102 protein-coding genes, 8 tRNA genes, 3 pseudogenes and 1 riboswitch (1 of these 114 only partly in view) are annotated in these 111,711 nt (G+C 65.1%); of the genes and pseudogenes, 64 read left to right on the top strand and 49 right to left on the bottom strand.

Translation table 11 applies throughout. The features are described from left to right. The 3 genes from GTP77_RS15665 to GTP77_RS15655 all read left to right on the top strand — a co-directional run. Positions 1–9, top strand: partial view of a YeeE/YedE family protein gene (locus GTP77_RS15665; protein WP_161073083.1) — the end only. The gene continues 429 nt to the left of window position 1, outside the view; the window shows 9 of its 438 coding nt (coding positions 430–438); its start codon lies off the left edge, out of view; the stop codon is at positions 7–9. A 6-nt stretch (positions 10–15) separates the two neighbouring features. Further along, positions 16–660 carry a DUF599 domain-containing protein gene (locus GTP77_RS15660; protein ID WP_161073082.1) on the top strand — a complete coding sequence of 215 codons (645 nt, stop codon included), beginning with the start codon at positions 16–18 and terminating at the stop codon, positions 658–660. A 117-nt stretch (positions 661–777) separates the two neighbouring features. Further along, the gene (locus GTP77_RS15655; protein ID WP_161073081.1) at positions 778–1,455 is read left to right on the top strand and encodes a substrate-binding periplasmic protein; all 678 of its coding nucleotides are present in this window, start codon (positions 778–780) and stop codon (positions 1,453–1,455) included. Between the two features lie 23 nt (positions 1,456–1,478). Here GTP77_RS15655 and GTP77_RS15650 read toward each other — a convergent pair whose 3' ends face one another. Genes GTP77_RS15650 through GTP77_RS15635 form a run of 4 tightly spaced genes read right to left on the bottom strand, consistent with a single transcriptional unit; the run spans position 1,479 to position 4,460 of the window. Further along, positions 1,479–2,753: an RNA polymerase sigma factor gene (locus tag GTP77_RS15650; RefSeq protein WP_187358734.1), complete on the bottom strand. Its 1,275-nt coding sequence runs from the start codon at positions 2,751–2,753 to the stop codon at positions 1,479–1,481. Then, entirely contained in the window at positions 2,750–3,499 is a 750-nt protein-coding gene (locus GTP77_RS15645; protein WP_161073079.1) for a YciI family protein, read from the bottom strand. The genes GTP77_RS15650 and GTP77_RS15645 overlap by 4 nt, the downstream gene beginning before the upstream one ends. A gap of 29 nt (positions 3,500–3,528) precedes the next feature. Then, positions 3,529–3,963 carry a YciI family protein gene (locus tag GTP77_RS15640; RefSeq protein ID WP_161073078.1) on the bottom strand — a complete coding sequence of 145 codons (435 nt, stop codon included), beginning with the start codon at positions 3,961–3,963 and terminating at the stop codon, positions 3,529–3,531. Between the two features lie 11 nt (positions 3,964–3,974). Then, positions 3,975–4,460, bottom strand: a complete 486-nt coding sequence (locus GTP77_RS15635) for a VOC family protein (protein ID WP_161073077.1) — start codon at positions 4,458–4,460, stop codon at positions 3,975–3,977. Positions 4,461–4,675: 215 nt separating this feature from the next. Here GTP77_RS15635 and GTP77_RS15630 point away from each other — a divergent pair, with 215 nt between their 5' ends. Together GTP77_RS15630 and GTP77_RS15625 are read left to right on the top strand one after the other, a co-directional pair. Further along, positions 4,676–6,079 (top strand): MFS transporter, encoded by a 1,404-nt coding sequence (locus GTP77_RS15630; protein ID WP_161073076.1) that lies wholly within the window; start codon positions 4,676–4,678, stop codon positions 6,077–6,079. Next, positions 6,076–7,215 (top strand): aldose epimerase family protein, encoded by a 1,140-nt coding sequence (locus tag GTP77_RS15625; RefSeq protein ID WP_161073075.1) that lies wholly within the window; start codon positions 6,076–6,078, stop codon positions 7,213–7,215. The genes GTP77_RS15630 and GTP77_RS15625 overlap by 4 nt, the downstream gene beginning before the upstream one ends. On the opposite strand, the gene GTP77_RS15620 is transcribed toward GTP77_RS15625, so the two are convergent. Then, positions 7,199–8,110: a hypothetical protein gene (locus GTP77_RS15620; protein WP_161073074.1), complete on the bottom strand. Its 912-nt coding sequence runs from the start codon at positions 8,108–8,110 to the stop codon at positions 7,199–7,201. The genes GTP77_RS15625 and GTP77_RS15620 overlap by 17 nt on opposite strands. A gap of 4 nt (positions 8,111–8,114) precedes the next feature. Then, entirely contained in the window at positions 8,115–8,987 is an 873-nt protein-coding gene (locus tag GTP77_RS15615; RefSeq protein WP_161073073.1) for a heparin lyase I family protein, read from the bottom strand. 219 nt (positions 8,988–9,206) lie between these two features. Between GTP77_RS15615 and GTP77_RS15605 the strand changes: the two genes are divergently transcribed. Both GTP77_RS15605 and GTP77_RS15600 read left to right on the top strand, forming a co-directional pair. Beyond that, positions 9,207–11,057 (top strand): hypothetical protein, encoded by a 1,851-nt coding sequence (locus tag GTP77_RS15605; protein WP_161073071.1) that lies wholly within the window; start codon positions 9,207–9,209, stop codon positions 11,055–11,057. A 46-nt stretch (positions 11,058–11,103) separates the two neighbouring features. After that, positions 11,104–13,659: a TonB-dependent receptor gene (locus tag GTP77_RS15600; protein WP_161073070.1), complete on the top strand. Its 2,556-nt coding sequence runs from the start codon at positions 11,104–11,106 to the stop codon at positions 13,657–13,659. Positions 13,660–13,725: 66 nt separating this feature from the next. On the opposite strand, the gene GTP77_RS15595 is transcribed toward GTP77_RS15600, so the two are convergent. Then, positions 13,726–14,544 carry an NAD-dependent epimerase/dehydratase family protein gene (locus tag GTP77_RS15595; RefSeq protein ID WP_161073069.1) on the bottom strand — a complete coding sequence of 273 codons (819 nt, stop codon included), beginning with the start codon at positions 14,542–14,544 and terminating at the stop codon, positions 13,726–13,728. A gap of 148 nt (positions 14,545–14,692) precedes the next feature. Here GTP77_RS15595 and GTP77_RS15590 point away from each other — a divergent pair, with 148 nt between their 5' ends. The 3 genes and pseudogenes from GTP77_RS15590 to GTP77_RS15580 form a co-directional block, all read left to right on the top strand. Then, the gene (locus tag GTP77_RS15590) at positions 14,693–15,685 is read left to right on the top strand and encodes a LacI family DNA-binding transcriptional regulator (RefSeq protein WP_161073068.1); all 993 of its coding nucleotides are present in this window, start codon (positions 14,693–14,695) and stop codon (positions 15,683–15,685) included. 32 nt (positions 15,686–15,717) lie between these two features. Then, on the top strand, positions 15,718–16,101 hold the full coding sequence (locus GTP77_RS15585; protein ID WP_161073067.1) for a 5-carboxymethyl-2-hydroxymuconate Delta-isomerase: 384 nt from the start codon (positions 15,718–15,720) through the stop codon (positions 16,099–16,101). A gap of 145 nt (positions 16,102–16,246) precedes the next feature. Further along, positions 16,247–16,585 (top strand): annotated as a pseudogene (locus tag GTP77_RS15580) (flavin reductase family protein); the annotation flags it as partial. Positions 16,586–16,600: 15 nt separating this feature from the next. On the opposite strand, the gene GTP77_RS15575 reads toward GTP77_RS15580, so the two are convergent. The 3 genes from GTP77_RS15575 to ompR are packed head-to-tail and all read right to left on the bottom strand — an operon-like array spanning position 16,601 to position 19,711. Next, entirely contained in the window at positions 16,601–17,605 is a 1,005-nt protein-coding gene (locus tag GTP77_RS15575; protein WP_161073066.1) for a sensor domain-containing diguanylate cyclase, read from the bottom strand. A gap of 25 nt (positions 17,606–17,630) precedes the next feature. Beyond that, on the bottom strand, positions 17,631–18,989 hold the full coding sequence (locus GTP77_RS15570; protein WP_161073065.1) for an ATP-binding protein: 1,359 nt from the start codon (positions 18,987–18,989) through the stop codon (positions 17,631–17,633). A gap of 20 nt (positions 18,990–19,009) precedes the next feature. Further along, positions 19,010–19,711 carry an osmolarity response regulator transcription factor OmpR gene (gene ompR / locus GTP77_RS15565; protein ID WP_228896741.1) on the bottom strand — a complete coding sequence of 234 codons (702 nt, stop codon included), beginning with the start codon at positions 19,709–19,711 and terminating at the stop codon, positions 19,010–19,012. 248 nt (positions 19,712–19,959) lie between these two features. On the opposite strand from ompR, the gene GTP77_RS15560 reads away from it, so the two are divergent. The 3 genes from GTP77_RS15560 (at position 19,960) to GTP77_RS15550 (ending at position 24,263) form a co-directional block, all read left to right on the top strand. Next, positions 19,960–20,337: a hypothetical protein gene (locus GTP77_RS15560; protein WP_228893401.1), complete on the top strand. Its 378-nt coding sequence runs from the start codon at positions 19,960–19,962 to the stop codon at positions 20,335–20,337. Between the two features lie 157 nt (positions 20,338–20,494). After that, positions 20,495–22,375, top strand: a complete 1,881-nt coding sequence (locus GTP77_RS15555; RefSeq protein WP_228893400.1) for a flagellar assembly protein A — start codon at positions 20,495–20,497, stop codon at positions 22,373–22,375. 10 nt (positions 22,376–22,385) lie between these two features. After that, positions 22,386–24,263 carry a flagellar assembly protein A gene (locus GTP77_RS15550; RefSeq protein ID WP_228893399.1) on the top strand — a complete coding sequence of 626 codons (1,878 nt, stop codon included), beginning with the start codon at positions 22,386–22,388 and terminating at the stop codon, positions 24,261–24,263. A 102-nt stretch (positions 24,264–24,365) separates the two neighbouring features. Here the strand turns inward: GTP77_RS15550 and arfB are convergent, their stop codons facing one another. Genes arfB through GTP77_RS15535 form a run of 3 tightly spaced genes read right to left on the bottom strand, consistent with a single transcriptional unit; the run spans position 24,366 to position 26,832 of the window. Next, positions 24,366–24,758 carry an alternative ribosome rescue aminoacyl-tRNA hydrolase ArfB gene (gene arfB, locus GTP77_RS15545; RefSeq protein WP_161073062.1) on the bottom strand — a complete coding sequence of 131 codons (393 nt, stop codon included), beginning with the start codon at positions 24,756–24,758 and terminating at the stop codon, positions 24,366–24,368. Further along, a complete protein-coding gene (locus GTP77_RS15540; RefSeq protein ID WP_161073061.1) occupies positions 24,755–25,843 on the bottom strand; it encodes a CaiB/BaiF CoA transferase family protein in 1,089 nt (362 codons plus the stop codon). Before GTP77_RS15540 ends, arfB begins: the two co-directional genes overlap by 4 nt. After that, the gene (locus GTP77_RS15535) at positions 25,840–26,832 is read right to left on the bottom strand and encodes an HDOD domain-containing protein (RefSeq protein ID WP_161073060.1); all 993 of its coding nucleotides are present in this window, start codon (positions 26,830–26,832) and stop codon (positions 25,840–25,842) included. The genes GTP77_RS15540 and GTP77_RS15535 overlap by 4 nt, the downstream gene beginning before the upstream one ends. A gap of 162 nt (positions 26,833–26,994) precedes the next feature. Between GTP77_RS15535 and GTP77_RS15530 the strand changes: the two genes are divergently transcribed. Beyond that, entirely contained in the window at positions 26,995–27,483 is a 489-nt protein-coding gene (locus GTP77_RS15530) for a chemotaxis protein CheW (RefSeq protein WP_161073059.1), read from the top strand. Between the two features lie 11 nt (positions 27,484–27,494). Here the strand turns inward: GTP77_RS15530 and GTP77_RS15525 are convergent, their stop codons facing one another. From GTP77_RS15525 to dapC, 10 genes are all read right to left on the bottom strand, one after another. Then, positions 27,495–29,489: an ATP-binding cassette domain-containing protein gene (locus GTP77_RS15525; protein ID WP_161073058.1), complete on the bottom strand. Its 1,995-nt coding sequence runs from the start codon at positions 29,487–29,489 to the stop codon at positions 27,495–27,497. Next, positions 29,486–30,388, bottom strand: coding sequence for a 50S ribosomal protein L3 N(5)-glutamine methyltransferase (gene prmB / locus GTP77_RS15520; protein ID WP_161073057.1), 903 nt, complete (start codon positions 30,386–30,388; stop codon positions 29,486–29,488). The genes GTP77_RS15525 and prmB overlap by 4 nt, the downstream gene beginning before the upstream one ends. 29 nt (positions 30,389–30,417) lie before the next feature. After that, positions 30,418–31,563, bottom strand: coding sequence for a succinyl-diaminopimelate desuccinylase (dapE, locus tag GTP77_RS15515; RefSeq protein WP_161073056.1), 1,146 nt, complete (start codon positions 31,561–31,563; stop codon positions 30,418–30,420). Continuing rightward, positions 31,560–31,913, bottom strand: a complete 354-nt coding sequence (locus GTP77_RS15510; RefSeq protein ID WP_161073055.1) for an ArsC family reductase — start codon at positions 31,911–31,913, stop codon at positions 31,560–31,562. Before GTP77_RS15510 ends, dapE begins: the two co-directional genes overlap by 4 nt. A 97-nt stretch (positions 31,914–32,010) precedes the next feature. Further along, positions 32,011–33,162 (bottom strand): MFS transporter, encoded by a 1,152-nt coding sequence (locus GTP77_RS15505; protein ID WP_161073054.1) that lies wholly within the window; start codon positions 33,160–33,162, stop codon positions 32,011–32,013. Positions 33,163–33,250: 88 nt separating this feature from the next. Continuing rightward, positions 33,251–33,631, bottom strand: a complete 381-nt coding sequence (locus tag GTP77_RS15500) for a hypothetical protein (protein WP_161073053.1) — start codon at positions 33,629–33,631, stop codon at positions 33,251–33,253. Beyond that, positions 33,628–33,981, bottom strand: coding sequence for a hypothetical protein (locus tag GTP77_RS15495; RefSeq protein WP_161073052.1), 354 nt, complete (start codon positions 33,979–33,981; stop codon positions 33,628–33,630). Before GTP77_RS15495 ends, GTP77_RS15500 begins: the two co-directional genes overlap by 4 nt. Positions 33,982–34,047: 66 nt before the next feature. Further along, positions 34,048–35,184 carry a PilT/PilU family type 4a pilus ATPase gene (locus GTP77_RS15490; RefSeq protein WP_161073051.1) on the bottom strand — a complete coding sequence of 379 codons (1,137 nt, stop codon included), beginning with the start codon at positions 35,182–35,184 and terminating at the stop codon, positions 34,048–34,050. A gap of 126 nt (positions 35,185–35,310) precedes the next feature. Beyond that, the gene (gene dapD / locus GTP77_RS15485) at positions 35,311–36,138 is read right to left on the bottom strand and encodes a 2,3,4,5-tetrahydropyridine-2,6-dicarboxylate N-succinyltransferase (protein WP_056397036.1); all 828 of its coding nucleotides are present in this window, start codon (positions 36,136–36,138) and stop codon (positions 35,311–35,313) included. 11 nt (positions 36,139–36,149) lie between these two features. Next, positions 36,150–37,364 (bottom strand): succinyldiaminopimelate transaminase, encoded by a 1,215-nt coding sequence (gene dapC / locus GTP77_RS15480; protein WP_161073050.1) that lies wholly within the window; start codon positions 37,362–37,364, stop codon positions 36,150–36,152. Between the two features lie 139 nt (positions 37,365–37,503). Here dapC and GTP77_RS15475 point away from each other — a divergent pair, with 139 nt between their 5' ends. The 3 genes from GTP77_RS15475 to GTP77_RS15465 all read left to right on the top strand — a co-directional run bounded on the left by GTP77_RS15475 (position 37,504) and on the right by GTP77_RS15465 (position 40,362). Continuing rightward, the gene (locus GTP77_RS15475) at positions 37,504–39,345 is read left to right on the top strand and encodes a DUF4153 domain-containing protein (protein WP_161073049.1); all 1,842 of its coding nucleotides are present in this window, start codon (positions 37,504–37,506) and stop codon (positions 39,343–39,345) included. Positions 39,346–39,430: 85 nt separating this feature from the next. Continuing rightward, complete coding sequence (locus GTP77_RS15470; protein WP_161073048.1) at positions 39,431–39,928, top strand: VOC family protein; 498 nt, start codon at positions 39,431–39,433, stop codon at positions 39,926–39,928. A gap of 44 nt (positions 39,929–39,972) precedes the next feature. Next, positions 39,973–40,362: a VOC family protein gene (locus GTP77_RS15465; protein WP_161073047.1), complete on the top strand. Its 390-nt coding sequence runs from the start codon at positions 39,973–39,975 to the stop codon at positions 40,360–40,362. On the opposite strand, the gene GTP77_RS15460 is transcribed toward GTP77_RS15465, so the two are convergent. Further along, on the bottom strand, positions 40,363–41,253 hold the full coding sequence (locus tag GTP77_RS15460) for a LysR family transcriptional regulator (RefSeq protein WP_161073046.1): 891 nt from the start codon (positions 41,251–41,253) through the stop codon (positions 40,363–40,365). It abuts the gene before it with no gap. A gap of 88 nt (positions 41,254–41,341) precedes the next feature. On the opposite strand from GTP77_RS15460, the gene GTP77_RS15455 reads away from it, so the two are divergent. Then, on the top strand, positions 41,342–42,511 hold the full coding sequence (locus tag GTP77_RS15455) for a mandelate racemase/muconate lactonizing enzyme family protein (RefSeq protein WP_161073045.1): 1,170 nt from the start codon (positions 41,342–41,344) through the stop codon (positions 42,509–42,511). A 12-nt stretch (positions 42,512–42,523) separates the two neighbouring features. Here GTP77_RS15455 and GTP77_RS15450 read toward each other — a convergent pair whose 3' ends face one another. Genes GTP77_RS15450 through GTP77_RS15440 form a run of 3 tightly spaced genes read right to left on the bottom strand, consistent with a single transcriptional unit; the run spans position 42,524 to position 45,788 of the window. Then, positions 42,524–43,432 (bottom strand): hypothetical protein, encoded by a 909-nt coding sequence (locus GTP77_RS15450; RefSeq protein WP_161073044.1) that lies wholly within the window; start codon positions 43,430–43,432, stop codon positions 42,524–42,526. Further along, positions 43,426–44,808, bottom strand: coding sequence for a hypothetical protein (locus GTP77_RS15445; protein ID WP_161073043.1), 1,383 nt, complete (start codon positions 44,806–44,808; stop codon positions 43,426–43,428). The genes GTP77_RS15450 and GTP77_RS15445 overlap by 7 nt, the downstream gene beginning before the upstream one ends. Further along, positions 44,805–45,788, bottom strand: a complete 984-nt coding sequence (locus GTP77_RS15440) for a dipeptidase (RefSeq protein WP_161073042.1) — start codon at positions 45,786–45,788, stop codon at positions 44,805–44,807. The genes GTP77_RS15445 and GTP77_RS15440 overlap by 4 nt, the downstream gene beginning before the upstream one ends. 134 nt (positions 45,789–45,922) lie before the next feature. On the opposite strand from GTP77_RS15440, the gene GTP77_RS15435 reads away from it, so the two are divergent. Beyond that, a complete protein-coding gene (locus tag GTP77_RS15435) occupies positions 45,923–47,191 on the top strand; it encodes a DEAD/DEAH box helicase (RefSeq protein ID WP_161073041.1) in 1,269 nt (422 codons plus the stop codon). A gap of 24 nt (positions 47,192–47,215) precedes the next feature. Here GTP77_RS15435 and GTP77_RS15430 read toward each other — a convergent pair whose 3' ends face one another. From GTP77_RS15430 to GTP77_RS15415, 4 genes are read right to left on the bottom strand one after another with little or no spacing between them, the layout of a single operon-like run. Next, positions 47,216–47,890, bottom strand: coding sequence for a hypothetical protein (locus GTP77_RS15430; RefSeq protein WP_161073040.1), 675 nt, complete (start codon positions 47,888–47,890; stop codon positions 47,216–47,218). Continuing rightward, positions 47,887–48,840, bottom strand: a complete 954-nt coding sequence (locus GTP77_RS15425; RefSeq protein ID WP_161073039.1) for an MlaD family protein — start codon at positions 48,838–48,840, stop codon at positions 47,887–47,889. The genes GTP77_RS15430 and GTP77_RS15425 overlap by 4 nt, the downstream gene beginning before the upstream one ends. A 13-nt stretch (positions 48,841–48,853) precedes the next feature. Next, complete coding sequence (locus tag GTP77_RS15420) at positions 48,854–49,651, bottom strand: MlaE family ABC transporter permease (RefSeq protein WP_229202214.1); 798 nt, start codon at positions 49,649–49,651, stop codon at positions 48,854–48,856. Between the two features lie 22 nt (positions 49,652–49,673). Continuing rightward, the gene (locus tag GTP77_RS15415) at positions 49,674–50,540 is read right to left on the bottom strand and encodes a LysR family transcriptional regulator (protein WP_161073038.1); all 867 of its coding nucleotides are present in this window, start codon (positions 50,538–50,540) and stop codon (positions 49,674–49,676) included. Positions 50,541–50,644: 104 nt separating this feature from the next. Between GTP77_RS15415 and GTP77_RS15410 the strand changes: the two genes are divergently transcribed. Continuing rightward, entirely contained in the window at positions 50,645–52,048 is a 1,404-nt protein-coding gene (locus GTP77_RS15410; RefSeq protein WP_229202213.1) for an MFS transporter, read from the top strand. A gap of 28 nt (positions 52,049–52,076) precedes the next feature. Here GTP77_RS15410 and ribB read toward each other — a convergent pair whose 3' ends face one another. Then, positions 52,077–52,733: a 3,4-dihydroxy-2-butanone-4-phosphate synthase gene (gene ribB, locus GTP77_RS15405; RefSeq protein ID WP_161073036.1), complete on the bottom strand. Its 657-nt coding sequence runs from the start codon at positions 52,731–52,733 to the stop codon at positions 52,077–52,079. Positions 52,734–52,835: 102 nt separating this feature from the next. After that, positions 52,836–52,978: riboswitch (FMN riboswitch) on the bottom strand. A 103-nt stretch (positions 52,979–53,081) separates the two neighbouring features. Between ribB and GTP77_RS15400 the strand changes: the two genes are divergently transcribed. The 6 genes from GTP77_RS15400 (at position 53,082) to GTP77_RS15375 (ending at position 61,657) form a co-directional block, all read left to right on the top strand. After that, on the top strand, positions 53,082–55,889 hold the full coding sequence (locus GTP77_RS15400) for a M16 family metallopeptidase (protein ID WP_228893380.1): 2,808 nt from the start codon (positions 53,082–53,084) through the stop codon (positions 55,887–55,889). Positions 55,890–55,914: 25 nt separating this feature from the next. Further along, a complete protein-coding gene (locus tag GTP77_RS15395; protein WP_308807731.1) occupies positions 55,915–58,725 on the top strand; it encodes a M16 family metallopeptidase in 2,811 nt (936 codons plus the stop codon). A gap of 65 nt (positions 58,726–58,790) precedes the next feature. Beyond that, complete coding sequence (locus GTP77_RS15390; RefSeq protein WP_057157919.1) at positions 58,791–58,991, top strand: hypothetical protein; 201 nt, start codon at positions 58,791–58,793, stop codon at positions 58,989–58,991. Positions 58,992–59,068: 77 nt separating this feature from the next. Further along, the gene (locus GTP77_RS15385; protein WP_161073033.1) at positions 59,069–60,526 is read left to right on the top strand and encodes a cytochrome P450; all 1,458 of its coding nucleotides are present in this window, start codon (positions 59,069–59,071) and stop codon (positions 60,524–60,526) included. Positions 60,527–60,628: 102 nt separating this feature from the next. Continuing rightward, positions 60,629–61,156 carry an SRPBCC family protein gene (locus tag GTP77_RS15380; protein ID WP_161073032.1) on the top strand — a complete coding sequence of 176 codons (528 nt, stop codon included), beginning with the start codon at positions 60,629–60,631 and terminating at the stop codon, positions 61,154–61,156. 60 nt (positions 61,157–61,216) lie between these two features. Beyond that, positions 61,217–61,657, top strand: a complete 441-nt coding sequence (locus GTP77_RS15375) for a hypothetical protein (protein ID WP_229202212.1) — start codon at positions 61,217–61,219, stop codon at positions 61,655–61,657. Positions 61,658–61,692: 35 nt separating this feature from the next. Here GTP77_RS15375 and GTP77_RS15370 read toward each other — a convergent pair whose 3' ends face one another. Then, positions 61,693–62,733: an AraC family transcriptional regulator gene (locus tag GTP77_RS15370; RefSeq protein WP_161073031.1), complete on the bottom strand. Its 1,041-nt coding sequence runs from the start codon at positions 62,731–62,733 to the stop codon at positions 61,693–61,695. A gap of 87 nt (positions 62,734–62,820) precedes the next feature. Here GTP77_RS15370 and GTP77_RS15365 point away from each other — a divergent pair, with 87 nt between their 5' ends. From GTP77_RS15365 to GTP77_RS15355, 3 genes are read left to right on the top strand one after another with little or no spacing between them, the layout of a single operon-like run. Beyond that, positions 62,821–64,425 (top strand): FAD-binding oxidoreductase, encoded by a 1,605-nt coding sequence (locus GTP77_RS15365; RefSeq protein ID WP_161073030.1) that lies wholly within the window; start codon positions 62,821–62,823, stop codon positions 64,423–64,425. Continuing rightward, positions 64,422–66,026 carry a glycerol-3-phosphate dehydrogenase/oxidase gene (locus GTP77_RS15360; RefSeq protein ID WP_161073029.1) on the top strand — a complete coding sequence of 535 codons (1,605 nt, stop codon included), beginning with the start codon at positions 64,422–64,424 and terminating at the stop codon, positions 66,024–66,026. Before GTP77_RS15365 ends, GTP77_RS15360 begins: the two co-directional genes overlap by 4 nt. Before the next feature lies 1 nt (position 66,027). After that, the gene (locus GTP77_RS15355; protein WP_161073028.1) at positions 66,028–67,590 is read left to right on the top strand and encodes an FGGY-family carbohydrate kinase; all 1,563 of its coding nucleotides are present in this window, start codon (positions 66,028–66,030) and stop codon (positions 67,588–67,590) included. A 144-nt stretch (positions 67,591–67,734) separates the two neighbouring features. On the opposite strand, the gene GTP77_RS15350 is transcribed toward GTP77_RS15355, so the two are convergent. Then, entirely contained in the window at positions 67,735–68,403 is a 669-nt protein-coding gene (locus tag GTP77_RS15350) for a Crp/Fnr family transcriptional regulator (RefSeq protein ID WP_161073027.1), read from the bottom strand. A gap of 77 nt (positions 68,404–68,480) precedes the next feature. Between GTP77_RS15350 and GTP77_RS15345 the strand changes: the two genes are divergently transcribed. After that, a complete protein-coding gene (locus tag GTP77_RS15345) occupies positions 68,481–69,236 on the top strand; it encodes a class II aldolase/adducin family protein (protein WP_161073026.1) in 756 nt (251 codons plus the stop codon). 155 nt (positions 69,237–69,391) lie between these two features. On the opposite strand, the gene GTP77_RS15340 is transcribed toward GTP77_RS15345, so the two are convergent. From GTP77_RS15340 to GTP77_RS15325, 4 genes are all read right to left on the bottom strand, one after another. Beyond that, complete coding sequence (locus GTP77_RS15340) at positions 69,392–70,753, bottom strand: diguanylate cyclase (RefSeq protein ID WP_161073025.1); 1,362 nt, start codon at positions 70,751–70,753, stop codon at positions 69,392–69,394. Between the two features lie 258 nt (positions 70,754–71,011). Continuing rightward, positions 71,012–72,205: an aminotransferase-like domain-containing protein gene (locus tag GTP77_RS15335; protein WP_161073024.1), complete on the bottom strand. Its 1,194-nt coding sequence runs from the start codon at positions 72,203–72,205 to the stop codon at positions 71,012–71,014. A gap of 108 nt (positions 72,206–72,313) precedes the next feature. Next, on the bottom strand, positions 72,314–72,775 hold the full coding sequence (locus GTP77_RS15330) for a RidA family protein (RefSeq protein ID WP_161073023.1): 462 nt from the start codon (positions 72,773–72,775) through the stop codon (positions 72,314–72,316). 47 nt (positions 72,776–72,822) lie between these two features. After that, the gene (locus tag GTP77_RS15325; RefSeq protein WP_228893370.1) at positions 72,823–73,746 is read right to left on the bottom strand and encodes a DMT family transporter; all 924 of its coding nucleotides are present in this window, start codon (positions 73,744–73,746) and stop codon (positions 72,823–72,825) included. Between the two features lie 96 nt (positions 73,747–73,842). On the opposite strand from GTP77_RS15325, the gene GTP77_RS15320 reads away from it, so the two are divergent. The 3 genes from GTP77_RS15320 to htpG are packed head-to-tail and all read left to right on the top strand — an operon-like array spanning position 73,843 to position 78,568. Continuing rightward, positions 73,843–75,339, top strand: coding sequence for an aminotransferase-like domain-containing protein (locus tag GTP77_RS15320; protein ID WP_161073022.1), 1,497 nt, complete (start codon positions 73,843–73,845; stop codon positions 75,337–75,339). Positions 75,340–75,393: 54 nt separating this feature from the next. Beyond that, positions 75,394–76,620 (top strand): GGDEF domain-containing protein, encoded by a 1,227-nt coding sequence (locus tag GTP77_RS15315; protein ID WP_161073021.1) that lies wholly within the window; start codon positions 75,394–75,396, stop codon positions 76,618–76,620. A 25-nt stretch (positions 76,621–76,645) separates the two neighbouring features. Continuing rightward, positions 76,646–78,568 (top strand): molecular chaperone HtpG, encoded by a 1,923-nt coding sequence (htpG, locus tag GTP77_RS15310; protein WP_161073020.1) that lies wholly within the window; start codon positions 76,646–76,648, stop codon positions 78,566–78,568. A gap of 127 nt (positions 78,569–78,695) precedes the next feature. Here the strand turns inward: htpG and GTP77_RS15305 are convergent, their stop codons facing one another. The 4 genes from GTP77_RS15305 to kynU all read right to left on the bottom strand — a co-directional run bounded on the left by GTP77_RS15305 (position 78,696) and on the right by kynU (position 82,167). Continuing rightward, the gene (locus GTP77_RS15305; protein WP_161073019.1) at positions 78,696–79,289 is read right to left on the bottom strand and encodes a CHRD domain-containing protein; all 594 of its coding nucleotides are present in this window, start codon (positions 79,287–79,289) and stop codon (positions 78,696–78,698) included. Positions 79,290–79,401: 112 nt separating this feature from the next. Beyond that, on the bottom strand, positions 79,402–79,944 hold the full coding sequence (locus GTP77_RS15300) for an RBBP9/YdeN family alpha/beta hydrolase (RefSeq protein WP_161073018.1): 543 nt from the start codon (positions 79,942–79,944) through the stop codon (positions 79,402–79,404). Between the two features lie 53 nt (positions 79,945–79,997). Further along, positions 79,998–80,906, bottom strand: a complete 909-nt coding sequence (kynA, locus tag GTP77_RS15295) for a tryptophan 2,3-dioxygenase (protein ID WP_161073017.1) — start codon at positions 80,904–80,906, stop codon at positions 79,998–80,000. A gap of 10 nt (positions 80,907–80,916) precedes the next feature. Next, the gene (gene kynU / locus GTP77_RS15290; RefSeq protein ID WP_161073016.1) at positions 80,917–82,167 is read right to left on the bottom strand and encodes a kynureninase; all 1,251 of its coding nucleotides are present in this window, start codon (positions 82,165–82,167) and stop codon (positions 80,917–80,919) included. Here kynU and GTP77_RS15285 point away from each other — a divergent pair. From GTP77_RS15285 to GTP77_RS15210, 16 genes are all read left to right on the top strand, one after another. Next, positions 82,166–82,477, top strand: coding sequence for a hypothetical protein (locus tag GTP77_RS15285; protein WP_161073015.1), 312 nt, complete (start codon positions 82,166–82,168; stop codon positions 82,475–82,477). The two genes, kynU and GTP77_RS15285, sit on opposite strands and share 2 nt — an antisense overlap. 226 nt (positions 82,478–82,703) lie before the next feature. Continuing rightward, positions 82,704–83,021 (top strand): flagellar transcriptional regulator FlhD, encoded by a 318-nt coding sequence (gene flhD, locus GTP77_RS15280; RefSeq protein ID WP_057157943.1) that lies wholly within the window; start codon positions 82,704–82,706, stop codon positions 83,019–83,021. A 40-nt stretch (positions 83,022–83,061) separates the two neighbouring features. Beyond that, positions 83,062–83,604, top strand: coding sequence for a flagellar transcriptional regulator FlhC (flhC, locus tag GTP77_RS15275; protein ID WP_161073014.1), 543 nt, complete (start codon positions 83,062–83,064; stop codon positions 83,602–83,604). A gap of 40 nt (positions 83,605–83,644) precedes the next feature. After that, complete coding sequence (locus GTP77_RS15270; protein WP_161073013.1) at positions 83,645–84,412, top strand: class I SAM-dependent methyltransferase; 768 nt, start codon at positions 83,645–83,647, stop codon at positions 84,410–84,412. A 94-nt stretch (positions 84,413–84,506) separates the two neighbouring features. Next, the gene (gene motA / locus GTP77_RS15265; protein ID WP_161073012.1) at positions 84,507–85,367 is read left to right on the top strand and encodes a flagellar motor stator protein MotA; all 861 of its coding nucleotides are present in this window, start codon (positions 84,507–84,509) and stop codon (positions 85,365–85,367) included. Between the two features lie 60 nt (positions 85,368–85,427). Further along, a complete protein-coding gene (motB, locus tag GTP77_RS15260; protein ID WP_161073011.1) occupies positions 85,428–86,381 on the top strand; it encodes a flagellar motor protein MotB in 954 nt (317 codons plus the stop codon). Positions 86,382–86,448: 67 nt separating this feature from the next. Further along, the gene (locus tag GTP77_RS15255; RefSeq protein ID WP_161073010.1) at positions 86,449–86,997 is read left to right on the top strand and encodes a chemotaxis protein; all 549 of its coding nucleotides are present in this window, start codon (positions 86,449–86,451) and stop codon (positions 86,995–86,997) included. A gap of 49 nt (positions 86,998–87,046) precedes the next feature. Further along, positions 87,047–87,412, top strand: coding sequence for a response regulator (locus tag GTP77_RS15250; RefSeq protein WP_056396897.1), 366 nt, complete (start codon positions 87,047–87,049; stop codon positions 87,410–87,412). A gap of 38 nt (positions 87,413–87,450) precedes the next feature. Further along, positions 87,451–89,649, top strand: coding sequence for a chemotaxis protein CheA (gene cheA / locus GTP77_RS15245; RefSeq protein WP_161073009.1), 2,199 nt, complete (start codon positions 87,451–87,453; stop codon positions 89,647–89,649). 58 nt (positions 89,650–89,707) lie between these two features. Then, a complete protein-coding gene (locus GTP77_RS15240; protein WP_161073008.1) occupies positions 89,708–90,199 on the top strand; it encodes a chemotaxis protein CheW in 492 nt (163 codons plus the stop codon). Positions 90,200–90,277: 78 nt separating this feature from the next. After that, positions 90,278–91,984, top strand: a complete 1,707-nt coding sequence (locus GTP77_RS15235) for a methyl-accepting chemotaxis protein (protein ID WP_161073007.1) — start codon at positions 90,278–90,280, stop codon at positions 91,982–91,984. A 53-nt stretch (positions 91,985–92,037) separates the two neighbouring features. Continuing rightward, positions 92,038–92,868, top strand: a complete 831-nt coding sequence (locus GTP77_RS15230; RefSeq protein ID WP_161073006.1) for a CheR family methyltransferase — start codon at positions 92,038–92,040, stop codon at positions 92,866–92,868. A gap of 18 nt (positions 92,869–92,886) precedes the next feature. Beyond that, a complete protein-coding gene (cheD, locus tag GTP77_RS15225; protein WP_161073005.1) occupies positions 92,887–93,486 on the top strand; it encodes a chemoreceptor glutamine deamidase CheD in 600 nt (199 codons plus the stop codon). Between the two features lie 20 nt (positions 93,487–93,506). Then, positions 93,507–94,577, top strand: coding sequence for a protein-glutamate methylesterase/protein-glutamine glutaminase (locus GTP77_RS15220; RefSeq protein ID WP_161073004.1), 1,071 nt, complete (start codon positions 93,507–93,509; stop codon positions 94,575–94,577). A 143-nt stretch (positions 94,578–94,720) separates the two neighbouring features. After that, positions 94,721–95,110: a chemotaxis response regulator CheY gene (gene cheY / locus GTP77_RS15215; protein WP_028104141.1), complete on the top strand. Its 390-nt coding sequence runs from the start codon at positions 94,721–94,723 to the stop codon at positions 95,108–95,110. A gap of 70 nt (positions 95,111–95,180) precedes the next feature. Next, positions 95,181–96,395 carry an EAL and HDOD domain-containing protein gene (locus GTP77_RS15210; RefSeq protein WP_161073003.1) on the top strand — a complete coding sequence of 405 codons (1,215 nt, stop codon included), beginning with the start codon at positions 95,181–95,183 and terminating at the stop codon, positions 96,393–96,395. A gap of 117 nt (positions 96,396–96,512) precedes the next feature. Here the strand turns inward: GTP77_RS15210 and GTP77_RS15205 are convergent, their stop codons facing one another. From GTP77_RS15205 to GTP77_RS15190, 4 genes and pseudogenes are all read right to left on the bottom strand, one after another. Next, positions 96,513–97,541, bottom strand: coding sequence for a porin (locus GTP77_RS15205; protein ID WP_161073002.1), 1,029 nt, complete (start codon positions 97,539–97,541; stop codon positions 96,513–96,515). A gap of 100 nt (positions 97,542–97,641) precedes the next feature. Continuing rightward, on the bottom strand, positions 97,642–98,481 hold the full coding sequence (panC, locus tag GTP77_RS15200; protein WP_161073001.1) for a pantoate--beta-alanine ligase: 840 nt from the start codon (positions 98,479–98,481) through the stop codon (positions 97,642–97,644). Between the two features lie 17 nt (positions 98,482–98,498). Next, a pseudogene (locus tag GTP77_RS15195) lies at positions 98,499–99,275 on the bottom strand (segregation and condensation protein A); the annotation flags it as partial. Between the two features lie 90 nt (positions 99,276–99,365). Further along, positions 99,366–99,575: a DUF3460 family protein gene (locus tag GTP77_RS15190; protein ID WP_161072999.1), complete on the bottom strand. Its 210-nt coding sequence runs from the start codon at positions 99,573–99,575 to the stop codon at positions 99,366–99,368. A 113-nt stretch (positions 99,576–99,688) separates the two neighbouring features. Between GTP77_RS15190 and GTP77_RS15185 the strand changes: the two genes are divergently transcribed. After that, on the top strand, positions 99,689–100,579 hold the full coding sequence (locus GTP77_RS15185) for a DMT family transporter (RefSeq protein WP_161072998.1): 891 nt from the start codon (positions 99,689–99,691) through the stop codon (positions 100,577–100,579). A 197-nt stretch (positions 100,580–100,776) separates the two neighbouring features. On the opposite strand, the gene GTP77_RS15180 is transcribed toward GTP77_RS15185, so the two are convergent. Both GTP77_RS15180 and metG read right to left on the bottom strand, forming a co-directional pair. After that, on the bottom strand, positions 100,777–101,256 hold the full coding sequence (locus GTP77_RS15180; RefSeq protein ID WP_161072997.1) for a GNAT family N-acetyltransferase: 480 nt from the start codon (positions 101,254–101,256) through the stop codon (positions 100,777–100,779). A 6-nt stretch (positions 101,257–101,262) separates the two neighbouring features. Continuing rightward, a complete protein-coding gene (gene metG / locus GTP77_RS15175; protein ID WP_161072996.1) occupies positions 101,263–103,431 on the bottom strand; it encodes a methionine--tRNA ligase in 2,169 nt (722 codons plus the stop codon). A gap of 144 nt (positions 103,432–103,575) precedes the next feature. On the opposite strand from metG, the gene apbC reads away from it, so the two are divergent. Genes apbC through GTP77_RS15160 form a run of 3 tightly spaced genes read left to right on the top strand, consistent with a single transcriptional unit; the run spans position 103,576 to position 106,131 of the window. Beyond that, complete coding sequence (apbC, locus tag GTP77_RS15170) at positions 103,576–104,664, top strand: iron-sulfur cluster carrier protein ApbC (protein ID WP_161072995.1); 1,089 nt, start codon at positions 103,576–103,578, stop codon at positions 104,662–104,664. Beyond that, positions 104,657–105,712 (top strand): WD40/YVTN/BNR-like repeat-containing protein, encoded by a 1,056-nt coding sequence (locus GTP77_RS15165; RefSeq protein ID WP_161072994.1) that lies wholly within the window; start codon positions 104,657–104,659, stop codon positions 105,710–105,712. Before apbC ends, GTP77_RS15165 begins: the two co-directional genes overlap by 8 nt. A gap of 20 nt (positions 105,713–105,732) precedes the next feature. Beyond that, positions 105,733–106,131, top strand: coding sequence for a DUF4399 domain-containing protein (locus GTP77_RS15160; protein WP_161072993.1), 399 nt, complete (start codon positions 105,733–105,735; stop codon positions 106,129–106,131). Between the two features lie 99 nt (positions 106,132–106,230). On the opposite strand, the gene GTP77_RS15155 is transcribed toward GTP77_RS15160, so the two are convergent. Continuing rightward, on the bottom strand, positions 106,231–107,679 hold the full coding sequence (locus GTP77_RS15155) for a serine hydrolase domain-containing protein (RefSeq protein ID WP_161072992.1): 1,449 nt from the start codon (positions 107,677–107,679) through the stop codon (positions 106,231–106,233). An 88-nt stretch (positions 107,680–107,767) separates the two neighbouring features. Between GTP77_RS15155 and gltX the strand changes: the two genes are divergently transcribed. The 11 genes and pseudogenes from gltX to GTP77_RS15100 all read left to right on the top strand — a co-directional run. Next, positions 107,768–109,177 carry a glutamate--tRNA ligase gene (gene gltX, locus GTP77_RS15150; protein WP_161072991.1) on the top strand — a complete coding sequence of 470 codons (1,410 nt, stop codon included), beginning with the start codon at positions 107,768–107,770 and terminating at the stop codon, positions 109,175–109,177. 85 nt (positions 109,178–109,262) lie between these two features. Continuing rightward, positions 109,263–109,338, top strand: a tRNA-Ala gene (locus tag GTP77_RS15145). Between the two features lie 32 nt (positions 109,339–109,370). Next, a tRNA-Glu gene (locus tag GTP77_RS15140) sits at positions 109,371–109,446 on the top strand. Positions 109,447–109,493: 47 nt separating this feature from the next. Continuing rightward, positions 109,494–109,569, top strand: a tRNA-Ala gene (locus tag GTP77_RS15135). 30 nt (positions 109,570–109,599) lie between these two features. After that, a tRNA-Glu gene (locus tag GTP77_RS15130) sits at positions 109,600–109,675 on the top strand. A gap of 34 nt (positions 109,676–109,709) precedes the next feature. Further along, a tRNA-Ala gene (locus GTP77_RS15125) sits at positions 109,710–109,785 on the top strand. A gap of 29 nt (positions 109,786–109,814) precedes the next feature. Beyond that, positions 109,815–109,890: transfer RNA gene (locus tag GTP77_RS15120), tRNA-Glu, on the top strand. A 39-nt stretch (positions 109,891–109,929) separates the two neighbouring features. After that, positions 109,930–110,005 (top strand) — tRNA-Ala (locus GTP77_RS15115). A 30-nt stretch (positions 110,006–110,035) separates the two neighbouring features. Further along, positions 110,036–110,111: transfer RNA gene (locus GTP77_RS15110), tRNA-Glu, on the top strand. 157 nt (positions 110,112–110,268) lie between these two features. Next, positions 110,269–110,760, top strand: coding sequence for a hypothetical protein (locus GTP77_RS15105; protein ID WP_161072990.1), 492 nt, complete (start codon positions 110,269–110,271; stop codon positions 110,758–110,760). 93 nt (positions 110,761–110,853) lie between these two features. Next, a pseudogene (locus tag GTP77_RS15100) lies at positions 110,854–111,702 on the top strand (cytochrome c oxidase subunit II); the annotation flags it as partial. Between the last annotated feature and the right edge of the window lie 9 nt (positions 111,703–111,711).

Genomic DNA, 111,711 nt, shown 5'->3' with positions numbered 1-111,711 from the left:
GGAGCGTAGGAGGCTATGCTGATCTCCCCGGCCTGGCTGGCTGCGGTGGCGACCGTCGCCATCCTCTTGTCGTACGAGGTGGCGTTGGCCGTGCGGCAGAGGCGTTCCCCGCAGCGGATGGCCAAGACGGCGCACGCCATCTTGCGACGCGAATGGTTTGAGGCGGTAGCGGCCGAGAAGGGAACGGAGATCCTGGCGGTGCAGGCTGTGCGGAACGCGATGATGTCGGCGACGATGACCTCGTCAATCGCCGCGCTTGGCCTGATGGGGACGGTAACCTTGGCCCTGCCGTCTTTGCACGAAAGCCTTGGTGACAAGATGGCGCTGGCCGGGTTCAGCCCGCGCTTGCTGCTCGGCCTGGTCCTGTTGGCGCTCCTGTTTGCGTCGCTGGTCTCATCGGTGATGGCCGTGCGCTTCTATAACCATTGCGGCTTTATATGCGCGATGCCGGTCGGCTCACATGCGAGGAAGCGCTGGCATGCGCTTGGCGCGGGATACATCCAGCGCGCCGGGATGCTGTACAGTTGGGGAGTCAAGCACCTGATTTTAGTCGCGCCTATCCTGGCGTCGCTTCTGCAGCCCTATGCGGGGCCGGTCGCCGCGCTGCTGGTAGTGGCTGCGCTGCTTGGCTTTGATGGACTGAAAATCCGGATAGAGTGAAAATTGAAAACATTGCGTCCCCGGTGTATTTCTCAGCTTAAACGGCGGTGTTGCGGCATATTCGGCGGCTTGTTACTCGCGATCGGCTTATCAGGACACAGTTCCCAGGCAAAGGAATTGCGTATTGTCACCATCGAGTCGGCGCCTTTTGGTTTCTATGGCGGGGATGGCCAAGCCTCGGGCATGATGTATGAAATCGGCAACCTGATTGCGCAGGAAGCGGGACTGCCCCATGTCAATAGAATCGTTCCCTACCCACGCACAGTCGCGATGATCGCCAGTGGCGACGCGGATGTTGTACTGAGGTATACCAACCCTGAATTGAGCGCGGCAGCCTTGCAGGTGGCCGAGGTGCTTAGCCTGCCGACCATTGTGGTGGGCAGGCCTGCGCTGAAGTTGACCTCGCTTAGCGACTTGCGGGGCAAATTCGTCGGGGTCCCCAGAAGCGGTCGATTCGACGAAGCGTTTGACGAGCGTGACGACATTACAAAATATCCGCTCGCCGGCTATTCTCAAATGTTGAAAATGTTGATGGCGGGAAGAATTGACGCGGGAATCGGATCATCCGTCGGCATCTACTACAACGCGCATATCCTGGGGATATCCAAGGAGCGGCTCGGCAAGCCGTTGATGCTCGGGACGAGAAAATTTGAACTGCATTTTTCAAAGAAGACGGCCACGGCTGAAACTGTCTCTGCCATTAAGATTGCGGTGCAACGATTGCAGAGTCGCGGCGCAATCAATGAAATCGTTGAAAAATATTATCGGACTTTTGATCTCGACCAAAAAAAATGACCGGGGCGACGCCGGGCGCGCGGCTAAGGCGCCGGCAGTTCAGCGCACGCGGCCGCGCGGGTGAGGAGGAGGTCGCGTTCGCGCTCGTTTTGCGTCATGGCTGCCGCGCGCTCGAATTCGGCGCGGGCTTCGGCTTTGCGGCCCAGCTTGAACAGGAAGTCGCCGCGCACGCTGGGCAGCAGGTGGTAGTTTCTCAGCGCCGGTTCGTCCAGCAGCGCATCCGCCACTTCCAGGCCGGTCTCCGGCCCGAAGGCCATGGACAGCGCCACCGCGCGGTTCAGTTCCACCACGGGCGAGGGCGCCAGCTGCGCCAGGCCGTCGTATAGCGCGGCGATGCGGCCCCAGTCCGTGTCCTCGGCGCGGCGCGCGCGGGCGTGGCAGGCGGCAATCGCCGCTTGCAGCGCGTAAGGCCCCAGGCCCTGGCCGATCTGCTCGGCGCGCGCCAGCGCGGCCAGGCCGCGCCGTATCAGCAGCTGGTCCCAGCGCGAGCGGTCCTGCTCGAGCAGCAGCACCGGGGCGCCGCGCGCGTCGGTGCGGGCGCGGGCGCGCGAGGACTGGATTTCCATCAGCGCCACCAGGCCGTGCACCTCGGGCTCCTGCGGCGCCAGCTCGGCCAGCACGCGCCCCAGCCGCAGCGCTTCCTCGCATAGCGCCGGGCGCATCCAGTCCGCGCCGGCGCTGGCGGAATAGCCTTCGTTGTAAATCAGGTAGATCACTTGCAGCACCGACGCCAGCCGCTCCACCAGCTCGCGCCCGCGCGGCGCTTCAAACGGCACCTTGGCTTCGGCCAGGGTGCGCTTGGCGCGCACGATGCGCTGCGCCACGGTCGCTTCCGGCACGAAGAAGGCGCGCGCGATTTCCTCGGTGGTGAGGCCGCCCAGCAGGCGCAGCGTGAGCGCCACGCGGCCTTCGGTGGACAGCACAGGGTGGCAGGCCACAAACACCAGCCGCAGCAGGTCGTCGCCGATGTTGTCGTCCAGCGCGCGTTCCAGGTCGGGCGCGGCGTCCTGCAGCAGGCCTTCGATTTCGTAGGTGAGTTCGGTTTCCTTGTCCTGCGTTAGCTTGCGGTGGCGGAGCAGGTCGAGGGCGCGGTTTTTTGCCACGGTCATCAGCCAGCCCGCAGGATTGTCCGGCGTGCCGCTGTCCGGCCAGCGCTCCAGCGCGCTCACCAGCGCGTCCTGCGCGATTTCCTCGGCCTGGCCGACGTCGCGCAGCATGCGCGCCAGCACGGCGATGATCTTGGCGGACTCGATGCGCCAGACTGCTTCTATGGCGCGGTGTATGCCCTGCTGGTTCATGAGCCCAGGTGCACGCCGCGCAGTTCCACCACCACGTCCATGTCCGGCGGATGCGGGTAGGGATAGTTCCTCACCCATTCCATCGCGCCTTCGATGGACTCGGCCTGCACCAGCCAGTAGCCCGCGATCAGCTCCTTCACTTCCGCATACGGCCCGTCGATGATGGAAGCCTTGCCGCCGCTGAACTTCACGCGCACCCCCTTGGACGAGGCGCGCAGCCCTTCGCCCGCCAGCGCGATGCCGGCGCGGATGCCGGCCTGATTGGCGCGGTTCATGGTGTCGATGACGGCGGCGGGCGGCTCCAGGTCCGCTTCGCTGCCCGCGTCCGAGCGCAGCAGCACGGCGTAGGGCTTGCAGCCGGGCTTGAGCGCGGCCGGCCGCAGGTCCGCCGGCGCGCCTTGCGGCAGCGCGCCCATGTCGAAGCCCACGCAGCCGCCCGGACAGCCGGCCTGCCGCACCTCCAGCTCGGCCTGGCCCTCGGCGTCGGCCAGCGGCCACTGGCTGGCCAGCTGTGCCGCTTCCTCGCGGCTGGCCGCCTCGACAAAGGTGTAGCCCGCCACCAGTTCGCGCGCGTCGAACGGACCTTCGCCGCTCACGCGCCACTGGCCGGCGCTGCGCGTCATGCGCAGGCCGCTGGCGCTGGGATGCAGCCATTGCGCGGACGGCACGGCGTGCACCAGTTCAGCCGATGGAAAGCCGGCCGTCTCCGACACCGTGTCGCTCCTGCGCAAGATCATGAATTGCATCGCGGGCTCCTGTGCGTGTTAACGCTGTGTTAGTGCTGCTTCTGCAGTTCCGCCGCCTTGGCCATCACGCGCTGTTCCTGCTCGCGCAGCTCGGGCGTGAATTCGGCGCCGAAATCGTCCATCTCGAACACCTGGCGGATCTCGATATCGGAATCGCTTTCCATCGGGTTGGGGCAGCGCTTCACCCATTCAATCGCTTCTTCCAGCGACTTTACCTGAACCAGCCAGAAGCCCGCAATCAGCTCCTTGGTTTCGGAAAACGGGCCGTCGATGACGGTGCGGTTCTTGCCCGAGAAGTGCACGCGCACGCCGCGCGAACTCGGGTGCAGGCCTTCGCCCGCCAGCAGCACACCGGCGTTGACCAGGTCCTCGTTGAACTTGCCCATGGCGGTCAGCAGTTCCTGGCTGGGCATCTTGCCGGCTTCGGACTCGGCGCTGGCCTTCACAATAATCATGAATCGCATGGCGCTTCCTTTCAGGCTTCCGAGCCGGGGCAGTTTTCGGACATGGACTTCTGCATCTCGGCTTGCATTTCTTCCGGCGTCATGTCGCGCTTGTGGGTGGCGATGGACCAGGTGTGGCCGAACGGGTCCACCACCATGCCGTAGCGGTCGCCCCAGAACATGTCGGCGGGCGGCATCTTGGCGGTGCCGCCGGCGGCCACGGCCTGGTTGTAGACGGCGTCCACGTCTTCCACATACATATGCAGCACCACGGGCGAGCCTTTCAACGCTTTCGGGCCGACGCTGCCCCAGTCGGGGAAGTCGTCCACCAGCATCACCATGGCGGTGCCTATCTTCACCTGGGCGTGCATGAGCTTGCCGCCGGGGCCGGGCATGCGCGCCATTTCCACGGCGTTGAAGGCCTTTTTATAGAATTCAATTGCGTCGGCGGCGCCTTCGCAGACCAGGTGCGGTGTTACGGTCTGGAAACCTTGTGGGATGGGGGCGACATTGCTCATGGTAATCTCCTTGATAAGTTGATGAAATATGAACGCAACTGCGGCGCCCATACTCACACGACGGCCGGGGAAACGCCAGATCGACACCTTATAAATATATATTTTTGTCTGATTTTTTCCTTGCCTGTCGCACCTCAAGGTTGTACGATGACATACAACTTAGCGGTCCTGTCGAGACAGGGACCGGAACGTACAACCAGAATAAGTGATTCCTTATGAACCTGAGTGAACCTGTCAGCCAGCAAGTTGTTGGCAAATACCGGTGGACCATCTGCGCGCTGCTGTTCTTCGCCACCACCGTCAACTATCTGGACCGCCAGGTACTCAGCCTGCTGGCGCCCGACCTGTCCAAGGAATTCGGCTGGTCCAATAGCGACTACGCCAACATCACCGCCGTATTCCAGTTCGTGTACGCCATCGCCATGCTGTTCGCCGGCCGCGTGGTGGACAAGATCGGCACCAAGCAGGCCTACATCCTGGCCATCGTCATCTGGTCGATAGGCGCCATCATGCACGCCTACTCGGTGCCGATGGGCGAGGGCATCGCCAAGGTGCTGGGCGCCTTCGGCTTCGCGGCCATTCCGGTATCGATCGCCGGCTTCATGCTGTCGCGCGCGGTGCTGGCGGTCGGCGAGGCGGGCAACTTCCCGGCGGCCATCAAGACCACGGCCGAGTACTTCCCGCGTAAGGAACGCTCCTTCGCCACCGGCATCTTCAACTCCGGCGCCAACGTGGGCGCCATCCTGGCGCCGCTGACCGTGCCCTGGATCGCCATCAACTGGGGCTGGCAGTCGGCCTTTATCGTCATCGGCGCGGTCGGCTTCCTGTGGATGCTGGCGTGGCAGTTCTTCTACGACGCACCGGACCAGCAGCGCCGCCTGTCGGCCGGCGAACTGGCCTACATCCGCAGCGACGCCGTGGCTGCCGCGCCTGCCGCGCCTGCCGCGCCTGCTGCGCCTGCTGCGCCGGTCGGCAAGACTTCCTGGTTCAAGCTGCTGGGCTACCGCCAGACCTGGGCCTTCGTGTTCGGCAAATTCATGACCGACGGCGTGTGGTGGTTCTTCCTGTTCTGGCTGCCTAAATACCTGTCGGTGCAGTACGGCATGGGCAAGGAGGCCATCGTCGTGCCGCTGGCCGTGCTGTACAGCATGACCATGGTGGGCAGTATCGGCGGCGGCTGGTTCCCGGCCTACTTCATGAACAAGGGCATGCACGCTTACGACGGCCGCATGAAAGCCATGCTGGTGATTGCGCTGTTCCCGCTGGTGGTGCTGCTGGCGCAGCCGCTGGGCTACATCAGCTTCTGGGTGCCGGTGCTGCTGATCGGCGTGGGCGCCTCGGCGCACCAGGCATGGTCGGCCAACATCTTCACCACCGTGTCCGACATGTTCCCGCAGAAGTCGGTGGCGTCGGTGGTCGGCATCGGCGGCATGGCCGGCGGCCTGGGCGGCGTGGCCGTGTCCAAGATGGGCGGCTGGCTGTTCGACTACTACGGCGCGCTGGGCCAGATCCAGACCGGCTACATGATCATGTTCACCTTCTGCGCACTGGCTTACCTGGCGGCGTGGACCGTGATGAAAGCCCTGGTGCCCAAGCACAAGGAAATCACGGACCTGTGACGCACAATCCGATGCGTCCCCTGCTGCTGGCGGTATTGCTGGCGGCGGCGGGGCAGGGCGGCTGCACCGGTATCTCGGTGCAGCCGTTTGGCATTCTGGCCGGCGGCCAGGCGGTGCAGCGTGTGACGCTGGAAAACGACAGCGGCATGCGCCTGTCCTATATCGACTACGGCGCCACGCTGGTGTCGGCCGACGTGGCCGGCAAGGGCGGCGAGCGCCGCAACGTCATACTCAGCCTTCCGGATCTTGATGCCTATGTGCGCACCAAGCGGCGCTTCGCTTCGGTGATAGGGCGCTATGCGGGCCGCATTGGCGGCGCGCGCTACACGCTGGACGGGCGCACCGTGCAACTGCCCGCCAATGCGAAGGGCATCGCCATTCACGGCGAACCGAACGGCTACGAGAAGCGCCTGTGGCAGCGGCAGGACTTCGCCGACGCCGCCTCCATCGGCTCCATCTACCGGCTGGTGAGCGAGGACGGCGACCAGGGCTTTCCCGGCCGCCTGGAAATCAGCGTGACCTACCGGCTGATGCGGCGCAGCGACGAGTTCCGCATCGAGTACGCCGCCACGGCCGATGCGCCCACCGTGCTGAACCTGACCAACCACGCCTACTTCAACCTGGCCGGGGCGGGCAGCGCGGGCATGGCCTCGCACCGCTTCCGTATCGCCGCCGACCGCTATGCCGTCACCGACGAGAAGAAGGTGCCTACCGGGGAGCTGGCCAGCGTGGCGGGCACGCCGCTGGACTTCCGGCGGCCGGCCGGTGTGATGCAGTGGCTGGCCGGCGGCGCGTCCTCCGCGCTGCTGGGCACACCGCCGGGATTTGACCACGCGCTGCTGTTCGCGAAGAAGCAGGGCGCCTACCGCCTGGTGGCGGTGGTGGACGAACTGGAAAGTGGTCGCCGCATGGAAATCCGCAGCACGGAACCGTCGGTGCTGTTCAACAGCGGCAACGGTTTCGACGGCACGGAAGCGGGCAGCGAAGGGCGTGCCTACGCACGCTACGACGGCTTCGCATTCGAGACGCAAGGCTTGCCGGATGCGCCCAACCAGCCGCATTTCCCGAGCACCGTGCTGCGTCCCGGCGCGGTTTTCCGTTCGGTGACCGGCTTCCGGTTTACTGCCGGCCGCTGACGGCGGCTGCCGCTTCGCCCAGTTTGCGCGCCTCGAAACGCTTGCGGAAGTTTTCCGCGATGCGGCCGGCCTCCGCGTCCGCAGCGGCGATCTGTTCCGGCGTCAGCCCCTCCTTGAGGAAGGAAAACAACTGGGAGTCGTAGGGGCCGCCATTTGCGTCCGGCGCCTGCATGCGGAAGATGCGTTCCATTGCGGCGTTGTAGGTGTAGGCCAGGCGCGCATCTTTGGGGACGGCGGGCGTGCCGGTCATGTGGCTGGTCCACAGCGTATTCAAGCTGCTTAAATCGCCCTGCGCGGCTTCGCGGTTCAACTGCTCCATGGCCTGCTGCTTCCATTGCAGCACCAGGGGATCGTCCGGCCGCGTTTGCAGCGCGCTGGGGTCCCCGAACGGGCCTTCCATCAGGAAGCGGCTGCTCGCTCCCTGCACGCCGGCCCTGGCGGCCAGCGTCAGATAGTCGATGCGCGAACGCTTCATCTGTTCCGTCAGGCTGGCGCAGACCTTGGCCTCGGCTTGCTTCTCCGCCTCGGACATCTCGCGCTGCTCCGGGAAATGAAAATACGGAATCACGCCGAGCTTCTGGAAAGTGATGCAGTCGCCGATCAGGTTGTGGGCCTGGTAGGCGTCTTCCGGCTTGCCGGTGGCGATCAATGCGTCCACCTGCCGCGCCAGGGGCTCGGGGGCGCTGCTGCCCGCCGCGCTGGCGGGCGGACCGCCGACGGCGCTGAACCAGCCTGGCGCGCCGCGTGCCGCCGGCTGTGCTTCGCTGTGCGCTTGCGTGGTCACGCCGCGCGCCGGGCGCCAGTCGCCCAGGCCCCATACCGCTGCGGCAGCGGCAACTGCCGCGGCGGCTGCGCCCAGTATGAGTTTCAGGTTTGAACGGCTTATTTCTGGCATGCGCCTAGCGTAGCACGCCGGCGGCTTCCTCGCGCGTGATGCACATATTGCTGAAGTAGACCGTATCGGCGCGGTGCTGGTTCAGCTGCGGGCTGTGCTTGCGGTAAATGCCCCACTTGGGCCGCATGTGGTCCGCGCCGCTGCGCCACATCTGCAGGCCGCCCTGGTCGATGGCCAGCTGCTGCACGCCCTCCATGTCGCGTATCGCCAGCTGGTAGCGGCCGCGCGTGTTGGAGTAGGTGATGGTCTCCGTCGCCACCAGCCACTTGCCCTGGTTGCCGGCCAGCGGCATTGCGCCCAGCACCGTCTGTTTCGATTCCGTCAGCTGGTCCGCCACATGGCGCACTTCCATTTTGCCGTTTGCCAGCGGCGTGAAGGTGATCAGGGGCGGTTCGGCGTAGCGGCCGCCGTTGGCCTTGATCTGGTGGATGTGGGTGAAGCTGGACGCGAAGCGCATGTCCTCGGCGATGCGGAAGCGCCAGGCATAGGTGAAGGTGTCGCCCTCGCGCGCCTTGAACACCTCGTGCGGCCCTTTGGATGGCGCCAGCTTGATCTCGGTGCGCGAGCGGTCGCCGCCGGCTTCCATGGCAACGCGGTCCAGGTTGTAGTCGCTGGGCTCAATCGCCTGGATGGCGTAGTGCGGACCGGTCACGCCGTCGTCCGGCATCACCAGTATGTGCGGACGCGGCGGCGTGTAGGCGTCGTCGCTGGGCGACTCGACCGCGCCGGCGCCCAGCACGCTCTCGATATGGCGGTAGCTGTCCTGGCCCGGAGCAGGGTTCAGGCACATGGTGCTGCCGGCGGATGCGCCGACGGCGTACACCGCCAGGCAGGCGCCCGCGCAGCGCTGGACAAGAGGCAAAAACGGCTTGTGCATCAATCTGTTCCTTGTGAAGTTAAACGATTACCTTCCGCGCCCGACTGCGGTTTGCGCGACGCTGATTATGGCATCGGGCGGCGCCGGACGCCTGCTGGTCTGCGTCTATCAGATGCTTTTGCAACACCCTTGGCAAAAAAACCGCGCAAACATTTACCGCAATTCGAAATTGCCATATGATCCAGTTAAACGTTTTCCAATCATTATAAAAGAGACCGCATGACCACCCTGATACGCCCCTTGGCAAGCCTGCTGCTGGCAGTGCCGGCGTTGTGCGCCGCCGCTCCGGCCAGCGCGCCCGAGTCGCCGATGAACAGCACCGTCCAGCAGCAGCTGTATCCGCAGCTGGACTACTTCTTCTCCAAGCTGGCGGCGGAGAAGGAGAACACCGTCATCGACGGCCAGAAGCCCTTTACCAGCAAGGACAAATTCCTGCCCGGGAAAATCGCCATCGGATTGTCCTATGTTTTGCTCAACAAGGATAAGGACGACCCCACGCTGGAAGCGCGCCTGCGCGAATACCGCAGCATCGCCGACATGACGGTGGGCATGGACAACCACACCTGGGGCATCTACTACTACCTGTCCGCGCTGGTCAGCCTGAAAAAAGCGGGCCTGCTGGAGGGCGCCATCAGCCCGGAAACGCTGGAGAAGCTGCGCGTGCAGCTGGACTGGCGCACCTTCGTCACGCAGCCCGGCTTTGAGCTGATCAAGCTGCCGACCAATTACTTCGGCGTGGCCTTCAGCGTGGCGCGGCTGCGCATGCTGCTGGGCTGGGAGGACGACAGTGCCGGCAAGGTGCTGATGGAGAAAATGCTGCAGCACTACGACGCCTATTCCGGCGCCTACGGCTTCTCCGACGAGACCAGCGGGGAAGGGCGCTTCGACCGCTACAGCATCCTGCTGATTGCCGAGATCTGCGAACGCTATCTGGAAACCGGGCTGGAAGTCACGCCGCAGCTCAAGGACAAGCTGCGCAAGGCCGCCACGCTGACGCTCAATCTGCTCAAGGCCGACGGCACCGGCTTCACCTTCGGCCGCAGCCTGGGGCCGTATGGCGAGACCGCGATGCTGGAGATCCTGTCGGTGGCGGCCTACCTGGACGTGCTGACGGCGGAAGAAAAAACCTACGCCTACGCCTACTCCTCGCGCGTGGCGGCGCGCTACAACAGCTTCTGGTACGACCCGCAAATGAAGTCGGTCGACATGTGGGGCAAGGGCCGCCGCACCGACACCTATCGCGGCAAGCATCGCATCCTGGGCGAGAACTTCTCGCTGCTGCACCAGCTCATTTTCACGAACGCGTTCTGGAACCAGACCGGCTTCAAGGACAAGCCGGTCAATCCGGGCCTGGCGGCGTGGCTGGACAAGACGCAGCCGCGCTTCAGCCTGACCCGCTTCGCCGCCGGCGAGTATGACCGGGCGCTCGGCGTCTACCGCGACCGTGGCCACGTCTTCAGCCTGCTGATGGTGAACGGCGGCGCCAGCCAGCACGACAACAGCCCTTACTACCCACTGCCGTTTGCCGGCGACGTGGTGGCCGGCGTGGCCGACAGCGGCGCGGCCCACCCGCAGCTGCTGCCCAAGTTCACGCTGGAGGACGGCTCCGAGCTGATAGGCGCGGCCTACCTGAAGGACATCCGCAGCGCGCAGCAGGGCAAGACCTGGAGCGTCAGCTACCGCCAGGACGAGCTGGATAAAGTGGGCGCCAACGCGCCCGCCAAGGACGGCCGCATTGCGCTGCGCACCGAGTACACCTTTGCGCCGGGCGCCATCACCCGCACCGACACCTACACGCCGCGCGGCGCCGTGCCGGTGCGCTCGCTGACGCTGGACTTCGCGTCCTTCTCCGGCGCCGCCAGCATCCAGGGCCGCAAGGTGAGCTTTGGCGAAGGCAGCGTGACCAGCTTCGAGGTTAGCGGCCTGGAGGCGTGCCGGGTTGCGCCCGCCGCCGGCAATCCGGATTACCAGTCGCCGAATGGCCCCATGCGCAGCGTGGTGAGTTGCGCGACGCCAGCCTTCCAGTTTGAACGCCCGCTCGTGATCAAGTGGGTGATGAAGTATCGCTAGACCGTATTACCTGAATGACCAAAACAACTACAACGGAGGAGATCCAATGAAACACCAGAACACAAGCATGCCGGGGCTCGGCATGCGCCTGACACCAATCGCATCGGCCGTGGCGCTTGCCATGCTGGCCGGCCTGCCTGCGCATGCGCAGCAGGCCGCCGCCCCGAGCGAGGGGCTGGAGCGCGTGGTGGTAACCGCCAACAAGCGCGTGGAAAAACTGGAAAGCGTGCCCAGTGCGATTTCGGTCGTCAACGAGGCCATTATCGAGCGCACCAATATCCGCGAGATAGAAGACCTGGTGGCCAACACGCCGGCGCTGACCGTCACCGCCGGCTCGACCAGCGCCAACAACACCATCAATATGCGCGGCATCGGCACCGCCACGGTCACCATCGGCATCGAGGCCGACGTGGCCGTCATCGTCGACGACATCCCCATCGCCCAGCAGTTCCAGGCCTTCAAGGACCTGGCGGACGTGCAGCGCATCGAAGTGCTCAAAGGTCCGCAAAGCACGCTGTTCGGCAAGTCCGCCGTGGCGGGCGCGGTCAACATCGTCACCAAGCCCATCTCCGGGCCGCTGGCGGGCAAGGCCAGCTTCTACCTGACCGACGACGACGAGTGGCGCTACGCCGTCTCCTACGGCGGCGAAATCAGCGACACGCTGGGCGTGCGCATCGCGGCCAGCCGCACGCGCTACGAAGGCAATATCAACAACCTGACCACGGGCGGCAAGCTCAATGGCGCCGGCGGCAAAACGCTGATGGCCAAGCTCGCGTGGCATCCGCTGCGCAACCTCGACGTGACGCTGTCGCCGAACTTCAACGCCCAGGAAAACACCAAGGGCGCAAACGCGCTGCGCGGCCTGGTGGTGAATTCGCCCAACGGCCCGGTGGCCGTGGGTCTGGCCGGCGCCAACCCGGTCAACCCGCTGTACCTGATTCCTTCCGGCGCGGCCACCCCGGCCAATGCCGGCACGCTGAACGCCATTCCCGCTTCGGTGGCGCTGGCCGGCATTACGCCGGGCCCGAACAACGTGGACGTGCGCCGCGACGGCCCCACCGGCATGAACTCCACCGACCGCAGCGTGGGCCTGCGCGTGGCCTACGAGCTGGATAACGGCGCCTCGCTGGTGTCCATCACTTCCTTCTCGCATTACAAGTCGGACGACTTCCGCGACCAGGACTTCGTGGACGTGCCCACCGTGGCGCTGCCGGGATCGACCAAGTACGCGGTGCCCAACGACCAGGGCGGCACCTACGACATCAAGTCGCGCACCCAGGAGCTGCGCTATGTTTCGCCGGACGCCGGCACGCTGCGCTACGTGGCAGGCCTGTGGTACGCCAAGAACGAGACCGACCGCTTCTTCAAGCGCGGCGACTGCCGCCTGGCCACCTGCAACGGTTCCTCCATCACCAGCCCTGTGGTGTACAACACCGACGTCTACAACATCAACAAGGCGGTGTTCGGCCAGGCGTCGTGGGACTTCCTGCCCACCTACACGCTGCTGGCCGGCGCGCGCTACAACACCGAAACCTCGGGCTACCACTTCGGCCGCAACTACAACACCACCGTCACTCCGGAAACCTTCGTGGCCGGCGCGCGTGGCGTGGACTACTTTGAAAGCCTGGGCAACAAGGAAAACAAGCTGACCGGGAAACTGAGCCTGTCCAAGCAGATCAACAACGACTGGATGGCCTACGCCACCGCAGCCACCGGCTACAAAGGCCTGGCCTACGGCCTGCTCAGCACCATCAACACCTCGAGCGCGGACCCGGTGCGTTCCGAAACCTCGCGCACCATGGAAGTGGGCGTGAAGGCCAATCTGTTCCAGAACCGCATGACGGTCAACGCGACCGCCTTCCAGACCCGCTTCTTCAACTACCAGTCGTCCTCGACCTACACGCTGCCGGAGAGCACCGTCATCTTGACCCAGATCAGCAGCGTGCCGGAAGTCGCGACCAAGGGCCTGGAACTGGACATCAACGCGCTGGTGACGCGCGACCTGAGCGTCAACGCGGCCGTGGCCTACACCGACGCCACCGTGCGCAACTGGGCCGGCGGCCCTTGCTACAACGACGGCCTGAACGTGGCGGCCAGTCCCGGCGCCAAGTATGCGGCCAACGGTTCCATCATCGGCCGCAACGCCAACTGCTTCCCGATCACGCCGGGTTCAACGGTGGGTGTGCAGAACCTGGCCGGCGCGCGCATGCAGTCGTCGCCGAAGGTGCGGGTTGCGCTGAGCGGCCAGTATGACTGGCGCCTGGCGTCAATGCCGTTCGACGCCTTCTTCACCGGGAACTACAAGTACCAGAGCGACATGATGACGGTGATTACCCAGGATCCGGGCTTCTACGTGCCGAAGTACAGCATCACCGACCTCGGCTTCGGCGTGCGCGACAAGCAAAGCCGCTACAAGATCAGCTTCCTGGTCAACAACGTCTTCGACAAGCACTACGCCACCACCGGCTTCTCGGGCGCGCCGACCTTCCGTGGCGCCACGTCGGCTCCGGTATCGACGGTGACCAACACCGGCATTTCGACCTGGGTTCCTGCGCGTGATGCGTTCCGCTTCGTGTCGGTCCGCCTCGACGTGAAGTTCTAAAAACGCGGCACGTTAAAAAGGCCAGGCCGGATATTCCGGCCTGGCCTTTTTTTTATTTGACGGTGTTTAGTACTGCGGGCCGTTGGTGACGAAAGGTCCGCCCTGGTAGATGGTGGGCAGGTCGTCCGGGGCGGGGCGCTCGCCGGTGTCCGGGAAGTTGTGCGCGAAGACGCGCGAGCTTTGCTTGGGCTTGTAGCCGATATGGCCGGCGTGGCGGTTGTCCCACCAGCGGATGTCGTTGTCCGATGCGCCGAAGGTGATGGTGTGGCCCACGCGCGGCGTGAACAGCGCGCAGCGTATCAGCTCCACCAGGTCGTCATAGCCCAGGTAGGTCACCATCATGCGCGGGTTGCGCGGCTCGGGGAAGGAGGAACCGATGCGCAGGCAAACGGTCTCGGTGCCGAAGCGGTCGTAGTAGTAGCGCGACAGCGCCTCGCCGAAGCATTTGCTCAGGCCATAGAAGCCGTCCGGGCGCAGCGGCATGCTGGCGTCCACCAGTTCGGTGGTGGGGTAGAAGCCCACCACGTGGCTGGAGCTGGCGTAGATGACGCGCTTCACGCCGCACTTGTGCACCGCTTCGTACAGATGGTGCAGGCCGAGGATGTTGGCGTTCATGATGGGCTCGAACTTGTCCTCCACCGAAATGCCGCCGAAGTGCAGCACCGCGTCCACGCCCTCCATCATTCCAAGCACGGCGGCGCGGTCGGCCAGGTCGCAGCGGACGATTTCTTCGCCTTCGCGCGCGGGGCCAAGATCGCCGATATCGCTCAGGCGCACCACGTCCGCCCAGGGCTTGATGCGGTCGCGCAGCATGGTGCCGAGGCCGCCGCCGGCGCCGGTGAGCAGCAGGCGTTTGAAGGGTTTGGTGCTGGATGCTTGGTTCATGGTTGTCCGTTAAGTAAAAAACATGGAAAAAGAAGAGTAAGTTAAACGTTTAACTTGAGTATAGCGGATTTCCCGGCAACGTCAATTGCCCATAGCGCATGGTAAGATCGGCATCCTTGTACTGCTCCGTTATGCGACTAAACGCCACATGAAGAAAAGTGTCCCCACCATCCGCGATGTGGCCGCAGCCGCAGGCGTATCGACCGCAACGGTGTCCAAATTCGTCAACGGCGCGCAGCGCTTTTCGCCGCCGGTGGAGGACACCATCAAGCGCGTGATCGCGGAACTGGGATACCGGTCGAATCCGCTGGCGCAGTCCATGATCACCGGCCGCACCAAGACCGTGGGCCTGTCGATACTGGACATTACGAATCCGCACTTCACCAGCATCGTCAAGGGCGCCAACCGCGTGGCGCAGGCGCACGGCTATACCGTGCTGCTGGTGGATACCGAAGAAAACCCGGAACGCGAGCGCCCCCTGCTGGAGGCGCTGAGCCGCCGCGTGGACGGCATGATCGTGTTCTCGCGCATGCAGGAAAAAGACATCGGCTGGCTGACGGAAATGGACCGCCCGCTGGTGTTCTTCGGCCGGCTGAGCCAGCTCGAGCTGCCCACCGTGGCCAGCGACGACCATCGCGGCGCCTATATGCTGACGCGCCACCTGATCACGCAGGGCCACCGCCGCATAGCCTACCTGGGCTTTTCCAAGTCGCGCCGCGACGAGGAGCGCATGGGCGGCATCAAGGAATGCCTGGCCGCGCATGGCCTGGAGCTGTGCGTGTACGACGGCAGCGCGCCGTCCGCCATCGAAGGGGAGCGCATGTGCTCCTCCATCATGCTGGGCGCCGAGCATCCCGAAGCGCTGATCTGCTACAACGACCTGATGGCGCTGGGTTTCATGAAGGCCGCGCAGACGCTGGGCTTCCGCCTGCCGGCGGATATTTCGGTGGCCGGCTTCGACAATATCCAGTTCGGTAATTACACCTCGCCTGCGCTCACCACGGTGGACCTGCAGAGTGAACGCATGGGCGTGGCGGCGATGGAAAAGCTGCTGGCCACCATCGACGGTACGCCAACCGACCGCCTGACGCGGATCGAGCCGCAGCTGATACTGCGCGCATCCACCGCCAACCGGAACTGAATTTTTTCCATTAACTCATTAAACGTTTTCCTATGCCCCACTTACACATAGACTATTGCGGCACGCTGGACGCGCACAGCGACATGCAGTTGCTGTGCACGCGCCTGGCGCGCACCCTGGTGCAGATGGAAGACGACGGCGGCCATGCCGTCTTCCCGCTGAACGGCACGCGCGTGCTGGCCTACCCGGCGCCGCACCACGCGGTGGCGGACGGCGCGGCGGACAAGGTTTTCGTCTACCTGAACCTGCGCATCACGCCGGGCCGCAACGCGGCGCTGGTGGAGCGGGTGGGCAAGGCGCTGCTGGCGCAGGTGGACGCCCACTTCGCGCCGCTCAGCGGCAAGCTGCCGGTCCGCATCACGCTGCATATCGACGAAGGCCATCCCGTGTACGAAGGGAAGTGGGCCTCGGCCTGATCTTGCAGCTGGCCGTCGCGCCAGCCTTTGCCGCCGCATCCCAAGCTGTTCGCGCCGCTGACGCATGTGCGTCCGGGGCTGATCGGCGGGCCGCGCCCGGCGTCCATGTGGTGGCGTCGGACCGCCTGGTTTGAAAGGAGTGAAGTTGGATAAGCATATCGCCCAGGTGGCGCTGGAAAAAGCCTACCGCCTGATCAACCACGGCCCGACCGTGCTGGTGTCCGCGCGCCATGGCGGCGTGGACAACGTGATGGCCGCAGCGTGGGCCTGCGCGCTGGATTTCTCGCCGCCCAAGCTGACGGTGGTGCTGGACAAGACCGCCGCCACGCGCGCGCTGGTGGATGGGAGCGGCATGTTCGCCATCTAGGTGCCCACCGTGGCGCAACTGCGCCTGACGCATGCGGTGGGCACGCACAGCATGGCCGACACGCCCGACAAACTGGCGCGCGCCAGCGCAAACCTGTTCGCCATTCCCGGACATGACTGCAACAGGCGAAGCTTACGCCGCCGGCGGCGAGGGCTGATCCGGCGGCGTGCCGACGATGACGCAGTTGCGGCCGGCCTTCTTGGCCACGTAGAGCGCGCGGTCGGCCGCGCCCAGCATGGCGGCCGCGTCGTTCAGCTGCGTCTTGTCGAAGGTGGCCACGCCGATGCTGAGCGTGACGTTGGGGTGCACGGCCGCCGGCGCGTGCGGCACGTCGAGCGCGGCCACGCGCGCGCGGATGGCTTCGGCCACGATCTGCGCCTGCGCCAGATCGGTGTCCGGCAGCACCGCCGCGAATTCCTCGCCGCCGTAGCGCGCCGCCAGGTCGGCCGGGCGCTGCAGGGTGGCCGCGAAGGCTTCCGCCACCAGGGTCAAACAGGCGTCGCCCTGCTGGTGGCCGAAGTGGTCGTTATAGGCTTTGAAGGAATCGATGTCCATCAATAGCAGCGACAGCGGCGCGTCGTTGCGGCTGGCGCGTTTCAGTTCGCGGCTGAGCGCCACGTCGAAGTGGCGGCGGTTGGCGATGCCGGTCAGGCCGTCCACATAGGATTGCGCGCGCAGCGCCTCGGCCTGCACCCGCAGCTGGCGTTCGCGGCCCATGGTGCTGCTCACGTTGCTCACTTCGATCAGGCAGTATTTTTCCTTGCCCTCGGTGAACGGCGTGACCGACACCGCCTGCTCCATGCGCTCGCCGCCCCAGGTGCCGGCGGGGTAGAGCGGGAAGGGCGCGCGGTTCAGGCCGTGCGGCAGGCTGGCGGCGGTGCCGTTTTGCAGCGCGCTGTGGATGGCCTGCTCGATGCGCTGGCCGCGCAAGTCCTCGAACAGCTCAAACAGCTCGCTGCCCTGCACGCGGCTGGCGGACAGGCCGGAATGGCTGGCCATCCACTGGTTCCACAGCACGATGCGGTGTTTGGAGTCGATCACCGCCAGGCCCAGGTTGGCCAGGCCGAGTACCCGGCTGGATAAAGTGGACAGCGACGCGGCGGGCTGCGATGGGCGGGGGAGGATATTTTCTTGCATGCCGAATTATATCTACTCGCCGTTTTTAGGCCATCACTTTCATCGTGATCTGGAACAGCAGGCCGCCGCCTTCGCGGTTGCGCACCTGCAGCTCGGCGCCGTGGCGCAGCAGCACGCGGTCGACGATGGCCAGTCCCAGGCCGGCGCCGTTGGCCTGGCCGCGCGCGCTGTCCAGGCGCGTGAAGGGCTTGAGCAGGGACTGGATCTGCTCGTCCGGCACGCCGGGGCCGTGGTCCTGCACTTCTATCGTCACGCGCTTGAAGGTGTGCATGCCCTTCACGCTGCACTTGATGTCGATCTCGGTGTAGTCGGCGCCCGGCGTCTTGCCGTAGCGGCGCGCGTTTTCCACCAGGTTGTTCAGCACCCGCTTCAGGTCCGTCGGGTTGCCCAGCACGGTGGCGTTGTCGGTGATGTCGGTGTGGATGCGCACATCCGGCATGCGCCCGGCCTCGTGCGCGGTCTCGGCCAGCAGCGCCGTCATGTCCACCGTGGTGAAGGTGGACGATTCGGTCGGCTTGGCGTAGTCCAGGAACTGGCCGATGATGGCGTCCATCTGCGCGATGTCGGACTGGATGCCCTCGCGCGCCTCGTCCGACAGCTTGGCCATCTCCACTTCCAGCTGCATGCGCGCCAGCGGCGTGCGCAGGTCGTGCGAAATGCCGGCCAGGATCACGGCGCGGTCGGACTCCACCTGCTGCAGGTCCTCCACCATCTGGTTGAAACTGCGGTTGGCCTGGATGATTTCGGCCGGGCCTTTTTCCGGCAGCTTGTCCGGACGGCGGCCTTCGGCCAGCTCGCGCGTGGCCACGGTCAGGCGCGCCAGCGGGCGGTTGATCAGGCCGGAGATCAGCGCCGCGCCCAGCAGCGAGGCGACCGACACCACGCTGGCCCAGCCCAGCCACTGCACCCCGGACATGCCGTGGATGCGTTCGCGCTCCAGCATCAGCCAGTAGCGGTCCTCGCCGATGTTGAAGCTGACCCAGAAGCCGGGCATGCCGTTCACGCTGCGCGAAAAGCGCGTGTCGGCGCCCAGCTTGGCTTTCACCAGCGCTTCGATATCGGGCATCAGGGCATTGGCGGGCGGCGGCTCCACGTCGTCGTCGTCCTCCAGCGTGAACACGCGGATGCCCTCGTTGGACACCAGCTCGAACAGCAGTTCGCGCCGCAGTTCCGGCGCCGAGTGGGTGAGGGCGGCGTGGGTGATGGTGACGACCGAGATGACCTGGGCCGAGATCTGCTGCACCTGCGGCTCGCGCTGCAGCATGCTCACCAGGCCGACCCAGGCCGAGATGCTGAGCGTGGTGAGCACGCCCATCAGCAGAAAGGTGCGCCAGAACAGCCCGCTCTTGAGCGAGGCCAGTTGGAAGGGGCGTAGCAATTTCATGCGGCGCTACCGGGCGCGGGCTAGCGTGGCTGGCCCTCCGGAATGAAGACATAGCCCAGGCCCCACACGGTCTGGATGTACAGCGGGCTGGAAGGGTCGGGTTCGATCAGCTTGCGCAGGCGCGAAATCTGCACGTCCAGGCTGCGGTCGAACACTTCGTACTCGCGGCCGCGCGCCAGTTCCATCAGCTTCTCGCGCGAGAGCGGCTGGCGCGCATGGCGCGCAAACACCTTGAGCACCGAGAACTCGCCGGTGGTCAGCGGCACGGTCTCGCCGCTCTTTTTCAGCGTGCGCGTGCCCAGGTCCAGCACGAACTGGCCGAACTCGAAGGTCTGCGGGGTTTCGGACGGCGCGCCCGGAATTTCGTCGGGCTGCTTGCGGCGCAGCACGGCGCCGATGCGGGCCACCAGTTCGCGCGGGTTGAAGGGCTTGGGCAGGTAGTCGTCCGCGCCCATTTCCAGGCCGACGATGCGGTCCACGTCCTCGCCTTTTGCGGTCAGCATGATGATGGGCGTCTGGTCGCCGGCGCCGCGCAGGCGGCGGCAGATCGACAGGCCGTCCTCGCCCGGCAGCATCAGGTCGAGCACCAGCAGGTCGTAGCGCTCGCGCAGCCACAGCTTGTTCATCGCCGTGGCGTTTTCCGCCGTGAAGACGTTGAAGCCTTGCTCCGTCAGGTAGCGGCGCAGCAGGTCGCGCAGGCGGACGTCGTCGTCCACCACCATGATCTTGGCCTGGTGGCCGCCGCTGTTCGCGCCGCTGTTCGAGGTGTTGCTGTTTTCGGTCGAAGTCATAGTTGTCATGCTGTCAGAATTGTCTTAATTATGTTGCTATGGTAACGTCATATTCGCCGTAGGCAAATGTCATTGCCAACCCATTACAAACTGTTACAAACTTTACCCAATTGGTCTTACCTCCTGGGAGAAATGTCCATACACTGGTTGCCATGGCAGTAAAGCTACAGAGGAATTCCATGAACAAGCATCCCGACAAACTGAAGGCGGCGTCCCTGGCGTCCAGGCTGGTCCGCGCTTCCGTGGGAGCGCTGGCCGCCTGTACGCTGCTGGGTTCGGTGTTGCCCGCCTGGGCTTCCGGCCCTGAAAACAATCCTCCCCAACGCAAGGAAGAGCGCGCACGCGGCGAAGGCCAGAACCGTGATCAAAGCCGGGAGCGCGACGAGCGCGGTTTCGGCCAGCGCGAAGAAGCGCATCGCCGTATCCTGCAGGATAGCACCAACAACGCTGAGGCGACGCGCCGTGTGGGACGCATGACGGCTGACGAGCGCCGCGACTTGCGCCGCCAGATCAACGAAGCCGGCGCCGAAGTCTACGCTATACCACCGCGTCGTTGATCTGGCGCAATGTTACGCACAGGCGTAGCATAGACGCATCACTGCACCGAAAATTCCCTGTTATTCTTGGCTTGCGTGTAACATTGGTTACTTGCAAGAATGCCGGCAGCCGTGTCCAACACGGCGCCGGCATTTGCCGTATGTCGGGAGGAAGTTTGTGGTAGACAAAGCAGATCAAGCCGCTTCAGCACTGCCCCATGGCGTTATCCAGCGCCCGGACGGCGTGTATCTGGACGCCTCCTTGCAAGGGCCGGTGTTCGTGGTGGCGATCAACCAGATTTTCCAGGCCGGCGCCTTCCTCTCCGGGCTGGACTACGCCGTCTTCATCAAGGCCCTGTTCAATATCGGCCCGCCGCTGCCGCCCGGTCCGCCGGGCGAAGCGCTGATACGCATCGCCGACGTGGTGCGCATGTTCGATCCCCAGCGCCGCGCGCTGTACCGCGCCGTCAAAATGGGCAAGGAGATCGCCGAGTATGTGTTCGAGCCGCTGTTCATTGAGGAGATGGTTCTGCCGGACGGCACCGTTATTCCCGAGCGGCCCGTCAAGCTGGACTTCGACGAATTCGTGGCCGACATGTGGGTCAAGGGCATCCGCTTCGGTATCGACGCCAATAACGTGAAGGCCGCCATCGCCGCCGCGCGCGGCGACCGCAGCACGGTGGCGCGCCGCCTGGAGCCGGGCAAGAGCATCGACGCGCACGTGATCGAGGTGTCGCAGGATTTGCGCCGCAGCGACGCGCCGCGCGAAAAGGCGGACGGGCGCGTGGACCTGCACAGTTTCCAGAACCGCTTCCCGCAAATCCGCAAGGGCATGCGCCTGCTGAAGAAGGTGCCGGGCGAGACCGGCGCGCAGGGCCTGGAAATGGGCGGCACGGCGCTGCTGCCGCAGCCGCCGGGCGACCTGGACTTCCGCCGCTGGGTGGGCGAGGGCACCGAAATCGAACGCACGCCGGAAGGCGAATTCCTGGTGGCGGTGGAGGACGGTTTCCTCGATGTGGACACCAAGAGCGGCAAGATCGCCGTGCGCGACAAAATCGTCAGCCGCGAAGGCGTGAGCGGGCGCACCACGGGCAACCTGGCGCTGGCCGGCGCCTTCGAGGAGTTCGGCGACGTGCAGGAAATGCGCGCGGTGGATGGCAGCGACATCACCATACGCGGCAATGTGTTCGGCCACATCAACTCCACCGGCGGCACCATCGTGCTCGGCGCCAACCTGGTGGGCGGCAGCGCCTACAACGTCAAGGGCGACATCCGCGTCAAGGGCGTCGCCTCCGGCTCCACGCTGCACACGCGCGACGGCGAAATCAAGATCGCGGGACGGGCCGAGAGCTGCGTGATTGTCGGCACCCGCGTCATTATCGAGGAAGCGTCGAACTGCGAGATCCTGGCCGACGAAGTGAAGATAGGCCTGGCGGAAGGCTGCGCCGTGGCCGCGCGCTCCGTCGTGATTGAAAGCGCCGGCCCGCGCAAGCAGAGCGAAATGCTGGTGCTGGTGCAGGTGCCGGACATGGGGCCGATCAACGGCGAGATCGCGGAGCTGAACGCCAAGATCGACGCGCTGGAACACCTGCGCCAGCAGTTCAAGGAGGAAGCGGAGCAGATTACCTCCATCCCGCAGGTGCGCGGCTACATGACCCTGACCGCGCAGATGCGCAAGGGCGAGCTGACGCTGACGCCGGAGCAGGCCCCGCAGCTCAAGAAGATGGCCGCCGCAGTGGAGCCGCAGCTCAAGACGGTGGGCCACCTGCTACAGAAGATGAAGGCGGCCGAATCGCAGCAGCTGGTGCGGCGCGCGCAGATCGACGAGCTGCGCAAGCAGAAGCTGGCCGCGAACGGCCTGGCCGCCTGCAAGATCGAGATGGTCTCGGGCGAGACGCTGGTGCGCAGCATGCCGCTGAAAGAAGGCGCGCCGCCGGCCAGCCAGATGGCGCCCAAGGACGGCAAGGCCTTCCTGCGCGGACCGCATGTGGGCTACGAGAGCTTGTTCTCCGACTCGCTCGGGTCGCTGGACTGGACCTACAGCGCCGAGCCGGACTAAGGAGATGCAGGTGCAGAACGACGCTCCGGCCGCGGAGCCAGCAGCGGAAGGCGAGCTGCCGCCGGCCATCGTCAAGCGCTCGGATGGCGTCTACTTCAAGGGTGGCGCCACGGGGGCGGCTTGCCAGGCCGGCGTGAACCAGTTCTTCCTGGCGGGCGCGTATTTCGCGGAGCTGGACTACGCCGTGTTCATCCGCATGCTGTACGGCGTTGGCCCCGAGCTGCCGCAAAACCTCAAGGACCAGCCGCTGATACGCTTTGCCGACCGGGTGGAGCCCTTCCACGCGCAGCGGCGCGAACTGTATAAATCGGTGCGCATCGTCGACGGCGAAGCGGAGTACTACTTCGAGCCGGTGTTCTTCACCGTGCCGGACCTGCCGCCGCAGCCGGCGCGCCTGAACTTCGACGAATTCGTGGCCGACATGTGGGTCAAGGGCATCCGCTTCGGCATCGACGCGCCGGCCGTCAAGGCCACCATCGCCACCGGGCGGGTGGTGCGCCTGATCGCCGCGCGCAAGCTCAATCCCACGCCGGGGCGCGACGCCGCCATCGTCGAGGTATCGCAAAGCATCCACCGCAGCAATGCGCCGCGCGAGATGGCCAACGGCCGCTTCGACCTGCACACCTTCCAGAACCGCTTCCCGCAGGTGCAGCCCAACGTCAAGCTGCTGCGCAAGGTGCCGCGCTCGCCGGGCCTGCGCGGCTACGAGCTGTCCGGCATACCGCTGGAGCCGGCCGAACCGCGCGACGTGGAGTTGAGCAGCGTGGCCGGCGCCGGCACGCTGCTGGAACAGTCGGGCGGGGTGGAATACCTGGTGTCGGCGCTGGAAGGCTTTATCAGCATCGACGGCAGCAAGAAGATTTCCATCGGCCCCAAGATCATCAGCCGCGAAGGCGTGAGCGTGCGCACCACCGGCAACCTGCAGCTGACAGGCGAGTACGAGGAATTCGGCGAAGTGCAGGAACAGCGCGTGGTCGAAGGCGGCAACATCACCATCCATGGGGACGTGTTCGGCAACATTGTTTCGCGCGGCGGCAATATCGCGCTGCAGCGCAACCTGGTGGGCGGCAGCACCGTCAACGCGGGCGGCAATATCGTGGTGAAGGGCGTGGCCTCCGGATCGGTGATCCAGACCAAGCTGGGAGAGGTGGTGCTGGGGCGGGCCGAGAGCTGCATTATCTCCGGCACGCGGGTGGTGATAGGCGAAGCGAGCAACTGCGAGATCATCGCAGACGAAGTGCTGATCAAAAGCGCCGCAGGCTGCGCCATCGCCGCGCGCCGCATGGAAGTGGGCCGCGCCGGGCCGCGCCGGCAGACCGAGATGCTGCTGTTCCCGCTGGTGCCGGTGACCACCAAATACGACCTGGCCATAGCTGAACATACCGAACGCGCGGGCCGCTTTGGCGCGCAGGCGCAGCGCTTCAAGGCGGAGCTGGATGCGATTGCGGGCGAGCCGGAGCTGCGCAACTACCTCACGCTGGCCACGCGCGTGCGCAAGCAGGAAGTCACGCTGACGCCGGATCAGCTGGCGCTGTTCCAGAAGATGGCTGTGTCGGTGGGCCCGTCGCTGCGCGCTGTGGGCAAGCTGTCGCTCAGCGTGAAGGAGGCCAAGGCGCAGGAGACGGTGGCGCTGGAACAGGCCGCGCTGGTGCGCAAGCAGCGCGAGACCGTGATCGGGCACGGGCGCTGCACGGTGCAGGAAGTGGCCGGCGACACCATCGTGCGCGAGATGAAGTTCAACCCGGACCTCGGCGCGGCCTACGACCGCCCGCCCAAGGAAATCAAGACCCGGCTGCGGGGCAGCACATCGGGCGTGGCGGCCATCTTCAGCGGCAGCAGCGGCACGGTGGATTGGGCCGCCAACTCGCCGTCGCTGCCGCCGGTGTGAATGGCGGGTTACGCTTCGCTAACCCGCCCTACATGCCAATCAACCATCGCCCCGTAGGGCGGGTTAGGCGTAGCCGTAACCCGCCGAGCGCCGCCTGCGGCCTCACATCTCCACTTTTCCACGCAGCTTCTTGACTGCGGCATCCTTGGTCTTCCCATCCAGCCGTTTGCGCTGCGAGCTGCGCGTGGGCCGCGTGGCGCGGCGCGGCTTGGCCAGCACCGCCACGCTGTCGACCAGCTCCTGCAAGCGCCGCAGCGCCTCCTCCTTGTTCGCCTCCAGGCTGCGCGCCTGCTGCGCCTTGAGCACCACCACGCCCTCTTTGGTGATGCGCGTATCCCTCAGCGCGAGCAAACGCTCCTTGATCGCCTCCGGCAGCGACGAAGCGCCGATATCAAAACGCGCATGCACCGCGTTCGACACCTTGTTGACGTTTTGCCCGCCCGGTCCCTGCGCGCGGATCGCGCTGAACTCCACCTCGTTGGGATCGATGTTCATGTCTTGAACTTGAGCGGACAGCCCGCCGCCCAGTACTCGCCCTCGGTGGCGTGCGCGGCGCGCGCCGCCGTGCCGCGCGCCAGGAACAGCGGATGCGCCAGCGCCTCGCTGGTGCGCAGTATGGGCGACACGCAGCAGTCGCTGCCCGCAAACGCCTCCGTCCACTCGGCCTGCGTGCGCTGCGCAAAAATGGCGTCCAGCTCCGCCTGCACCGCCAGCGCGTCCTCGCCCGCCACCTGCTGCCCCAGCTGCCAGTGGCGCGCCTTCAGGTCCGGGCGCTGCAGCACGTCGCAGCAGCCCTGCCAGAACTTCAGCTCCAGCGCGCCCACCGCCATGTAGCGGCCGTCGCTGGTGCGGTAGACGTTGTAGCACGGTACGCCGCCGGTCAGCAGGTCGCGCCCGGGCGCGGCGTCGCCGCCGTTGTTGACGGCCACCAGCGGCATGATGTTGTTGGCGAATACCGCGTCCGTCATCGACACGTCCACAAAGCGGCCCATGCCGCCCATCTTCACCGCCACCAGCGCGGCCAGTATGCCTTGCAGCGCGGCCTGCGCGCCGCCGAGCAGGTCGCCCACCTGCAGGTTAGGCAGGGTGGGGCGGCCGTCCGGGCCGGCGTTCTGGTCCAGCATGCCGGCGTAGCCGATGTAGTTGATGTCGTGCCCGGCCAGCATGGCGTAGGGGCCGTCCTGGCCGTAGCCGGAAATGGCGCACATCACCAGCTTGGGATTGCGCGCGCGCAGCACCTCCCAGCCCAGGCCCAGCTTGTCCATCACGCCGGGTCGGAAGCTTTCCACCAGCACGTCCGCCTGCGCCACCATGGCCAGCAGCTGTTCGCGCTGGGCGGCGTCCTTCAGGTCCAGCCGCAGGAAGGACTTGCCCCGGTTGACGGCCACGAAGAACTGCGACACTTCCTTGCGCACCGGCCCCATGAGGCGGGCATAGTCGCCCGGTCCCGGGTCTTCTATCTTGATGATTTCCGCGCCCAGGTCGGCCAGCTGCATGGTGGCGGCGGGGCCGGGCAGCAGGCGCGTCAGGTCGAGTACCCGGATGCCGGCCAGCGGCAGCGATGGATCGGATGGCGTCATGGCGTGTTTTCGTATTCGGAGAGGATGGCGATTTTACTTTGATGGTCGCCCAGTGCCAGCAGGCGGCCCATGGGCGACAGCTGCGCGCCCTTCTGCAGCGTGTCCAGTTCGCGTATGGCCTGCGTAATGGCGGGCGGGAAGTGCCACTCCTGCGCGATGCCGGCGGACACCTGGCGCGCGCTGCGCAGCAGCTGGGCGCAGAACATGGGGCGGCCCAGGTCCGTGGCGCCGCCGGCCGTTTGGTCCATCAGGCGCAGCGACGCGAGCAGGCCCGCGTTTTGCACCAGGCCCGCCAGGAAGGCCTCGAACGGCGGCACGCCGAGCTGCTCGGCCAGCGCCCGGTTGGCGCTGGCGCAGCGCTCGGACTGCGCCCAGATGCGCGGCGCCAGCAGCTTGGTGTAGTGGCCGGAATTGAGGTCGATGATGGGCTTGAACGCCACCGTGGTGATGAGCTGGCGCAGGCCTTCCTGGCCGATCACGATGACGGCGTGCTCCACGCTGCTGATGGGCGGCGCGCCGGGCAGCATGGCGCCGTTGGCCAGCCGTATCACGGCCGCCACCAGCACCACGTCGTTGGAGATCTTGCGGGCGATGTCGGCGCCGGAGAAATGTTCGCTGCGCAGGCTTTGCAGCAGCTGCGGAATCAGGCCGGGCATGCGGCGCATCAGCTCCGCGCCGGAGGTGGGCGAGCTGGCGATGCCCGTCAGCGTGTGCAGGATGCGTTGTTCGGCGTCGCTGGTTTCCAGCGTGTCCTCGTGCAGGGCGCCGAACAGCCAGCGGTTGTAGCGGGTGTTGAGCTGGTCCTTTTGTTCGAAGGAGGGCGCGGCCGGGGCAGGCGAGGGGGCTGCGGTGGCCTGCGCGGAGGCAGGCGCCGGTGCGGCGGGCGGCTGAGCTGCCGGCACGATCGGATCCGGGGTGGCCGGTGCGGGCGCAGGCGGTGCGCTGCGCGGCCCGGCGCCGCCGATTAAACGCTTGAGCCACTGGAACATAGAGAGCCTTGAAATCGGAATGGGGAGCGCGTCCCATTGTAGCGGGTTGGCTCTCATTTGCAATCAGCCAATGTTGCGCCGAAAACGTTGACTCCAATCAACACTTGCATGGTCCGTGCCGGGTAGGATGGTGAACGCGTTATCCACCGTGAAAGGGTCATCATGCATTCCTCTACCTTGCAGGGCGCTGCCGATACCGGGCTGCGCCAGTACCTGAGCTTTCGCTTGGGCGGATTGGAATATGCGCTGGACTACGGCAATGTGCAGGAATTGCGCCCGCTGACGGAGCTGGAGCGCTTTTCGGCGGACGGCGAGATCATCAGCGGAGTGGCCTTGTCGCGCGGCGTGATCATGCCCATCGTGGACATGCGCATCGCCTTCGGCCCGCGTCCGCCGGTGCACGATCCGCGCACGGACGTGATTATCCTCAAGCTGACGGACTGTGTGATGGGCATGGTGACCGATGGCGTGACCGACGTGCTCACGCTGGACGAGGCCTGCATCCAGCCCATGCCGGGGATGGCCAGGGAGGTGGATTACCTGCTGGGGGTGGGGACCACGCAGGCCGGCAGGCGCCTGATCGTGGTCGATATAGACAAGCTGATGTCGATACGGCGCGTAAACTTCGGCGGGTTACGCGTTGCACGCTAGCCCGCCAAGCCTCAGGCCAGCGCTTCCAGCTGTTCCTGCAGCTCCAGCCATTCGCCTTCCAGCTGGCCCAGATCCTTGGTGTAGAAGGCCTGGTCGGTCAGCAGCGTTTTCAGCTTGGCCTTGTTGGCCGCGTCGTAGATGGCGCTGTCGCCCAGGGCCGCATCCACTTCCGCCTTCTGCGCATTGCGCTTGGCGATCTGCTCTTCCAGGCGCTTGATCTTGTTCTCGATCGGCTTGCGCTGCGCGGACAGCTTCTGGCGCTGTTCGGCGTCCAGGCGCTTCTGGTCCTTGCTGTTGACCGCGGGCGCGGCGGACGGCGCCACCGGCGAAGCCACCGGGAAGTCGGTCTTGTTGCCCTTGCCCGCAGCCGGCAGCACGTCGGTGCCCTTGCCCAGCTTGGTCTGGAACAGCCAGTCCTTGTAGTCGTCCAGGTCGCCGTCGAAAGGCTGCAGCTTGCCGTCGGCCACGATGATGAACTGGTCGGTGGTCGCGCGCAGCAGATGCCTATCGTGCGATACCACCACCAGCGTGCCCTCGAACTGCGCCAGCGCCTCGGTCAGCGCTTCGCGCGTTTCCAGGTCCAGGTGATTGGTCGGTTCATCGAGCAGCAGCAGATTGGGGCGCTGCCACACGATCAGCGCCAGCGCCAGGCGGGCCTTCTCGCCGCCGGAGAACGGCGCGATCGAGCTGGTGACCATGGTGCCGGGGAAGTTGAAGCCGCCCAGGAAGTTGCGCAGCTCCTGCTCGCGCACGGTAGGCGCGATCTTGGCCAGGTGCCACAGCGGCGATTCGTCGTGCCGCAGCATCTCCACCTGGTGCTGGGCGAAGTAGCCGATGTTCAGGCCCTTGCCCATGGTGGCGTCGCCGGTCAGCGGCGACAGCTCGCCCGCGATGGTCTTGATCAGCGTGGACTTACCCGCGCCGTTCACGCCCAGCAGGCCGATGCGCTGGCCGATCTGCAGAGAGAAATTGATGCCGTGGACGATGCTCTTGGTGGTGATGTCGCCGGTCTTCTCGTCCTCCATCTTGTAGCCCGCATCCACGTCTTCCATCACCAGCAGCGGATTCGGTGCGCTCAGCGGCTCGCGGAACTCGAAGGAGAACTCGGCGGCTGCGCGCAGCGGCGCCAGTTCTTCCATCTTGGCCAGCGCCTTCATGCGGCTCTGCGCCTGGCGGGCCTTGGAGGCCTGCGCCTTGAAGCGGTTCACGAACGACTCCAGGTGGGCGCGCTTGCGCTGCTGCTTTTCCAGCGCGCCGGCGGCCAGTATCATCTGCGCTGCGCGCTGGCGTTCGAAGGACGAGTAGTTGCCCGAGTAGCGCTTCAGCTTGCGCTCGTCGATGTGCACCACCACGTTCACCACTTCATCCAGGAAGTCGCGGTCGTGGGAGATGATGATCAGCGTGCCGGCATAGCGTTTCAGCCAGTCTTCCAGCCAGATGATGGCGTCCAGGTCCAGGTGGTTGGTCGGTTCATCGAGCAGCAGCAGGTCGGAAGGGCACATCAGCGCCTGCGCCAGGTTCAGGCGCATGCGCCAGCCGCCGGAGAAGCTGGCCACGGGCAGCTGCATCTGGTCCAGCGTGAAGCCCAGGCCCAGCAGCAGCTGTTCGCCGCGCGACTGCACGGTGTAGGCGTCGGCGTCGGCCAGCGCGCTATAGACTTCGCCGATGGCGATGCCGTTCTCGCTGGTGGCCGGTTCCGATTCCAGGCGCGCCAGTTCCGCTTCCAGCTTGCGCAGGTTCACGTCGCCGTCGATGGCGTAATCGAGGGCGCAGCGTTCCAGCGGCGGGGTTTCCTGCGCAACGTAAGCCACGCGCCATTTGGCCGGGAAGTCGATTTCGCCCTGGTCCGGGTGCAGCTCGCCGCGCATCATCGCGAACAGGCTGGACTTGCCGGCGCCGTTGGCGCCGATCAGGCCGATCTTGTCGCCGGGATTGAGGGTGACATCAACCTGTTCCAGCAGCGGCTTTACGCCGCGCATCAGGCTTACTTGAATAAAGCGGATCATTGTTGTTCTTCTTGGATTTTCAGTTGGTCTGCGGTGAGCAGGAATACCATGTCGTCGCCGGCGCTGGTGGTGAGCCAGGTCAGGCCCAGGTCGCCGAAGGCCTTCTCGGCGAATTCGCGCTCGTTGCCGATTTCGACGATCAGCAGGCCTTCGTCGGTCAGGCGCTCGGCGGCGCCGGCCACGATCTTGCGCACCAGGTCCATGCCGTCCGCGCCGCCTTCCAGGGCGATCTGCGGTTCGGCCAGGTATTCCGGCGGCAGCTTGGCCATCGAACCGCTGTTGACGTACGGCGGGTTGGTGATGATCAGGTCATACTTCTTGTTCGGCACATTGGCGTACAGGTCGGACTCGATCAGCGTCAGGCGGTCCTGTAGCTTGTAGGTGTCCACGTTGATGCGGGCCACGTCCAGCGCGTCCTTCGAGATGTCCACCGCGTCCACGTGCGCATTCGGGAAGGCCTCGGCCAGCATGATGGCCAGGCAGCCGGAGCCCGTGCACAGTTCCAGCACGTTGGTGGTGGCTTCCGGATCGACCATCCACGGCGAGAAGTAGTCGGGAATCAGCTCCGCGATGAAGGAACGCGGCACCAGCGCGCGCTCGTCCACGAAGAAGCTGTAAGGACCCAGCCACGCTTCCTTGGTGATGTAGGCGGCCGGCACGCGGTCGGTGGCGCGGCGCTCGATCACGGCCAGCACGGCGTCGATCTCCTGCGGCAGCAGGCGCGCATCCAGGAACGGGTCCAGCTTGTCCAGCGGCAGCTTCAGCGTGTGCAGGATCAGGTAGGCCGCTTCGTCCAGCGCTTCCACGCTGCCGTGGCCGAAGAACAGCTTGGCGGTGTTGAAGCGGGTGACGGCGTAGCGCAGCAGGTCGCGCGGGGTGGTGAACAGGGAGGTGGTCATTATTATTCTCGCAAAGGGAGCGGCTGCGTTCAGCGCAGCAGGTTCTCAAGGGTACGGCGGTAGATGTTCTTCAGCGGATCGATGTAGCGCAGTTCGATGTGCTCGTCGATCTTGTGGATGCTGGCGTTGGGAGGGCCGAATTCTATCACCTGGGGGCAGATCTGCGCGATAAAGCGGCCGTCCGAGGTGCCGCCGGTGGTCGATAGCTCGGTCTCGATGCCGGTTTCGGCGCGGATCGCGTCGCTCAGCGCGGTGCTCAGCGTGCCGCGCGGGGTGAGGAAGGGCAGGCCGCTCAGGGTCCATTTCAGCTCGTATTCCAGGCCGTGCTTGTCGAGGATGGCGTGCACGCGCGCGCGCAGCTCCTCGTGCGTGCTGGCGGTGGAGAAGCGGAAGTTGAAGTCGATCTCCAGCACGCCGGGAATGACGTTGTTGGCGCCGGTGCCGGCCTTGATGTTGGACATCTGCCAGGACGTGGGCAGGTAGTACTCGTTGCCCTGGTCCCAGACTTCGGCCACCAGGTCCGCCAAGGCCTGCGCCGACTGGTGGATGGGGTTGCGCGCCAGCTGCGGGTAGGCGATGTGGCCCTGGATGCCCTTGATGGCGAGGTGGCCGGACAGCGAGCCGCGGCGGCCGTTCTTGATCATGTCGCCCAGGGTCTTGTCCGAGGTCGGCTCGCCGACTATGCAGTAGTCGATGCTCTCGCCGCGCGCCTTCAGTTTTTCCACCACCACCACGGTGCCGTCTGTGGCCGGCCCTTCCTCGTCGCTGGTGATCAGGAAGGCGATCGAGCCCTTGTGGTCCGCATTGGCGGCCACGAACTCCTCGCAGGCCACCACGAAGGCGGCGATGGAGGTCTTCATGTCGGCCGCGCCGCGTCCATACAGCTTGCCGTCGCGGTGGGTGGGGTAGAAGGGCTCGGAGCTCCACTGCTCGACCGGGCCGGTGGGCACCACGTCGGTGTGGCCGGCGAACACCAGCACCGGGCTGGCCGTGCCGCGCCGCGCCCACAGATTGGTGACCTCGCCCGAGACGATGGTCTCGCACTGGAAGCCGAGTGGCTCCAGCAGCGCGATCAGCTGGTCCTGGCAGCCCTTGTCTTCCGGCGTGACGGAGGCGCGGCCGAGCAGCTTCTCGGTCAGGGCCAGGGTGCGCGAGTGCGGGGCGGAAGCGGTCATTTGGCGAAGATCTGGCGGTAGGCGTCCGGCGAGAAGCCGACGTGGCAGGCCTCGTCCGCGCCTTGCAGCACGGGGCGCTTGATCACGGACGGGAACTCCAGCATCAGCGCGGTGGCGCTGGCGGCGTCGGTGACGGCGGCCTTGCGCTCGTCCGGCAAGCCGCGCCAGGTGGTGCCCTTCTTGTTGACCAGGACTTCCCAGCCCAGGGTCTGCAGCCAGCCATTGACGGTCTGCGCGTCCAGGCCCTGCTTTTTAAAGTCGTGGAAATGGAATTCGTGCTGCTGGTCAGCCAGCCAGACGCGGGCCTTCTTCACCGTGTCGCAGTTGGGGATGCCGTAGAGAGTAATCATGGGATGCGTGGATTCAGGAGCGTGGCCGCGCCGGGTGGCGGCCGAAGTGCAGCATTATAACGTGACTGGCGTCCGGCCCCGGCAGCCCCGCCCCGGATCAGGCCGCGATGCGCGAGCGCGAACTGGCGGCCACCAGCAGCATGGCGCAGCCCAGGCCCGCGAAGGCCGCTTGCAGGCTGGAGGCGTGGGCGATGAAGCCGATCAGCGCGGGGCCTGCCAAGATGCCCGCGTAGCCTATGGTGGTGATGGCACCCACCGCCAGGCCGGCGGGCATGTCCCGCTGGCGGCCCGCCGCCGTGAACAGGATGGGCACGATGTTGGACGCGCCCAGTCCCACCAGCACGAAGCCGAGCAGCGCGGCGGCGGGCGAGGGCGCCAGCACGGCGGTGAAGAAGCCGGCGGCCGCGCACAGGCCGCCCGCCAGCAGCACGCGCTGGCCGCCGAAGCGCGCCACGATCTTGTCGCCGCTGAAGCGGCCCAACGTCATGGCGACCGCGAAGGCGGCGTAACCGAGGCCGCCCTGGTCCGCGCTGGCGCCGACGCCGGTGGTGAGCAGCAGCGCGCTCCAGTCCAGCACCGCGCCTTCTGCCATGAAGCAGGCGAAGCACAGCAGGCCGATGACCACGACCGCGCCGCGCGGCGCCACGAACAGGCGCTTGTCCTCCGAGCCGCCTGCGTCCGCGTGCGCGGCCGGATCGGCGGGCAGCAGCTTGGGCGCCGCCACGGCCAGGACCGCTGCGGCGACGGCGGCGGTCAGCACGGCGGCCATCAGCGTATCCATGCCGGCCCACAGCAGCAGCGCCATGCCGCCCGCACCGGCGATGCCGCCCACGCTGAACATGCCATGGAAGCCGGACATCAGCGCGCGGCCGCTCTCCTTCTCCACTTGCACGGCCTGCACATTGATGGCCACGTCCAGCGTGCCGATGGTGGCGCCGAACAGGAACAGGGTCACGCCCAGCAGCAGCGGCGTGGGGGCGATGGCGAGGAAGGGCAGCACCGCGCACACCAGCGCGCCGGACACCAGCACCACCGGACGGCAGCCAAAGCGCGACGTCAGCGTGCCCGTGACGGGCATGGCGAGCAGGGAGCCGATGCCGAGGCACAGCAGCAGCATGCCGAGCTGCGAAGCCTCCAGGTTCAGGCGCTCCTTCGCATACGGCACCAGCGGCGCCCAGGCGGCCATGGTGATGCCGGCGGTCAGAAATCCAAGGCGGGTGGAGAGTCGGTGTGCTGCTGAGTTGTTCATGAGTGCGGATGGCGTTGGCGCTAACGAGATGTTCCGCAATTGTACGCGGGCTGCCTCCGTTTCGCTGACCTGCTGAGATTGGCTTGGGTCAGGCTGGAGTTGAAATTGGCGCGCTGCATGTGGAGCTATTGTGCCTTACTGCCCACGCAAGCTGGCAGAGTTGAGACCAGTTGAGAGCCCATTCGTCCAGCTTGCGCACAAGTTCGCCGTTCTCAACTATGAGTAACTCGTACTTCTTTATTTCGCTGGGGGGAAGCAGAGGGTGCTCAATTTCCTCGTACCGTTTCTCGATGAGCAGTAATGTGCGGCTCAGTCCGTCTCGTTGCCACTGGAGTTCATATTGCTCGCAGACTTGCTCGGGATGAAAGATGAATTCGGCGTTCGCGCTCTTGGCAAGCCGGCGCCATTTGACCTCGCAATTTTCGGTCCTGGCGAGAACATCTTCATAGAGATGGGCAGCTGAAGTCATAATCCCTCCGAGAAGGTGCGCAAATCTTTCAATGCTTCGATCAGCGCAGCTCGACTACCGTTCGCCAGCAAGCTATGCAGGTCAATTAATAAGCGTTGTTTCGCCCTTGGCCGTGGCGGCAAATGGCGCTTCAATGCATTCAATTTTGCTTGCTCTTCGGGGCGCCACGGGAGCGGTGGCAGCATGCAGATCCCTTCGATCTCATCGATTAAGAATCGCAGTCGCTGCTTGCGCTGATATTTAATTATATTCGCTTTGATGCTGCGCACGTAGGCGAGCGATAGGAGCGAGACGGCCAAGCCGAGAATCGATGCCCAGCCGGAGTAGAAGGCGAGCTGATCTGGTGACATGCGAGCCTCCAGCCTGAGGTAAATTCCAAGTTTACGGCGGCTGGGGCGGGCGTGCGTTGCGGTGGGTCAGGTGTTGAGGGTGAACTCGGTGAACGAGGTTTCCGCGACCGGCGCCTTTTGCTCCGGCTCTTCGTGCTTGCTGTCCGGGCCGTTGTTGAGCAGCCAGAGCAGGTTGGTGGCCGAGTCGGCGTTGGCGAGCGCTTCTTCCTGGCTGATCAGGCCTTGCTGCACCAGCTGGAACAAGGCCATCTCGAACGATTGCGAGCCGGACGACAGGCTCTTTTCCAGCGCTTCCTTGATCTGGCTGATTTCGCCTTTTTCGATCAGGTCCGCGATGTGGCGGGTGTTGAGCATCACCTCCACGGCCGCCGTGCGCGTGCCGCCGCTGACCGAGCGTATCAGGCGCTGCGAGACAATGGCTTTCACCGTCGACGACAAGTCCTGCAGCAGCGCCGCGCGGTTCTCGATCGGGTAGAAGCTGATGATGCGGTTCAGCGCGTTGTAGCTGTTGTTGGCGTGCAGCGTGGCCAGCACCAGGTGGCCCGACTGCGCGTAGGCCAGCGCGGCGGCCATGGTTTCGCGGTCGCGGATCTCGCCGATCAGGATGCAGTCCGGCGCCTGGCGCATGGAGTTGCGCAGCGCGGTGTAGAAGTCCTTGGCGTCGCTGCCGATCTCGCGCTGGTTGACGATGGATTTCTTGTTCTTGAACAGATACTCGATGGGATCTTCGAGCGTGAGGATATGGCCCGAGCGCAGTTCGTTGCGGTGGTCCAGCATGGAGGCGATGGTGGTCGACTTGCCGGAACCGGTGGCGCCCACCAGCAGCAGCAGGCCGCGCTTTTCCATGATCAGCTCCGCCAGGATGGGCGGCAGGGCCAGCTCGGCCAGCGCCGGGATATTGGCCGGCACAAAGCGGAACACGGCCGAGATGCTGCCGCGCTGGCGGAAGGCCGACAGGCGGAAGCGGCCCAGGTTGGGCACCGAGACGCCCATGTTCAGCTCATTCTCGCGCTCCAGTTCCGCCATCTGCTCGGGCGAGCAGATTTCGGCCAGCAGCGCGTGAATGTTTTCCGGCTCCAGCTTCTGCTGGTTGATCGGAATCAGGTTGCCGTTGATCTTGATGTGAACAGGCGAATTGACCGCGAAGAACATGTCCGACGCGTTCTTTTCCTTCATCAGCTGGAACAGGCGGTCCATTGCCATGGTGCTCTCCATGCGGCGGGTTACGGCGCGCTGCGCCTAACCCGCCCTACGATTTGTCAATGTCACCCGTCGATGCAACCGGGCGAGTAGGGCGGGTTAGCGGGAACCGCGTAACCCGCCATTGCATCAGATACCGCGCAGCAGTTCGTTGATGCCGGTCTTGGAGCGGGTCTGCGCGTCGACGCGCTTGACGATCACCGCGCAGTACAGGCTGTACTTGCCGTCGTCCGACGGCAGCGAGCCCGATACCACCACCGAACCCGAAGGGATGCGGCCATAGGTCACTTCGCCGGTGGCGCGGTCGTAGATCTTGGTCGACTGGCCGATGTACACGCCCATCGAGATCACCGAGTTCTCTTCCACGATCACGCCTTCAACGATCTCCGAACGCGCGCCGATGAAGCAGTTGTCTTCGATGATGGTCGGATTGGCCTGCATCGGCTCCAGCACGCCGCCGATGCCCACGCCGCCGGACAGGTGCACGTTCTTGCCGATCTGCGCGCAGGAACCCACGGTGGCCCAGGTGTCGACCATCGCGCCTTCATCGACGTAAGCGCCGATGTTGACGTAGGACGGCATCAGCACCACGTTCTTGGCGATGAAGGAGCCGCGGCGCGCAACGGCCGGCGGCACCACGCGGAAACCGCCGGCCTGGAAGTCGGCTTCGGTGTAGTTGGCGAACTTGGTCGGTACCTTGTCGTAGAACTGCATGGTGCCGTCGGACGGCAGCACCACGTTGTTCTCCAGGCGGAACGACAGCAGCACGGCTTTCTTGATCCACTGGTTCACTACCCAGGTGCCGGTGTCTTTTTGCGCCACGCGCAGGGAGCCGTTGTCCAGGCCGGCCAGCACGTGCGAGACGGCGTCGCGCAGTTCGGCGCTGCCGTTGGCGGGGTTGATCTCGGCGCGGTTGTCCCAGGCTTGTTCGATGATGTTTTGCAGTTGTTGGGTCATGATGCTCTTCTTTATTTGGACAGGTTTTTGCAGAATTGAACGATGCGGCGCGCCGCTTCCAGGCCTTCTTCGGTCTCGGCGACCAGCGCCATGCGGATGCGGTTGCGGCCAGGGTTGATGCCGTGCGCTTCGCGCGCCAGGTAGCTGCCGGGCAGTACGGTGACATTATATTCGGCGTACAGGCGCTGGGCGAACTCGGTGTCCGACAGGCCGGTGCGGCTGACGTCGGCCCACAGATAGAAGCCGGCGTCCGGCAGCGCCACGTCCATCACCTGCTGCAGCAGCGGGGTGATGGCGGCGAACTTGGCGCGGTACTGGGTGCGGTTGGCTTCGACGTGGGTCTCGTCGTTCCAGGCCGCCACCGACGCAGCCTGCACGGAAGGGCTCATGGCCCCGCCGTGGTAGGTGCGGTACAACAGGAATTTTTTCAGCACTTCGGCGTCGCCGGCCACGAAGCCGGAGCGCATGCCCGGTACATTGGAGCGCTTGGAGAGGCTGGAGAACACCACCAGGCGCGCGTAAGGGCGCTCCACGGTGGACAGGCCCAGCATGTGGGCCGCCTGCAGCGCACCCAGGGGCGCTTCCTCGCCGTGGTAGGTCTCGGAGTAGCACTCGTCGGCGGCGATCACGAAGTTGTAGCGCTCGGACAGCGCGAACAGGTTTTCCCAGTCCGTCAGCGACAGCACGGCGCCGGTCGGATTGCCGGGCGAGCACAGGAACAGCAGCTGCACGCGCTCCCACACCGAGGCGGGAATGCTGTCGTAATCGCAGCCGAAGTTGCGGGCCGGGTCCGAATTCACGAAGTAGGGCTCGGCGCCGGCCAGGTAGGCCGCGCCTTCATAGATCTGGTAGAACGGGTTGGGCGACACCACGAGCGCCTTGGCGGCCGGGTCGATCACCGTCTGCGCCAGCGCGAACAGCGCCTCGCGCGAGCCGTTCACCGGCAGCACCTGGGTGGCCGGGTTCAACGCGGGCAGGCCGTAGCGGCGCTCCAGCCAGCCGCAGATGGCGCCGCGCAGCGCCTCCGAGCCGATGGTGGTGGGGTAGGTGGCCAGGCCGCTGATATTGTCCACCAGCGCCTGCTGGATGAACGGCGGCGTGGGGTGTTTCGGCTCGCCCATGCCCAGGCTGATGGCGGAATAGTCGGGGTTCGGCTTCACCTGGGCAAACAGCTGGCGCAGCTTTTCGAACGGATATGGTTGCAGCTTATCGAGATGTGGATTCACAGGCGGACCAAAGAGCGGAAATCGGAACCAGCCATTATAGCGCCAGCGGCGCGGCATTGTGCGGCGCAGCGCTGCGGCTGGTTTATTAAAAGACAACATCATGCAATAATGGCCGTTCCTTATACAGCGAAACGCCAGCATGCAAGCCGACACCGCGCAAACCGTACTGGAATCGTCCACCAACCTCAGCACCGGCTATGCGCGCATCGCGGCCGGCTTGCTGCAGGGGCTGGGCGTGTACCTGCTCCATCTGGCCGTCGTCAGCAAGGCCTGGCCCGCCACCTCCCCCTTGCTGTTCTTGCCGTTGCTGATGGCCTGCGTGCTGCTGCCGGTCCTGCTGATTTCGGGCCTGGGTCACCTCCAGGGCCGCAAGCTGGCGGCCTGGCTGGCGCTGGCCGCGCTCGCCGTCGTCGCCTTCGCGCTGCATGACGCGTGGCGCAACGCGGGCGCGCCGGGCTACGCCGGGCCGGAAGGGCAGGTGCGCTTGCCGTCGGCGCTGGTATCGGTTTTCAGCGCGGCGTTCTGCTTTATTGCGCATTCCATGGTCAAGGCGGGCGCGCAGGATGAGCGCTGGCTGGCCAGCTACGCCACGTATTTTGAAACCGCCTGGAAGCTGTTCATCCAGTGCGCGTTTTCCGCCATGTTTGTAGGCGCCACCTGGGCCATGCTGGCGCTGGGCTCCGAACTGTTCATGCTCGTCAAGCTGAGCTTCCTGCACACGCTGCTTGGCAAAGCCTGGTTCATTGCGCCGGTAATGTGCTTCGCGTTCGCCTGCGCCATGCACATTACCGACGTGCGGCCCGCCATCGTGCGCGGCATCCGCACGCTGCTGCTGGTGCTCATGTCCTGGCTGCTGCCGGTGACCGTGCTGCTGCTGGGCGGCTTCTTGTGCACGCTGCCGTTCACGGGGCTGGACGCGCTGTGGAAAACCGGCCACGCCACCGCCGTGCTGCTGGGCGCGGACGCCATGCTGGTAGTGCTCATCAACGCCGCGTACCAGAACGGCGAGGTGGAGCGCAGCGTGGCGCCCTTGGTGCGCCTGGCCGCGCGCGTTGGCGCCATGCTGCTGTTGCCGGTGATGGCGATCGCCGTGTATGCGCTGGCGCTGCGGGTGGGCGACTACGGCTGGAGTTCGGACCGCATCATCGCGGCCGCCTGCCTGCTGGTGGGCACGTTCTACGCCGTCGGCTACGCCTTCGGCGCCTGGCGGCGGGACGCCTGGCTGCCCACCCTGGCCACGACCAATGTGGGCGCTGCTTGCCTGGTGCTGGCCGTGCTGTTCGCCCTGTTCACGCCGCTGGCCGATCCGGCCCGCATCTCGGTCAATAGCCAGATGGCGCGCCTGGAAAGCGGCGCAGTGAAGGCGGACAAGTTCGACTATGAATACCTGAGATTCGAAGGCGCGCGCTATGGCCGCGCCGCGCTGGAAAGCCTCAAGCTGGCCGGCGGTCCGGACGGGCCGCAAAAGCGCGCAGGCGCCGCCGCCGCGCTGGCCACGGATTACCGCAGCTGGCGCGCCCCGGCCGAGATGGCGGTGGCGGTCGACATCAGCACCAACCTGGCCGTGTGGCCGCAAGGCAGCCGCCTGCCGGACGGCTTCCCGCTGCGCAGCTGGACCGCGCGCAACCTGCACGGCGCCCTCGCGCCGCGCTGCCTGCGCGAGCAGGGCGCGCATTGCGACGCCTTTTTGCTGGACCTGACCGGCGACGGCAAGCCCGAGGTCGTGGTGGTGGGCACGGAACTGTCCGACAGCTCGGCGGTGCTGGGCGAGCAGGGCGGCAAGTGGGAGCAGGTCGGCAGCCTGCCATACGCCCTGGCCGGCTGCGCACCCTTGCTGGCCAAGCTCAAGGCGGGCGAAGTCCGGGCGGTGGCCAAGCCCATGATGGACCTGGAAGTGGGTGGCCAGCGCATCGTGGCCAACCCAACCAGGCTGGAACGCACGAAACTCTGCAGCGCAACCCCAGAACCGCTGCCGCATTGATACGCTGAACCGGTGCGCGCCGGCCGTGCGCACCGCCGCCGCGCATAGGCGTAATATGGATAGCCCCGCTACCTGAGGAGGCAATATGGCCAGCATCCAGCAAATCGTACCTTGCCTGTGGTTTGACTCGCAGGCGGAAGACGCCGCCAACTTCTATATTGGCATCTTCGATAATTCCAAAATCACGCAGATTACGCACTACACCGAGGCCGGCAAGGATATCCACGGCCGCCAGCCCGGGTCCGTGCTGACGGTGTCGTTCTCGCTCAACGGCACGGAATTCACCGCCATGAACGGCGGTCCGATGTTCAAGTTCAGTGAAGCCATTTCGTTCCAGGTGATGTGCGAGAGCCAGCAGGAATTGGACCGCTACTGGCTGCACCTGGGCGAGGGTGGCGATCCGGCCGCGCAGCAGTGCGGTTGGCTGAAGGACAAATTCGGCCTATCCTGGCAGGTGGTGCCGCGCGTGCTGATGGAGATGATCAAGGACCACGGCGCCGCCAAGACCGAGCGCGTCATGGCCGCCCTGATGGGCATGAAGAAGCTCGACATCGCCGCGCTGCAGCGCGCCTACGCCGGTTAGCACAGAGCCGCCATCGAGCGGCGCATCCTGAAAGGAGACAAGCCATGCAAGCGCAACCCCTGATTGCCGTCAGCGACGTCGAAGCGAGCAGCCGCTGGTATCAAACCGTGCTTGGCGCGCGCAGCGCCCACGGCGGCAAGGACTATGAACAGCTGATGTTCGGCGAGCGCCTTATCCTGCAGCTGCACCGCTGGGAGGCGCACGGCCATGCCCACATGGGCGACCCGGAGAAGCGGCCCTACGGCAACGGCGTGCTGCTGTGGTTCCACACCGAAGACTTCGACGAAGCGGTGGAGCGCGCCGCCTCCATCTCCGCCGTGGTGCTGGACGGCCCGCGCGAAAACACCAACGCCTCCCACCGCGAAATCTGGCTGCGCGACCCCGACGGCTATGTGGTCGTTATCGCCGGGCCGTATGGCGACACGGGCATGTAGTCAGCTTTTGAACTGGGCCGCCAGGAAGTCGATGAAGGCGCGCAGTTTGGCGGGCTGGTGCTGGCGGCTGGGGTAGTAGGCGTACAGGTCGGCCGAGGGCAGGGCGTAGTCGGGCAGCACCACTTGCAGGCGGCCGCTGTCCAGGTATTTGGCCAGGTCCCACTCGGAGCGCAGCAGGATGCCGTGGCCGTCCAGCGCCCAGCCCAGCACCACGTCGCCGTCGTTGCTGGACAGCCCGCCGCGCACCTTCACCGATTCGGTCTTGCGGCCTTTGCTCAGGCGCCAGGTGGCGTAGGCGTCGTCGTTCTGGCGGTGCAGGATGCAGCGGTGCTGCGCCAGGTCCTGCGGCGCGGCGGGCGCGCCGGCTCGCTTCAGATAGGCCGGCGAGGCGCACAGGAAGCGCCGGTTGGACATGATCTTGCGCGCGCTCAGCCGCGTGTCGGGCAGCTCGCCGAAGCGGATGCCGAGGTCATATGCTTCCTCCACCAGGTTGATGGCGCGGTCCGTCAGCTGCAGTTGCACGTCCACCTCCGGATACGCCTGCGCAAAGGCGGACACCAGCGGCGCGATGGCGGTGCGGCCGAAGCCCAGCGTGGCGTTCACGCGCAGCAGGCCTTTCGGCGCGGCGCGGCTGCTGGACACCGACTCCTCCATGGCACGGATGTCGGCCAGGATCTGCGTGGCCTGCGCCAGATAGGTCTCGCCCTCGCTGGTCAGGCTGACGCGGCGCGTGGTGCGGTTCACCAGCCGCACGCCGAGGCGCTGCTCCATCAGCATCAACCGCTTGGTGGCGGCCGGCGGCGTGATGGCCAGCTCGCGCGCCGTGGCCGACAGGCTGCCCAGCTTGGCCAGCAGCACGAAAAAACCCAGTTCGGACGTGTCGCTTTTCACTTTAAGTAAATAATCATGTAAATAGTGATGAATTATAGCGCCGCTGTTTAAGGCTATGCTGGTGTCATTCCCAACCAGGAGACTTAGCATGAAAATCGTCAGCATCCTCGAAAAGACCCTGCCCATCAGCTCCCCGATCCGCAACGCCTACATCGACTTCAGCAAAATGACCTTGAGCCTGGTGGCCGTGGTCACGGACGTGGTCCGCGACGGCAAGCCGGTAGTCGGCTACGGCTTCAACTCCAACGGCCGCTACGGCCAGGGCATGCTGATGCGCGAGCGCTTCATCCCGCGCATCCTGGAGGCCGATCCGGCCACGCTGGTCAGCGACGACGGCAGCAACCTCGATCCGCACAAGATCTGGAACTGCATGTACACCAACGAAAAGCCGGGCGGCCACGGCGAGCGCTCCGTGGCCATCGGCACCATCGACATGGCGATCTGGGACGCGGTGGCCAAGATCGCCAACAAGCCCTTGTACCAGCTGCTGGCCGAGCGCTACGGCAACGGCACGCCGGACAAGAAGGTGTTTGTGTACGCGGCGGGCGGCTACTACTATCCCGGCCAAAGCCACGACGCGCTGAAGGACGAGATGCGCAGCTATATCGACCGCGGCTACACGGTGGTGAAGAAGAAGATCGGCGGCGCCTCGCTGGACGAAGACCTGCGCCGCATCGACTCCATCCTGAGCGTGCTGGGCGACGGCCAGAAGCTGGCGGTGGACGCCAACGGCCGCTTCGACCTGGACACCGCCATCGCCTACGCGAAGGCACTCAAGCAGTACGACCTGTTCTGGTACGAGGAAGCGGGCGACCCGCTGGACTTCGAGCTGCAGGCCACGCTGCGCAGCTACTACGACAAGCCCATGGCCACCGGCGAGAACCTGTTCTCGATGCAGGATGCGCGCAACCTGATCCGCTACGGCGGCATGCGCCCGGACCGCGACTGGCTGCAGTTCGACTGCGCGCTGAGCTACGGCCTGGTGGAATATCTGCGCACGCTGGACATGCTGCACGAACACGGCTGGTCGCGCACGCGCTGCATTCCGCACGGCGGGCACCAGATGTCGCTGAATATCGCGGCGGGCCTGGGCCTGGGCGGCAACGAGTCTTATCCGGATTTGTTCCAGCCCTTCGGCGGCTTCCCGGACGGCGTGAGCGTGGACAACGGCTACATCACCATGCCCAATCTGCCGGGCATCGGCTTCGAAGGCAAGTCCAACCTGTACGCGGAGATGCGCGCGCTGAGCGGGCAGTGAGCCGCTGCCGCTTCAATTGCGGCGGATGGACATGCAGTGCGGCCCGGGCGCAGTGGCCACCAGCTTCCACGTGCCTGAGACGCGCTGCAAAAGACGGAAGCTGGAGCTGTCCCCGGTGTAGTCGGTGATGGCGATTTCGTCCTGGCCGTCGCCGTCGAGATCGGCGTTGCTCATGAAGGCGCTGGCGAACAGCACTTTCTTGGCGCGCGCCATCTGGTTCAGACGGTGGAACACCATGCCATATTTGCCGCTCTGGTCCGGCTCGGCGATCAGCGTCAGCGTGTAAGTATGTTTGGGGCCGTCGTCGCCGCCCAGGTTGGCAAGCAGCAGCGGCTTGCTGCTGCCAAGCAGGGGCAGGGCGACGGCTGTTTGCAGGCTCTCGTTCTCGCTGCGCATTTGCGCCAGCGCGCGGGCGATCTCCGTGGAAGAGATGCCTGCCGCGCGCAGCACAGGCGTCGCCAGCTCGTCCAGCACTGCGTAGTCGGCCGGGCGAGGCGCGGTCGGGTCGGCGCTCAGGGCGAAGTAATTTGTGGCCAGGGTGGCGAACGGCAGCTCGCCTTCATGGTTGGCGACGCCCCACGTTACCGGGCAGTTTGCCACGGTATCGTCGCGGTCGAATTCTCCCGCCGGCCCCATGCTGCCGGTGGTGGTTTTTTCGCCGGCCAGCACGTAGAGGGTCTGGCTCTCGTTGAAGTAGTGCTGATTCAGATAGCTTTGCTGCTGCTCGACATTGCCGGGCGCGTTGAAGTCGACAATGTGGCGGTTTGCCAGCCGCGCCAGCGGCATCAGCGTGGAGCCCTGCTTTGCGAAGATGGCGCCGTTTTCATCGGGAGGGCGTGGCCGCTTCAGCGGCGCCGCCTGCAGCGCGCCATGCAGGGCGAGCGCACCGCACATGCCGAGTATGCGCAGGCGGCTCAGCATCCGTACGACGCCCCGTGAACCGTCTTGCTCCATTTTCCTGCCACTTTCTGGATCACGAAATAACTTCCCCATTCATAGCCTCTGCTCGACAGGATCAATTCGTCTATGCCGTCGCCGTCCAGGTCCGCGTTGTAGTGGAAAGTGTCGGCATACATGCTGGCTTCGCCGCCGCCGCTGCCGATATTGAAGTCTTCGTACGCCAGCCTATACTTGCCGGTCTTGTCGGCTTCCGCGATGACGGTCAGCGAGTAGCTGGGGCCGGAATCATTGTCTTCCACGGACACGCTGGCAATCAGCAAAGGGTTGGCGCCGCCGCGTACCGGTACTGCCGCAAAGCCTTCCAGTGCATTTCGGCCCTTCGACGGGCGCAGCAGCATGCGTTCGCGGTAGGCGGGATGGACGCCGTTGCGGCGCAGGATGTTGGCGATGATGGTGTTCATCGTTCCATAGGCGGCAGGGACGGGTACCTCGTACGCCGGGCTGGGGCGCAATGGGTAGTTGGTGGCGATACCCTGGGTCTCGCCGCCGTCAAACGGGCGGACCGCCGCAGTCTGCGCGTCGCAATAGCTCTGGGCCATGCCCGTTACCTGGATTTTTCGCGAGACGCCGCCCGCATGCACATGCAAAATGCGGCCGGGCTGAAAGGCCATGTCCAGCAGCTTACCGGGTAGCGGCTCGTCCGATCCGCTGCCGGGCATTCCCAGCAGCTTCCCATTGCGTAGCATGGCGAACATCTTCACGCCTTCAGTGGTACTGATGAAGATCAGTTGCGGCTCGCCCTGCTGGCGCACCACCGCGCCGCTGGCCATGGCGTCCAGCCTGGCGCGCGCGGCGGCGAGCGCACGTTTGTCGCCCCCGGCTTCCAGCACTTGGATCATGGCGTGGTGCGTGGCGGGGTTGAGCGGTTCCAGTTCGAGCGCACGCTCTGCCAGGCCGCGCCGCCGTCTGACGTCGTCCGCAGGCAGCGCAGCCAGCTCCGCGAGCAGCCGGCCGGCTTGCGGCCGGGCGGATTCAAATTGTCCGTTTTTCACCCAACCCTGCGGCCCGTCTTCAGTGCGTGCCTGGACAAGCACGCTGCTGCCGGAACGACACAGAAGCAGTAGTTCCACGCCCATGGGAATGCGCCGCAGTTCCGGCGACGCGGAGCCGGCATTGTCCTTGCCGTTCGCCAGATAGACAGCCAGTTGCGATACGTAGCCGAGGTGGTCCTTGTCCCGTTTGTCCGGCGGTTTTCCTTGCGCGTCGCACACAGGTATGGACGGCGGCGCGGGCTTGGCGGGCGCAGCAAGCGCAGGAGGCGCATGGCCGAGCAGAAGCGCCGGTACAAGCGCGAGCCCGGCCAGCGCAGCGGGTGTGCAGGCGTGCGGGCGCGTCATTCAGGCTGGTCGGCCGGGCCGCTCCACACCTGCTGCGCCACGCGCATCATGTTGCGGCCCATGACCATTTCGATTTCGCTGACGGACATGCCCAGTTTGCGCAGCTCCGGCGCGATGGTGCGCCATACGCTGGGTGGCGTGAAGGTGGGCGGCGAGTCGGCGCGGTAGCCGGCGGAGGCGGGCCACCAGTGCGAGGGATCGAAGCCGCCGGGCGGCGTGTCGTCCAGATCCTTTTGCTGGAAGCAGATATCGGTCCCTATGCCCACGTGCGCCACACCGGCCAGTTCGGCGATGTAGGCCACGTGGCGCGCCACGTCCGCCGCGCCTGGGCTGGCGCTGCCGAGGAACCAGGACAGGCCGGACACGCACACCACGCCGCCGGTGCCGGCGCAGGCGAGTATCTGCTCGTCGGTCACGTTGCGGCCGTGCGGCACCAGGCCGTAGGCGTTGGCGTGGCTGAAGATCACCGGCTTGGACGAGGCGGCCATGATGTCCAGCGTGCTGCGCAAGCCCGTGTGCGCGCAGTCCATCAGCACGCCCGCGTCGTTCACCGCCTGCACCATGCGGTGGCCCAGCTGCGTGAGGCCGTAGGCCGTGTCGTGGCAGCCGCCGGCCACGCTGTTGTTGCGGTTGTAGGCGAAGTGGATCTGGCGCACGCCCAGCTGCGCGTACAGCGCCACCATGTCCGGCTGGTCCAGCAGCGGCATGGAGCCTTCCAGGTCGAAGGAGATGGCCATCTTGCCGTCGGCGGCGGCCTGGATGATGTCGTCCACGGTGGACACCAGCACATAGCGCTCCGGTTCGGAGGCAATGGTGGCGCGGTAGCCGGCGATGACGGACATCACCTGCGAGACCGGATTCATGTCGGCGCCCACGTTCAGCGACACGTAATTGACGCCTGCGGAGCGCAGCTGCGCCACCGGCGCGAAGTCGGCTTGCGGATGCTGCGGCAGGCAAATGTGGGCGTCCCAGTTGATCATTGAAGGTGCGGGTAAGTGTTTTTAACTTGGTAATATTCCCATGAATACAAGTTCGCGGCAACCGGCAAATTGGCGCGTGCCGCAGCGGATGGCGTATACTGTCCGGTTCTCCACGCCATTCACTCCAGGTATACATGTCCTTTTCCTCGCTAGGCCTCGCGCCTTCGCTGCTCAACGCCGTCACTGAAATTGGCTACACCGAGCCGACCGCCATCCAGTCCGCCGCCATTCCCGCCGCCCTGCGCGGCGAAGACGTGCTGGGTTCCGCGCAGACCGGCTCCGGCAAGACCGCCGCTTTCGCGCTGCCGATGCTGAATGCGCTGCTGGCGAAGCGGAACGCGCCTGGCGGCAAGGACGGCGCGCGCGGCCTGCACGGCCTGGTGCTGGTGCCCACGCGCGAGCTGGCGGCCCAGGTGGGCGAGGCGATCCGCGTGCTGGTGCAGCATCTGCCGGTGCCGTTGAAGGTGTCCATCGTGTTTGGCGGCGTGTCCATCAATCCGCAGATGATGGCGCTGCGCGGCGGCGCGGACATCGTGGTGGCCACGCCGGGCCGCCTGCTGGACCTGATCGAGCACAACGCGCTGGATATTTCTTCCACCGCCACGCTGGTGCTGGACGAGGCGGACCGCCTGCTGGACATGGGCTTTACCGAGGAGATAGGCCGCATCCTGGCGCTGCTGCCTGCGCGCCGCCAGAACCTGTTTTTCTCGGCCACCTTCCCGAGCGCGGTGCAGACGCTGGCGCACCACCTGCTGCGGAATCCTGTGCGGGTGGAGGCGGCGTCCGCGCCGCAGCACGAGCCGGATATCGCGCAGCGCGCCATCGAGGTGGACGCGGTGCGCCGCCAGGTGCTGCTCAAGCATCTGATCAAGGAGAACAAGTGGAGCCGGGTGCTGGTGTTCGTGGCGACCAAGTACGCCTCCGAACACGTGTCGGAGAAGCTGCGCCGCAACGGCATCCGCGCCGAAGCCTTCCACGGCGATTTCAGCCAGGGCGCGCGCACGGAGGTGCTGGCGGACTTCAAGAACGCACGCTTGCAGGTGCTGGTGGCCACGGACGTGGCGGCGCGCGGGATTGATATCGCGGAGCTGCCGGTGGTGGTGAACTTTGATTTGCCGCGCGCGCCGGCGGAGTACACGCACCGCATCGGCCGCACAGGACGTGCGGGCAAGAGCGGGATTGCGGTGAGCTTTGTGAGCGCGGATACGGAGGCGCATTTCCGGCTGATCGAAAACAGGCTGGGCATACGCGTGCCGCGCGAGCAGGTGGAAGGTTTTGAACCGGTCGAGGCGGCGCCCGTGCCGCATCCGGCCACCGATATCGTCAATGGCGGCATCAAGGGCAAGCGCAAGAGCAAGAAGGACAAGTTGCGCGAAGCGGCGGCAGCGGCTGCTTCGGAGTAGTCCCCGCCGGGCGCCGCCGGCAATTTATTCGGAGGCGAGGGCAATGCGCCTGCGCAGCCGCGCTGCTTCGGCCGCGTCTCCGGCCTTTTCGGCGCGCATGGCCTGCACATTGAGCCAGGCCAGCAGCGGCCGCCGCCATCCCTGTTCCGACGCGGTATCCACCGCCGCCGCTATCACCTGCGGCGTTGCGCGGTTGGCGCGGAACACCGCTCCCGCTGCCACCAGCCGTGACAGGGGATCCTTGATCGCCACCACCGCCGCGCCAGCCGCCGCGTCGTCCGCTGCGCCGGCCACGGCGCGGTGCTGTTCCGGCAAGCGTGCCGCATCGGACGGCGCCAGGCGCCCCGCAAGATAGGCCGCGTACTCGATATCCGCCCCCGACGCATCATGCGCATACTTCTGGAAGCCGGCGCATTCCTCCAGCACCAGTGACGCCAACCGCGTAGCGCAGCGCGCCAGCTCAACCCGCGCGGCCAGCTCAATATCCCCGGTGCTGGCGATCTGGCTGCGCACGCGCGCGAACTCGCTTTCCTCCACGCTGTCCTTGCCGCTCAGGTAGGCCGACTCGGCGCGTTCCAGCGAACCGTGCGCGTTCATTTTCCAGTCCGGCACCGGCGGCGCGCTGCCGCAGGCCGCCAGCAGCAAGGTGGCCGAGGCAATGGCGGCGGCGCGCAGGCGCGCTGTAGTCGTCTTCTTCATGGCAGCTTGATCTCCGTATCGCGCTTGAACGGCCATTTGCGGTTGATTTCATTGACCAGCTGCTCGATCTTGCGCAGGTTGGCGTCCACGTCGGCGCGCAGCGCGCCCAGGTCCTGCGTGGCGATGCGCGCGTTCGCGCCCACCGCCTGCGCCTCGGCCAGCACCGCGTCGAGCTTCTTCAAGCTGGCGCGCGCGTCCGACAGCAGGCCGTTCATCTGCACCACGGCCGCTTGCGTGTCGGTCACCACGCCATCCTTGCCGAACACGCGCGCATCCGCATTGCCCACCAGCCGGTCGGCCTTGACGATCAGCGAATTGGCGTTGCGCAGCAGTTCCTGCGCCTTCTTGTCCTCGCCCGCGATAAAGCCCATCGCCCCGCCCGGGCCGTTCAGCCGTTCCGTCACGCCGCGCACGTTTTCCAGGCTGGCGCCCAGCGCGGAATCGGCAGCGGTGAGGTTGGTCACGTTCTGCAGCAGTTCCTTGGCCGCGTTCAGCAGGCGCGGGATCTCGGCCGCCACGTCGCCCACCAGCATTTCGCGTTCGGCGCCGTCCGGCAGCGGCGGGTCGGCCGGGATGCCGCTGAAGGCGCGCAGCTTGGCGCCGCCCACCAGGCCGCGCTCCAGCGTGAAGATGCTGCTGGTGCGCAGCCAGTGCGCGTCCTTGGTCGGGATGTCGATCAGCACGCGCGCCTTGGCGTCCTTGCCCAGTTCTATGCGCTGTACGCGGCCAACCGGGAAGCCCGCAAAGGTCACGTCCATGCCCACGCTTACGCCTTCCGAATCGTCTGCGGTCAGCACCAGCCGCTGCGTGGCTTCGAACGCGCCGCGCGCGTACAGCAGGTAGACGGCGGTGCCCGCCACCAGCACAAACATGAGTATCAGCAGCAGGGCTGCTTTCAGCTCGGCGTTGCGGACGGGGGAGGCTTCTGGAGCCGGTGTGGGTTCGGTCATGATGGTTCGGGGTTCAGTAGTAGTTGCCCACCAGGGAGGCGGCTTCGATCAGCAGCAGCACGGAGAACATGCGCACCATGTCCGACAGGCCGTGCACATGGCGCAGCCGGCGCGAGCCGATATGGAAGGACGAGGCCAGCGGGATCAGGCCCACGGCCAGGCTGAAGAAAATAATCTTGAGCACCAGGATCAGCGCGACGGCGGGGTTGAAGATCTGGCCCACCACGCGGGTGTAGCCTTGCAGCGCATACGGCGTGAAGCCGTAGATGGCGAGATAGGCCAGCACCAGCGTGAGCACGCAGCTCACGGCGCCCAGCAGCCATACCGAGAACATGCCTGCCACCGCGCGCGGAAAGAACTCGTCGCGCAGGCCGGCCATGCCGCTTAGCGCGTTCCTGCCGCTGGCCGCCGTGCGCATCTGCGCAAATTCCACGCCGGCCGGCAGGGTGCTGCGCAAGGCCACGAACAGCGCCGTGATGAGCGGGATCAGTTCCAGCACCAGCACCCTCACCACCATCTCCAGCGCGTAGCGCGACAGGCCGTAGCTTTGCGAGGTCACCACCACGATGCGGATGATGACCAGGCTGATCAGCGCGGACACCAGCGTGAACCACGGCAGGTGGGGCGCGCTGCCGAGCACCAACTGGCGCGCCAGGGCAGGGCGGTGGCGCGCGTTGTAGCTGGACGGCGTGAGCGCGAGCGTGGCCACCAGCACGCTGAAGTGCAGCAGCTGCCACCAGCTTGCGATCCAGTCCATGGCCCAGTTCTGCATGTCGCGCAGCGGGGTTAGCAATGATGCCCGTGTAGTCATCTTGCCATCTTAGCATTCGGCGCTATTTGGAGGGGAACGATTCGATAATGGCGTCCGCCGCTGCGCGCACGCGGGCGGTGCGGTTCAAATCGCTGTGCATCACCAGGTAGACCTCGTAGCTTTGCTCGCGCTCGGGCCAGATGCGCACCAGCTCCGGCGTGGTGGCGGCAATGTGGGTGGCCAGTTCACCTATGCCCAGGCCGGCCTTCACGGCTTCGTGCAGCACCAGGCCGGTGTTCACCTCCATCGCCACGCGCGCGTTGGCCACCGGCTCGCCGCACAGCTTCTCCGCATGGCGCGGCGCCACGCTGTGCTGGTAGATCACGATGTCGTGCCCGGCCAGCGCGTTGCCCGGCGTGGGCATGCCGTGTTTTTTCAGGTAGGCCTTGGAGGCGTACAGGCCCAGCGTGCGGCGCGTGAGGTGGCGCGAGATCAGGTCCGGGCTGTCCGGCCGCACGGTGCGGATGGCCAGGTCGGCTTCGCGCCGCGTCAGGCTGGAGAGCTGGGTGGCGGCGGTGAGCACAATGCGGATGTCCGGGTGGCGCTGGTGCAGGCGCTGCATGGCTTCCACCACGAAGTGCGCCGCCATGGTGTCCGAGGTCGCCACGCGGATGGTGCCGGACAGGCGATTGTCTATGCCCTGCATTTCGCGCTGCAGGCGGTCGGCGGCGGTTTCCATCTGCTCGGCGGCGCTGGCGGCCAGGTCGCCGGCCGGCGTGGCCACATAGCCGCCGGGCGTGCGCAGGAACAGCCTGGCGTTGAGCGACTTCTCCATGGCGGCCAGGCGCCTGCCCACCGTGGCCTGGTCGATGTCGAGCTGCGCAGCCGCGCCGCGCAGCGTGCCGGCGCGGTGGATGGCGAGGAAGATGCGTGCGTTGTCCCAGTCCATGATGTCAGTGAATGCATTTTTGCATTGGAGTGCTGATGTTATGCGTGTTTACTGCATCATGCAAGCGGCCTACGATGCTGGAGAATCTGTAAATGGAGTGCATCATGACGAATTATTCAAGCAGGGCCGCATCCCCCATGCCCCAGGCGCAAGCGGCCATACAGCCCGCAGGCACGCTGACGCTGCTTACCCTGGCCATCGGCTTTGTCATGGCGATGGTGGACCTCACCGCCGTCAACACGGCGCTGTCCGACATTGCGCGCGACCTGGCGGTGCCGGTGTCCGGCCTGGTATGGGTGGTGGACGGCTACACGCTGACCTTTGCCGCCTTGCTGCTGGCGGGCGGCGCGCTGGGGGACCGCATGGGCGCGCGCCGCGCCTACATCACCGGCCTGGCGATATTCCTGTTCGGCTCCATCCTGTGCGCTATCGCGCCCGGGGGCGGCGCCCTGACGGCGGCGCGGCTGCTGCAAGGCGCGGGCGCCGCGCTGTTCCTGCCCAATTCCCTCAGCCTGCTGACCCACACCTTCGAGGACGACAAGGTGCGCGCGCGCATGGTGGGTACGTGGTCGGCCATGGTGGGCGCATCGTCCGCCATCGGGCCGCTGGTGGGCGGCATACTGGTGCACGAATTCGGCTGGCGCAGCGTGTTCTGGGTGAACGTGCCATTGGGCTTGCTGGGCATGGCGCTGGCGTACCGGCTGATCCCCGTGGTGCAGCCGCAGCCACGGCCGCTGTCCTTCATCAGCCACGGGCTGGGCGTGCTGGCGCTGGCAGCGCTGAGTTTTGTGCTGATAGAAGGCCCGGTGCTGGGCTGGACCTCGGCGCCGCTGCTGGCGGGCATGGCGGCCACGCTGGCCGCTGCCGCGCTGCTGGTGCGGCGCGAACGGCGCATAGAACATCCCATCCTGCCGCGCGCCTTGCTGGGCAACGGCAGCTTCACGGCGGCCAACGCCACCGGCTTCCTGATCAATATGGCGGCGTTCGGCCAGCTGTTCCTGCTCAGCCTTTACGTACAGGCGCGCGGCGCCGACGCGCTGCATACCGGTTACACGCTGCTGCCCATGATGGCGGCGTTCACGATAGGGAATTTCTCCTCCGGCCGCATCTCGGCGCGGGTGGGCTTGCGCCTGCCGCTGCTGGGCGGGTTGGCCGTGGGAGGTGCCATGGGCGCGGTGCTGCTGGCGCTGGCCTGGTGGCTGCCGGCCATGCCGATGGCGCTGATGCTGGCGGTGATCGTGCTGATGAACGTGGCGGTCGGCGTGGCGATACCGGCCATGACGGCGACCGTGATGCAGGTGGCGGGCAAGGCGTACTCCAACAGCGCCGCCGCCGCGCTGAACGCCAACCGGCAGATAGGCGCGCTGGTGGGCGTGGCGCTGATGGGCACTGTGATCCACGCGCTGCCCGCCTGGAGCGCGCGCCTGCCGGTGGCGTTCGGCGTGGCGGCGCTGGCGTTTGCCGCCGCCGCCACGCTGGTGCACCGCCACGTGCACCTCCCGCGCTAAAATTCGCAAAGGCAGGGTTGGCCGTGGATCAGCCTTGCCTGGTGCGCCACTCGATCATCTCGGCGATGGTCAGAATGGGCATGCCGTGCAATTCGGCGAAGCGTTCGATGTCCGCGCCGCGCATCATGGTGCCGTCCGGGTTCATCAGCTCGCACAGCACGGCCGACGGGTTCAGGCCCGCCATGATGGCCAGGTCCACCGAGCCTTCGGTGTGGCCTTTGCGCGCCAGTACGCCCCCCGGCGTGGCGCGCAGCGGGAAGACATGGCCGGGCCGCACCACGTCCGCCGGCCTGGCGCCCGCCGCCGTGGCGGCGCGGATGGTGGTCACGCGGTCGGCGGCGGACACGCCCGTGGTCACGCCGTGGCGCGCTTCGATCGATACCGTGAACGGCGTGCCGTAGCGGCTGCCGTTGTCCGGCGCCATGGGCGGCAGCTCCAGTTCCCGCACCTTGTCCGCGGTCAGGCACAGGCAGACGATGCCGCTGCACTCCCTTATCATCAGCGCCATGGTTTCCACGGTGAGCTTGTCGGCCGCCACGATCAGGTCCGCTTCGTTTTCACGGTCGAAATCGTCCAGCAGGATGACGGGCACGCCCGCGCGCATGGCCGCCAGCGCGGACTGGATGCGGCCTTCGAGATCTGGACTGGAGAGGGTGTATGGGTTGACTTCTTGATTGACTAGCATGGGTGAAACGCTCCTCGCATAAGTTGGCGAAAAACGCATCAGGGCAAGCGACGACGCGCGGCTGCCCGTCTCGATCGCTCGATAGGGAAGCCGCGTTGCAGCGCACATCTTCTTTCATCCGGACTATGACCGTCGGCCCTGGAATTGCACCAGATCTGCTGACCTTGCGTGAGCAAGCGCTCGCGGGCTTGACCGTTGCCGGTTTTACCGCCGGTGGGGAATTTCACCCCGCCCCGAAGACGTATTGGTTAATGCCTCTACAATGAGACGCAGCGATTGTAGCCCAATCGCGCAGACTTCGTGTATTGTGGCAACTTATTTAATATCATCCTGCTAAGCATGGCTATTATGAAATTGCGCGCCGCAGCGGCCGCCGCTGTTATCCTGCTGGTCTCCGCGCTGCCCGCACTGGCCGAAATCGATCCTGCCGCGCCCCTGCCGATGGCGCGCGACATCAAGGTTGGCAAGCTGGCCAATGGCTTTACCTACTACATCAAGCAGAACGCCAAGCCGGAGAAGCGGCTGGAGCTGCGCCTGGTGGTGAAAGCCGGTTCGATGCTGGAAGACGACGACCAGCGCGGCCTGGCCCACGTCACCGAGCACATGGCCTTCAACGGTTCCAACCATTTCAAGCGCCACGAACTGGTCTCCTATCTGCAGTCCATCGGCGTGAAATTCGGCGCGGACCTGAACGCCTACACCGGCTTTGACGAAACGGTTTACATCCTCCCGCTGCCCCTCGGTAAAAAAGAAGACCTGGACAAGGGTTTCCAGGTGCTGGAGGACTGGGCGCACGGCCTGGTGCTCAACGACGCGGACATTGAAAGCGAGCGCGCCATCGTGCTGGAGGAGCTGCGCCTGCGCGGCGGCACCAGGAACACCAAGGACTTGTACGCCAAGCGCTTCAACAACGAACGTTATGGCGACCGGCTGCCCAGCGGCACCGTCGAGTCGCTGCACGCCTTCGCGCCGGAGGCGGTCAAACGCTTTTACCGCGACTGGTACAGGCCGGACCTGATGGCCGTGATCGTGGTGGGTGATATCGATCCGGCCGAAGCGGAACAGCTGGTGAACAAGCACTTCGGCAAGATGGCCGGACCGGCCGCGCCGCGCCCCCGCATCTACGCCGAGATTCCGCCCTATGCCGCCAACGACGCCCTGGTGCAGCGCTACAATGAAGCCCCCAGCAATACGGTGACGATCACCTATCCGGCCGAGCCCCACCGTCCGGACAACACCATGGCCGGCTACCGCGCGCAGCTTATCGAGCGGCTGTACACGTCCATGCTGTCGCTGCGGCTGGCGGAACTGGCGCAAAGCGCCAATCCCCCCTTCATCCAGGGCAGCAGCGCGCGCAGTACGATAGCCCCCGGCTACCGCATGTTCCAGTCGAATGCGGTGCTGGGCAAGGGCGGCGCCCAGCCGGCGGTGACCGCGCTGATACAGGAGAACGAACGCGCGCGCCGCCATGGTTTCACGGCGGCGGAACTGGAGCGTGCCCGCAAGAGTTTGATGAGCGCGGCGGAAGTGCGCTACCGGGAACGCGACACCATCAACTCGGCCAGCGTGGCCGTGCCGCTGATACGCTCCTTCCTGCTGGGCGAAGCCTTGCCCGGGCCGGCCTATGAGTATGAATTCCTGAAAGAGCTGCTGCCCGCCGTCACGCTGGAGGAGGTGAACGGCGCTGCGGCCAAGGCGCTGCCGTCGGGCCAGCCCAAGCTGGCGGTCTACGGCGGCAGCGATCGCGGAGAAGTGCGGGCACCGTCGCGCGACGCGCTGCTGGCCGCAGCCGCAGCGGCCGAGGCAACGCCGCTGCCGCCGCTGGTGGAAAAAGTCTACGGCGCCAGCCTGATGGACACGCTGCCCAAGCCGGGCAGCATCGTCAAGGAAAGCGTGAACCAGGCGCTGGGTATCACCGAGCTAAGCTTGAGCAACGGCGTGCGCGTGGTCCTCAAGCCGACCAGCTTCAAGACCCAGCAAGTGCTGATGGGCGGCTTCCGCCCCGGCGGCCAGTCGCTGTACGACGCCGCCGACCTGCACAGCGCGCGCCTGGCCAGCAGCATTGTCGCGGGTATGGGATTGATGGATTACGCGCCGCTGGAACTGGGCAAAGTCCTGGCGGGCAAATCCGTGCAGGCGGCCGTGAACATCAGCGAGCTGTATGAAAATGTGAACGCCAGCGCCGGCACGGCGGAAGTGGAAACCATGCTGCAGCTGGTGCACCTGCGTTTCACCCGCCCGCGCAAGGACGAGAACCTGTTCGCCTCCTACATCGCCAAGCAGCGCGAACTGGCGACGGCCAGGGCCGCCACGTCCGATGCGGTGTTCGGCGACAAGATCACCGGCGCCATGTATAACGACCATCCGCTGCTGCCGCGCCTGATGCAGCCGGCGGACTACGACAAGCTCAAACTGGACCGCGTGGCCGAGATCTACCGGGAGCGTTTTTCCAGCGCCAAGGACTTCACGTTTGTGCTGGTGGGCAGCTTCGAGGTGGACAAGCTCAAGCCGCTGCTGGCCACCTACCTGGGCAGCCTGCCTGTGGCCGACATTCCCACCGCTTTCCGCGACCGTGGCGTGCGCCCGGCGACAGGCTTGATCAAGACCGACATCTACCGTGGCTCCGAGAAATCAAGCCGGATCAACCTGCGCTTCACCAGCGAGGCGCCGTATTCGGAGGACGAGGCGATGCGCGTGCGCGCGCTGGCCGAAGTACTCAACATCAAGCTGGTCGACGTGCTGCGCGACGAGAAGGGGCTGCTCTACACCGGCAGCTTCACCGGCAAATTGAGCAAGCAGCCCTACGGCCAGGTTGCCTTCAGCGCCAATCTGCCATGTGCATCCGGCAGCGTGCCCAAGGTGATCGCCGCCACCATGGACTTGCTGAAGAAGATGCAGGAGCAGGGGCCGGACCCGGCGGACCTGGCCAAGGTAAAGACCAACTGGATTTTGTCCTACCGCAGGGCCTTGCAGGACAACGGCTTCTGGCTCAACGGCCTGCAGGGCGCGTATGCCAACGGCAGCGATCCCGCCATCCTGCTGCGCGACGAGCAGCGCATCGCGGCGATCACGCCGGAAAGCCTGCGGGAGGTGGCCAAGCGCTACATCAAGTTCGACAATTACGTGCAAGCGGTTCTGCACCCGGAAACCAAGTAAGGAAAGCGGAAATACCATGAGTGTGATGACTATGCGAGTCCTGTCCGCCGCCGTGCTGCTCAGCTGCGCGCTGATGGCCCAGGCCGAAATCAACCTGTCGGCCCAACTGCCGATGGCGCCGGAAGTCAAGGTCGGCAAGCTGGCCAACGGCCTGACCTACTACATCAAGAAGAACGCCAAGCCGGAGCAGAAGCTGGAGCTGCGCCTGGTGGTGAAAGCCGGTTCCATCCTGGAGGATGACGACCAGCGCGGCCTGGCGCACTTCACCGAACACATGGCTTTCAACGGCTCCACCAATTTCAAGCGCCACGAGCTGGTCTCCTATCTGCAGTCGATAGGCGTGAAGTTCGGCGCCGACCTGAACGCCTACACCAGCTTCGACGAAACCGTCTACATGCTGCCCATCCCCACCGCGAAGAAGGAGAACATCGAGACCGGCTTCAAGGTGCTGCAGGACTGGGCCGGCGGCCTGTCGCTGAACGAGGCCGACATCGACAGCGAACGCGGCATCGTGCTGGAGGAGATGCGCATCGGGAAGGGCCTGGGCGACCGCATGAACAAGGTGCTCATGCCCAAGCTGTTCAACGGCTCGCGCTACGCCGAGCGGCTGCCTATCGGGCTGGAAGACACGCTGAAGAACTTCAAGCCGGAAGCCATCAAGCGCTTCTACCGCGACTGGTACCGCCCGGACCTGATGGCCGTGATCGTGGTGGGCGATATCGAGCCTGCGGAAGCGGAAAAGCTGGTGCAGAGCCATTTCGGCCAGCTGAAAAATCCCGAGCAGCCGCGCCCGCGCGCCTACGCGCCCATCCAGTCGCGCGCCTATTCCGAATCGCTGGTGTTCCTGGACAAGGAGTCGCCGGCCAATATGCTCTACATCCGCTACGCCATCGAGCCGTACAAGGAGCACACCGACTTTGCCGGTTATCGCCAGAAGCTGGTGGAGGGCATGGTGATGTCCATGCTGGGCCAGCGCATGAACGAGCTGACGCAGCAGGCCGAACCGCCCTTTATCCAGGGCGGCGGCGCGATGGGCAAGGTGGCGCACGGCTACCAGTCCTTCAGCGCGCTGGCCGTGCTTGGCAAGGGCGGTCCGCAGCCGGCCATCAGCGCGCTGGTGCAGGAGAGCGAGCGCGCGCGCCAGTTCGGCTTTACCGCGTCGGAACTGGAGCGCATCAAGAAGGGGATGCTGCGCCAGGTGGAACGCGTGTACAACGAGCGCGACAAATCCGAATCGGCCACCTTCGCGGCCGAGTACTCGCGCAACTTCCTGGTGAACGAATCCATGCCGGGCATCGCCAACGAGTATGCCTACACCACCGAGCTGGTGCCGGGCATTACGCTGGATGAAGTGAACGCCGCAGCGCGCAAGCTGCTGCCGGCCGACCAGCACAAGCTGGTGGTCTACATGGGCAATGAGAAGTCCGACCAGCCGGCGCCGAAAGGCGAGGAACTGCTGGCCGCCGTCAACGCGGCCGAGATGGTGGCGGTGCAGGCGCAGGCGGAGAAGGTGTACGCCACCAGCCTGATGGCCAAGCCGCCCAAGGCCGGAACCATCGTCAAGGAGACCGTCAACAAGGCGCTGGGCCTGACCGAGCTCACGCTGGGCAACGGCGTGAAGGTCGTGCTCAAGCCCACCGACTTCAAGAACGACCAGGTGCTGATGGGCGCGCACCGCTTCGGCGGGCAGTCGCTGTACGATGCCAAGGACATGTTCAACGCCCGCTACGCCAGCACCATCGTGGCGCAAATGGGCCTGCTTGGCTATACGCCCACCGACATGCAGAAGATCCTGGCCGGGAAGACCGCCGTCTCCGGCGCCAGCATTGCCACCCTGTCCGAAGGCCTGCGCGGCAGCTCCGGCAGCAACGACGTGGAAACCATGCTGCAGCTGGCGCACCTGGAATTCACGCAGCCGCGCAAGGACGAGGCGCTGTACGCGTCCTTTATCGGCAAGCAGCGCGAGCTGGCGCGCAATGCGCTGCTGACGCCGGAAGCGGTGTTCGGCGACACGCTGACCGCCACGCTGTACAACAATCATCCGCTGGCGCCGCGCGCGCCGCGCGTGGAGGACTTTGACCAGATCCAGCTCGACCGCGTGATGGAGATCTACAAGGAACGCTTCGCCAGCGCCAAGGGTTTCACCTTCTACCTGGTGGGAAGTTTCGACGTGGCCAGGATCAAGCCGCTGATCGCCACCTACCTGGCCAGCCTGCCGGCGCCGGCCATCGTGGCCGACTACAAGGATCCGGGCATCCGTCCCGTGAAGGGCGTGGTCAAGCAGGAGGTGTACAAGGGCTCGGAGCAAAAGAGCACCGTGGCGCTGGTGTTCACCGGCGAAGCGAAGTACACGGAAGAAGCGCAGATGCAGATGCAGGCCATGCTGGAAGTGCTCAACATCAAGCTGATTGAAACCCTGCGCGAGAAAATGGGCGTGATCTACGGCGGCCAGATCGGCGGCGGCCTGAGCAAGCGTCCGTATGGCTCCTACCAGATCCAGACTTCGCTGCCATGCGCGCCGCAGAACACCGGCAAGGTGATCGCCGCCACCATGGAATTGATACGCAAGATGCAGGACGAAGGCCCGGACCCGGCCGACCTGGCCAAGGTGAAGGAGAACTGGAACACCAGCTACCGCAAGGCGCTGCGCGAGAACGGCTACTGGCTGAGCCGCCTGCAGGGCGCGGCCGTGAACGGCACCGATCCGGCCAACAGCATCCTGAAGTACGAGCAGCGCGTGGCGGCCATCAAGCCGTCGGACCTGCAGGCTGCGGCCAAACGCTACTTCAATATGGAGAACTATCTGCAGATGGTGCTGTACCCGGAAGCGAAGTAAGCGCGCTCCATGCTGCTACACTGTAGGCTGGCATTCAATACCGTAACAGTGAAGGTGTAGCAAGCATGGCAAAGAAAAAAGAAGAGCTGGACGAAGAAACCCTGGCGCTGATTCACTGGTGCATAGAAGTGGAGGGCTTTCTGGTGCAGGGCGGCGCCACCGTGGAACAGGCGCAGGAACACATCGAGGAACAGATCGAATGGTTCACCGACCAGTTCTATGACGGCCTGACGCCGGAAGAAGCGGCCAAGGAAGCGCTGGCCTAGGCCGGATCTTCATTCCTCGTGATGGCAGCAGGCGTACAGTTTGTTTAACAGATAATCTGCCCACCCCAGGATGAGAGATGGCTGACACTGCAAACACGGCAGGCACGGCGGAGATGCGCTGCGTCGCGGATCTGCCCGGCCCCAAAGGCCTGCCGCTGCTGGGCAATTTGCGCCAGATCCAGCCCGGCCGCTTCCACCGCAATATGGAAGACTGGGCGCGCGAGTTCGGTCCCATCTACCGTTTCACCATGGTGCGGCGCAGCTTCGTGGTGGTGGCGGACCGCGGCCTGATCGCCAGCATCCTGCGCGACCGGCCGGACACCTTCCGCCGCTCCACGCGCACCGCGCGCATGCTGGAAGAGGCCGGCACGCGCGGCCTGTTCACTGCCGAGGGCGAGGAGTGGCGCCGCCAGCGCAAGCTGGCCATGCGCGCGTTGACGCCGGAAGTGGTGCACCGCTTCTTCCCCACGCTGGCCATGATGACCGAGCGCCTGTGCCTGCGCTGGAAGGCCGCGCTGGCCGCCGGGCGCGCGGTGGACGTGCTGCGCGACCTGAAAGCCTACACGCTGGACGTGACCATAGGCCTGGCCATGGGGCAGGACATCAACACGCTGGAGCACGAGGACAACCCGCTGCAGCGCGATATCGAATTCATCTTCAAGCGCGTGGCGCGCCGCCTGGTCACGCCGGTGGAATACTGGAAGCTGTTCAAGCTGCCGGTGGACCGCGAGGCAGACGCCGCCGCCGCGCGCATCCACAACGCCATTGAGGGCTTCATCGCGCAGACCCGCGCGCGCATGGAGGCCGATCCCGCCTTGCGGGCCAAGCCTTCCAATATGCTGGAAGCGCTGGTGGCCGCGCGCGACGAAGCCGGCTCCGGCTTCACCGACAGCGCCGTGATCGGCAACGCCATCACCATGGTGTTCGCCGGCGAGGACACCACCTCCAACACGGTGGCCTGGCTGCTCAACCTGCTGCCGCAGTCGCCCGCCGCCGTGGCCCGCGCCGCAGCGGAGGCGGACAGCCTGCTCGGCACGGACACCGTGGCGCGCGACCCCCATCTGCTCGAGCGCATGGCCTACCTGGACGCGGCCACGCAGGAGGCCATGCGGCTGAAGCCGGTGGCGCCCTTCATGGCTGCCGAGAGCAATGTGGAAACGCTGATAGGCGGCGTGCAGATTCCGCCCGGTACGGTGGTCTTCCTGTTGCTGCGCCAGGCGGCGGAACGCGACGGCGGCTTTACCGAGCCGGCCGCCTTTCTGCCCGAGCGCTGGCTGGCCGGCGCCGAAGGCGGCGCGGATTCCGCCGCCGCCTCCGTCTCCGACCCGGCGCGCAAGATATTCCCCTTTGGCGGCGGGCCACGCTTCTGCCCCGGGCGCTACCTGGCGACGGCCGAGATCAAAATGGCCATGTCCATGATTCTGCATAACTTCGATTTCACGCTGCGGGAAGGCGCGCCGCCGGTGGAGGAATGCTTCACCTTCACGATGACGCCGAGCGCCTTGCCGCTGCTGTTGCGCGCACGCGGCGCGTGAACGGCCGCGCCGCATTTTTTTGACAACGTAGCCAAAAAACCATGCTAGGCTTGCGCATTCGGCAACAGCCGGCCTATAAAAACCATGACAGCAGGAGACCCCATGCTCAAGAAAATCGCCATCGCCATTACCGCCATCATCGTCATCATCCTCGGCCTGGCGCTGGCGCAGCCCAATAGCTTCACCGTCACGCGCAGCATCACCATCAAAGCCGCGCCGGACAAGATTTACCCCATGATCAGTGATTTCCACAACTGGAGCGCCTGGTCGCCGTGGGAGCACCTGGACCCGAAAATGGTGCGCACCTTCAGCGGCGCGCCGACGGGCGTGGGCGCCGTGTACGGCTGGGAGGGCAACGACCAGGTGGGCGCAGGCCGCATGGAGATCACCGGCGCCGCCGCGCCGAGCAAGATCGACATCAAGCTCGACTTCCTGAAACCGTTCGAGTCGCACAACACCACCGTGTTCACGCTGGAACCCAAGGGCGACAGCACCACCGTGGTGTGGACCATGTCCGGCCCCAGCGCCTTTATAACCAAGCTGATGGGCGTGTTCGTCAGCATGGACAAAATGGTAGGACCGGATTTTGAAAAAGGCCTGGCCAGCATGAAGGCGGTGGCGGAGAAGTAAAACGCGCTTTGCCGGGCCGGGATATACTGGACGCATCCAACGCCAACGCGGAGGTTCGCCATGTATTTCCTGAGCCGGCTGGTACGCCTGATGATATTGGCCTGCGCCCTATGCGGCGCGGCGCCCGGCAACGCCGCCCCCGTGCGCAACGATCACCCCATCGTCGGCACCTGGCGCTTCGTGCTGCCGGACGGCTCCTGCCAGGAAATCTACCGTATGCGCGCGGATGGCACGGCGCTGATCACCAGCGCGTCCGAAGTGGCCGAAACCGAATTCCTTATCGACGACCAGCCCGACAAGAACGGCTTCTACAAGACCTCCGACAAGATCGTCAAAGACAACGGCAAGAAAGACTGTTCGGGGCAAGTGGCCGAAGTGGGGCAGGCGGTGTCGAGCTTCATCCTGTTCCACCATTCCGGCAATATGTTCCTCATGTGCCTGCAAGCCAGCATGGACGCCTGCCTCGGCCCCTTCGTCCGCGTGCGCGGCGCGGAGACCTGAAAAATGCCGCTTGGCGTCGAACCGCGCAGGGCGGCTTAGGCGCTCTGCGCCGCAACCCGCCAAGCCCCCGGATTCACCCCCGCCCACTCCCTGAAGGCGTGATTAAAAGCGCTCTGCTCCTGATACCCCAGCAAAAACGCAATATCCACCAAGCTCAGCCCCGGCTGCCGCAAGTAATCCCTGGCCAGCGCGAAGCGCGTCTGGTCCAGCACCTGCTGGAAATTCACGCCCGCATCGCTCAGCTTGCGCTGCAAGGTGCGCGGCGACAGCCCCAGCTCCTGCGCCACCGGCGCCAGCCGCGCCTGCCCCTGCGGCAGGCCGCGCACGACCGCCTCCCGCACCTGCGCCGCGATGCCCGCATCAGCCTGCGCGCGCTGCTGCAGCAACTGCTCCGCATGCTGGCGCAGCACCGGATACATGCCCACATCCGCATTCGGCACCGGCCACGCCAGCAGCTGCGCATCAAAGCTCGCCACATTGGCCTCGGCGCCGAACTGCGGCAGCTCGCCGAACACGCGCAGATATTCGCCATGCAGCGCAGGGCCGCCGCCGTCATGCATCAGCTCCAGCCGCGCCGGCGGCAGCGGCGCCCCTGCCAGCCAGTTGCCGAACACGCGGATGCCCGCGAACACGCTGTCCGCAAGATGCCTGCCCGCGCCGGTAAAGCGGCTGTGCCAGGTGTAGCGCGCCAGGCCGCCTTCCACCTCCAGGCTGGAGCGGCCCAGGTCGTGCGCCAGCTGTTCATAGCGTATGGTCTGCTCGAAAGCGTGGCCGAAATCGCGGCAGCTCAGCAGGATCAGCCCGTACACGCTGTAGGTGCCCAGCTTGACGCGCTCGCCCACGTGCAGGCCGAAATGCGGATCGTCCGCCAGCGCGGCGGCGGTATCCAGCAGGCGCACATAGTCTGCTGCCGGCAGGGACTCTGGCAGCGGCTCCAGCGCGCCCGCCGCCAGGCCGGCCGCCTGCTCCAGCGCCTGCGCCGCCAAGCCGCGCGCCGCCGCAGCCTCCAGCAGCGGCTGCAGATAGGAGCCGGCTACGCGGCCGTGATTGGCATAATCGAACAAGGCGTGTGTCATGAAAGCGCAATACCGGAGGCGGGTTTGGTCTTATTCTCTAGTCATCATTTGGCCAGGTGCGCCAGTATAGCAAGCGGAGAAAAAAACATGAGACGTTGGAACGGCTGGGGCGACGATGCGGTCAACTTTGCGCTGGAGGCGGACGCGCTGGCCTTCCTGGCCCGGCGCATAGGCGCGGGCAAGGGCAGGGAGGACGCCACGTTCGAGCAGGCCTGCAATGCGCTGGCGCCGCCGCGCCTGCCCTACCACCGGCTGGTAGAGACCAGCGCGCCGGTCCGCCTGCGCAACGCGCTTGGGCAAAGCCTGCCGGACTGGCTGAAGCTGCGCTATGGCCGCATCGGCGCCGCGCCCGATGGCGTGGCCTTTCCGGAAAGCGCGGAAGACGTACGCGAGCTGCTGGACTACGCGCAGCGCTACGGCGCGGCCATCGTTCCGCACGGCGGCGGCACCAGCGTGGCAGGCCATCTGACGGCGGGCGAGGGCGGGCAGGCCACGCTGGCTGTGAACCTCACGCGCCTGTGCCGCATGGCGCACCTGGACCGCGCCTCGCAGCTGGCCACCTTCGGCGCGGGCGTGTACGGTCCGGACCTCGAAGCGCAGCTGCGCGCGCACGGCTACACGCTGGGCCACTATCCGCAGTCCTTCGAGTACTCCACGCTGGGCGGCTGGATCGTCACGCGCTCCTCGGGCCAGCAGTCGCTGCGCTACGGGCGCATAGAGCAGATGTTCGCCGGCGGCACGGTGGAAACGCCGGTGGGCCGGCTGGAGATTCCCACCTTCCCCGCATCGGCGGCAGGCACGGACCTGCGCGAGATTGTGCTGGGATCGGAAGGCCGTATCGGCATCCTGACCGAAGCGGTGGTGCGCGTGTCGCCGCTGCCCGCGTACGAAGCTTTCCATGCCGTGTTCTTCCCTGACTGGGCGAGCGCGGAGACGGCGGTGCGCGAGCTGGCGCAGGCAAAACTCGGCTTGTCCATGCTGCGCTTGTCGAACGCACTGGAGACCACCACCATGCTGGCGCTGGCCGGCCACAAGAAGCTGATAGGACTGCTGGAAGGCTGGCTGTCGCTGCGCGGCTGCAAGGACGGCAAGTGCATGCTGATGCTGGGCGCCAGCGGCGCCAGGCCGCAGGCCAAGGCCGCCATAGCCGCCGCGCTGCGTTTGGCGCGCGGTCACGGCGGCGTGCATGTGGGCCGCAAGATGGGCGACAAGTGGAAGCAGAACCGCTTCCGCAACGTCTACCTGCGCAACGCGGCCTGGGAGCACGGCTATGTGATCGACACGGTGGAGACGGCGGTGGACTGGCCGCTGGTGGAGTCCACCATGCATGCGGTGGAAGCGGCGGCCGCCAAGGCGCTTGCGCAGCATGGCGAGCAAGTGCACGCCTATACCCACCTGTCGCACTTGTACGCGCAGGGCGCCAGCGTGTACACCACGTTTGTGTACCGGCTGGCGGGCGACTACGAGGAGGACATGGCGCGCTGGCGCTCGCTCAAGCAGGCGGCCAGCCTGGCGATCGTGAACAGCGGCGGCACCATCAGCCACCAGCACGGCGTGGGCAGCGACCATGCGCCTTACCTGGCGGCGGAAAAAGGCGCGGCGGGCATCGCGGCCATGGAGGCCATCTTCCGCCACTTCGACCCGCAGGGCATGATGAACCCCGGCAAGCTGCTGCCGGCGGCGAAGCCATGAGCGCGGCCGCGAGCGAGACAACGCCGGCGCCGCACTGGCAGCCCGGCGGGCGCGCGGCGCTTGCCGAACTGCTTGCGCGCGACTGGGACTTGCTGATTATCGGCGGCGGCATCACCGGCGCGGGCATCCTGCTGGAAGCCTCGCGGCGCGGCCTGAAAGCGCTGCTGGTGGAGCAGCGCGACTTTGCATGGGGCACGTCCAGCCGCTCGTCCAAGCTGGTGCACGGCGGCTTGCGCTATCTGAAGGAAGGCAAATTCTCGCTCACCCGCGAGTCCGTGCACGAGCGCGAAAGCCTGCTGCGCGAAGCGGCCGGACTGGTGGAGCCGCAAAGCTTTGCCTTCGGCGACTACGAAGGCCGCAAGCCCGGCCGCCGCGCGTTTCTCGCCGGGCTGGCCATCTACGATTACATGGCAGGCCAGCGCGCCCGCCACTACTACCCGCGCGCCGAATTCCTGGCCATCGCCCCGCACATCAGCACCGAAGGCCTGCGCGGCGGCATGTGCTACAGCGACGCCAAGACGGATGACGCCCGCCTTGTCATGCGCGTGTTGCAGGAAGCCCAGTCGCTGGGCGGAACAGCGTTCAACTATCTGTGCGTGCAAAGCCTGCTGCGCAGCGCAGACGGCAAAGTATGCGGCGCGCGCCTGCTCGACGCGCCCACCGGCGCGGCGCATGAAGTGCGCGCGCGTGTCGTCGTCAGCGCCACCGGCGCCTGGGCGGACGCGCTGCGCGCCAGCGGCGGCAAACGATTGCGTCCGCTGCGCGGCAGCCACCTGGTGCTGCCCGCATGGCGCCTGCCGCTGGCGCAAGCCGTCAGCCTGATGCACCCGGCCGACGGCCGCCCCGTATTCGCCTTCCCCTGGGAGGGTGTCACCCTGGCCGGCACTACGGACGTGGACCACAGCGAAGACATGAACTTCGAAGCCGCCATCACGCGCGGCGAAGTGGACTACCTGATGGCCGCGCTGCGCAGCCAGTTCCCGGAACTGGACCTGCAGGAAAGCGACATCCTCGCCACCTATGCCGGCGTGCGCCCCGTGATCGACAGCGGCCAGGCAGACCCGTCCAAGGAAACCCGCGAGCATGCGCTCTGGCTGGAAGACGGCCTGCTCACGGTCACCGGAGGCAAGCTCACCACCTTCCGCGTGATCGCGCTGGACGCGCTGCGCGCCGCCGCACCCATGCTGCCCGGCTGGCACGCGGACCTTGCGCCGCAGTCCATTTTCGCGTCCACCGCTGCGCTCCGTCGCGGACAAGGCCTGCCCGCCGGCCAGGCCGAACGCCTGCAAGGCCGCTACGGCGCCAGCGCGCAGGCGCTGATCGGCTGCGCGCACGAGGGCGAACTCGATCTGATCCCGGGCACCGCCAGTATCTGGGCGCAGCTGCGCTGGGCCGCGCGGCACGAATCCGTGCAGCGCCTGGAAGACCTGCTGCTGCGCCGCCTGCGTATCGGCCTGCAGCTCAGGGCCGGCGGCGCCGCCATCCTGCCGCGCGCGCGCGCCATCTGCCAGCCCGAATTGGGCTGGGACGACGCCCGCTGGGATGCCGAACAGGCCGCCTATCTGGCATTATTGAACACTCATTACAGCTTGCCCGCATAACATGCCCGGACCTTACATCCTCTCCATCGACAACGGCACCCAAAGCGTGCGCGCTTTGCTGTTCGACCTGGCGGGCAACCTCGCCGCCAAGACCCAGGTCCACCTCCAGCCCTATTACTCCGACCACCCCGGCTGGGCCGAGCACAAGGCGGAAGGCTACTGGAGCGCGGTCTGCATCGCCTGCCAGCGGCTGTGGGAAGATTCGGGCATCCGCCGCGAGGAGGTGAAAGGCGTGGCCGTCACCACGCAGCGCGGCACCGTCATCAACGTGGACAAGGACGGTAAGCCGCTGCGGCCCGCCATCACCTGGCTGGACCAGCGCCGCACTAGCACCGTGCCGCCCATCGGCCCCTTGTGGAAGGCCGCCTTCAAGCTGGCGCGCGTGGAAGGCACCATCAACTACTTCCGCCGCGAGGCCGAAGTGAACTGGATCGCCGCCCACCAGCCTGACATCTGGGCCAGGACGCACAAGGTGCTGCTGCTGTCCGGCTATCTGAACCATCGCCTGTGCGGCAGCTACGTGGACTCGACCGGCTCGCAGGTGGCCTACCTGCCGTTCGACTACAAGAAGCACCGCTGGGCCGGCGCGCGCGACTGGAAATGGCAGGCGCTGGCGGTGCGTCCCGAGATGCTGCCCGAGCTGGTGCAGCCCGGCACGGTGATCGGCGCCATCACGGCCGAAGCGGCGCAGGCCACCGGCATCCCGCTAGGCACGCCGCTGGTGGCCGCCGCCGCCGACAAGGCATGCGAAGTGATAGGCGCGGGCTGCCTGGAGCCGCACATAGGCTGCCTCAGTTTCGGCACCACGGCCACCATCAACACCACCAACAGCAAGTACATCGAAGTCACGCCCTTCATTCCGCCATACCCGTCGGCGGTGCCGGGCGCCTACAGCACCGAAGTGCAGATCTTCCGCGGCTACTGGATGGTGAACTGGTTCAAGGAGCAGTTCGGCCACCTGGAGCAGGCCACCGCCACCGAAAAAGGCACCTCGCCCGAAGCCCAGTTCGACAAGCTGGTGAACGCCGTGCCGCCCGGCTCCATGGGCCTGATGCTGCAGCCCTACTGGAGTCCCGGCATCAAGGTGCCCGGTCCGGAAGCGAAGGGTGCGATGATAGGTTTTGGCGACGTGCACACGCGCGCCCATATGTACCGGGCGATACTGGAAGGGCTGGCCTACGCGCTGCGCGAAGGCACGGAGCGGATACAGAAACGCAGCGGCGTGCGGGTGACGGAACTGCGCATCGCCGGCGGCGGCTCGCAAAGCGACGCGGCCATGCAGCTCTCGGCCGACATCTTCGGCCTGCCCGCCGCGCGCGCCCACCTGTATGAAACCTCCGGCCTGGGCGCCGCCATCTGCGCGGCGGCGGGCCTGGGCCTGCATGCGGACTTCGCCGCCGCCATCCGGGCCATGACGCGGCCCGGCCGCGTGTTCCAGCCGTCGGAAGCCAGCCGCAAGACCTACGAGCAGCTCTACCAGCGCGTCTACCTGAAAATGTACAAGCGCTTGCAGCCCATGTACGCGGAGATCGCCGACATTACCGGCTACCCCGAAGCGCCGTAGTGCCCGTGCCTCGCCTGTGAATAACTCCCGCTGCTGAAAAAATGTGCGGGATAACTTTTCTCTTTTTAAACAGTCACTTAGGCGGCCGTTGTCCGGCTTGTTAACATGCTTATCCACAGAATCTGTTAACAAAGTCGAGCTTGCTTAAGCGGCATCCCGCAGCGCCGTCCCGGACAACAGTTCTATGCACCGGTAGCCGATGTGGATGGCGCCCAGCGCCTCCAGCTGCTTCAGTTCCTTGGACAAGGTCTGGCGCGAAATGCCCAGCATCATGGCCAGCGCCTCCTGCGACACCGGTATGCGCGGCCGCACCGCGCTCGCCATGGCCGCGTCGCCGCGCGCCAGCAGCAGCAGGCGGCGCACCACGCGGGCGCGGGTGCTGCGCAGCGTGGCGTCCTCCATCATGCTGTACATCATGCGCAGCCGCGTGGCCAGCAGCGAGGCCACGGCGCGCGCGAACACCGGGCGCTCCATCAGCGCATGGAAAGCCTCGTGCGGCAGCACCAGCAGCTCGGACGCGCCGATGGCCGTGGCGTCGTGCGTGCGCGGCAGGCTGTCGATCAGCGAAATCTCGCCGAACCAGGTGCCCGGTTCGATCACGCCCAGGATGGCCTCGCGCCCGTCCTCGCGCAGCGTGGACACCTTCAGCGAACCGCGCAGCACCGCATACAGGCCGCCGGGCGCGTCGCCCTGGCGGAACAGCATCTCGCCGCGCCGCAGCCTGACCGGCTCAGCGCCGTCCAGCATGGCCGCGCGCACGTCGGCGGGCAGGGCGGCGTACCAGGGATTGGCGAGCAGGATGGCGGAAGGCATGCGGCAATTGTAAGGAAATTGACAGTCTCAAGTCCAGCGCGCCGCGATACTAGATTAAAACTACACAGGAGACTCCCATGAACATCCCATCCGTACAACACCTCGTCAGCCCGGAAGAGTGGCAGCTGCGGGTCGACCTCGCCGCCTGCTACCGGCTGGTGGCCCTGCATGGCTGGAGCGACCTGGTGTTCACCCACATCAGCGCCCGCATTCCCGGTCCCGAGCACCACTTCCTGATCAATCCCTACGGGCTGATGTTCGACGAGATCACCGCGTCCTCGCTGGTGAAAGTGGACCAGGACTGCAACAAGCTGATCGACAGTGCCTTCCCGGTGAACCCGGCCGGCTTCGTCATCCACAGCGCGGTGCACGCCGCGCGCGAGGACGCGCAGTGCGTGATCCACACCCACACGCGGGCCGGCGTGGCGGTGAGCGCGCAGAAATGCGGCGTGCTGCCGATCTCGCAGCAATCGACCTTCGTGCTGGCCTCGCTGGCTTACCACGACTACGAAGGCGTGGCCTTCCGCGACGAAGAAAAGCCGCGCCTGCAGGACGACCTGGGCCGCGCCAACTTCCTCATGCTGCGCAACCACGGCCTGCTCACCTGCGGCGGCAGCATCGCCGACGCCTTCCTCGCCATGTACATCTTCGAATCCACCTGCCAGATCCAGCTGGCGGCGCAGGCCGGCGGCGAACTGGTGCAAGTGCATCCGCAGATCGTGCAAGGCGTGGCCGAAGCCATGCGCGTGCAGACCAGCGGCCTGGGCGGCGCCTTCGCCTGGCCCGCGCTGATACGCAAGCTCGACAAGCTCGACGCCAGCTACCGCACCTAAGCCGTCCATCCAGCGCTCGCCAGCGCGAATCAGCGGGACTTGTCACCCGTGTCACCCGGGGTCAGTTCTGTCATCGCTCCATGAGCTTGGCTGTCACGTACTGTTATGGATGAGGCCGTGACGCGATGACAGAACTGACCCCGGGGTGGGGCACGCTAGAGGGCGGCGGTTTTCAGGGCTTCGCTGGCGGTGGAGGGGCTGGCGCTCTTGCTGGACTGGACCTGGTTGCGGCCGCTTTCCTTGGCGGTGTACATGGCGCGGTCGGCGGCGACGAACAGGGCTTCGGTGTTTTCCATCTGGTGCGGGTAGATGGTGGCCACGCCGACGCTGAGCGTGATCCACGGCGAGGTGATCGAGCGCGGGTGCGGCAGCTGCAGCGCTTCGACGTGGCAGCGTATCGATTCGGCCAGCGCCAGCGCGGAGTCGGCGTCGGTCTCGGCGAACAGCAGCACGAATTCCTCCCCGCCGTAGCGCGCCGCCAGGTCGGTGGCGCGCAGGGCGTGCGCGTTGATCGCTTGCGCCACCTGCTGCAGGCAGACGTCGCCGGCCGCGTGGCCCAGGCTGTCGTTGTAGAGCTTGAAGTGGTCCACGTCCAGCACCACCAGCGACAGCGGCGAGCCGCTGCGCATGGCGCGCTGCCATTCCTTTTCCAGGAAGCCGTCGAAGTGGCGCCGGTTGGCGATCTTGGTCAGCGGGTCCACCATCGCGGCGCGCTGCAGCGCGTCTTCCGACATCTTGTGGTGCGTGATGTCGTGCAGCAGGCCGATGAACAGCGGCTGGCGCATGAACATCGGCGTCAAGGTCAGGTCCATGCACACCGAGGTGCCGAACTTGTGCCGGATGATGACTTCGCGCGTGCCGTGGCTGTGCGCCGTCTCGGGATTGGCGGCGTAGCGCCCGAAGTAGTCCAGGTATTCCTGCGCCACCAGCGGGTTGAGCAGGTCGAAGATGGTCTTGCTGGCCAGCTCGTTGGGCGCGTAGCCCAGGTACTGGTCGCAGGCCGGGTTGGTAAACTGGATGCGGCCGTCCGGCTCGATGATGAGCAGGCCTTCGGCCATGGAGTTGACGATGGTGCGCAGCCGCTCGGCCTGCTCCTGCTGCGTTTCGCTGTTCATGCGGATTTGCAGCTGGGTGCGCACGCGCGCGCAAACTTCGGCCATGCGCAGCGGTTTGCCGATGTAGTCCACGCCGCCGGTGTCGAAGCCGGCCACCACGTCTTCCGCCTCGTTCTTGGCGCTCATGAAGATGATGGGGATGCCTGCGGTCAGGGGATTGGCTTTCAGCTGGCGGCAGGTTTCCAGGCCGTCTATGCCGGGCATGACCACGTCCAGCAGGATCAAGTCGGGATGCACCCGCCGGGCGATCTGCACCGCCCGCTCGCCGGAGGTGGCGACGAATGTCTGGTAGCCCTGCTCGACCATCATCTTGCGCAATACGCTCAGATTGGCCGGTGCGTCGTCGACGATCAGGATCGCTGCGTCGCGACGAGGGGAGTAACTGGAACCGCCGTTGGTCATTACTTATCGCCTGGTCGAGGGTAACTATCTGTCTAAATCATACCGCTTTGCCAATTCAAATTGTAAAAAAACATGAGTCGCCTACGAGGAAAATAGTGCGATCGTCCCTTATTTTCGGGAATGTTGTTATTGCTGCTACGAAACTAAGTAACTTTTGGTATTTTTGATGTGGCGCAAGGCGGTCCATGTTGTTATGGGGCAACAGGCGCCGGGGAGGGGAGGCGTGGGCGGCGGATGCGCCCACGCGGTGCTGCGGAATTACAGGCGTTCTGCGATCAGTTTGCCCAGGATGGCCACGCCGGCGCGGATGCGTTCCGGCGGCACGGTCACGAAGGACAGGCGCAGGGTGTTGGTCTCCGGCTCGTTGGCGTAGAACGGCGCGCCGGGCACGAAGGCGACTTTTTGCTTGATGGCTTCGTCCAGCAGTTCCATGGCGTTGATCTGTTTCGGCAGCTTGACCCAGATGAACATGCCGCCTTCAGGCTTGGTCCAGGTGGCGCTGGCCGGGAAGTGTTCGGCCATGGCGTCCAGCATGCACTGGCACTGGTCGCCGTACAGGGTGCGGATGGTGGGGATGTGCTGGTCCAGGAAGCCGTCCTTGATCACTTCGTGCACCACCATCTGCGTCAGCTGCGAGGTGTGCAGGTCGGCGGCCTGCTTGGCCAGTTCCAGGCGGCGCACCAGCGCCAGCGGGGCGACCACGTAGCCCAGGCGGATGCCGGGGGTCAGCACCTTGGAGAAGGAGCCCATGTAGATCACGCCGTCCGGGTTCATGGCCACCATCTTCGGCGCCGGTTCGCCCTTGTAGCTCAGCGAGCCGTAAGGGTCGTCTTCCACCAGCGGCACGCCCAGGCGGGCGCAGGTTTCCACCAGTTCCTGGCGGCGCGCGATGGACAGGCTGCGGCCGGTCGGGTTCTGGAAGTTGGGCAGCGCGTACAGCAGGCGCGCGCCGGCGGCCACGTCGTTCAGCGACGACGGCACCAGGCCGTCCTCGTCGGTGGCGACCGAGACGAAGTTGGGGCGGTAGACCGAGAACGCCTGCAGCGCGCCCAGGTAGGACGGGGTTTCCACCAGCACTTTGCTGCCTTCGTCGATCAGCACTTTGCCCAGCAGGTCCAGCGCTTGCTGCGAGCCGGAGGTCATCAGCACTTGTTCCGGCACGATCTTGGCGCCGTTGGTCGACAGCGAATCGGCGATCCATTGGCGCAGCGGCAGGTAGCCGTCGGTCGGGCCGTATTGCAGGGCCACTTTACCGTTGTCGCGCAGTACCTTGTCGAAAGCCGCCTGCATGCGTTCCACCGGGAAGGTGGCGGGCGAAGGCAGGCCGCCGGCGAAGGAGATGATCTCGGGCTGCTGGGTCACCTTCAGGATCTCGCGGATGAAGGAGCTTTGCATCTGGCTGGCGCGCTCGGCGAACTGCCACGGGAAGGGATGGGGGTTTTCGATTTTCATACGATTGCTCTCAGAGGAAGTCGGCGGACTGGGTCCGGCCGATGAACAAGCGCGCTTGTGGCGGCCGTGAAAGAGCGGCGCCGGGTGGGCGCCGCCCGTATCTGTCAATTAGGCGATCTCGGCGATCAGTTCAATTTCAACGCACGAGCCGCGCGGAATCTGCGCCACGCCGAAGGCGGAGCGCGCATGCTTGCCGGCGTCGCCGAACACTTCGCCCAGCAGCTCGGAGGCGCCGTTGGTGACCAGGTGCTGTTCGGTGAAGTCGGGGGTGGAGTTCACCAGGCTCATCAGTTTGACGATGCGCTTGACGCGGCCCAGGTCGCCGCCGCAGGCCGCTTGCAGCGTGCCCATCAGGTCGATGGCGATGGAGCGGGCCGCCTGCTGGCCTTCCTCGGTGGTGATGTTCTTGCCCAGCTGGCCTACCCATGGGTTGCCGTCGGCTTTTTTGGCGATATGGCCGGAGATGAATACCAGGTTGCCGGTTTGCACGTACATAACGTAGGCCGCGACAGGAGCTGCCGGTGGGGCCAGGGTGATATCGAGCGATTTGAGTTTTTCGTAGACGGACATGTTTGGTATTCCAGAAAAAGGGTTGCAAGGGTAGTGCGCTAAGACCGTTATTGTACGTCTTTCTCGCTGCTGATCTGCATTTTGCGGCCCATAGCAACGACGGAAATAACGGCCAAAGCAAACAGAATATTGCTCAATTCTATAGTTTCGCCCAAAACCAGCGCCGCGCCGACGATGGACAGGAAGGGCTGCACCAGCTGCACCTGCCCCACGCGGGCCACGCCGCCCAGCGCCATGCCGCGGTACCAGAAGAAGAATCCGATGAACATGGAGAACACGGAAACGTAGGCGAAGCCGCCCCAGGCGCGGGCGCCGGCGTGCAGCATGGCGTCCCAGCTGCCGCGGCATTCCCACAGCACCACCGGCAGCACCAGCGGCACGGACAGCAGCAGCGCCCAGCTGATGACCTGCTGGCCGCCCATGGTTCTGGACAGGCGGCCGCCTTCGGCGTAGCCCATGGCGGCCAGCAGCACGGCGGCGAACACGGCCAGATCGGCCGCGTGCAGGCTGCCGCCGCTCTGCTGCAGCGCGAAGCCGGCGACCAGGGAGGAGCCGAGCACGGCCATGAGCCAGAAGCCGCGCGAGGGTTTTTCATAGCCGCGCAGGGCGGAAAACAGGGCCGTGGCCAGCGGCAGCACGCCCACCAACACCGCGCCGTGCGAGGCGGGCAGGGTGCGCATGGCGATCGAGGTCAGCCAGGGAAAGCCGATCACGCAGCCCAGCGACACCACGGCCAGCTGCGGCAGCGCGGCGCGCGGCGGCAGCGGCGCGCGCTGCCACAGCAGCCACAGCCCGGCCAGCAGCGCCGCCACCAGCGCGCGGCCCAGCGCCACGAAGGACGGCTCGAACGCCGCCACCGCCATGCGGGTGAAGGGCAGCGTCAGGCTGAAGATGGCCACGCCGGCCAGGCCGAGCAGCATGCCCCGTGTTTCGTCGGACAGGCGCGGGACGGTGGCGATCTGCGTAGTCATGGTTCGCTTTCAAAAAGGGATGGGTGTATCCTATGTGAGAACACCAGTACAGTGCCAATACACTTTTCCACATAATTCACATACTGTGATGGCGATATGACCAATACAACCCTGCAGGACGCCCCCGTGCGCGCCAAGCCGGTTCCGCTGCTGGCGCTGCTGTCCCGCGAGTCCGGCGAATCGCTGATCGACCAGATCGTGCGCTCGGTGGCCGCGCGCATCGACGACAAGCTGCTGCGCAGCGGCGCGCGCATGCCTTCCATCCGCCAGTTCGCCACCGCGCACGGCGTGAGTCCGTTCACGGTGGTGGCGGGCTACGACAAGCTGGTGGCGCGCGGCTACCTGGAGTCGCGCCGCGGCGCCGGTTTCTATGTGCGCGAGCGCTCGCCGATGAACGCGGGCGAGCGCTCCTCGCCTGCGGGCGCGGCGCTGTCCACGCTGTCGTCCCCGGCGGACGGCGACGCCAGCCAGCTGGATGTGGTCTGGCTGGTGCGCAATATGTTCCGTCAGGTGCCGCACCAGCAGATGCCCGGCGCGGGCGTGCTGCCGTCCGAATGGCTGGACGGCGCCAGCATCGCCAACGCGCTGCGCGCCATCAGCCGCCAGAACCCGGCGCAGCTGGTCAACTACGGCGTGCCGCAGGGCTTTCTGCCGCTGCGCCAGCAGCTGCAGCACAAGCTGGGCGAGCTGGAGATTGCCGCCGCGCCGGCGCAGATCGTCACCACGGCGGGCGTGACGCAGGCGCTGGACCTGGTGGCGCGCGAGTTCACACTGCCCGGCGACACCATCTTTGTCGACGACCCGGCCTGGTTCCTGATGTTCGGCTCCTTCGCCGCGCTGGGCGCCAAGGTGGTGGGTATCCCGCGCCTAGCGGACGGGCCGGACCTGGCCCAGCTGGCGCAACTGGCCGCGCTGCACAAGCCGCGCCTGTACGTCATCAACTCGGTGCTGCACAACCCCAGCTCGACCTCGCTGTCCGCCGCCAAGGCTTTCCAGGTGCTGCGCCTGGCCGAGGAACACGGCTTCACCGTGGTGGAGGACGACATTTATTGCGATCTGCATCCCGGCAGCGCGGTGCAGCCGGCCACGCGCCTGGCCGCGCTGGACCAGCTCAACCGCGTGATCTACCTGGGCGGCTTCTCCAAGACCATGGCGGCCAATCTGCGGGTGGGCTTTATCGCCACCAAGCCGGAATGGGCGCAGCGCCTGGCCGACCGCAAGATGCTGTCCACGCTGACCACCGGCGAGATCGGCGAGCGCGTGGTGTACAAAATCCTGTCCGAAGGCCTGTACCGCAAGCATGTGGACCGCATCCGCGCACGGCTGGACGCGCTGCGCGGGCGCACCTACCGCCAGATGGAGCGCGTGGGCCTGAAGGTGGACGTGGCGGCGCCGGCCGGCATGTTCGTCTGGGCCGACGCGGGCCGCGACACCAATGTGCTGACCGCCCACGCCATGGCGGAAAACCTGCTGCTGGCGCCGGGCAGCCTGTTCTCGCCCAGCCAGCTGCCGTCCACCCGCATGCGCCTGAACCTGGCCGCCATGCAGGACCCGGCCGTTTGGCGCTTCCTCGAGCGGGAGTTGAAAGGGTAAAATTGCTGTCTTGTCATTGCCGGAACGGCGCGCTACCGCGTCCCAAGCAGCTGAATGGATCCTAAAACCGTATATCTGATTGCAGCGCTGATGATGCTGGCGAATGGCGGCGTGCTCGGGCTGATGCATGGCGACCTGCCGCATTCGCTGCGCCCCAGCGCCGTCAGCTGGCGCGTCTCCACCCTGGTGCACGCCTGCGGCTGCCTGCTGTTCCTGGTGCAGGACCTGGCGCCGCGCGCAGTGATGCTGCCGCTGGGGAACGCCCTGTTCGTACTGGGCTTCACCGGCTACTGGCGCGCGCTGCGCCAGTTCTACGGTGCTCCGGACAGTCCCTGGATCTGGCTGCCCGCCATCGCCGGCGGCGGCGGCGTGTTCTGGTACAACCTGGTGCAGCCGGATATGGCGGCCCGCGTCGCGGTGCTGACGCTGACCTGGCTGTTCATCCTTGGCGCCTGCGTGTGGCACTTGCATTCGCAGAAGCGGCGCGCCCGCGCCAGCAGCCGCCGCGTGATGACCGGCCTGTTCGTCGGCGTGATGGTGTTCATGCTGCTGCGCCTGGCCTACTTCCTGATCGCCGGCGTGCCGCCCGGCTACCGGGTGTCCGACGGTGCTTACTGGATCAATGTCGCCTCGCCGCTGGTGGTGGCGGCCATCCCCGTGATCGGCACCACGGCCTTCCTGCTGATGTGCTCCGAGCGCATCCGCCGCCAGTGGGAGCGCGCCGCCTCCACCGACTACCTGACCGGCCTGGCGAACCGCCGCACCCTGGCTGACACCGGCGAGCGCCGCTTTGCGGCCGGCGGCGGTTTCAGCGAGGCCCGGCCAGGCATGGGCGTGGCCTTGGTCGATATCGACCATTTCAAGCAGGTCAACGACCGTTACGGCCACGCCATCGGCGACGTGGCGCTCAAGCAGGTGGCCGAGCGGCTGGAAGCGGCCTGCCGCGAGACCGAGCTGCCGGCGCGCCAGGGCGGCGAGGAGTTCGTGGTGCTGTTCGAGGCGGTGGACGCGGCCGGCGCGCGCGCCGCCGGCGAACGCCTGCGCCAGGCCGTGGCCGCGCAGCCCTTCATGGCGGGGGAGCTGAAGCTGGCCATCACCGTGTCCATCGGCGTGGCCGTGCGCGCGCCGGGCGACGCCGGCTTCGACGACCTGTTGCGCCGCGCCGACGCGGCGCTGTACGCCGCCAAGGCGGCCGGCCGCAACCGGGTAGAATGCGCTGCTCTTGAAATTGAGGGCGGTATCCCCAATTACCGGGAACCTGTGCAACACCCAACACCCTGATTAATCGAAGACTATTGAGGTAAAAATGGCTGACACCGAAAAGCAAACACTGGGTTTTCAAGCGGAAGTAAAACAGCTGCTGCAGCTGATGATCCACTCCCTGTACTCCAACAAGGAGATCTTCCTGCGTGAACTGATCTCGAACGCGTCCGACGCGTCCGACAAGCTGCGTTTTGAGGCGATCAACAACGACGCCCTGTACGGCAACGATCACGAACTGAAAATCAAGGTCAGCTTCGACAAGGCGGCGCGCACCATCACCATTTCGGACAACGGCATCGGCATGAGCCGCGATGAAGCCATTTCGCACCTGGGCACCATCGCCAAGTCCGGCACCAAGGAGTTCTTCGGCAAGCTGTCCGGCGACCAGCAGGCCGACGCGGCCCTGATCGGCCAGTTCGGCGTGGGCTTCTACTCCGGCTTCATCGTGGCCGACAAGATCACCGTTGAAACCCGCCGCGCGGGCCTGGACGCGGCGCACGGCGTGCGCTGGGAATCGGCCGGCGAGGGCGACTACTCGATCGAGCAGATCGAAAAGCCCTCGCGCGGCACCGACATCATCCTGCACCTGCGCGAAGGCGAGGACGAGCTGCTGTCGTCGTGGAAGATCAAATCCATCATCCGCAAGTACTCGGACCACATCTCCCTGCCCATCGTCATGGCCAAGGAAGAGTGGGACGAAGAGAAGAAGGAAACCGTCGTCAAGGACGAACTGGAAACCGTGAACCAGGCCAGCGCGCTGTGGGCGCGTGCCAAGTCCGACATCACGCCGGAGCAGTACGAAGAATTCTACAAGCACGTGTCGCACGACTTCGCCGCGCCGCTGACCCACACGCACAACCGCGTGGAAGGCCGCAGCGAATACACGCAGCTGCTGTACATCCCGGCCAAGGCCCCGTTCGACCTGTGGGACCGCAACAAGCGCGGCGGCATCAAGCTGTACGTCAAGCGCGTGTTCATCATGGACGACGCCGAGCAGCTGATGCCGACCTACCTGCGCTTTGTCAAAGGCGTGATCGACTCGGCCGACCTGCCGCTGAACGTGTCGCGTGAAATCCTGCAGGAATCGCGCGACGTGAAGGTGATACGCGACGGCTCGACCAAGCGCGTGATCGGCATGCTGGAAGAACTGGCCAACGCCGACGAACAGGAAAAGAAAGACAAGTACGCCACCTTCTGGACCGAATTCGGCCAGGTGCTGAAAGAAGGCGTGGGCGAGGACGCGGCCAACAAGGACCGCCTGGCCAAGCTGCTGCGCTTCGCTTCCACCAACGCCGACAGCGACGAGCAGACCGTGTCGCTGGCCGACTACGTGGCGCGCATGAAGGAAGGCCAGGACAAGATCTACTACGCGACGGCCGACAGCTACAAGGCCGCCAAGAACAGCCCGCACCTGGAAATCTTCCGCAAGAAGGGCGTGGAAGTGCTGCTGATGACGGACCGCGTGGACGAGTGGATGCTGTCCTTCCTGACCGAGTTCGAAGGCAAGGAGCTGGTGTCGGTGGCCAAGGGCGGCCTGGACCTGGGCTCGCTGGAAGACGAAGCCGAGAAGAAGGAGCACGAGGAAACGGAAACCTCGTACAAGGAACTGACCGAGAAGATGAAGGCCGCGCTGGCCGACAAGGCCAAGGAAGTGCGCGTGACCTTCCGCCTGACCGATTCGCCGGCCTGCCTGGTGGCGGACGAGCACGAGCTGTCCGGCAACCTGCTGCGCATGCTGAAGGCGGCGGGCCAGGCTGCGCCCGAGTCCAAGCCCATCCTCGAGATCAATCCGAACCACCCGCTGGTGACGCGCCTGAAGTACGAAAACGCGGACAGCACCCAGTTCGCGGACTGGTCGCACATCCTGTTCGACCAGGCGCTGCTGGCCGAAGGCGGTTCGCTGGCCGACCCGGCCACCTTCGTCAAGCGCCTGAACGAAATGCTGCTGAGCGGCGCGGCCAAGTAAGCCGCCCCGCCTGGTAAAAAGCCGGCCACCCGCGAGGGGGCCGGTTTTTTTTCGCTGAGTTGGCGGGTTACGGCCTCCGGCCTAACCCGCCCTACGCGACAAATGCCGTCAAACCATGTAGGGCGGGTTAGCCGCCAGGCGTAACCCGCCGGCGCAGCCCGAGCACTGCCGGTATGCCCAGCAATAGCATGGCCCAGGTTCCCGGCTCCGGCACCGGCGCCAGGAAGGCGCGGATCTCGCCGGCCGAGTACAGATTGCTGTGGATGTTGAGGTAGGCGGAGCCGCTGGCCAGCCCCGCGCCGAACGCCGCCTCCGCGCCCGCCGTGGTGCCGCCGTTGTTGGCCAGGAAACCCGGGCTCCAGCTGGACGCCAGCGTGGTGTCGTAGATCATCGAATAGCTGCCGCTGCTCACGCCCAGCGGGAAGCCGTTGAACGTGGGCGTTTCCGTCGCCACGCCGGCATTGCCGATGCCCGGAACCATGGTGCAGCAGTGGATGTGGGCGGCGGTGGTGGTGCCGAGCAGGCCGCTGAAGTTCATGTTCACCGTCAGCGTGTGCGCCGCGATGTCGAAGACGACCAGCGTGGAACCGGTCGCCGGCGATGGCACGGGCGGCGATTCGGCCGCGCCGCTCAGTGTGCCGCCATAGCTGACGGGCGCTGCGCTGGCGGCCGCAGCCGCCAGCGTCAAGGTGCAAATTGCCAGGCTGATTATTGTTTTCATCGCGCTACCTTTCGTTGAGAGTGGGGTAAACCAGCTTCTTAACTATAGGCCGCACGCCAAATAATGTAAAGATTGCAATATTCCAATGCTCTGCGGTATCAGCCCGTCCGGCTTAGCGCTGGGTTTGCTCGCAAAGCTCCAGCAGCAGGGCTTCACCTTCCGGCCACGGCCCGTAGCCCGCGTCGCCGTTGATATGGCCGGCGGGGCCGATGGAGACAAAGCGGCTGCCCCAGGCCTCGGCGAACTGGCGCGCGCGCGCGTCGCTCACGTACACGTCGTCGCTGCTGGAGACCACGATGCTGGGGAAGGGCAGGCGCGCCAGCTGCATGGGCTGGAAGCCGGTGGTGCAATCGGGATAGGAGGGCGCGTCGGTATCGCTGGGCGCGACCAGGAAGGCGCCGGCGATCCGGTGCCGGGAGCCGGAAGCGGCCCAGCGCGTCACCAGCGAGCAGGACAGGCTGTGCGCCGCCAGCACCGGCGGCCGCTCGCACAGCGCGATGGCCGCATCCAGTTCCGCCACCCATTCATCCCGGTCCGGCGTCTCGTAGTCGCGGTGCGGCACGCGCTGCCAGCCGTGCCTGGCTTCCCAGTGCGTCTGCCAGTGCTGCGGCCCCGAATTCCAGAGGCCGGCCAGGGTGAGTACTGCGAAATCCATGACATCTCCATGCAAAAGTTGGCAATTACGCCAGTATTGCATGGAATGCGGAATTACAGGGCGGTGCGCAGGGAGAGCAGCTCGGGGAACAGCACTACGTCCAGCATCTTGCGCAGGTAGCTCACGCCGGCGGTGCCGCCGGTGCCGGTCTTGAAGCCGATGATGCGCTCGACCGTGGTGACGTGGCGGAAGCGCCAGAAGCGGAACGCGGTCTCCAGGTCCACCAGCTTTTCGGCCAGCTCGTAGAGTGCCCAGTATTTGGCCGGGTCGCGGTAGACGGCCAGCCAGGCTTCCTTGACCGACTCGTCGGCTTCCGTGGGCAGGCTGGGGTCGCGCGCCAGGCGCTCGGGGGCGATGTGCAGGCCGTTGCGGGCCAGCAGCTGGACGGCGTGGTCGTACACGGAGGGCGCGCGCAGCGCCTGCTCCAGCACGGCGTGGTTTTCCGGCGCGGTGGTGTGCACGCTGAGCAGGGCGGCATTCTTGTTGCCCAGGATGAATTCGATCTCGCGGTACTGGAAGGACTGGAAGCCCGACGAGGCGCCCAGGTAGGGCCGGATGGCCGTGTATTCGGGCGGCGTCATGGTGGCCAGCACGTCCCAGGCGTGCACCAGCTGGTCCATGATGCGGGCCACGCGGGCCAGCATCTTGAACGCGGGCGACAGCTCGCCCGCCTGCAGATTGGCGCAGACGGCGTGCATTTCATGCAGCATCAGCTTCATCCACAGTTCGCTGGTCTGGTGCTGCACGATGAACAGCATTTCATTGTGCTCGGGCGAGAGCGGGTGCTGGGCCGTGAGGATGCGGTCCAGGCCCAGGTAGTCGCCGTAGCTCATGGACTTGCTGAAGTCCATCTGGGCGCCGTGCCACTGTGCGTTGCCTGCACCGCCTGCTTCGCCGGAGGGTGCGGCTGCTGCGGGGGCGTGCATGGGGCAGCCGCTGGGAATGTCTTTGTTGTCGCTCATGGCTGCTTTCTCAGGTCACCGCGCCGCGTTCGGCGGCGACGTCGTACTCTTTATTGTCCAGTATCTGCTTCAGGATCTCGACCGCGTCCCACACGTCGGCGTAGCTGGTGTACAGCGGCGTGAAGCCGAAGCGCATGATTTCCGGTTCGCGGTAGTCGCCGATCACGCCGCGCGCGATCAGGGCGCTCATGACGGCGTAGCCGTGCGGGTGCGTGAAGCTGACCTGGCTGCCGCGCTGCGCGTGCTCGCGCGGCGTGACCAGGCCCAGCGGATGGCCGCCGCAGCGCGCCTCCACCAGTTCGATGAACAAGTCGGTCAGCGCCAGCGATTTGGCGCGGATGGCGGCCATGCTGGTCTGGCCGAACACGTCCAGGCCGCATTCCACCATGGCCAGCGAGACGATGGGCTGGGTGCCGCACAGGGCGCGGCCTATGCCGTCGGTGGGCGCGAAGCCGGGCGCCATGGCGAAGGGGGCGGCGTGGCCCCACCAGCCGGACAATGGGTGCGTGAAGGTGGCCTGGTGCTTCTTCGGCACCCAGATGAAGGCCGGCGCGCCGGGGCCGCCGTTCAGGTATTTATAGGTGCAGCCGACCGCGAAGTCGGCGTTGGCGCCGTTCAGGTCCACCGGCACCGCGCCGGCCGAGTGCGCCAGGTCCCACACCGCCACCGCGCCGCGCGCGTGCGCGAGGGCGGTCAGGGCCGCCATGTCGTGCTGGTAGCCGGTGCGGTAGTTCACATGGGTGAGCATCAGCACTGCCGTGTCGGCGTCGATGGCGGCCGGAATCTCTTCCACGCTGTCCACCAGCTTGACGGTGTAGCCGCGCTCCAGCCAGTTGGACAGACCCTGCGCCATATAGATATCGGTCGGGAAGTTGCTGCGCTCGGTGAGGATGACGCGGCGGGCGGCGCTCTTGGGCGTCTGCGCCTGCAGGTGGACGGCGGCGGCCAGCGCCTTGAACAGGTTCAGCGATGTGGTGTCGGTGACAACTACTTCATCCCCACCCGCGCCGATCAGCGGCGCCAGGCGGTTTCCCAGGCGCTTGGGCAGGTCGAACCAGCCGGCGGTGTTCCAGCTGGTGATCAGGTCTTTACCCCATTCGCGGCTAATCACGTCCTGGGCGCGGGCCAGCGCCGCTTTCGGCCGGGCGCCCAGGGAGTTGCCGTCCAGGTAGATCACGCCGGAGGGCAGGTCGAACTGGCTGCGCAGGGAGGCGAGCGGGTCTTGCGCGTCGCGGGTCAGGCAATCGTTGCGTGTGGTCATGGGATACTTGAAGCTTAATGTATATACAGGAAGGCGAAGTGTAGCAACTTTTGAGGCCGCCAGGCCGCTCCGGAATTTTTTTGAAGATTTTCAAAAAAAATTCAAAAAAACCCTAAAGTTCCCAAAATCGCTGCCGTTACCCTGTTTAAGATGCGCCGCAAAGCGCCTCCAGCAGGCCAAAAAGGCGGGCGAAAAACTTCAAAATTTTTTAAAAATTTTTGGTTTTGACCCTAAAGTTCCTGAAAACCCTGCCGTTACCGGTTTAGATGTAGCAAAAAAGAGTCATATTACCCCTCTATTTTTTGCCTGAAAACAAGGTTCTGTCTTGCAAGCAAGAATGCCTGAAACCCGCGCCAGCACTGGCGTTGCACTATGACCGCCCTGCGTTTGTCAGACAAACGCTGACAGGGTGCGTTCGCCATTTCCCGACTCCAAATACAGCCACCGTCCGCTTTTCTTGCTGTGTCCGCTCCAGCAGAATGTATCTCAACGGAAACGCAAATGCGTTACTAACGAGTGCAAACGAGGAGATGGAAATGACTGCGAACGACATGATGGCTGAGATCCGCGATGCAAACCTGAGCTACTTGATGCTGGCTCAGCAGATGATCCGCGCTGACAAAGTGACCGCCATCTTCCGCCTCGGCATCTCCGCCGACATCGCCGAACTGATCGAAGGCATGAGCAACGCCCAGATCCTGAAACTGGCAGGCGGCAACATGATGCTGGCCCGCTTCCGCTTCGACGACGGCGCCATCCTGGGCATGCTGACCAACTACAATAAAGACCGTTCGCTGGCCCAGTCGCACGCCGCCATCCTGATGGCCGGCCAGCCAGCAGAAGAAATCGCTTAAGATCCGTCTTTAAGCCCAGCCAGGTCCCCAGGAGCACACCATGAGCAAGAAAAGCGTCGTCACCGAAGCGCAGGAAATCCAGCTGGCCATCGAGCTGATCAACCTGGGCGCCCGCCTGCAGTTGCTGGAATCGGAAGTGTCGCTGTCGCGCGAACGCCTGCTCAAGCTGTACAAGGAGCTGCGCGGCGTGTCGCCGCCCAAGGGCATGCTGCCTTTCTCCACCGACTGGTTCCTCACCTGGCAGCCGAATATCCATTCCTCGCTGTTCATCAACATCCACAGCTTCCTGGTGCTGCACGCCGGCGCCACCGGCATCCAGGCCGTGATGAAGGCTTACCAGCTCTACCTCGAACAAATGCCGCCCGAACCCGGCCAGGAAGCGGTGCTGTCGCTGACCCGCGCCTGGACCCTGGTGCGCTTCTTTAATAGCGACATGCTGAAGCTGGCCCCTTGCGGCAAGTGCCAGGGCAAGTTCGTGGTCAACACCATGGACCTGCACGGTGGCTATGTCTGCGGCCTGTGCCACATGCCTTCGCGCGCCGGCAAGACCAAAAAAGCCAAAGAAGACGCGCTCGCCGCTTGAACCATCCAGTCTCCATCTTCCTCGCAAGCCGGGGCAGGGCATGATGCACCTGCGCCGGCTTGCGCGCGTCCCGGCCCTGCGCGCCGCCCTGATCCAGGCCGGCGCCTACCCGCTCACGCTGGCCGTCACCTATCTGCTGGCCACGCTGGGCCTGAAGCCCGGCCTGGCGGACGTGGCCGTGGTGCAGGGCCTGATCGCCGCCTTGCTGACCGTGCATTACGGCCTGGCCCAGTGGTGGCGCCTGATCCAGCTGCTGTTCCCGCTGGCGCTGCTGGGCGCGAGCATGCTGGCGCTGCCGCCGGCTTTCTATTTAATAGTGTTCATCGTGCTGATGGGCCTGTTCTGGTCCACCTACCGCACCCAGGTGCCGCTGTATCCGTCCGGCCCGGCCGTGTGGGCGGCGGTGGTGGCCGAGTTGCCGCCGCAGCCCGGCCTGCGCCTGATCGACATCGGCAGCGGCATGGGCGGCATGGCGCTGCACCTGGCGCGCGCGCGGCCGGACGCGCAGGTGACCGGCATCGAACTGGCGCCGCTGCCCTGGCTGTACTCGCGCCTGCGCGCCGCGCTGGCCGGCAGCCGCGCCAGCTTTGTGCGCGGCGACTACGAACTGCTCGATTTCGGCGACTACGACATGGTGTTCGCCTATCTGTCGCCGGCCGCCATGAGCGGGCTGTGGGCCAAGGCCGAGGTGGAAATGCGGCCCGGCAGCTTGCTCATCAGTTATGAATTCGAGATCCACGCCCGTCCGCCCGTCAAGACCATAGTTACCACAGAGCACGGCCCCGCGCTCTACGTCTGGCGCTTTTAACGCGTCTTTTGCTTGCCCGCTCCCCCTGTCTCACGCTATTGTAGTTCTACCTGTTAATTTAGCGTTTTTCTATCTTTTTTCGGAGCTGGCACTCTTGTTAGTCATACTTGGATATTTTGTCGTCCTCGGTTGCGTGTTCGGCGGTTTTGCCGCAGCGGGCGGCCACCTGGCCTCGCTGTTCCAGCCCGTGGAATTGCTGCAGATCGGCGGCGCCGCAATCGGCGCTTTTTTTGTGGGCAACAACAGCAAGGCCATCAAGGCCACGCTGGCGGCGGTACCCAAGCTGCTGCGCGGTTCGCGCCACACCAAAGACCTGTACATGGAGCTGATGTCGCTGATGTTCGACGTGTTGTCCAAGGTGCGCAAAGAGGGCTTGATGTCGATCGAAGGCGACATCGACTCGCCCAGCGACAGCCCGCTGTTCAGCAAATACCCGTCGGTGCTGGAAGACCACCACATAGTCGAGTTCATGACCGACTACCTGCGGCTGATGGTGTCCGGCAATATGGACGCCTTCCAGATCGAAAACCTGATGGACAACGAGATCGACACCCACCACCACGAGGGCATGGTGCCGGCCGGCGCGCTCGCCAAGCTGGGCGACGGCATGCCGGCGTTCGGCATCGTGGCCTGCGTGATGGGGGTGGTGCACACCATGGAATCGGTGGGCATTCCGCCGTCCGAGCTGGGCCTGCTGATTGCCAAGGCGCTGGTCGGCACCTTCCTGGGTATCTTGCTGGCCTACGGCTTCGTCAGCCCGCTGGCCTCGCTGCACGAGCAGAAGCTGGAAGAAGAAACCAAGATGTTCCAGTGCGTGAAAGTGACACTGCTGGCCAGCCTGAACGGCTACGCGCCGGCGCTGGCCATCGAGTTCGGCCGCAAAGTGCTGTACTCGACCGAGCGTCCTACTTTCTCCGAACTAGAGGATCACATCAAAAAATCCAAGACCAAATAAGCCCCGGCATGGCGTATTATCAGTATTATTATTGAATTATGGAAACACTAAGGAAACTCCATGGCTGACGAGGGCTTGCGGCCGATAGTAGTCAAACGCATCAAGAAGGGCGGCCATGCGCACCATGGCGGCGCGTGGAAGATCGCGTATGCCGACTTCGTGACGGCGATGATGGCTTTCTTCCTGCTGATGTGGCTGCTGGGTTCGACCACCAAGGGCGACCTGAACGGCATTTCCGAGTACTTCAAGACCCCGCTCAAGGTGGCCATGCAGGGCGGCTCGGGCAGCGGCGACAGCTCGTCCGTCATCCCCGGCGGCGGCAAGGACCTGACCCGCAAGGAAGGCCAGGTCAAGCTGGCCGACGACCCCACCGTCAGCAAGAAGACCTTCAACCTGACCGCAGCCAAGGCCGAGCTGGAGCGCCAGGAAACCGAGCGCCTGCAAAAGCTGAAGGAAAAGATCGAGGCCAAGATCGAGAGCAATCCGCTGCTGGCCAAGTACAAGAAGCAGCTGCTGCTGGACTTCACCAGCGAAGGCCTGCGCATCCAGATCGTCGACGAGCAGAACCGGCCCATGTTCGCGCTGGCCAGCGCCCAGCTGCAGCCCTACACCAAGGAAATCCTGCAGGAGATCGGCGTGGTGCTGAACGACGTGCCCAACAAGATAGGCCTGTCCGGCCACACCGACTCCACGCCGTACTTCACCGACGCCGGCTACAGCAACTGGGAACTGTCGGCCGACCGCGCCAACGCCTCGCGCCGCGCGCTGATCGCCGGCGGCATGGCCGACACCAAGATCCTGCGCGTGGTGGGCCTGGCCTCGGCGGTGCACCTGGACCGGCTCGACCCCTTCAACCCCATCAACCGCCGCATCAGCATCGTGGTGATGAACAAGAAGACCGAGGACGCGGTGTCGCGCGACGGCGCCAAGCTTGACGTCGGCACCGACACCGACGCCACCAATGCAGCTGCGGCCGCCGCGGCGGCGCCCGCGCCGGCCGCCGGCAAAAAGTAGCAACCCAAAGCAGCAACGAAGAAGTAGCAACGCCGCACCACGGCGGGTATTGAGAACGAGACTGAATATGACGAGAAAAAAAATCCTGGGTTCCCATGTAAAGCGCCTGCTGTCGGGCGTGTCGGACCACGGGAAGCGCCACCTGACGGAAGTCGAGACGGACCTGATCCAGACCAACTTGCTGCTGGAGGAGGCCATCGAGAAGCTGTCGCGCAATTTCATGGCCATCCATGAAACGGTGACGGCGCAACAGGCCGCCATTAATCTGCTGCTGGACGGCGGCTCGCCCTCGCCCGAACAGAAGGCCGAACTGTCGGCGCTGTCCGAGCAGGTGGGCACCTATGTGAACGCGGCCGTCACCAGCATGCAGTTCCAGGACATGACCAGCCAGCTGATCGACCGCACGCTCAAGCGCGTGACCGGCTTGCGCGAGTTCCTCGGCACGCTGGGCGCGCACGGCGCCGAGATGGTGCCCGACAGCGGCAGCGAGGAGATCGTGGACCTGCTGGGCAAGGTCAGCATGGCGCTGGCGATCCAGAGCCTGGAGCTGCGCAGCGTGCTGCGCAAGGCGGTAAGCCAAAAACACCTGGAAAGCGGCGACATCGAGCTGTTCTAAGCCCGCGCCGCTCCTTGAATTAACACCTTTGAAATAGCGAGAAAATATAATGGCTAAAACAATACTTGCAGTTGACGATTCCAGCTCCCTGCGCCAGATGGTGGCCTTCAGTCTGAAGGCGGCGGGCTACCAGGTGGTGGAAGCGGTCGACGGCCAGGACGGCCTGGAAAAAGCCAAGCAGCAGGCGGTGGACCTGGTGCTGACCGACCAGAACATGCCGCGCATGGACGGCCTGCAGCTGATCAAGCTGCTGCGCGAGCTGCCGACCTACCAGAAGACGCCAATTTTGATGCTGACCACCGAATCGTCCGACGAGATGAAGGCGAAAGGCCGCGCCGCCGGCGCCAATGGCTGGCTGGTCAAGCCTTTCGATCCGCAGCGGCTTATCGAGGTTGTCAAAAAAGTTATTGGCTAAGGGGCTGCCATGTGTTTAGTACTTGATGGAGTCTCGCCATGACCATCGACATTAGCCAGTTCTACCAGGTCTTTTTCGACGAGGCCGAGGAGCTGCTGGCTGAAATGGAACGGCTGCTGCTGGCGGTGGATATCGCCGCGCCCACCGAAGAAGACCTGAACGCGATCTTCCGCACCGCCCATTCCGTCAAGGGCGGCGCCGGCACGTTCGGCCTGAATGACATGACGGAAGTGACCCACATCCTGGAGACGCTGCTGGACCGCATCCGCAAGGGCGAGATGGCGCTGACCTCGGAGCACGTGGACGCCTTCCTGGCGGCCAAGGACATCCTCAAGATGCAGCTGGACGGCCACCGCCTCGGTTCGGCCGTGGACCAGGACGCCGTCGCGGACGTGCGCATGATGCTGCAATCGCTGTCGCAGGACGTGGTGGCCGCGCTGTCGCACGTGGCGCCGTCCTTCCACAGCGCGCCGCAGGAGGACGCCGTGGACCATAGCGGCGGGCGCCGCTACCGGCTGGACCTGCCGCAGATGGAGCAGCGCGAAATCACCGCGCTGTCGGCCGAGGTGGGCCTGCTGGGCGCGGTCACGACCACGCCGCTCGACGGCGGCCGCACCGCGCTGGTGGTGACCACGCACGAGAGCCTGGACGACATTATTTCGATCTGCTCCTTCATCCTCAATCCGGATGACATGAAGATTTCCGAGCTGCCCGCGCTCACGCCGGAGCAGCAGGCGCTGGAGAGCGCCGAGCGCTCCCGCGTCGAGAACGACCAGGGCTACGGCTTCTTCGACCCCGAGCCGGCCAAGCCTGCCGCCGCCGCTGCCGCCGGCCAGGGCTACGGCTTCTTCCAGCCGCTGGAGCAGATCCGCGCCGACGCGGCCGCCGGCGCGGACGACGCGCGCGGCTACGGCTTCTTCGAGCCGGTGGAGGCCATCCGCGCCAAGGCCGGCATCAAGGACGAACCCGTGCCCACGCCGGCCGAGGAGGAGAAGAAGGCCGCCGTGGTGAAGAAGGAGGTCGACAAGCCGGCCGCCCACGCCGGCGCCGAATCGTCGTCGATCCGCGTGTCGATCGAGAAGGTCGACCAGCTGATCAACCTGGTGGGCGAGCTGGTGATCACGCAGGCCATGATAGAGCAGCGCGTGGACACGCTGGACCCCATGGTGCACGAGCGCCTGCTCAACAGCGTGAGCCAGCTCACGCGCAACACGCGCGACCTGCAGGAAGCGGTGATGTCGATCCGCATGATGCCGATGGACTTCGTGTTCTCGCGCTTCCCGCGCATGGTGCGCGACCTGGCGGCCAAGCTGGGCAAGAAGGTGGACTTCATCACCAACGGCGCGGCCACGGAATTGGACAAGGGCCTGATCGAGCGCATCGTCGATCCGCTGACCCACCTGGTGCGCAACTCCATCGACCACGGCATTGAAATGCCCGAGGTGCGGCGCGCGGCCGGCAAGACCGACGCGGGGCGCCTGTTCCTGTCGGCCAGCCACCAGGGCGGCAATATCATCATCGAAGTGTCGGACGACGGCGGCGGCTTGAACCGCGAGAAGATCCTGGCCAAGGCCAAGTCCTCCGGCCTGCCGGTGACCGACACCATGAGCGACGCCGAAGTGTGGCAGCTGATCTTCGCGCCGGGCTTTTCCACCGCCGAGCAGGTGACCGACGTGTCCGGCCGCGGCGTGGGCATGGACGTGGTCAAGCGCAATATCACCGCCATGGGCGGCACCGTGGACATCCGTTCGGCCAAGGGCTTCGGCACCACCATCTCGATTTCGCTGCCGCTCACGCTGGCGATCCTGGACGGCATGTCGATCAAGGTGGGCGAGGAGATCTACATCCTGCCGCTGGGCTTCGTCATCGAGTCGATGCAGCCGGCGCCGGAGGACGTGAAGGAAATCTCCGGCAAGGGCAAGGTGATCAAAGTGCGCGGCGAGTACCTGCCGTTGATCCCGCTGTACCAGATGTTCGAGATCACCCCGCGCTTCACCGACCCGGCCGAAGGCCTGGTAGTGATACTGGAGACGGAAGGGCGCAAGGCGGCCCTGTTCATCGACGACCTGGTGGGGCAGCAGCAGGTGGTGGTAAAGAACCTGGAGTCGAACTACCGCAAGGTGGCCGGCATCTCGGGCGCCACCATACTGGGTGACGGCGGCGTGTCGCTGATCCTGGATGTGGCGGCGTTGATACGCTCGTCGCGCCAACTCGCGGACGAATCCATTTTTTCGTAAATAAACCAATACACTAAGTCAGTACATCAGTAAGTAACTTAGCCAGAAGGAATCCATCATGTCAGACGCAATCCAGAACGCCGGCAACCACGATATCGCCGGCCGCGAATTCCTCGCCTTCACCCTCGGCAAAGAGGAGTACGGCATCGATATCCTGAAGGTGCAGGAGATCCGCGGCTACGAGGCGGTGACCCGCATCGCCAACGCGCCGGAATTCATCAAGGGCGTGATCAACCTGCGCGGCATCATCATTCCGGTGGTGGACATGCGCATCAAGTTCAACCTGGGCGAGCCGGTGTATGACCAGTTCACCGTGGTCATCATCCTCAATATCAACGGCCGCGTGGTTGGCATGGTGGTCGACAGCGTGTCCGACGTGACCACGCTGATGCCGGAGCAGGTCAAGCCGGCGCCGGAAATGGGCACCGCCTTCAGCACCGAGTACATGATAGGCCTGGGCACCATCGACGAGCGCATGCTGATCCTGGTCGACATCGACAAGCTGATGTCCAGCCCCGAGATGGGCCTGATCGACAAGCTGGCTGCGTAAGACCGCGCAGCAGCAGCGGCGGCGGTGAAAGCCCGGAGAGGCAGCGCCGCCGCGCAATAAAAAAACAGGGAGATAGAGATGAACTTACGCGACTTCAAAATTGGTACCCGCCTGCGGCTGGGCTTTGGCAGCATTTTGCTGATCCTGGTCGCGATGGTGTTGCTGACGAACGTGCTGAACTACCGCAACAAGGGCCAGCTGCGCACCGGACTGGAACTGACCACGGCCAAGACGCTGCAGGCGGCCACCATGAAAAGCGCCATGCTGGAAACCGGCATCGCCATGCGCAATATCGGCCTGCAGTCGGACGTGAGCCTGATGCAGAAGGAGGAAAACAAGGTCAAGGAGCAGCGCAAGCGCTACGACGCGGCGCGCGAAAAACTGCAAAGCCTGGGCCTGAACGACGCGGAAAAGAAAGCGCTGAGCGATATCGCCGCGCTGGACAAGGACGTGGACGCGGCCTTCAAGGAAGCCATCGGCCAGGTGCTGGCGTTTAACAGCGAAGGCGCGGCGAAAGTGATCGCCAGCCGCATCGACCCGCTGAACCAGCAGACGCTGGCGGCCCTGAACGGCCTGGTGGACATGCAGCAGAAGGCCGCCACCAATGTGCTGGAAGGCTCGGTCTCGGCCGACACCCAGCTGATGGTGATGCTGTTCGTGATGGGCGGCGTGGCCGTGGCCATCGGCGTGTTCGGCGCCATCCTGATCACCACCTCCATCACCGGCCCGCTGCAAGGCGCGGTGACCGTGGCGCAGAAAGTGGCCGGCGGCGAACTGACCTCGCAAGTGACGGTGGAAGGCCAGGACGAGACCAGCGAGCTGCTGCAGGCGCTCAAGGATATGAACGACAGCCTGGTGCGCACCGTGTCCGACGTGCGCACCAGCACCGAGACCATTACCGTGGCCTCGCAGGAAATCGCCTCCGGCAATGCCGACCTGTCCTCGCGCACCGAGTCGCAGGCCAGCTCGCTGGAGGAAACCGCGTCGTCGATGGAGGAACTGACCTCCACCGTGAAGCAGAACGCGGACAATGCGCGCCAGGCCAACCAGCTGGCCGTCTCGGCTTCGTCGGTGGCGGTGAAGGGCGGTTCGGTGGTGTCGCAAGTGGTGGAAACCATGGGCTCGATCAAGGCTTCGTCCAGCAAGATCGTCGATATTATCGGTGTGATCGACGGCATCGCCTTCCAGACCAACATCCTGGCGCTGAACGCGGCCGTCGAGGCGGCGCGCGCGGGCGAGCAGGGACGCGGCTTCGCGGTGGTGGCCTCCGAGGTGCGCAACCTGGCGCAGCGTTCGGCCGGCGCGGCCAAGGAGATCAAGGAACTGATCGGCGATTCGGTCGACAAGGTCGATGCGGGCAGCCGCCTGGTGGACGAAGCCGGCCAGACCATGGAGCTGATCGTCACCTCGATCAAGCAGGTGGCTGATATCATGGGCGAAATCACCGCCGCCACGCAGGAACAGAGCAACGGCATCGAGGAAGTGAACCAGGCCATCACGCAGATGGACGAGATGACGCAGCAGAATGCGGCCCTGGTGGAGGAAGCCGCCGCGGCGGCCGAGAGCATGCAGGAGCAGGCGCAGAACCTGGCGCACGCGGTCAGCATCTTCAAGCTCTCGAGCGACGCGATGCATGCGCCGCGCGCCGCCGCGCCCAAGCCGAAGTTCGTGGCGCCCAAGCCGGCCGCACCCAAGCCGGCCGCGCGCACCGCCGTGGTGGCCGCGCCCAAGCCCGCCAAGAAGCTGGCCTCGGCCGCGCCTGGCGACGATTGGGAAGAGTTCTAAGCAGGGCGCCCTAGCAGGCATTGTTCCAGGCAGTTCGTTTTAAGGGTTTACAAATGCCGCAATCTAAAGACACCGTCAAAGAGTTTGACTTCAACTCCAAGGACTTCGAGCGGGTCCGGGGCCTGATCTACAAGCGGGCCGGCATTTCGCTGGCCGACAGCAAGCAGGAGATGGTGTACAGCCGCCTGGCGCGCCGTTTGCGCGCCACCGGCATCTCGTCCTTCATGAAATACCTGGACGATCTGGAAGCGGGGCGGCTGGGCGACGAGTGGGAATCCTTCACCAACGCCCTGACCACCAACCTGACGTCCTTCTTCCGCGAGGCGCACCACTTCCCGCTGCTGGCCGAGCATGTGAAGAACAAGCGCGACCTGACCATCTGGTGTTCGGCCGCCTCCACCGGCGAGGAGCCGTACTCCATCGCCATGACCTTGTGCGAAGCGTTCAACACGCTCACGCCGCCGGCCACCATTATCGCCACCGACATCGACACCAATGTGCTGGCGGCCGGCGCCAACGGCGTCTACACCATGGACCGGCTGGACAAGATGTCGCCCGAACGCCAGCGCCGCTTTTTCCTGAAGGGGAAGGGCGACAAGGAGGGCATGGTGCGGGTACGTCCCGAGCTGCGCAATATGATCACCTTCAAGCAGCTCAACCTGCTGGCCGACCAGTGGCCGGTGACCGGGCCGTTCGACGTGATCTTCTGCCGCAACGTGATGATTTACTTCGACAAGGCGACTCAGCGTAAAATACTGTCCCGCTTCGTCCCCCTGATGAAGCCGGACGCGCTGCTGTTCGCCGGCCACTCCGAGAATTTCCTCTATGTGTCCGACTCGCTGAAGTTGCGCGGCAAGACCGTGTACGAGCTGGACAAAAGATAGAAACCCTAAGGGCGCGCCATGGATTTAGAACAATTTGCCACCAACGTCTACTACGACCGGACCTTTGACTGCGACGCCGCCAAAATCCTGCCGGGTGAATACTATTTCACCGCCAAGGACATGCTGATCGTCACCGTACTGGGTTCCTGCGTCTCGGCCTGCATCCGCGACCGTGTGAGCGGCCTGGGCGGCATGAACCACTTCATGCTGCCGGACGGCGGCAGCGATCCGAACAGCCCGATTTCGGCCTCGGCCCGCTACGGCACCTACGCCATGGAGATCCTGATCAACGACCTGCTGAAGGCGGGCGCGCGGCGCGACAACCTGGAGGCCAAGGTGTTCGGCGGCGGCGCGGTGCTCAAGGGCTTCACCGCCATCAACGTGGGCGAGCGCAACGCCGCCTTCGTGCAGACCTTTTTGCGCAACGAGAAAATCCGCATCGTGGCCGAGGACTTGAACGACATCTACCCGCGCAAGGTGTATTTTTTTCCGCGCACCGGCAAGGTGCTGGTCAAGAAGCTGATGCAGTCGCACAACGACACCTTGGCCAAACGCGAGATCGAATATGCCAGCCGCCTGAAGAAGCAGCCGGTGGCCGGCGAGATCGAGCTGTTCTGACTTAATACGAAAGTTTTATCATGAAGATCAAAGTCCTGATCGTAGACGATTCCGCGCTGATCCGCAGCGTGATGACCGAAATCATCAACAACCAGCCCGACATGGAAGTGGTGGGCGTGGCGCCGGACCCGCTGGTGGCGCGCGAACTGATCAAGCAGACCAACCCGGACGTGCTGACGCTGGACGTGGAGATGCCGAAAATGGACGGCCTCGACTTCCTGGAAAAGCTGATGCGCCTGCGCCCCATGCCGGTGGTGATGGTGTCCTCGCTGACCGAGCGCGGCTCCGAGATCACCATGCGCGCGCTGGAGCTCGGCGCGGTGGACTTCGTCACCAAGCCCAAGATTTCCATCCAGAGCGGCATGCGCGAGTACACCGACCTGATCGCCGACAAGATCCGCGCCGCGTCCAAGGCGCGCGTGCGCGCCCGTACCATTCCGCAGGCCGGCGCCGCCGGCCAGACCGCGCTGCCGCAGCTGCGCAACCCGCTCATGTCCTCTGAAAAACTGATCATCATCGGCGCCTCCACCGGCGGCACCGAAGCCATCCGCGAATTCCTGATGCAGATGCCGTCCGACTGCCCCGGCATCCTGATCACCCAGCATATGCCGGAGGGCTTCACCAAGTCCTTCGCCAAGCGCCTGGACTCGCTGTGCAAGATCGCCGTCATCGAATCGCAAGGCAACGAGCGCGTGCTGCCCGGCCACGCCTATATCGCGCCCGGCCACTCGCACCTGACGCTGGCGCGTTCCGGCGCCAACTACATGACCAAGATCGACCAGGGCGAACCGGTGAACCGCCACCGCCCGTCGGTGGACGTGCTGTTTCGTTCGGCGGCCCAGTTTGCCGGTAAAAATGCGGTCGGCGTGATCCTGACCGGCATGGGCAAGGACGGCGCCGCAGGAATGTTGGAGATGAAGAACGCCGGGGCGTATAATTTTGCGCAGGACGAAGCCAGCTGCGTCGTGTTTGGCATGCCGAGGGAAGCGATCGCGGTCGGCGGCACCCATGAAGTGGGGCCGCTGCAGGCGCTGCCCGGCATGGTGCTTGGCTACCTGGCAACGCATGGCATGCGCGCGTTGCGCGTGTGACGAACGAAACGTCACGTTTCATGTGCTGGATGACGTATTACTGCTACTTTGTTCGCCTTAGAGCAACGAAAATGCTATGCTACAAATAGCTCGTGCTTATAGACACTATTAACAACCGCGTAAGAGAATCAACGGAGTAATTCATGGCTGATCCAAAGATGAAATTTTTAGTAGTAGACGATTTTTCGACGATGCGCCGTATCGTCCGGAATCTGTTGAAGGAACTGGGTTACGCCAATGTGGACGAGGCAGAAGACGGTGTCATGGCACTGGCCAAGCTGCGCGCGGAGCAGTTCGACTTCGTGGTGTCCGACTGGAACATGCCGAATATGGACGGCCTGACCATGCTGCAAAACATCCGTGCCGATCCCGCGCTGGCCAAGCTGCCGGTGCTGATGGTCACGGCTGAAGCGAAGAAGGAAAACATCATCGCCGCCGCCCAGGCTGGCGCCAATGGCTACGTGGTCAAGCCATTCACGGCCGCCACGCTGGACGAAAAGCTGAACAAGATCTTCGAAAAACTCGGCGCCTGATCGCCGGGGCAGGCCCGAAGGGCATGGGCTGGCGCATGCGCCGGCCTTTTTGACTTTTAGCGACCACAACATGCATCAAACCAATTACCTTGTTCGTGAACCGCTGCTGGACCCCAAGCAGCGCGTGGTCGGGTACGAACTGACGTGGCAGGGCGGCGCGGGACACGTGGCGCTGCCCACCCAGGCCGCGCTGGAAGACCTGGTGGCCTTTGTGGCGGCCGAGGTCAACAGCGAGGAGGACGGCTGGCTGCTGCGCGACAAGACGCTGTTCCTGGAAGCCGTGCCGGGCATGCTGTCGACCGACGCGCTGCACAACCTGCCGCCCGAGCACACCGTGCTGTCGCTGAAGGCGGTGGCGCTGGCCAATGCGGATACCTTGTCGGCGGTGCAGGCGCTGCGCGCCGGCGGCGTGGGCATCCTGCTGCGCGACGCCGACCTGGCCCGCGTGGGCAGCCGTTTGGGCACCATCGCCTCCTACGTGGAGGTGAAGTTCACCGGCGCCGACGTGGCCGCGCAGGCGCGCGCCTACGCCGCGCTGAAAGCGTCCAATCTGCGCATGGTGGGGCGCCCCGTCAGCACCTGGGCGGACTTCGACGCCTGCGCCGCGCTGGGCCTGGACGCCTTCGTCGGCAAGCTGCACCTGACGCCACGCCCCGGCTCGGACACCAAGGGCATGAACCCGGCGCAGACCATCATCATGCAGCTGATGCAGATGGTGAACGCGAACGCCGACATCAAGCAGCTGGAAGACGTGCTCAAGCGCGACGCCGCACTGTCCTACAAGCTGCTGCGCTACATTAATTCCGCCGGCTTCGGCGCGGGGCGCGAGATCGCCTCGCTGCGCCAGGCCATTACTCTGCTGGGCTACGCGCCGCTGTACCGCTGGCTGACGCTGCTGCTGGCCACCGCCAGCACCAGCGGCTACTCGCCGGTGCTGCTGGAGACGGCCGTGGTGCGCGGCCGCCTGGCCGAGCTGCTGGGCGTGAAGGCGCTGGGCAAGGCGGACGCGGAGAACATCTTCGTGGCGGGCATGTTCTCGCTGCTGGACCGCTTGCTGGGCATACCGATGGAGGAGGTGCTGGCCAGCATCCAGCTGTCGGACGACGTGGTGGCGGCCTTGCTGTCGCGCTCGGGCAAATACGGGCAGTACCTGGCATTGGCCGAGGCGTGCGAGCTGAACAGCAACCTGGTGTCTTCGCTGGCAGGCGCGCTGAGCCTGACGCCGGCCGAGGTCAACAAGGCCCACCTGTCGGCGCTGGCCTGGACCCAGAGCATCGCCGGCTGATCCGGCGGGTTACGGCTGCGCCTAACCCGCCCTACGCACAGCCAGGGCCATCGTTCCACCGCTTACACCGCTCACACCGTAGGGCGGGTTAGCGCAGCGTAACCCGCCAGGCTCCGCCTAGAACCGGTGCCGTATGCCCAGTGCAAAGGTATTCCCATCCGCCGCCGTGCTCAGCTTATCGTACAGATACGACGCGTACACATCGGTGCGTAAAGACAGGTTGTAATCATATCCCGCCGCCGCCGTATCGCGCCGGAAGGGTGCCTTGACGAAGGCGCGCTCATTCGCCCGCGCCCAGGCCAGCATCCACCGTCCCGCGCCCTGCGGCACGGACAGCCCCAAATGCGCGGTGCGCGTGGTGCGTCCGCTGCCTTCCTGGCTGTTGCGCGCATAAGTGGCATAAGCCTTCACCACCTTGAAGTCATACGCCGCGCCCGCGAAATAGGTGCGCTGGCTGGGCGCCGCCGTGGTGATGCCCACGCCGTTGCCGATATCCTGCGCCGCCACGGCCGCAGTCAGGCTGGCGCTGGTGTACTTCAGCACCGCCACCTTGTTGTTGCCCGGGCTGTTGGCTGCATGCTCACCCAGCCCATATTGCCCGACAAAATTGAAGCCGTTCACCACCGGCGAGGTGTAATGCACCGCATTGCTCCAGCCCGAATCCCCGGCCGACGAACTGCCGTAGGGCACGATCCACATCTGGGTCATCAGCGGCGACAGCCGCGTTGAAAAGCCATAGGGATTGAACGCCGCCGTGGTCTGGAACAGCGGGTTCGGTATGCGGCCGATCTTGGCCGCGCCCCAGCCTGCGTTCAGCCCGACATAGGCCGCGCGCGTGAACAGGCCTTCGCCCGTGGTGCGGCCTTGTTCGCCGGTGTCGGGGCGCATGAAACCCTCGATGGCGAAGGTGGCCGATTCGCCGCCGCCCAGGCTCTCCAGTCCGCCTATACCCCAGTACGAGGTGGTCATGCCGCCGGCGTTGACGACGTTGCCGCGCGCGGCCACGCCGCTGGTGGCGGAGCGGCCCAGATACACGTCGGCCATGCCGTAGATTTGAACGGTCCCGGTCTGCGCGCCGGCGGAGATGGGAAGGAGGGCAGCCAGCAGCGGGCCGCTTAACAGCAGGGTGGGGTGTGCAAACCGCATGTGGGCGTCTCGCAATGGGGGGGATGCAGCTCGGAAAGAATAGCTTAGCACGGTGGCGGCCGCCCGGGACCGCCACCGTTGTTTTGGCGACAGTGCCGGTTTAGATTTCCAGATTGTCGATCAGGCGGGTGGTGCCCAGCTTGGCGGCGGCCAGCACCACCAGCGGCGTGCCCTGCGCCAGATCGCCCGCCGCGGGCGGCTGCAGGTCGTTGCGTTTGCGGATGGAGATGTAGTCCGGCTGCCAGCCGCGCTTGGCCAGCTCTTCCATGGCCTTGTGTTCCAGCTGGAAGATGTCCAGGTGGCCGGCGCGCATTTCATTGGCGACGAAGTTCAGGCTCTGGTACAGCGCGGGCGCTTCGGCGCGCTCCGCCGGCGACAAATACATATTGCGCGAGGACAGGGCCAGGCCGTCGTCCGCGCGGTAAGTCTCGGCGGCGATGATCTCGGTGGGCAGGGCGAACTGGCGGCTCATGTTACGGATGATCATCAACTGCTGGTAGTCCTTCTTGCCGAACACGGCCACGCGCGGACGCACGCAGGAGAACAGCTTCATCACCACCGTGCTGACGCCGGTGAAGAAGCCGGGACGGAATTCGCCCTCCAGCGTGTTGCCCAGGCCGTCCGGCGGCTGCACGCGGTATTCCTGCGGCTCCGGGTACATATCCTTCTCGGTCGGCGCAAACAGCACGTACACGCCTTCCTTCTCCAGCTTCTCCACGTCGGCCTGGAAGGTGCGCGGATATTTCTCAAAGTCTTCGTTCGGGCCGAACTGCAGGCGGTTGACGAAGATGGACGCCACCACCGGATCGCCGTGCTTGCGCGCCAGGCGCATCAGGGACAGGTGGCCTTCGTGCAGATTGCCCATGGTGGGCACAAACGCGGTGCGCAGCTGGCCGCTCAGGTGGTCGCGCAGTTCTTCTATGTCGGAAATGATTTTCATGGGTTTTCTCTTGTTGTTCAGGCCGGCGAATACGCCAGCCTTACATAGATAGGCGCGAACGGTTCGGCCTGGGTAATTTCTATCAGCGTCTCTTTGGCCAGCTCCAGCAGGGCCACGAAGTTGACCACCAGCACGGGCGGGCCGCCGGCCACGTCGAACAGGTCGGCAAACTCGATAAAGCGCTGCGACTGCAGGCGCCGCAGGATGCCGGTCATGTGCTCGCGCACGGACAGCTCCTCGCGGCTGATCTTGTGGTGCTGCACCAGCTTGGCCCGCTTGAGCAGGCCTTGCCAGGCTTCCTGCAGGTCGGCGGCGCACACGTCCGGCCAGGCCGGCGCCAGGCTTTGCTCGATATACACCTGGGTGCGCACAAAGTCGCGGCCCACTTGCGGCATGGCGTTGAGGTCGTAGGCCGCCAGCTTGATCTGCTCGTATTCCAGCAGGCGGCGCACCAGTTCGGCGCGCGGGTCGCCCGCTTCCACTTCCAGCTCGGAATGCCGCTGCGGCAGCAGCATGCGCGACTTGATCTCGATCAGCATGGCCGCCATCAGCAGGTACTCCGCCGCCAGCTCCAGGTTGGATAGCCGGATCTGGTCCACATACTTCAGATATTGCAGGGTGACCTGCGCCATCGGAATATCGAGAATATTGAAATTCTGCTTGCGGATCAGGTACAGCAGCAAGTCCAGCGGGCCCTCGAACGCCTCCAGGAAGATTTCCAGCGCGTCCGGCGGAATGTAGAGGTCGTTGGGCATTTTCAGCATCGGCTCGCCGTACAGGCGCGCCAACGCGGCGCCGTCCACTATGGCCTCGGCGCCGCTCTCAGCGGGTGCGACACTTGCTACCTCATCCGTCGGCGACATGCTGTGCCGTTCAACGCATGCTTACAGTTTGTTCTGGTAGACGTAGGCCTGCTGCTTCACGGTCGAAGCGCGCACGCGTTCCTGTTCGGACAGCGGCGTCGTGTCTTTGTCCCACAGCAGGGCGCGGCCTTCGCGCTGGCCTTGCTCGATGCCCGGATTCTTTTCTTTCAGCTGCTTGATGAACAGGGTGTGGTCCGACTCGTACATGCTGTGCTGTTTGGAGAGTTTCATATTGTGAGAATTCGTAAAAGAAGCAACGGCTATTTTACCGCGCCGCGGGCCCCGGCGGGAACTTCTCTTGCTGCCCCGGCGGGATGTCAGAGATGCAAGTAGAATCGCTCCCTATGACTCCCTACACGATATTCCTCCTTACGCTGGCCCCGCTTTTATGGGCCGGCAATGCCATTGTCGGCCGTCTTGTTCACGAGATGGTGCCGCCGATTACCCTGAACTTTCTGCGTTGGGCCATCGCCTTTTTAATATTGCTGCCGCTGGCCGGGCCGGTATTCCGGCGCGGCAGCGGTTTATGGCCCAATTGGCGGCGTTTCGCTTTATTGGGCCTGCTGGGTATAGGCATGTATAACGCCTTGCAATATCTGGCACTAAAAAGCTCCACGCCGATTAATGTCACCCTGGTGGCGGCGGGTATGCCGGTGTGGATGATGCTCACCGGCTGGATGTTTTTTGGCGCCAAAGTATCTCGCCAGCAAATGATGGGCGCGGCATTATCGATTGCCGGCGTATTGCTGGTATTGGCGCGCGGCGAGTTCCGGCATTTGCTGGAATTGCGCCTGGTGGCCGGCGATATATTCATGATATTCGCCACCATAGCCTGGTCCATTTATAGCTGGATGCTGACGCGGCCCATCGAGCCTGCGGAAATACGCTCGCAATGGGCCAGTTTCTTATTGGCGCAGGTGGGATTCGGGGTTATCTGGTCCGGCTTGTTCGCGGCTGGCGAATGGGCGATTACCGACGCCCATATTCAATGGAGCTGGATGCTCGCGGCTGCGCTGGCTTATGTGGCGATAGGCCCGGCGGTCATTGCATTCCGCTGCTGGGGAGCGGGCGTGCAGCGTGCGGGACCGAGTGTGGCGGCTTTCTTCAGCAATCTCACGCCGCTGTTCGCTGCGATTATGTCGTCCGCTTTCCTGGGCGAGGCGCCGCACCTGTATCACGGCGCCGCTTTCCTGTTGATTGTGGGCGGCATCGTCGTTTCTTCCAGGCGGACATGACTCGTTTCTGGCACGTTCAAGCCAGAACTTGGCGCATTTTCAAGGCAAGCGACACGGCAAAGCACTAGCTGCTATGCTGTAACGACGGAAACGAGGGGAGAACGCCATGCGCAGCCTGACCTTGATAATCGCAGCCGCCTTGATGCTGGCGGCCTGCAAGGACAAGCCGATTGAACCGATGAAGCCGAGAGTGGGGATTAGTGTTTCAGCAGGCGCCGCATGACAAAGGGCGCTGGTTCCAGCGGATTGGCGTGGGTATATTCCAGTTCCTCCGCCAATTCGAATTCAAATGCCGTATAGAAGTCGATCAGCTTGGGCTGGTCGGCGCGCACGGCCAGGCGCAATTCGTCCACGCCGGTTTCAAGGCCGAGGTGTATGACGGCTTCCAGTAAATGCTGGGATATATTGCTGCCCCGGTAGGCTGGCAATACGCCCATTCTTAATATTTCCCAGATATGCGATTCGGTTTCCAGCGGCAGCCAGCGCATGGAGCCGATAGGAATGTCGTCCGCCAATAAAATAAAACCGCCGCCGTCACGCAAATGCTGCGAAACGAGAACGGCGGTTTCACGGTGGCCACTGGAAGTGACGTGCACCTTGCCGGCCCACGCAGCGCGCGTGAGCTCGGCAATTAACTTGGCATCGTCATCCGTTGCTTCACGTACTACGATGTTCATATTGATTTAGCGAATGCGCATGCCAGGTTCAGCGCCCGGCCATGGGTTCAGGATATAAATGCCTGGATTGGTGTTTTCGTCTTGCGCCGAAGCCGCCATGACCATGCCTTCCGAAATGCCGAACTTCATTTTACGCGGCGCCAGGTTGGCCACCAGCACCGTCAATTTGCCGATCAGGTCTTCCGGCTTATACATCGATTTAATGCCGGAGAATACATTGCGGTGGCGGTTTTCGCCGGCGTCCAGTGTCAGGCGCAGCAATTTATCCGAACCTTCAACGTGTTCGCAATGGACGATTTTCGCAATGCGCAGGTCGATCTTTGCAAAGTCATCAATCGAAATTTCCGGCGCCAGCGCTTCCACGCCTTCTTTGGCGACCAGCGGTTCCAGCGGCGGCGCTTTCAGCGCCTTGGCCGGTTTGGCGGCGGCCACAGGGGCTGCGCCGGCGGCGGCGATCTGGTTCTGCGCGTCGAACAGGTCTTCGATCATCTTGGCGTCCACGCGCGTCATCAGGTGGTTGTAGGCGCCGATGGTGCGGCCCAGCATAGGCTGGAAGGCTGCGCCGGTGGCCAGCTCGGTGTCCGCCCAGACCAGCTTGTCGTCGTTCAGGAACTGCGCCACGCTGGCGGCCACGCCCGGCAGCACCGGCGACAGCAGAATGGTCAGCTGGCGGAACAGGATCAGCGCGGTGGTGCACACTTCATGCAGTTCGGCCGTTTTGGCCTCGTCCTTGGCCAGCGCCCACGGCTTGTTCTCGTCCACGTACTGGTTGGTGACGTCGGCGATTTCCATGATTTCGCGCAGCGCCTTGCCGAATTCGCGGTTTTCGAAGTTGGCGGCGATGCTGGCCTGGCGTTCCGCGCCTTCGGCGTTCAGCAAGGCGCGCTTGATCCAGCCCATGGCGCTGTCGGACAGGCTGGTGGCCAGCTTGCCGTCGAACTTCTTGTTGATGAAGCCGGCGCAGCGGCTGGCAATGTTGACGTATTTGCCAATCAGGTCGCTGTTCACGCGGGCCACGAAGTCGTCGCCGGTGAAGTCCAGGTCCTCCACCTTGGAGTTCAGCTTGAAGGCGATGTAGTAGCGCAGCCATTCCGGGTTCATGCCCAGGTTCAGGTAGCGCAGCGGCGAAATGCCGGTGCCGCGCGACTTGGACATTTTTTCATTGTTCACGGTCAGGTGGCCGTGTACGTTCACTTTCAGCTTCTCGATCACCGGATGGTCGGCGAATTTCAGCATCGCCGGCCAGAACAGCAGGTGGAAGGAGACGATGTCCTTGCCGATGAAGTGGATCTGCTCGGTGCCCGGGTCGTTCAGCAGGGCGTTGAAGTCCATGCCCTTCTTGTCGCAGTAGTTCTTCAGGCTGGCCAGGTAGCCGACCGGCGCGTCCAGCCAGACGTAGAAGAACTTGCCCGGCGCGTCGGGAATCGGGATGCCGAAGTAGGGCGCGTCACGCGAAATGTCCCAATCCGCCAGCTTCTCGCCGGCTTCTCCCAGCCATTCGCTCACTTTGTTCACCATCTCCGGCTGCAAGCGGCCGGGGGTGTTGAGCCAGTCGCGCAGGAACTCGAAGCAGCGCGGGTCCGACAGTTTGAAGAAGTACTGCTCCGATGGCTTCAGGATAGGGGTGGCATTGGTGAAGACCGAGAACGGGTTCACCAGCTCGGTAGGCTGGTAGGCGGCGCCGCAGACTTCGCAGTTGTCGCCGTACTGGTCCTTGGCGCCGCATTTCGGGCACTCGCCCTTGATGTTGCGGTCGGCCAGGAACATGCCTTTGACCGGGTCGAAGAAGCGGTCCACGATCTTGGTGGCGATCAGGCCGGTGTCGCGCAGCTTGCGGTAGATACCCTGCGACAGCTCCACGTTTTCCGGCGAGTCGGTCGAATACCAGTTGTCGAAGGCGATATGGAAGCCGTCCAGGTACTGGGCGCGGCCGGCAGCGATCTTGGCCACGAACTCCTGCGGCGTGATGCCTTCCTTCTCGGCGGCGATCATGATAGGCGTGCCGTGGGTGTCGTCGGCGCCCACAAAGTGCACTTCGCGCTGGCCGTCGCCGTCGCGCTGCATTCGCTGGAAACGGACCCAGATGTCGGCCTGGATGTACTCCATCATATGGCCGATGTGGAAGGCAGCGTTTGCGTAGGGCAGGGCAGTAGTGACGAACAGCTTGCGGGTCATGATTGATGCACTTTGTTGGTGGGAAAAAGAGCATTTTACCAGCGCTGGCGGCCCGTGCGCAGCGCATGTTGCCCGGCATGGCGGCGGCGCGCTGTTTTTCTGTCTATTTTGCGCTAGACTGCGGGATCACTTACGGAGATTCACATGAGCATCACGGTAGAAGACGTTAAAGCGGCATTGTCTAAAATTACAGACCCGAACACGGGCAAGGACTACTGCGCCTCGAAAGAGCTGCGCAACCTCAAGGTGGACGGCGCCGACGTCAGCTTCGACATCGAGCTGGGCTATCCGGCCAAGAGCCAGCTGGCCGCCATCCGCGCCAGCGTGGAGGGCGCCGTGCAGGCGCTGCCGGGCGCGGGCAAGGTGTCCGCCAATGTATACAGCAAGATTATTTCGCATACGGTGCAGCGCGGCCTGAAGCTGATGCCGAATGTGAAAAATATTATCGCCGTGGCCTCGGGCAAGGGCGGTGTTGGTAAATCGACCACGGCGGTCAACCTGGCCCTGGCCCTGGCGGCCGAAGGCGCGTCGGTCGGCGTGCTGGATGCGGATATCTACGGCCCTTCGCAGCCCATGATGCTGGGCATCAGCGGCCGTCCGGAAAGCAAGGACGGCAAGACCATGGAGCCGCTGGAAAACCACGGCGTGCAGGTGTCGTCGATCGGCTTCATGATCGATCCGGACGAGCCCATGGTGTGGCGCGGCCCGATGGTGACCCAGGCCTTGCAGCAGCTGCTGGAGCAGACCAACTGGCGCGACCTGGATTACCTGATCGTGGACATGCCGCCCGGCACCGGCGACATCCAGCTGACCTTGTCGCAGAAAGTGCCGGTCACCGGCGCCGTCATCGTTACCACGCCGCAGGATATCGCGCTGCTGGACGCGCGCAAGGGTTTGAAGATGTTCGAGAAGGTGGGCATCCCTATTCTGGGCGTGGTGGAGAACATGAGCACGCATATCTGCTCGAACTGCGGCCATCAGGAGCATATCTTCGGTCAAGGCGGCGGCGCCAAGATGTGCGCCGACTTCGGCGCCGAATACCTGGGCTCGCTGCCGCTGACCATGGCGATCCGCGAGCAGACCGACTCCGGCAAGCCTACCGTGGTGGCCGAGCCGGATGGTCCTGTTGCCGCCATCTACAAGGAAATTGCCCGCAAAGTGGCGGTAAAAGTGGCTGAAAGGGCCAAGGACATGACCAGCAAGTTCCCTAGCATCGTCATCAAGAATGATTAAGCGCGCGGCGGGACTGGGCGCGCTGGCGGCTGCGGCGCTGATCGCGGCGCAGGCGCAGGCGGCGCCGGGTTGGATGCCGCAGGCCAGCGGCGTTTCCGTCGAGCTGCGCGGCTTGTCCGTGGTCAGCGAGACGGTGGCCTGGGCCAGCGGCGCCAAGGGCACGGTGCTGCGCACGGTGGACGGCGCCAGCTGGACCGCCATGCAGGTGCCGGACGCCGAGAAGCTGGATTTCCGCGACATCCACGCGGTGGACGCCAACACCGCCGTGATCATGAGCGCCGGCCCGGGCGCCGCGTCGCGCATCTACCGCACCACGAACGGCGGCGCGAGCTGGCAGCTGCAGCTGACCAATCCTGACGAGCAGGGCTTCTGGGACGCGATTGCCTTCTGGGATGCGAAGAACGGCATTATGTTCGGCGACCCGGTCAAGGGCGCCTTCCAGGTGCTGCTGACGTCGGACGGCGGCGCCACCTGGCAGCCCGTGTCCGACCCGCAAGGGCTGGCGGCGCAGCCGGCCGAAGGCGCGTTTGCCGCCAGCGGCACCTGTTTGACCGTGGCGGGCAGCAGCGACGCCTGGTTCTCGACCGGCGGCGCGCAGAACGCGCGCGTGTTCCATTCGTCCGACCGTGGCCGCACCTGGCGCGCGTCGGCCGTGCCGATTCCGGCGGGCGCGGCGGCGCGCGGCATCTTTTCCGTGGGCTTCCGCGACGGCCGCGTGGGCATCGCGGCGGGAGGCGACTATAAGGAAGTCAACATGGCTGCAGTGAACGGCGCCCGCACAGAAGACGGCGGCGCGACGTGGACGGCGGCGCCCATCCTGCCCGCCGGCTATATGTCGGCGGTGATGCCGGTGCGCGGCGCGGCGGATTCCTTCGTCGCGGCGGGCCTGGCCGGTTCCGGCTACAGCAAGGACGGCGGCAGGAGCTGGACGGTGCTGGACGATACGCCCATGAATACGGTCGGTTTCGCTTCGCCTGCAGTGGGCTGGGCGGTGGGGCCGAAAGGGCTGGTGATGAAATACGCAGGGCCGATCCTCGGCAAGCAGTAGTTCACTCGACGGGAGATGACATGTACGCAAACGTGAAGCGCGCCATCGCGGCGCTGGTATTGGGCGGCATCAGCCTGGGCGCTGCGGCGCAAACGGTATCGTTCGCCGAGCCGGCGGACGGCGCGGTGGTCAGCAGTCCGTTCAAGGTGAAGTTCGCCGTCAGCGGCATGGAAGTCAAGCCGGCGGGGGAGATGGCGGCCAATACCGGCCACCATCACCTCATCATCAACGGCGGCAGCATCAAGGCGGGCGAGTCCGTGCCTTTCGATGAAAAGCACCTCCATTTCGGCAAAGGCCAGACCGAAGCGGAAGTGACGCTGCCGCCCGGCAAGTACAAGCTGACCATGCAGTTCGCCAACGGCGCGCACCAGTCCTATGGACCGGATGGGAGCAAGACTATTTCGGTTACCGTCAAATAAGGTGCCGGATGATGGCGGGTTACGGCGCCCCGCGCCTAACCCGCCCTACATGCCATACGCGCAAGCTGCGTGGCCCCACGTGAACCCGCCGCTGCGGCGCTACTCCTTGGCGCGGGTAAAAGGCATGTCAAACGAGCCTTGCGTGAAGCGCCCGCCGTCCTTGCCGGTGAACACCAGCTCCGCCTCGCTCGACTGCACGAAATAGCTGCCGCTGGGCGCCGCCAGCAGCGTTTCGCTTGCGCCTTCCTGCAGTTCGACGACCAGCCCGCCGCCCGTGCGCCGGATGGTGAAATCCCCCGCGCCCGGAATCACATATTTGCCCGGCAGGGACGCCAGCGCCTCCTCCTTCAGCGGCACATTGCGGCGCACCTTGCTCCCCATGGTCGGCCAGCCGTATTCCGCCGCGACTGCGCGCACCAGCTCATCGGCCAGTTCCGAACCGCCGTCGCCGTTGGTCATCACCACAATGCCGTCGCCGCGCTCCGTGTACGCCGCCATGCGCGCGCGGTAGCCCTCGTTGGAGCCGCCGTGGCCGAAGCTTTGCGACTGCCCGTCGCCGGAGATACCCAGGCCCAGCCCGTAGTCCTGCATGACCGGCGTCAGCATCAAATGCGTCATGGCCTGGGACAGCACGGCGTTGGACTGGCCAGCAGCCGCGCGCCGCGTTTCAATGGCGAACTTGGCCAGGTCCGACGGCGTGGTCCACAGGCCCGCCGCGGCCTGCTCCGGATAGGTGTGCGGCCCCCCCGCCACCGGCTTGCCGCTGCGCTGGTGCGGCAGGGCCGCGCGCGCCAGCAGCTGCGGCGGCAAGGGCTGGGCGAAAGTGCTGTCGGCCATGCCCAGCGGCTTCAATACTTTTTCCTGCATCAGTTCGGTGAACGGCGTTTTGCTGCGCTCCACCATGACGTACTGCGCCACCTGGTAGCCGCCGCCGGAATAGCGCCAGCGGCTGCCCGGCCGCGCGTTCACATGCACGCCGCCGGTGTTGGCGGGCTTGGCGCCGTTCAGTATCTGCACCAGCGTCGGCACCGGCGCGCCGGCCGCGTAGCCGGGGAAGCCGTGCACCGTGGTGCCCGCCGTGTGCGACAGCAACTGGCGCAGCGTGACGGCGCTGTTGTCGGCGTCCTTGGGCAGCTTCCACAGCGTGGTGTAGCTGTTGACGTCGCGGTCCAGCTCCAGCTTGCCTTCCTCCACCAGCTTCAGCGCGCCCATGGCGGCCACCGGCTTGCTGATGGAGGCCGCCTGGAACAGCGTGGACGTGGTCACCGGCGCACCACCCGGCGTGACGGCGCCATAGGCCTTGGCCCATTCCACCTCGCCGCCGTGGATCACGGCAATGCTCACGCCCGGCACGCCCAGCCGCGCCATTTCATCGGCCAGCTTGCGCTTGGCGGGCGCGGCGCCTTCCAGGGTAATGGCGGGCAGCAGGCCCTGTTCTATGCTGGCGATGCGCTGTTCCAGTCCGGCGTCTGCGGCATAGGCGGGCAGGGCGCTCAGCAGTGCGATGGCGGTGTACAGGCGGGCGTGTGTGCGGGCATGTGAGTTCAAGGCGGCGTCCTTTGTTATTGGTGTGGTTCGAGTATATAGGCTTTGCCGGGTTAAAATACCCGTCTAATCAATTCGCATTCATTCAGAAATGACCACCACACCTGCAACTCCCGTCCGTACCCGTTTCGCCCCCAGCCCGACCGGCTACCTGCACCTGGGCGGCGCCCGTACCGCGCTGTATTCCTGGGCCTATGCGCGCCACTTCGGCGGTACCTTCGTGCTGCGCATCGAGGACACCGACCTGGAGCGTTCGACCCCGGAGGCGGTGCAGGCCATTATCGAAGGCATGGCCTGGCTGGGCCTGAACCACGACGAAGGCCCGTTCTACCAGATGCAGCGCATGGACCGCTACCGCGAAGTGGTGGGCCAGATGCTGGCGGCCGGCACCGCCTACCACTGCTACTCGTCGCCGGAAGAAGTGCAGGCGATGCGCGACAAGGCCACCGCAGCCGGCGAAAAACCGCGCTACGACGGCACCTGGCGCCCGGAGCAAGGCAAGATCCTGCCTGCGATTCCGGAAGGCCGCAAGCCGGTGGTGCGCTTCAAGAACCCGCTGGACGGCGAAGTGACGTGGAACGATTTCGTCAAAGGCACCATCACCATCGGTAATAAAGAGCTGGACGACCTGGTGATCGCGCGTCCGGACGGCACGCCTACTTATAACTTCTGCGTCGCCATCGACGACCTGGACATGGAAATCACCCACGTCCTGCGCGGCGACGACCACGTCAACAACACCCCGCGCCAGATCAACATCCTGCGCGCCATCGGCGCGGCGCTGCCGCAGTACGGCCACCTGCCGATGATACTGGGCTCGGACGGCGCCAAGATGTCCAAGCGCAAGGATGCCGTCAACGTCATGCAATATCCGGCCGAAGGCTATCTGCCGGAAGCGATCCTGAACTACCTGGCGCGCCTGGGCTGGAGCCACGGCGACGAGGAAGTGTTCTCGATGGAGCAGCTGTGCGCGTGGTTCGACGGCACGCACCTGAGCAACTCGGCGGCGCAGTTCAATATCGAAAAACTGAACTGGCTGAACAACCACTATATTAAGCAGGCCGACAATGCGCGCCTGGCCGAGCTGGCCCAGCCGCGCATGCTGGCCAACGGCGCCGTGCTGGAAGGCGCGCCGGCGCTGCCGGTGGTGCTGGGCTTGCTGAAAGAGCGCACCAATACGGTCAACGAACTGGCCGACGCCGCCATGCTGTTCTACCGCGAGCCGCAGCCGGAGGCCGCGCTGCTGGCCCAGCACGTGACCGATGCGGTGAAGCCGGCGCTGGCCGAGTTCGCCGAGCGCTGCAAGACCGTGGAGTGGAACAAGGCGGCGCTGGCCGCCATGATCAAGGAAGTGCTGGCCGCGCACGGCCTGAAGATGCCGCAGATCGCCATGCCGCTGCGCCTGCTCGTGACCGGCCAGCTGCAAACCCCGGCCATCGACGCGGTGCTGGAAATCTTCGGCCGCGACACGGTTGTGGCGCGCATGTCGAAGTTCCTGTAATTTATTTCTTGAAGCAGGGGCAAAGTTGCAAAAGGGTATTTGCATAATACGGAGCCTCTGCTATACTCTTGTCTCTCGCGCAAACGGGGGTATAGCTCAGCTGGGAGAGCGCTTGCATGGCATGCAAGAGGTCAGCGGTTCGATCCCGCTTACCTCCACCAGTTTGCAGAGATAGCAGTACGGTAGTTCCAAGGTCCCCATCGTCTAGAGGCCTAGGACATCACCCTTTCACGGTGAGTACCGGGGTTCGAATCCCCGTGGGGACGCCAGCTTCGCCAAGGCTGGTAAGCAGTAGGTAGTGACAATCTGTGCCAGAGGGGGTATAGCTCAGCTGGGAGAGCGCTTGCATGGCATGCAAGAGGTCAGCGGTTCGATCCCGCTTACCTCCACCAAGCACGGAAAGTTGTAACGGCAGTTCCAAGGTCCCCATCGTCTAGAGGCCTAGGACATCACCCTTTCACGGTGAGTACCGGGGTTCGAATCCCCGTGGGGACGCCAGCAATGGCAATAGTAGTAATTGTTTCTGCGCCCGGGGGGTATAGCTCAGCTGGGAGAGCGCTTGCATGGCATGCAAGAGGTCAGCGGTTCGATCCCGCTTACCTCCACCAACAGCGCAGAACATATCTGAAAGTCCAGGGTCCCCATCGTCTAGAGGCCTAGGACATCACCCTTTCACGGTGAGTACCGGGGTTCGAATCCCCGTGGGGACGCCACGTAGTTGTTGCACAGGTAGTACATTGTTTCTGCGCCCGGGGGGTATAGCTCAGCTGGGAGAGCGCTTGCATGGCATGCAAGAGGTCAGCGGTTCGATCCCGCTTACCTCCACCAACAGCGCAGGAATATATCGGAAGTTCCCAGGTCCCCATCGTCTAGAGGCCTAGGACATCACCCTTTCACGGTGAGTACCGGGGTTCGAATCCCCGTGGGGACGCCAGTTCTGGCAAACATCACAAGTTGTTCGACAATCAAGCTGCCGCGTGCGGCTTTTTTTGCATTTGCGCGCAAACTTAACGAGATTGCATGTTGGCGAATCTGTTCTACACTGGACGAGGGTGGCCACCGTAGCTGCCTATCAAATCAGGGAGACGGACATGGAACTCCATTTGCACTCGCACCGCTGGGTGGCGCGCCAGCCTGACTGGGCGGCCGCAGCGGTAGCCGGCTTCGGCGCCGGCGGTATCCTCATGGTATTGGAAGTGGCCTGGGCCGCCATCGCCGGCGGGCGCGACCCGTGGCAGGTGACGCATATGGTCGCCGCCATGGTGCTCGGCTGGGACGCGCTGCAAACCACCGGCTATGCGCTTGGCATCCTGGTGGCGGCGCTGGCCGTGCACTACATCCTCGGCATCGCCTTCGGCATCATGCTGGCGGCGATCATCGCGCCCTTCCAGCTCGACTCCAGCACCGGCATGGTGCTGCTGGCCGGCGCCGTGTTCGGGCTGGTGCTGTATGTGCTGAACTTCTATGGCATGTCCGGCGCGTTCTCGTGGTTTGCTGAAATGCGCGGCTGGGCCACGGCCATTTGCCATGCGCTGTTCGGCATGTCGGCCGCCTATATTTACCGCATGATGGAAAAGCCGTAAGACACACCGTTGTTGCGTGGTTCCTTGAGCATGTTGCTGGGCATGGCTTGAAGCGAAGCATTTGACAAGCATTTCGCAAACGGGGGGCGGCTTATGGCTTTGGCACTGGCTTTGATCCTCATTGTGGTGGGTACGCTTGCGTTCCACTTGTGGAGTCCGTGGTGGCTTACGCCGCTGGCGTCGAACTGGCAGGCAATGGACGACGCGCTCATGCTGACGCTGGGCATCACGGCCGCCATCTTCGTCATTATCAATTTGTTCGTGGCCTACGCGGTGATCAAGTTCCGTCACCGCGACGGCGTGCGCGCGTCCGCCGAGCATGGCAGCAAGAAGCTGGAGTGGTGGCTGATCGGCGTGACCACGGTGGGCATCGTCGTGATGCTGGCGCCGGGGCTGGACGTGTACGCCAAGCTGATCACTGCGCCGGCCGACGCCATGCAGTTCGAGGTCATGGGACAGCAGTGGCAATGGCACTACCGGCTGCCCGGCAAGGACGGCCGCATGGGACAGACCGACGTGAGCCACATCAGCCCTGAAAACCCCTTCGGCGTGAGCGCCAAGGACCCGAACGGCCAGGACGACGTGCTGGTCGACACGCAGGAAATCCACATTCCCCTCAACCGGCCGGTCAAGGTGCTGCTGCGCTCGCAGGATGTGCTGCACGATTTCTATGTGCCGCAGTTCCGCACCCGCATGAATATGGTGCCGGGCATGGTGACTTCGTTCTGGTTCACGCCCACCCGCACCGGGCGCTTCGAGGTGATGTGCGCGCAGCTGTGCGGCATCGGCCACGCCAATATGCGCGGCTATGTGGTGGTGGAGGAGGAGGCGGCCTACGCGGCCTGGCTGGCGGCGCAGCCTACCTTTGCGGCCAGGATGCGTGCGGGCGCGGCAGGCGGCGCAGGCGTTGCGGCCGCGGCGGCAGGCGCCGGCAGCCAGGCCGCGTAGGCC

Origin of the sequence: Pseudoduganella aquatica (assembly GCF_009857595.1) — a bacterium.
Lineage (GTDB): Bacteria > Pseudomonadota > Gammaproteobacteria > Burkholderiales > Burkholderiaceae_D > Rugamonas > Rugamonas aquatica_A.
The sequence above is the reverse complement of the archived record's forward strand: the minus strand, read 5'-3'. Positions and strand labels throughout refer to the sequence as shown.

Coding starts and splice junctions, on each gene's coding strand:
- GTP77_RS15660 (WP_161073082.1), top strand. CDS start 16: ATGCTGATCTCCCCGGCCTGGCTGGCTGCGGTGGCGACCGTCGCCATC.
- GTP77_RS15650 (WP_187358734.1), bottom strand. CDS start 2,753: ATGAACCAGCAGGGCATACACCGCGCCATAGAAGCAGTCTGGCGCATC.
- GTP77_RS15645 (WP_161073079.1), bottom strand. CDS start 3,499: ATGCAATTCATGATCTTGCGCAGGAGCGACACGGTGTCGGAGACGGCC.
- GTP77_RS15640 (WP_161073078.1), bottom strand. CDS start 3,963: ATGCGATTCATGATTATTGTGAAGGCCAGCGCCGAGTCCGAAGCCGGC.
- GTP77_RS15635 (WP_161073077.1), bottom strand. CDS start 4,460: ATGAGCAATGTCGCCCCCATCCCACAAGGTTTCCAGACCGTAACACCG.
- GTP77_RS15630 (WP_161073076.1), top strand. CDS start 4,676: ATGAACCTGAGTGAACCTGTCAGCCAGCAAGTTGTTGGCAAATACCGG.
- GTP77_RS15620 (WP_161073074.1), bottom strand. CDS start 8,110: ATGCCAGAAATAAGCCGTTCAAACCTGAAACTCATACTGGGCGCAGCC.
- GTP77_RS15615 (WP_161073073.1), bottom strand. CDS start 8,987: ATGCACAAGCCGTTTTTGCCTCTTGTCCAGCGCTGCGCGGGCGCCTGC.
- GTP77_RS15605 (WP_161073071.1), top strand. CDS start 9,207: ATGACCACCCTGATACGCCCCTTGGCAAGCCTGCTGCTGGCAGTGCCG.
- GTP77_RS15600 (WP_161073070.1), top strand. CDS start 11,104: ATGAAACACCAGAACACAAGCATGCCGGGGCTCGGCATGCGCCTGACA.
- GTP77_RS15595 (WP_161073069.1), bottom strand. CDS start 14,544: ATGAACCAAGCATCCAGCACCAAACCCTTCAAACGCCTGCTGCTCACC.
- GTP77_RS15590 (WP_161073068.1), top strand. CDS start 14,693: ATGAAGAAAAGTGTCCCCACCATCCGCGATGTGGCCGCAGCCGCAGGC.
- GTP77_RS15585 (WP_161073067.1), top strand. CDS start 15,718: ATGCCCCACTTACACATAGACTATTGCGGCACGCTGGACGCGCACAGC.
- GTP77_RS15575 (WP_161073066.1), bottom strand. CDS start 17,605: ATGCAAGAAAATATCCTCCCCCGCCCATCGCAGCCCGCCGCGTCGCTG.
- GTP77_RS15570 (WP_161073065.1), bottom strand. CDS start 18,989: ATGAAATTGCTACGCCCCTTCCAACTGGCCTCGCTCAAGAGCGGGCTG.
- ompR (WP_228896741.1), bottom strand. CDS start 19,711: ATGGTGGTGGACGACGACGTCCGCCTGCGCGACCTGCTGCGCCGCTAC.
- GTP77_RS15560 (WP_228893401.1), top strand. CDS start 19,960: ATGAACAAGCATCCCGACAAACTGAAGGCGGCGTCCCTGGCGTCCAGG.
- arfB (WP_161073062.1), bottom strand. CDS start 24,758: ATGAACATCGATCCCAACGAGGTGGAGTTCAGCGCGATCCGCGCGCAG.
- GTP77_RS15540 (WP_161073061.1), bottom strand. CDS start 25,843: ATGACGCCATCCGATCCATCGCTGCCGCTGGCCGGCATCCGGGTACTC.
- GTP77_RS15535 (WP_161073060.1), bottom strand. CDS start 26,832: ATGTTCCAGTGGCTCAAGCGTTTAATCGGCGGCGCCGGGCCGCGCAGC.
- GTP77_RS15530 (WP_161073059.1), top strand. CDS start 26,995: ATGCATTCCTCTACCTTGCAGGGCGCTGCCGATACCGGGCTGCGCCAG.
- GTP77_RS15525 (WP_161073058.1), bottom strand. CDS start 29,489: ATGATCCGCTTTATTCAAGTAAGCCTGATGCGCGGCGTAAAGCCGCTG.
- prmB (WP_161073057.1), bottom strand. CDS start 30,388: ATGACCACCTCCCTGTTCACCACCCCGCGCGACCTGCTGCGCTACGCC.
- dapE (WP_161073056.1), bottom strand. CDS start 31,563: ATGACCGCTTCCGCCCCGCACTCGCGCACCCTGGCCCTGACCGAGAAG.
- GTP77_RS15510 (WP_161073055.1), bottom strand. CDS start 31,913: ATGATTACTCTCTACGGCATCCCCAACTGCGACACGGTGAAGAAGGCC.
- GTP77_RS15505 (WP_161073054.1), bottom strand. CDS start 33,162: ATGAACAACTCAGCAGCACACCGACTCTCCACCCGCCTTGGATTTCTG.
- GTP77_RS15500 (WP_161073053.1), bottom strand. CDS start 33,631: ATGACTTCAGCTGCCCATCTCTATGAAGATGTTCTCGCCAGGACCGAA.
- GTP77_RS15495 (WP_161073052.1), bottom strand. CDS start 33,981: ATGTCACCAGATCAGCTCGCCTTCTACTCCGGCTGGGCATCGATTCTC.
- GTP77_RS15490 (WP_161073051.1), bottom strand. CDS start 35,184: ATGGCAATGGACCGCCTGTTCCAGCTGATGAAGGAAAAGAACGCGTCG.
- dapD (WP_056397036.1), bottom strand. CDS start 36,138: ATGACCCAACAACTGCAAAACATCATCGAACAAGCCTGGGACAACCGC.
- GTP77_RS15475 (WP_161073049.1), top strand. CDS start 37,504: ATGCAAGCCGACACCGCGCAAACCGTACTGGAATCGTCCACCAACCTC.
- GTP77_RS15470 (WP_161073048.1), top strand. CDS start 39,431: ATGGCCAGCATCCAGCAAATCGTACCTTGCCTGTGGTTTGACTCGCAG.
- GTP77_RS15465 (WP_161073047.1), top strand. CDS start 39,973: ATGCAAGCGCAACCCCTGATTGCCGTCAGCGACGTCGAAGCGAGCAGC.
- GTP77_RS15455 (WP_161073045.1), top strand. CDS start 41,342: ATGAAAATCGTCAGCATCCTCGAAAAGACCCTGCCCATCAGCTCCCCG.
- GTP77_RS15450 (WP_161073044.1), bottom strand. CDS start 43,432: ATGCTGAGCCGCCTGCGCATACTCGGCATGTGCGGTGCGCTCGCCCTG.
- GTP77_RS15445 (WP_161073043.1), bottom strand. CDS start 44,808: ATGACGCGCCCGCACGCCTGCACACCCGCTGCGCTGGCCGGGCTCGCG.
- GTP77_RS15440 (WP_161073042.1), bottom strand. CDS start 45,788: ATGATCAACTGGGACGCCCACATTTGCCTGCCGCAGCATCCGCAAGCC.
- GTP77_RS15435 (WP_161073041.1), top strand. CDS start 45,923: ATGTCCTTTTCCTCGCTAGGCCTCGCGCCTTCGCTGCTCAACGCCGTC.
- GTP77_RS15430 (WP_161073040.1), bottom strand. CDS start 47,890: ATGAAGAAGACGACTACAGCGCGCCTGCGCGCCGCCGCCATTGCCTCG.
- GTP77_RS15425 (WP_161073039.1), bottom strand. CDS start 48,840: ATGACCGAACCCACACCGGCTCCAGAAGCCTCCCCCGTCCGCAACGCC.
- GTP77_RS15420 (WP_229202214.1), bottom strand. CDS start 49,651: ATGACTACACGGGCATCATTGCTAACCCCGCTGCGCGACATGCAGAAC.
- GTP77_RS15415 (WP_161073038.1), bottom strand. CDS start 50,540: ATGGACTGGGACAACGCACGCATCTTCCTCGCCATCCACCGCGCCGGC.
- GTP77_RS15410 (WP_229202213.1), top strand. CDS start 50,645: ATGACGAATTATTCAAGCAGGGCCGCATCCCCCATGCCCCAGGCGCAA.
- ribB (WP_161073036.1), bottom strand. CDS start 52,733: ATGCTAGTCAATCAAGAAGTCAACCCATACACCCTCTCCAGTCCAGAT.
- GTP77_RS15400 (WP_228893380.1), top strand. CDS start 53,082: ATGAAATTGCGCGCCGCAGCGGCCGCCGCTGTTATCCTGCTGGTCTCC.
- GTP77_RS15395 (WP_308807731.1), top strand. CDS start 55,915: ATGACTATGCGAGTCCTGTCCGCCGCCGTGCTGCTCAGCTGCGCGCTG.
- GTP77_RS15390 (WP_057157919.1), top strand. CDS start 58,791: ATGGCAAAGAAAAAAGAAGAGCTGGACGAAGAAACCCTGGCGCTGATT.
- GTP77_RS15385 (WP_161073033.1), top strand. CDS start 59,069: ATGGCTGACACTGCAAACACGGCAGGCACGGCGGAGATGCGCTGCGTC.
- GTP77_RS15380 (WP_161073032.1), top strand. CDS start 60,629: ATGCTCAAGAAAATCGCCATCGCCATTACCGCCATCATCGTCATCATC.
- GTP77_RS15375 (WP_229202212.1), top strand. CDS start 61,217: ATGTATTTCCTGAGCCGGCTGGTACGCCTGATGATATTGGCCTGCGCC.
- GTP77_RS15370 (WP_161073031.1), bottom strand. CDS start 62,733: ATGACACACGCCTTGTTCGATTATGCCAATCACGGCCGCGTAGCCGGC.
- GTP77_RS15365 (WP_161073030.1), top strand. CDS start 62,821: ATGAGACGTTGGAACGGCTGGGGCGACGATGCGGTCAACTTTGCGCTG.
- GTP77_RS15360 (WP_161073029.1), top strand. CDS start 64,422: ATGAGCGCGGCCGCGAGCGAGACAACGCCGGCGCCGCACTGGCAGCCC.
- GTP77_RS15355 (WP_161073028.1), top strand. CDS start 66,028: ATGCCCGGACCTTACATCCTCTCCATCGACAACGGCACCCAAAGCGTG.
- GTP77_RS15350 (WP_161073027.1), bottom strand. CDS start 68,403: ATGCCTTCCGCCATCCTGCTCGCCAATCCCTGGTACGCCGCCCTGCCC.
- GTP77_RS15345 (WP_161073026.1), top strand. CDS start 68,481: ATGAACATCCCATCCGTACAACACCTCGTCAGCCCGGAAGAGTGGCAG.
- GTP77_RS15340 (WP_161073025.1), bottom strand. CDS start 70,753: ATGACCAACGGCGGTTCCAGTTACTCCCCTCGTCGCGACGCAGCGATC.
- GTP77_RS15335 (WP_161073024.1), bottom strand. CDS start 72,205: ATGAAAATCGAAAACCCCCATCCCTTCCCGTGGCAGTTCGCCGAGCGC.
- GTP77_RS15330 (WP_161073023.1), bottom strand. CDS start 72,775: ATGTCCGTCTACGAAAAACTCAAATCGCTCGATATCACCCTGGCCCCA.
- GTP77_RS15325 (WP_228893370.1), bottom strand. CDS start 73,746: ATGACTACGCAGATCGCCACCGTCCCGCGCCTGTCCGACGAAACACGG.
- GTP77_RS15320 (WP_161073022.1), top strand. CDS start 73,843: ATGACCAATACAACCCTGCAGGACGCCCCCGTGCGCGCCAAGCCGGTT.
- GTP77_RS15315 (WP_161073021.1), top strand. CDS start 75,394: ATGGATCCTAAAACCGTATATCTGATTGCAGCGCTGATGATGCTGGCG.
- htpG (WP_161073020.1), top strand. CDS start 76,646: ATGGCTGACACCGAAAAGCAAACACTGGGTTTTCAAGCGGAAGTAAAA.
- GTP77_RS15305 (WP_161073019.1), bottom strand. CDS start 79,289: ATGAAAACAATAATCAGCCTGGCAATTTGCACCTTGACGCTGGCGGCT.
- GTP77_RS15300 (WP_161073018.1), bottom strand. CDS start 79,944: ATGGATTTCGCAGTACTCACCCTGGCCGGCCTCTGGAATTCGGGGCCG.
- kynA (WP_161073017.1), bottom strand. CDS start 80,906: ATGAGCGACAACAAAGACATTCCCAGCGGCTGCCCCATGCACGCCCCC.
- GTP77_RS15285 (WP_161073015.1), top strand. CDS start 82,166: ATGGGATACTTGAAGCTTAATGTATATACAGGAAGGCGAAGTGTAGCA.
- kynU (WP_161073016.1), bottom strand. CDS start 82,167: ATGACCACACGCAACGATTGCCTGACCCGCGACGCGCAAGACCCGCTC.
- flhD (WP_057157943.1), top strand. CDS start 82,704: ATGACTGCGAACGACATGATGGCTGAGATCCGCGATGCAAACCTGAGC.
- flhC (WP_161073014.1), top strand. CDS start 83,062: ATGAGCAAGAAAAGCGTCGTCACCGAAGCGCAGGAAATCCAGCTGGCC.
- GTP77_RS15270 (WP_161073013.1), top strand. CDS start 83,645: ATGATGCACCTGCGCCGGCTTGCGCGCGTCCCGGCCCTGCGCGCCGCC.
- motB (WP_161073011.1), top strand. CDS start 85,428: ATGGCTGACGAGGGCTTGCGGCCGATAGTAGTCAAACGCATCAAGAAG.
- GTP77_RS15255 (WP_161073010.1), top strand. CDS start 86,449: ATGACGAGAAAAAAAATCCTGGGTTCCCATGTAAAGCGCCTGCTGTCG.
- GTP77_RS15250 (WP_056396897.1), top strand. CDS start 87,047: ATGGCTAAAACAATACTTGCAGTTGACGATTCCAGCTCCCTGCGCCAG.
- cheA (WP_161073009.1), top strand. CDS start 87,451: ATGACCATCGACATTAGCCAGTTCTACCAGGTCTTTTTCGACGAGGCC.
- GTP77_RS15240 (WP_161073008.1), top strand. CDS start 89,708: ATGTCAGACGCAATCCAGAACGCCGGCAACCACGATATCGCCGGCCGC.
- GTP77_RS15235 (WP_161073007.1), top strand. CDS start 90,278: ATGAACTTACGCGACTTCAAAATTGGTACCCGCCTGCGGCTGGGCTTT.
- GTP77_RS15230 (WP_161073006.1), top strand. CDS start 92,038: ATGCCGCAATCTAAAGACACCGTCAAAGAGTTTGACTTCAACTCCAAG.
- cheD (WP_161073005.1), top strand. CDS start 92,887: ATGGATTTAGAACAATTTGCCACCAACGTCTACTACGACCGGACCTTT.
- GTP77_RS15220 (WP_161073004.1), top strand. CDS start 93,507: ATGAAGATCAAAGTCCTGATCGTAGACGATTCCGCGCTGATCCGCAGC.
- cheY (WP_028104141.1), top strand. CDS start 94,721: ATGGCTGATCCAAAGATGAAATTTTTAGTAGTAGACGATTTTTCGACG.
- GTP77_RS15210 (WP_161073003.1), top strand. CDS start 95,181: ATGCATCAAACCAATTACCTTGTTCGTGAACCGCTGCTGGACCCCAAG.
- GTP77_RS15205 (WP_161073002.1), bottom strand. CDS start 97,541: ATGCGGTTTGCACACCCCACCCTGCTGTTAAGCGGCCCGCTGCTGGCT.
- panC (WP_161073001.1), bottom strand. CDS start 98,481: ATGAAAATCATTTCCGACATAGAAGAACTGCGCGACCACCTGAGCGGC.
- GTP77_RS15190 (WP_161072999.1), bottom strand. CDS start 99,575: ATGAAACTCTCCAAACAGCACAGCATGTACGAGTCGGACCACACCCTG.
- GTP77_RS15185 (WP_161072998.1), top strand. CDS start 99,689: ATGACTCCCTACACGATATTCCTCCTTACGCTGGCCCCGCTTTTATGG.
- GTP77_RS15180 (WP_161072997.1), bottom strand. CDS start 101,256: ATGAACATCGTAGTACGTGAAGCAACGGATGACGATGCCAAGTTAATT.
- metG (WP_161072996.1), bottom strand. CDS start 103,431: ATGACCCGCAAGCTGTTCGTCACTACTGCCCTGCCCTACGCAAACGCT.
- apbC (WP_161072995.1), top strand. CDS start 103,576: ATGAGCATCACGGTAGAAGACGTTAAAGCGGCATTGTCTAAAATTACA.
- GTP77_RS15165 (WP_161072994.1), top strand. CDS start 104,657: ATGATTAAGCGCGCGGCGGGACTGGGCGCGCTGGCGGCTGCGGCGCTG.
- GTP77_RS15160 (WP_161072993.1), top strand. CDS start 105,733: ATGTACGCAAACGTGAAGCGCGCCATCGCGGCGCTGGTATTGGGCGGC.
- gltX (WP_161072991.1), top strand. CDS start 107,768: ATGACCACCACACCTGCAACTCCCGTCCGTACCCGTTTCGCCCCCAGC.
- GTP77_RS15105 (WP_161072990.1), top strand. CDS start 110,269: ATGGAACTCCATTTGCACTCGCACCGCTGGGTGGCGCGCCAGCCTGAC.